Origin of the sequence: Pseudomonas sp. Irchel 3A18 (genome assembly GCF_900187465.1) — a bacterium.
GTDB lineage: Bacteria > Pseudomonadota > Gammaproteobacteria > Pseudomonadales > Pseudomonadaceae > Aquipseudomonas > Aquipseudomonas cichorii.
The window spans coordinates 114980-230322 of record NZ_FYDI01000008.1 but is presented as its reverse complement, the minus strand read 5'-3'; the positions used below and the strand labels follow the sequence as shown (position 1 = coordinate 230322).

86 protein-coding genes and 1 pseudogene (2 of these 87 running past the window's edge) are annotated in these 115343 nt (G+C 58.8%); 39 read left to right on the top strand and 48 right to left on the bottom strand.

Features of this window, described 5'->3' with window-relative positions; all coding sequences use genetic code 11:
• From CKW23_RS17565 to CKW23_RS17555, 3 genes are all read right to left on the bottom strand, one after another.
• Positions 1–1836: the 5' portion of an efflux RND transporter permease subunit gene (locus CKW23_RS17565; protein ID WP_095068058.1), read on the bottom strand. It extends 1212 nt beyond the left edge of the window; only the first 1836 of its 3048 coding nucleotides appear in the window; its start codon is at positions 1834–1836; its stop codon lies off the left edge, out of view.
• Positions 1833–2873: an efflux RND transporter periplasmic adaptor subunit gene (locus tag CKW23_RS17560; protein ID WP_095068066.1), complete on the bottom strand. Its 1041-nt coding sequence runs from the start codon at positions 2871–2873 to the stop codon at positions 1833–1835. Before CKW23_RS17560 ends, CKW23_RS17565 begins: the two co-directional genes overlap by 4 nt.
• Positions 2874–2941: 68 nt before the next feature.
• On the bottom strand, positions 2942–4375 hold the full coding sequence (locus CKW23_RS17555) for an efflux transporter outer membrane subunit (protein WP_025260137.1): 1434 nt from the start codon (positions 4373–4375) through the stop codon (positions 2942–2944).
• Positions 4376–4594: 219 nt separating this feature from the next.
• Here CKW23_RS17555 and CKW23_RS17550 point away from each other — a divergent pair, with 219 nt between their 5' ends.
• Both CKW23_RS17550 and CKW23_RS17545 read left to right on the top strand, forming a co-directional pair.
• Positions 4595–5911: a diaminobutyrate--2-oxoglutarate transaminase family protein gene (locus CKW23_RS17550; RefSeq protein ID WP_025260136.1), complete on the top strand. Its 1317-nt coding sequence runs from the start codon at positions 4595–4597 to the stop codon at positions 5909–5911.
• A 205-nt stretch (positions 5912–6116) separates the two neighbouring features.
• A complete protein-coding gene (locus tag CKW23_RS17545) occupies positions 6117–6578 on the top strand; it encodes a DUF3574 domain-containing protein (protein WP_025260135.1) in 462 nt (153 codons plus the stop codon).
• A gap of 45 nt (positions 6579–6623) precedes the next feature.
• Here the strand turns inward: CKW23_RS17545 and CKW23_RS17540 are convergent, their stop codons facing one another.
• From CKW23_RS17540 to CKW23_RS17515, 6 genes are all read right to left on the bottom strand, one after another.
• Positions 6624–9011 carry a TonB-dependent siderophore receptor gene (locus tag CKW23_RS17540; RefSeq protein ID WP_025260134.1) on the bottom strand — a complete coding sequence of 796 codons (2388 nt, stop codon included), beginning with the start codon at positions 9009–9011 and terminating at the stop codon, positions 6624–6626.
• A 331-nt stretch (positions 9012–9342) separates the two neighbouring features.
• Positions 9343–10398, bottom strand: coding sequence for a substrate-binding domain-containing protein (locus CKW23_RS17535; RefSeq protein ID WP_025260133.1), 1056 nt, complete (start codon positions 10396–10398; stop codon positions 9343–9345).
• A 27-nt stretch (positions 10399–10425) separates the two neighbouring features.
• A complete protein-coding gene (locus tag CKW23_RS17530; protein WP_095068057.1) occupies positions 10426–11451 on the bottom strand; it encodes an ABC transporter permease in 1026 nt (341 codons plus the stop codon).
• Entirely contained in the window at positions 11444–13003 is a 1560-nt protein-coding gene (locus tag CKW23_RS17525) for a sugar ABC transporter ATP-binding protein (protein WP_095068056.1), read from the bottom strand. Before CKW23_RS17525 ends, CKW23_RS17530 begins: the two co-directional genes overlap by 8 nt.
• 258 nt (positions 13004–13261) lie before the next feature.
• On the bottom strand, positions 13262–14320 hold the full coding sequence (locus CKW23_RS17520; protein WP_236249442.1) for an NAD(P)/FAD-dependent oxidoreductase: 1059 nt from the start codon (positions 14318–14320) through the stop codon (positions 13262–13264).
• A 5-nt stretch (positions 14321–14325) separates the two neighbouring features.
• Positions 14326–16272 (bottom strand): LodA/GoxA family CTQ-dependent oxidase, encoded by a 1947-nt coding sequence (locus CKW23_RS17515; RefSeq protein WP_038399857.1) that lies wholly within the window; start codon positions 16270–16272, stop codon positions 14326–14328.
• A 205-nt stretch (positions 16273–16477) separates the two neighbouring features.
• Here CKW23_RS17515 and CKW23_RS17510 point away from each other — a divergent pair, with 205 nt between their 5' ends.
• The 3 genes from CKW23_RS17510 (at position 16478) to yghX (ending at position 20033) form a co-directional block, all read left to right on the top strand.
• Entirely contained in the window at positions 16478–16867 is a 390-nt protein-coding gene (locus tag CKW23_RS17510) for a DUF2946 domain-containing protein (RefSeq protein ID WP_025260128.1), read from the top strand.
• Between the two features lie 139 nt (positions 16868–17006).
• Positions 17007–19055, top strand: a complete 2049-nt coding sequence (locus CKW23_RS17505; protein WP_162883731.1) for a TonB-dependent receptor — start codon at positions 17007–17009, stop codon at positions 19053–19055.
• A 90-nt stretch (positions 19056–19145) separates the two neighbouring features.
• Positions 19146–20033 (top strand): YghX family hydrolase, encoded by an 888-nt coding sequence (yghX, locus tag CKW23_RS17500; RefSeq protein ID WP_025260126.1) that lies wholly within the window; start codon positions 19146–19148, stop codon positions 20031–20033.
• Between the two features lie 111 nt (positions 20034–20144).
• Here the strand turns inward: yghX and CKW23_RS17495 are convergent, their stop codons facing one another.
• Positions 20145–23183: an FAD-binding and (Fe-S)-binding domain-containing protein gene (locus tag CKW23_RS17495; protein ID WP_095068055.1), complete on the bottom strand. Its 3039-nt coding sequence runs from the start codon at positions 23181–23183 to the stop codon at positions 20145–20147.
• 168 nt (positions 23184–23351) lie between these two features.
• On the opposite strand from CKW23_RS17495, the gene CKW23_RS17490 reads away from it, so the two are divergent.
• The 4 genes from CKW23_RS17490 (at position 23352) to CKW23_RS17475 (ending at position 27913) form a co-directional block, all read left to right on the top strand.
• Positions 23352–24257 carry a LysR substrate-binding domain-containing protein gene (locus CKW23_RS17490; protein WP_025260124.1) on the top strand — a complete coding sequence of 302 codons (906 nt, stop codon included), beginning with the start codon at positions 23352–23354 and terminating at the stop codon, positions 24255–24257.
• A 12-nt stretch (positions 24258–24269) separates the two neighbouring features.
• Positions 24270–25166: a LysR substrate-binding domain-containing protein gene (locus tag CKW23_RS17485; protein ID WP_095068054.1), complete on the top strand. Its 897-nt coding sequence runs from the start codon at positions 24270–24272 to the stop codon at positions 25164–25166.
• Positions 25167–25343: 177 nt separating this feature from the next.
• Positions 25344–26654, top strand: a complete 1311-nt coding sequence (locus tag CKW23_RS17480) for an MFS transporter (protein ID WP_095068053.1) — start codon at positions 25344–25346, stop codon at positions 26652–26654.
• The gene (locus CKW23_RS17475) at positions 26651–27913 is read left to right on the top strand and encodes an amidohydrolase family protein (RefSeq protein WP_095068052.1); all 1263 of its coding nucleotides are present in this window, start codon (positions 26651–26653) and stop codon (positions 27911–27913) included. The genes CKW23_RS17480 and CKW23_RS17475 overlap by 4 nt, the downstream gene beginning before the upstream one ends.
• Before the next feature lie 13 nt (positions 27914–27926).
• On the opposite strand, the gene CKW23_RS17470 is transcribed toward CKW23_RS17475, so the two are convergent.
• The 5 genes from CKW23_RS17470 to CKW23_RS17450 form a co-directional block, all read right to left on the bottom strand.
• Complete coding sequence (locus CKW23_RS17470; protein ID WP_025260120.1) at positions 27927–28826, bottom strand: polysaccharide deacetylase family protein; 900 nt, start codon at positions 28824–28826, stop codon at positions 27927–27929.
• Positions 28827–29018: 192 nt separating this feature from the next.
• Positions 29019–29870 (bottom strand): DUF1989 domain-containing protein, encoded by an 852-nt coding sequence (locus CKW23_RS17465; RefSeq protein WP_025260119.1) that lies wholly within the window; start codon positions 29868–29870, stop codon positions 29019–29021.
• A gap of 100 nt (positions 29871–29970) precedes the next feature.
• Positions 29971–30651 carry a hypothetical protein gene (locus CKW23_RS17460; protein ID WP_025260118.1) on the bottom strand — a complete coding sequence of 227 codons (681 nt, stop codon included), beginning with the start codon at positions 30649–30651 and terminating at the stop codon, positions 29971–29973.
• Between the two features lie 403 nt (positions 30652–31054).
• Positions 31055–32680: a methyl-accepting chemotaxis protein gene (locus tag CKW23_RS17455; protein WP_025260117.1), complete on the bottom strand. Its 1626-nt coding sequence runs from the start codon at positions 32678–32680 to the stop codon at positions 31055–31057.
• Positions 32681–32877: 197 nt separating this feature from the next.
• Complete coding sequence (locus CKW23_RS17450) at positions 32878–33996, bottom strand: polyamine ABC transporter substrate-binding protein (protein ID WP_095068051.1); 1119 nt, start codon at positions 33994–33996, stop codon at positions 32878–32880.
• A 335-nt stretch (positions 33997–34331) separates the two neighbouring features.
• Between CKW23_RS17450 and CKW23_RS17445 the strand changes: the two genes are divergently transcribed.
• Positions 34332–34589, top strand: coding sequence for a DUF1652 domain-containing protein (locus CKW23_RS17445; RefSeq protein WP_025260115.1), 258 nt, complete (start codon positions 34332–34334; stop codon positions 34587–34589).
• A gap of 34 nt (positions 34590–34623) precedes the next feature.
• Here CKW23_RS17445 and CKW23_RS17440 read toward each other — a convergent pair whose 3' ends face one another.
• The 5 genes from CKW23_RS17440 to CKW23_RS17420 form a co-directional block, all read right to left on the bottom strand.
• Complete coding sequence (locus CKW23_RS17440) at positions 34624–37107, bottom strand: UvrD-helicase domain-containing protein (protein ID WP_177434656.1); 2484 nt, start codon at positions 37105–37107, stop codon at positions 34624–34626.
• A 124-nt stretch (positions 37108–37231) separates the two neighbouring features.
• Positions 37232–38437 carry an amino acid deaminase gene (locus CKW23_RS17435; protein WP_095068050.1) on the bottom strand — a complete coding sequence of 402 codons (1206 nt, stop codon included), beginning with the start codon at positions 38435–38437 and terminating at the stop codon, positions 37232–37234.
• A gap of 100 nt (positions 38438–38537) precedes the next feature.
• Complete coding sequence (locus CKW23_RS26985) at positions 38538–38888, bottom strand: hypothetical protein (RefSeq protein ID WP_025260112.1); 351 nt, start codon at positions 38886–38888, stop codon at positions 38538–38540.
• A gap of 54 nt (positions 38889–38942) precedes the next feature.
• Entirely contained in the window at positions 38943–39368 is a 426-nt protein-coding gene (locus tag CKW23_RS17425) for a DUF3830 family protein (protein ID WP_025260111.1), read from the bottom strand.
• 42 nt (positions 39369–39410) lie between these two features.
• A complete protein-coding gene (locus CKW23_RS17420; protein WP_025260110.1) occupies positions 39411–40034 on the bottom strand; it encodes a glutathione S-transferase family protein in 624 nt (207 codons plus the stop codon).
• 177 nt (positions 40035–40211) lie between these two features.
• Here CKW23_RS17420 and CKW23_RS17415 point away from each other — a divergent pair, with 177 nt between their 5' ends.
• Entirely contained in the window at positions 40212–41573 is a 1362-nt protein-coding gene (locus tag CKW23_RS17415) for a hypothetical protein (RefSeq protein WP_095068049.1), read from the top strand.
• A gap of 145 nt (positions 41574–41718) precedes the next feature.
• On the opposite strand, the gene CKW23_RS17410 is transcribed toward CKW23_RS17415, so the two are convergent.
• Both CKW23_RS17410 and CKW23_RS17405 read right to left on the bottom strand, forming a co-directional pair.
• Positions 41719–41916 (bottom strand): hypothetical protein, encoded by a 198-nt coding sequence (locus CKW23_RS17410; protein ID WP_025260108.1) that lies wholly within the window; start codon positions 41914–41916, stop codon positions 41719–41721.
• Positions 41917–42162: 246 nt separating this feature from the next.
• Positions 42163–42771, bottom strand: coding sequence for a flagellar biosynthesis protein (locus CKW23_RS17405; protein WP_236249440.1), 609 nt, complete (start codon positions 42769–42771; stop codon positions 42163–42165).
• A 403-nt stretch (positions 42772–43174) separates the two neighbouring features.
• On the opposite strand from CKW23_RS17405, the gene CKW23_RS17400 reads away from it, so the two are divergent.
• Positions 43175–44764, top strand: a complete 1590-nt coding sequence (locus tag CKW23_RS17400; protein WP_025260106.1) for an ABC-F family ATPase — start codon at positions 43175–43177, stop codon at positions 44762–44764.
• A gap of 56 nt (positions 44765–44820) precedes the next feature.
• On the opposite strand, the gene CKW23_RS17395 is transcribed toward CKW23_RS17400, so the two are convergent.
• Positions 44821–45951, bottom strand: a complete 1131-nt coding sequence (locus CKW23_RS17395) for a lactonase family protein (RefSeq protein WP_025260105.1) — start codon at positions 45949–45951, stop codon at positions 44821–44823.
• Positions 45952–46105: 154 nt separating this feature from the next.
• Here CKW23_RS17395 and CKW23_RS17390 point away from each other — a divergent pair, with 154 nt between their 5' ends.
• Both CKW23_RS17390 and CKW23_RS17385 read left to right on the top strand, forming a co-directional pair.
• Positions 46106–47311, top strand: a complete 1206-nt coding sequence (locus CKW23_RS17390; RefSeq protein ID WP_038399853.1) for an MFS transporter — start codon at positions 46106–46108, stop codon at positions 47309–47311.
• A gap of 194 nt (positions 47312–47505) precedes the next feature.
• Positions 47506–50139 (top strand): autotransporter outer membrane beta-barrel domain-containing protein, encoded by a 2634-nt coding sequence (locus tag CKW23_RS17385; protein ID WP_025260103.1) that lies wholly within the window; start codon positions 47506–47508, stop codon positions 50137–50139.
• A gap of 381 nt (positions 50140–50520) precedes the next feature.
• Here the strand turns inward: CKW23_RS17385 and glgB are convergent, their stop codons facing one another.
• Genes glgB through CKW23_RS17370 form a run of 3 tightly spaced genes read right to left on the bottom strand, consistent with a single transcriptional unit; the run spans position 50521 to position 58126 of the window.
• A complete protein-coding gene (glgB, locus tag CKW23_RS17380) occupies positions 50521–52752 on the bottom strand; it encodes a 1,4-alpha-glucan branching protein GlgB (protein ID WP_025260102.1) in 2232 nt (743 codons plus the stop codon).
• Positions 52749–56078, bottom strand: a complete 3330-nt coding sequence (gene treS / locus CKW23_RS17375; RefSeq protein WP_025260101.1) for a maltose alpha-D-glucosyltransferase — start codon at positions 56076–56078, stop codon at positions 52749–52751. Before treS ends, glgB begins: the two co-directional genes overlap by 4 nt.
• Positions 56079–56095: 17 nt before the next feature.
• Complete coding sequence (locus CKW23_RS17370) at positions 56096–58126, bottom strand: alpha-1,4-glucan--maltose-1-phosphate maltosyltransferase (RefSeq protein WP_025260100.1); 2031 nt, start codon at positions 58124–58126, stop codon at positions 56096–56098.
• 646 nt (positions 58127–58772) lie between these two features.
• On the opposite strand from CKW23_RS17370, the gene CKW23_RS26275 reads away from it, so the two are divergent.
• The 4 genes from CKW23_RS26275 to mapR all read left to right on the top strand — a co-directional run bounded on the left by CKW23_RS26275 (position 58773) and on the right by mapR (position 61150).
• Positions 58773–58967, top strand: a complete 195-nt coding sequence (locus CKW23_RS26275) for a hypothetical protein (RefSeq protein ID WP_143008728.1) — start codon at positions 58773–58775, stop codon at positions 58965–58967.
• Between the two features lie 65 nt (positions 58968–59032).
• A complete protein-coding gene (locus tag CKW23_RS26705) occupies positions 59033–59209 on the top strand; it encodes a hypothetical protein (protein WP_167333078.1) in 177 nt (58 codons plus the stop codon).
• 113 nt (positions 59210–59322) lie between these two features.
• The gene (locus CKW23_RS17365) at positions 59323–59544 is read left to right on the top strand and encodes a DUF3203 family protein (protein WP_025260099.1); all 222 of its coding nucleotides are present in this window, start codon (positions 59323–59325) and stop codon (positions 59542–59544) included.
• A 178-nt stretch (positions 59545–59722) separates the two neighbouring features.
• Positions 59723–61150: a GntR family transcriptional regulator MpaR gene (mapR, locus tag CKW23_RS17360; RefSeq protein WP_095068048.1), complete on the top strand. Its 1428-nt coding sequence runs from the start codon at positions 59723–59725 to the stop codon at positions 61148–61150.
• Positions 61151–61153: 3 nt separating this feature from the next.
• On the opposite strand, the gene CKW23_RS17355 is transcribed toward mapR, so the two are convergent.
• The 9 genes and pseudogenes from CKW23_RS17355 to CKW23_RS17315 form a co-directional block, all read right to left on the bottom strand.
• Positions 61154–61900, bottom strand: coding sequence for an SDR family oxidoreductase (locus CKW23_RS17355; protein ID WP_095068047.1), 747 nt, complete (start codon positions 61898–61900; stop codon positions 61154–61156).
• A gap of 172 nt (positions 61901–62072) precedes the next feature.
• A pseudogene (locus tag CKW23_RS17350) lies at positions 62073–64136 on the bottom strand (putative bifunctional diguanylate cyclase/phosphodiesterase); the annotation flags it as partial.
• Positions 64137–64314: 178 nt separating this feature from the next.
• Positions 64315–65775 (bottom strand): efflux transporter outer membrane subunit, encoded by a 1461-nt coding sequence (locus CKW23_RS17345; protein WP_025260095.1) that lies wholly within the window; start codon positions 65773–65775, stop codon positions 64315–64317.
• Positions 65772–68876 (bottom strand): efflux RND transporter permease subunit, encoded by a 3105-nt coding sequence (locus tag CKW23_RS17340; protein WP_025260094.1) that lies wholly within the window; start codon positions 68874–68876, stop codon positions 65772–65774. Before CKW23_RS17340 ends, CKW23_RS17345 begins: the two co-directional genes overlap by 4 nt.
• Complete coding sequence (locus CKW23_RS17335) at positions 68873–71971, bottom strand: MdtB/MuxB family multidrug efflux RND transporter permease subunit (protein WP_025260093.1); 3099 nt, start codon at positions 71969–71971, stop codon at positions 68873–68875. Before CKW23_RS17335 ends, CKW23_RS17340 begins: the two co-directional genes overlap by 4 nt.
• Entirely contained in the window at positions 71968–73284 is a 1317-nt protein-coding gene (locus CKW23_RS17330; protein WP_025260092.1) for an MdtA/MuxA family multidrug efflux RND transporter periplasmic adaptor subunit, read from the bottom strand. Before CKW23_RS17330 ends, CKW23_RS17335 begins: the two co-directional genes overlap by 4 nt.
• A gap of 150 nt (positions 73285–73434) precedes the next feature.
• Positions 73435–73935 carry a thiol peroxidase gene (gene tpx, locus CKW23_RS17325; RefSeq protein ID WP_025260091.1) on the bottom strand — a complete coding sequence of 167 codons (501 nt, stop codon included), beginning with the start codon at positions 73933–73935 and terminating at the stop codon, positions 73435–73437.
• A gap of 269 nt (positions 73936–74204) precedes the next feature.
• Entirely contained in the window at positions 74205–77885 is a 3681-nt protein-coding gene (locus CKW23_RS17320; RefSeq protein WP_177434658.1) for a translocation/assembly module TamB domain-containing protein, read from the bottom strand.
• 5 nt (positions 77886–77890) lie between these two features.
• Positions 77891–79615 carry an autotransporter assembly complex family protein gene (locus CKW23_RS17315; protein ID WP_025260089.1) on the bottom strand — a complete coding sequence of 575 codons (1725 nt, stop codon included), beginning with the start codon at positions 79613–79615 and terminating at the stop codon, positions 77891–77893.
• 290 nt (positions 79616–79905) lie between these two features.
• On the opposite strand from CKW23_RS17315, the gene xthA reads away from it, so the two are divergent.
• Together xthA and CKW23_RS17300 are read left to right on the top strand one after the other, a co-directional pair.
• A complete protein-coding gene (xthA, locus tag CKW23_RS17305; RefSeq protein WP_095068045.1) occupies positions 79906–80718 on the top strand; it encodes an exodeoxyribonuclease III in 813 nt (270 codons plus the stop codon).
• 139 nt (positions 80719–80857) lie between these two features.
• Entirely contained in the window at positions 80858–82201 is a 1344-nt protein-coding gene (locus tag CKW23_RS17300) for a substrate-binding domain-containing protein (protein ID WP_025260086.1), read from the top strand.
• A gap of 19 nt (positions 82202–82220) precedes the next feature.
• Here the strand turns inward: CKW23_RS17300 and CKW23_RS17295 are convergent, their stop codons facing one another.
• Positions 82221–83432: an acyl-CoA dehydrogenase gene (locus CKW23_RS17295; protein WP_038399851.1), complete on the bottom strand. Its 1212-nt coding sequence runs from the start codon at positions 83430–83432 to the stop codon at positions 82221–82223.
• Positions 83433–83600: 168 nt separating this feature from the next.
• On the opposite strand from CKW23_RS17295, the gene CKW23_RS17290 reads away from it, so the two are divergent.
• The 3 genes from CKW23_RS17290 (at position 83601) to CKW23_RS17280 (ending at position 86015) form a co-directional block, all read left to right on the top strand.
• The gene (locus tag CKW23_RS17290; protein ID WP_025260085.1) at positions 83601–84530 is read left to right on the top strand and encodes a LysR family transcriptional regulator; all 930 of its coding nucleotides are present in this window, start codon (positions 83601–83603) and stop codon (positions 84528–84530) included.
• A gap of 154 nt (positions 84531–84684) precedes the next feature.
• Positions 84685–85065 (top strand): MerR family DNA-binding transcriptional regulator, encoded by a 381-nt coding sequence (locus tag CKW23_RS17285; protein ID WP_038399849.1) that lies wholly within the window; start codon positions 84685–84687, stop codon positions 85063–85065.
• A 50-nt stretch (positions 85066–85115) separates the two neighbouring features.
• Positions 85116–86015: a hydroxymethylglutaryl-CoA lyase gene (locus CKW23_RS17280; protein ID WP_095068044.1), complete on the top strand. Its 900-nt coding sequence runs from the start codon at positions 85116–85118 to the stop codon at positions 86013–86015.
• A gap of 284 nt (positions 86016–86299) precedes the next feature.
• Here CKW23_RS17280 and CKW23_RS27285 read toward each other — a convergent pair whose 3' ends face one another.
• On the bottom strand, positions 86300–86536 hold the full coding sequence (locus CKW23_RS27285) for a hypothetical protein (RefSeq protein ID WP_038400378.1): 237 nt from the start codon (positions 86534–86536) through the stop codon (positions 86300–86302).
• Between the two features lie 184 nt (positions 86537–86720).
• On the opposite strand from CKW23_RS27285, the gene CKW23_RS17270 reads away from it, so the two are divergent.
• The 7 genes from CKW23_RS17270 (at position 86721) to CKW23_RS17240 (ending at position 95949) form a co-directional block, all read left to right on the top strand.
• Positions 86721–87884, top strand: coding sequence for an isovaleryl-CoA dehydrogenase (locus tag CKW23_RS17270; RefSeq protein WP_025260082.1), 1164 nt, complete (start codon positions 86721–86723; stop codon positions 87882–87884).
• A 15-nt stretch (positions 87885–87899) separates the two neighbouring features.
• Positions 87900–89507: a carboxyl transferase domain-containing protein gene (locus CKW23_RS17265; protein ID WP_025260081.1), complete on the top strand. Its 1608-nt coding sequence runs from the start codon at positions 87900–87902 to the stop codon at positions 89505–89507.
• A gap of 14 nt (positions 89508–89521) precedes the next feature.
• Positions 89522–90343, top strand: a complete 822-nt coding sequence (locus CKW23_RS17260; protein WP_095068043.1) for a gamma-carboxygeranoyl-CoA hydratase — start codon at positions 89522–89524, stop codon at positions 90341–90343.
• On the top strand, positions 90340–92304 hold the full coding sequence (locus tag CKW23_RS17255; RefSeq protein ID WP_025260079.1) for an acetyl/propionyl/methylcrotonyl-CoA carboxylase subunit alpha: 1965 nt from the start codon (positions 90340–90342) through the stop codon (positions 92302–92304). The genes CKW23_RS17260 and CKW23_RS17255 overlap by 4 nt, the downstream gene beginning before the upstream one ends.
• A gap of 456 nt (positions 92305–92760) precedes the next feature.
• Positions 92761–93306, top strand: coding sequence for a DUF4880 domain-containing protein (locus CKW23_RS17250; RefSeq protein WP_025260078.1), 546 nt, complete (start codon positions 92761–92763; stop codon positions 93304–93306).
• A gap of 78 nt (positions 93307–93384) precedes the next feature.
• Positions 93385–94521, top strand: coding sequence for a M14-type cytosolic carboxypeptidase (locus CKW23_RS17245; RefSeq protein WP_025260077.1), 1137 nt, complete (start codon positions 93385–93387; stop codon positions 94519–94521).
• A gap of 123 nt (positions 94522–94644) precedes the next feature.
• Positions 94645–95949, top strand: a complete 1305-nt coding sequence (locus CKW23_RS17240) for a leucine-rich repeat-containing protein kinase family protein (RefSeq protein ID WP_025260076.1) — start codon at positions 94645–94647, stop codon at positions 95947–95949.
• Positions 95950–95968: 19 nt separating this feature from the next.
• On the opposite strand, the gene CKW23_RS17235 is transcribed toward CKW23_RS17240, so the two are convergent.
• Positions 95969–96673 (bottom strand): YebC/PmpR family DNA-binding transcriptional regulator, encoded by a 705-nt coding sequence (locus tag CKW23_RS17235; RefSeq protein ID WP_025260075.1) that lies wholly within the window; start codon positions 96671–96673, stop codon positions 95969–95971.
• 333 nt (positions 96674–97006) lie between these two features.
• Here CKW23_RS17235 and CKW23_RS17230 point away from each other — a divergent pair, with 333 nt between their 5' ends.
• Positions 97007–98935 carry a type VI secretion system Vgr family protein gene (locus CKW23_RS17230; protein ID WP_236250066.1) on the top strand — a complete coding sequence of 643 codons (1929 nt, stop codon included), beginning with the start codon at positions 97007–97009 and terminating at the stop codon, positions 98933–98935.
• Here CKW23_RS17230 and CKW23_RS17225 read toward each other — a convergent pair.
• Positions 98922–99695 carry an enoyl-CoA hydratase gene (locus CKW23_RS17225; protein WP_025260073.1) on the bottom strand — a complete coding sequence of 258 codons (774 nt, stop codon included), beginning with the start codon at positions 99693–99695 and terminating at the stop codon, positions 98922–98924. The genes CKW23_RS17230 and CKW23_RS17225 overlap by 14 nt on opposite strands.
• 66 nt (positions 99696–99761) lie before the next feature.
• Positions 99762–100967 (bottom strand): acetyl-CoA C-acyltransferase, encoded by a 1206-nt coding sequence (locus tag CKW23_RS17220; RefSeq protein WP_095068042.1) that lies wholly within the window; start codon positions 100965–100967, stop codon positions 99762–99764.
• A 151-nt stretch (positions 100968–101118) separates the two neighbouring features.
• Between CKW23_RS17220 and CKW23_RS17215 the strand changes: the two genes are divergently transcribed.
• A complete protein-coding gene (locus tag CKW23_RS17215; RefSeq protein ID WP_095068041.1) occupies positions 101119–101598 on the top strand; it encodes an LEA type 2 family protein in 480 nt (159 codons plus the stop codon).
• Positions 101599–101601: 3 nt separating this feature from the next.
• On the opposite strand, the gene CKW23_RS17210 is transcribed toward CKW23_RS17215, so the two are convergent.
• The gene (locus CKW23_RS17210; RefSeq protein ID WP_025260070.1) at positions 101602–102528 is read right to left on the bottom strand and encodes a carbon-nitrogen hydrolase family protein; all 927 of its coding nucleotides are present in this window, start codon (positions 102526–102528) and stop codon (positions 101602–101604) included.
• Positions 102529–102611: 83 nt separating this feature from the next.
• Between CKW23_RS17210 and CKW23_RS17205 the strand changes: the two genes are divergently transcribed.
• Positions 102612–103517 (top strand): LysR family transcriptional regulator, encoded by a 906-nt coding sequence (locus tag CKW23_RS17205; RefSeq protein ID WP_025260069.1) that lies wholly within the window; start codon positions 102612–102614, stop codon positions 103515–103517.
• 2 nt (positions 103518–103519) lie between these two features.
• Here the strand turns inward: CKW23_RS17205 and CKW23_RS17200 are convergent, their stop codons facing one another.
• Complete coding sequence (locus tag CKW23_RS17200; RefSeq protein WP_095068040.1) at positions 103520–103774, bottom strand: hypothetical protein; 255 nt, start codon at positions 103772–103774, stop codon at positions 103520–103522.
• A 178-nt stretch (positions 103775–103952) separates the two neighbouring features.
• On the opposite strand from CKW23_RS17200, the gene CKW23_RS17195 reads away from it, so the two are divergent.
• Positions 103953–104270: a YqjD family protein gene (locus CKW23_RS17195; protein WP_025260067.1), complete on the top strand. Its 318-nt coding sequence runs from the start codon at positions 103953–103955 to the stop codon at positions 104268–104270.
• A gap of 47 nt (positions 104271–104317) precedes the next feature.
• Here CKW23_RS17195 and CKW23_RS17190 read toward each other — a convergent pair whose 3' ends face one another.
• Positions 104318–104674: an SPOR domain-containing protein gene (locus tag CKW23_RS17190; protein ID WP_025260066.1), complete on the bottom strand. Its 357-nt coding sequence runs from the start codon at positions 104672–104674 to the stop codon at positions 104318–104320.
• 399 nt (positions 104675–105073) lie between these two features.
• On the opposite strand from CKW23_RS17190, the gene CKW23_RS17185 reads away from it, so the two are divergent.
• The 5 genes from CKW23_RS17185 to CKW23_RS17165 all read left to right on the top strand — a co-directional run bounded on the left by CKW23_RS17185 (position 105074) and on the right by CKW23_RS17165 (position 109360).
• A complete protein-coding gene (locus tag CKW23_RS17185) occupies positions 105074–105685 on the top strand; it encodes a paraquat-inducible protein A (protein ID WP_371856574.1) in 612 nt (203 codons plus the stop codon).
• Positions 105682–106296: a paraquat-inducible protein A gene (locus CKW23_RS17180; protein WP_095068039.1), complete on the top strand. Its 615-nt coding sequence runs from the start codon at positions 105682–105684 to the stop codon at positions 106294–106296. Before CKW23_RS17185 ends, CKW23_RS17180 begins: the two co-directional genes overlap by 4 nt.
• Positions 106289–107965: an intermembrane transport protein PqiB gene (locus CKW23_RS17175; protein WP_025260063.1), complete on the top strand. Its 1677-nt coding sequence runs from the start codon at positions 106289–106291 to the stop codon at positions 107963–107965. The genes CKW23_RS17180 and CKW23_RS17175 overlap by 8 nt, the downstream gene beginning before the upstream one ends.
• Positions 107962–108585: a membrane integrity-associated transporter subunit PqiC gene (locus CKW23_RS17170; protein ID WP_025260062.1), complete on the top strand. Its 624-nt coding sequence runs from the start codon at positions 107962–107964 to the stop codon at positions 108583–108585. Before CKW23_RS17175 ends, CKW23_RS17170 begins: the two co-directional genes overlap by 4 nt.
• A gap of 337 nt (positions 108586–108922) precedes the next feature.
• A complete protein-coding gene (locus tag CKW23_RS17165; protein ID WP_025260061.1) occupies positions 108923–109360 on the top strand; it encodes a helix-turn-helix domain-containing protein in 438 nt (145 codons plus the stop codon).
• A 67-nt stretch (positions 109361–109427) separates the two neighbouring features.
• Here the strand turns inward: CKW23_RS17165 and CKW23_RS17160 are convergent, their stop codons facing one another.
• The 5 genes from CKW23_RS17160 to araG form a co-directional block, all read right to left on the bottom strand.
• Positions 109428–111863: a TonB-dependent siderophore receptor gene (locus CKW23_RS17160; protein ID WP_025260060.1), complete on the bottom strand. Its 2436-nt coding sequence runs from the start codon at positions 111861–111863 to the stop codon at positions 109428–109430.
• A gap of 63 nt (positions 111864–111926) precedes the next feature.
• Positions 111927–112901, bottom strand: coding sequence for a FecR domain-containing protein (locus CKW23_RS17155; RefSeq protein ID WP_095068038.1), 975 nt, complete (start codon positions 112899–112901; stop codon positions 111927–111929).
• Complete coding sequence (locus CKW23_RS17150) at positions 112898–113419, bottom strand: sigma-70 family RNA polymerase sigma factor (RefSeq protein ID WP_025260058.1); 522 nt, start codon at positions 113417–113419, stop codon at positions 112898–112900. Before CKW23_RS17150 ends, CKW23_RS17155 begins: the two co-directional genes overlap by 4 nt.
• A 108-nt stretch (positions 113420–113527) precedes the next feature.
• Positions 113528–114493, bottom strand: a complete 966-nt coding sequence (gene araH, locus CKW23_RS17145; protein ID WP_177434655.1) for an L-arabinose ABC transporter permease AraH — start codon at positions 114491–114493, stop codon at positions 113528–113530.
• A gap of 41 nt (positions 114494–114534) precedes the next feature.
• Positions 114535–115343: the 3' portion of an L-arabinose ABC transporter ATP-binding protein AraG gene (araG, locus tag CKW23_RS17140; RefSeq protein ID WP_025260056.1), read on the bottom strand. It continues 718 nt past the right edge of the window; only the last 809 of its 1527 coding nucleotides appear in the window; the start codon falls outside the window, past its right edge — the gene reads right to left on this strand; it ends in the stop codon at positions 114535–114537.

Below are 115343 nucleotides of genomic sequence, written 5' to 3'. Positions count from 1 at the left end.
TCGAGCCAGTTCAACCGTCAGCGTCGCCCGGTTGACGATCGCGCCATCCCCCGCATCGCTGCCCGCCGTCCCCGCCATGGAAAAGATATGCCGGATACCCTGGATCGATTTCAGTCGGGCGCTGGCATCCCGGGCCAGGCTGGCAGTCTGTTCAAGAGTGGCACCTGGTGGCAGTTCCAGGGTAATGGTGGATCGGGCAATGTCCTGAGCTGGCAGAAAACTGGTAGGCAAGAAGCCGATCAGCGCCAGTGAGCCGGCAAAGAACAACCCGGCCAGGGCCATGCTGGTCTTGCGCCATTCAAGGCTGCGATGAATCCACACCAGATAGCGGCGCATCAGCCAGCCATCCTGTTCGACATGCTCCACGGGCTTGAGAAAGGCCGCAGCCATCATCGGGGTCAGCAAGCGCGCAACCATCAACGAAAACAGCAGCGCCGCCGACGCCGTGACCCCGAACTGCACGAACAGCTTGCCCGCAACACCGCCCATGAAAGCAGTCGGCAGAAACACCGCCACCAGAGTCACGGTGGTAGCGATCACCGCCAGGCCAATTTCATCCGCCGCCTCCATGGCAGCTTCACGGGGGCTTTTGCCCATGCGCAGATGCCGGGCGATGTTTTCCACCTCGACAATCGCATCGTCCACCAGAATACCGATGATCAACGCCAGGGCCAGCAAGGAAACGGTATTGAGGGTAAAGCCGGCGAAGTACATCAAGCCAAACGTTGGGATGATCGACAGCGGCAATGCAGTTGCAACAATCAGCATGGCCCGTGGATCGCGCAGGAACCACCACACCACCAGTACCGCCAGCAGAATCCCCTCGTACAGCAGATTCATGGAGTCGTGATAGTTCTCCAGTACCGAGGCCGAGCTGTCGCTGATTTCAGTCAGGCTGATACCAGGCTGTCGGGCCACGAAGTCCGCCACCGCCTCGCGAATCCCGCTAGCCATGCTGACATCGGAAAACCCCAGAGAGCGGATAACCTGAACACCGATCACCGGCTTGCCGTCGAGGAATGCAAGGGAATGGCGCTCGGCATGATGGTCGCGGATCGTCGCCAACTGGCGCAGCGCAAAAGAGCGACCATCGCCAGTCGGAACATCTACGGCGCCCAGTGCCTGCGGGTCCTCGATGCCACCCAGAGTGCGTACCGCCATGCGTGCGCCACCCAGCTCCGCCATCCCGCCGGAGTTATCGACTTCCATGGCCTTGAGCTGCGTCTCCACATCGGCGACACCCAGCCCCAGCCCGGCCATCATGGTCGGATCGAGATCCACCTGAACCTCGCGCTCGACACCGCCTACACGCAGCACCTGAGCAACACCCTTGACCTCTTGCAGGTGCTTGCTCAGCTCATTGTCTACAAACCAGGAAAGTGCCTCTTCGTCCATGCCCGGCGCATCGATGACATACGTCAGCACCGGCGTGTCATGAATGGTCATCCGCGAGACGCTGGGAGTTTCCAGGCTGGCGGGCAGTTCCGCCATGGCGCTGTCCACCACATTGCGGACTTCGTTGAGGGCTTCGTTGCCATCCTTCTCGATGGCGAAGCTGACATTGATCTGTACGTTGCCGGAAGTGATGGTCGTGGTGACATGCTTGAGCAGGCGCAGCGATGAAAGCCGGTCCTCAAGCTTGCGGGCGACCTCGGTTTCCAGTTGCTCGGGAGCCGCGCCTTCAAGGGACGCGCTGATGGTGACTGTGGGCAGATCGAGGTCAGGGAAATCCTGAATACCCAGCCGTTGCAGGCCGATAAAGCCCAGCACACCCAGCAGGATAAACAGCATGATTGCCGGGACCGGAAAGCGAATGGACAAGGACGACAGCGTCATGGCTGCACAGCCCCCGCGGCCACCGGAGTTACATGGACGCCATCACTGAGGAAGGCTCCACCGGAGCGCACGATGGTCTGTCGCTCGTCCAGCCCGGAGACGATTTCCACGGCATTGTCCCGGCGACGCCCGACGTGTACCTGACGCTGCGCAACGCGCTCATCCGCACCGACAGTGAATACCCATGAACGGCCATCACGCAGAAACACGGCAGTATCCGGGACCGTCAGCGCAGGTCGGGCAGGCAACTCGATGCGACCACTGGCATACATGCCAGAGCGCGCCGCACTGCCTGACTCAAGCGCCACGTACACCAACGCCCGACCGGTGTTGTTATCGAGGATGGGCGACAGCAGACGAACCTGACCCGACACCGACTGGCCATCGGGCAGCGTCAATTGTGCGTGCTGTCCGGGTTTGACCTGAAGCAGTTGCCGGGCATCCAGCTCGGCCTGCCACTCGATGCGACCTTCACGCACCAGCCGAAACAGTTCGGTCCCGGCATTCACCACGTTACCCAGCAGCGCAGTACGCGATGAGACGATGCCATCATCGACCGCCACGATTCGGGTCTGACCAAGACGGATACGAATGCTCTGCATATCGGCGCTCGCAACGCCGAGTTCGGCCTTGGCAGTGGCCAGAGCAATACGGTATTGCTCGCTTTGCTGGGCGGACAACACACCGGTCACACCGACCACCTCGGCGCGACGCACATCGGATTGTGCCTTTTGCAGATTGGCCCGGGCCTGCTCGACGGTTGCCTGCTGCCTGCTCTGCTCGGCCTGCAGGCTGTCCTGAGCCAGAGTGGCCAGCACCTGTCCCTTGCGTACCCGGTCGCCGATATCGGCATTAATACTGGCGATGCGCAGGCTGCCGGTTTCAGCACTGATTAACGCCTCCTGCCAGGGCAAGAGACGGCCGCTTGCCGTCAGCTCATCAGGCCAGGGACGCCACTGCGCACGAGTGACTTCGACGCTGAGACTGCTGAGATTACTCACCGGCTCGGCGACCGGGGCCTGTGGGCGACTGCGCATCACCCACACAAGCGCCAGAACAACGCCCAGTACCAGCACAATCCAGACACGCTTTCGACGACCGGCAATCAAGATCGCTCTCCTGTCGAAGCCTGCGCGACTGACCGGTTTTCAGGGCTGTCCTGCCAGCCACCACCCAACGCTTTATAAAGAGCAATCCAGTAACGCACCTGCTCCTGCTGCAAGGTGATCAGTTCGATCCGGGCATCCAGCGCAGAACGCCGAGCCACCTCCCGGTCCAGAATGCTCACACCACCCGCCTGCCAGGATTTGTCCACGGCCTGAAAATATTCGCTATAGCCCTGGGTCGCCCGCTCTACATCGGCCTCACGGCGTCGCGCCGCATCGAGTCGGACCAGCGCCTGCTCCACCTCACCCACAGAGGTGCGCAAGGTTTGCCGATAAGCCGCCAGCGCCGAGTCATAGGCCGCCTCGGCACTCTTGACCGTGGCGCGACCAAGGCCACCATCGAGCAGTGGTAGCGACAATAAAGGCCCGACCGTCCAGTTGCGCAGCAGTTGACCATTGCTGGTACCGACGGCGAACGAGCCGGAAAGGCTAAGACTTGGCCAGCGCTGTGCTTCGGCCACGCCAATATCTGCGCTGGCAGCGGCCAGCTCGCGCTCTCGCGAGGCCAGGTCGGGACGTTGGCGGATCAGGTCGGCAGGAATGGAATGGACATCCAGGCGGGCTGGCGACGGCAATATTGCCGGGGCCTGGCCCAGCAATTCACGCACCCGGTTTTCATCGCTGCCGGTCAGTTGAGTCAGTTGTTTGAGCAGCAACTCGCACTCGCTGCGCTGATTGATCAGGGTCGACTGGCTGCTGGCTGCCGACGCCTGGGTCAGGACCAGATCGGCCGGTGCAGTGAAGCCGGCCCTGAGGGACAGCCCGGTGAGTTCGGCGGTCTGGCGTTGCGAGTCGAGCTGCTCCTGATAGGCCAGGACCAGGCGCTGACAACCTCGATATTGAACATAGTCATCGGCCACTTCGGCAGCCAGTGATACCCGTGCGTCATGCCAGTCATCGACACGAGCCTGGATACGATTGGCTGCAGCTTCACGATTGCGCCGGAACTTGCCGAAGAGGTCGAGTTCCCAGGCAGCATCAAGACCCGCCGATGAACTGGAATAAGACTGTCGCGTACTGTCTTGACGTTCGCCTGTGCGGTTGCGCGAAAGGCTGCCTCGCAACGTAGGTGACGCATCGGCATCACTTACCGCCAGGGTCGCCCTGGCCTGCTGAATGCTTGCCCGGGCCTGATCCAGCGTCGGGCTGTCGGCCTCGGCCCATTGCAGCAGGCGTTCGAGTTGCGGGTCGTTGAATTGCTGCCACCAGCCGGACAGCGCCTTGACGCTGGCACCATGGGGCAAAGGTGCATGCCATTGCGCGGGCATGCTGACCGCCGGAGGCTGGTAATCGGGTCCCATCACACAGCCGCTGGTGATCAGGGCAATGAGTATCGGCAGTGAACGTTTCGCTGCCGTTTTGAAGATATCCATGACGTCCTCTTGATGCCTGGACGTTGGGTCAGGCGCTCGGCTGCATTGACGGCGCTATTGAAGCGTTTGACGCAATGACTGTCTGGCGCGGAAAGCGGGGACATTGCCTCGTGGGAAATTGTCGGTCCATGGCCTGTGCAGCAGAATCCAACTACACCACGCGGGCGTGCAGACGACTCGCAGGAGATCCCATTTCTCAAGGCAAACGAGTGACCGACTATGCAAGAGTTGAGCTATCTGAAAAAAGTCGAATCCAACGCAAGGACTTACGCGGCCACATTCCAACGCCTGTTCGTCAGCGGTAACGGTTCACGCCTCAAGGATGACCAGGGACGTGAATACCTTGACTGCCTGGCCAATGCCGGCACTCTTGCACTGGGTCACAATCCTGCCGTTGTCCGCGAAGCCGTATTGCAATTCCTGGATACCGATCAACTGCAACAGGGTCTGGACCTGGCCACACCGGCCAAGCATGAATTCGTGCAGGCGCTGTTCTCTACATTGCCTGCGGCCATGCGCAATAACAGCAAGATCCTGTTCTGCGGCCCCAGCGGCTCGGACGCAGTGGAAGCCGCCATCAAGCTGGCCCGTCATTACACCCAGCGCACTCCGCTGATGGCGTTTCACGGCGGCTATCACGGCATGACCGCAGGCGCCCTGTCGGCCATGGGTAATCTCAAGCCCAAGATCAACGCAGGTGCGGTCAACCCCGGCACTCACTTCCTGCCCTTCCCTTATGCACTGCGCTGCCCCTTCGGTACCGATGGCTCTCAGACCGACCAACTGTCTATCGAATACATACGCACGGTGCTCAGCGATCCCGAAGGTGGTGTGCAGAAACCCGCGGCAGTGATCGTCGAAGTGATTCAGGGCGAAGGCGGCTGCATTGCGGCGTCGGCAAACTGGCTGCGCGAGTTGCGCGAGATCACCCGCGAGCAGGAAATCCTGCTGATCATCGATGAAGTACAGACCGGCCTGGGCCGTACCGGCAGCACCTTTGCCATTGAACATTCCGGAATCGTCCCGGACATCCTGGTGCTGTCCAAGGCCATTGGTGGCGGTTATCCGATGTCAGTGATCGTCTTTGCCGAACATCTGGATACCTGGAGCGCCGGCATGCATGCGGGTACTTTCCGTGGCAATCAGATTGCAATGGTTGCGGGTGCTGCGACTATCCGCCATGTGCAATCACAAAACCTGGCAGCCCAGGCGGCAGAGCGAGGCGAAAGACTTGCCAGCGGCCTCAAGGACATTGCCCAACGCTACCCGGCACTGGCCGAGGTGCGTGGTCGCGGTCTGATGCTGGGGGTCGAGGTCACTCATCCCAAAGAAAAGGGACGCACCGGGCCAGGCCACTCGCAACTGGCACGTGCCATCAAGCTCAACTGCTTCGAGAATGGCCTGATGATCGAAACCGGAGGACGCCACAGCTCCGTGTTGCGATTCCTGCCGGCACTGACCATCAGCGAAGAGGAAGTGGGTATGGTTCTGGAGCGTTTTGAAGATTCGGTTGCGGCGGCCATCAAGGCGCCTTGAGCATACATAGGAGCGAATTCATTCGCGAACTGGTTTTGAAGAGGATGTATCGCCTTCAATGACGTCTCACGAATCAATTCGCTCTTACCGGGGTTGGAGTTTGCTTATTCTTTTTGCTTCAGGAAACAGGTTTTTTATTATTTCTAACCATTAGCCCGGCTTCTTATAGTGAGCCTCTTTATCGATGCCACTGCAGGAATCCCTGATGTTGCCACGCCTGTTACTACCCGGCCTGTTTATGCTGCTGGTCGGTTGTTCCGCGTCTCCCGCTCTTCCCGTTCACACGACTGACCCAGGCACTTCCACCTTGCAGGGCGACAGCGGTCGTCCGCCGCAAGCGATATGGTTACGCACGGAATTGTATTTTTCGCTGGGCTTGCTGGACAGCGAGAATGATCAGGCCAATGTCGCGCGCTGGCGGGCGTTTCTCGACAAGGAAGTCACGCCACGTTTCCCCGATGGATTTACAGCTCTGGATGCCTACGGCCAATGGCGCGATAAAGGCGCCACACAACCGGAGCGGCTGAATACCCGGGTGATTGTGATCCTCCACGAAAACACCGCCAAAAACCGCGAGAACATCGAGGCCATTCGCCTGGCCTGGAAGAGCGTGACAGGCGATCTTTCGGTTTTACGTTTGTCGCAACCGGCAGAGATTTCCTTTTAAACAAAAACGCCGCCCGTACAAGGCGGCGTGTCCAATAACAACTCTTCAGAATCCGTAAGTCACCCTGGCGTAGTAATACGCGCCATTGGTTCCAACCGGTGACAACACATCATACGGAAGATTGCCGCCGTAGTTGATCTCGGCGCTGGAGCGCTCCGGATATCTGTCGGTCAGGTTGTTGCCGCCCAGGGCAATATCGAATCTGGGCGTGAACCTGTACTGCACCTCTGCATCCAGTTGCCAGACCGCGTTATAGGTCTGTTCCGGCTGGGAATCCCCGAAATCGAACACACGGGTGGTCTTGCCCTGGCGCGTCAAGCGGCCAAGCAGGCCCCAGTGCTGGCTGGCCCAGTTGGCGGAAATCACGAAACGGTCCCTGGGTGCCGCATCGGTCAGGGTGTTACGCTCTTCCACGCCCACCAGCGCATCGCTGCCGATCCCGAGATTGCTGAGCTGTGACGGCGTGCCTTTGGTCTTGGTGACTTTAGTGTGGTTCCAGGTGTAAGCCGTGGTCAGGCCCAGTTGCCCGTCCAGCCATGGCTGTCGGTAATTGAGGACCAGTTCGGCACCGTCGGTGCGGGTGTCGGCGGCGTTGGTGAAGAAGTTCACATCATGGACCCCGGCAACACCAAGGTTATCGTTGATGTACTGCTCCAGTGCGTCGCTGCCGATACGCTGGGACAAGGTAATGCGGTCTTTGACGTCGATGCGGAACACATCGAAGGACGCATCGAAACGTTCACTCAATTGCGCCGTCAGTCCGAGGCTGAAGTTCTTAGAGGTTTCCGGTTTCAGGTCCTCGGCACCCAGCGCGCGGGCAATCGGGTCATTGACCGACAGCACCCGGATATCGGTCAGCGTGCCGCCGGTGCCGAAGTTGCTGGTGGTGTTCTGGAAGCCCACCTGCGCCAGCGACGGCGCCCGGAAATTGTTGGAGACAGCGCCGCGCAAGGCCAGTTGCCCGGTCAGGCGGTAGCGGCCGCTCAGCTTACCGGTGAGCTTGCTGCCCGCATCGTCATAACGTTCCCAGCGGGTTGCTGCGTCGACAAACAGCCGGTCGGTCAGGTCGCCGGACAATTCGGCGTAGGTGCCGAAGACATTACGGTCCAGGTCCACTTCTTCGCTCGGGCGCAGGCCGTTGGCACCATCGGCTCCGGTGCCGAAATACGAAGCTTCGTCGCCTGCGTAGGTCAGGTAGTTTTCGTAGCGGTATTCGCCGCCCAGCGCCAACACGAACGGGCGGCCGGCAAGGCGCAGCTCACGGGTGAAATCCAGGTTGCCGGTGGTCTGGCGCAATTCGTAGGTTCCGGTATCAAAACGGGTCGGCGAGTCAGCCCCCAAGGCAACGTTGAGGGTGCGCTGGGTCGCCGATTCAAAGTGGTTGCGGCCATGGGTAAGGCTGCTGTCGAAGTCCCATTGCTCACCGAGCAGACCTTTGAAGCCGACGGTGGCCGACAGGTCCTTGTTATCTCCCAGTGATTGCGGCAGATAGCCGTCTGGATAGAACTGTGGCTGGTCGCCGGGATAGCGATAGAACTCGGCACCCGTGGTGTGGCGTTCGTTGTAGGTGCCGAAGGAATAGGCCTTGCCGTTGCCCAGCGGCAGTTCGCTGTTGAACCAGGCATTGATGTCCCGTGCCACGCCGTCGCCCATTACATAGTTGCGCTGGCCTGGCGTATCGGAGAAACCGTCGAATCCGGCGCGGTTGGTCGGGTCGCGATCCTTGTATTCGGTGCCGCCACGGATGAAACCACCTTCGTCCCCCAGACGTGCGCCGATCTTGGCCGTCGTCAGCGAGTTGCGGCCATCGGTCGTGGTCTTGCCAATGGCATCCTGGCGCGTGTGGTAAGCGCCATAAGTGGTCGAGACTTCACCGCCTTCAGGAGCATCGTCGAGGATGATATTGATCACCCCGGCAATGGCGTCAGAACCATATTGCGCACCGGCCCCGTCACGCAGCACTTCGATGCGCTTGATGGCGCTGATGGGGATCGAGTTGAAATCCACTGGCGCGGTACCGCGACCGATCTTCGAGGAGTCGTTGACCAGCGCCGAGGTATGCCGACGTTTGCCGTTGACCAGAACCAGCACCTGATCGGGACTCATGCCCCGCAGTTGAGCGGCCCGTACATGGTCGGCACCGCCAGAGTTGGACTGGCGGGGAAAGCTGAACGACGGCAATAACGTCTGCAGCGCCTGCCCCAGTTCACCCCCGCCGGCTGCGGCGGACTTGAGGTCATCGGCGGTCAATACGTCTACCGGCACGGGCGAATCCAGCACGGTACGGGCCTTGCCTCGCGTGCCGGTCACCAGTACGGCGCCAAGACGCGTTTCGTCATCAGCACTCGGGGAAGTTTCTTCGGCTTGCGCAGGAAGTTGCGTCATTGCCGCCACCACAGCGGCAGCCAGCAGTGACCGTGAACGGTAATACATGGAACGGCTCCTTTGGGGCGCAGAAATACCTGCCGACCAACAAGAATTGCGGCGGTTTTCTGCTGTAGTTTTAAAGTTCGGGCACGCAGCGAGATCAATGCAAAGAAGACACAAAGAGCCAATAAAACCCTTTGAAGACAGGACATTAGACGAGGCGGCAATCTATGCCAAAGAACCAATAATACTTAGGTTATATCGCTCTTCAATACTGTTGCTTATTCAACATTGGTTGTTGGCAAAGCAACAGTTGCCTTCTAAAACGTAGCGCACATTCATTCGCGAAGAGCAGTTTCGCGAATGAATGTGCTTACGGAGATGGCAGAAATGGAGTTTATTTCGCCAACGGAATCCAGGCCGAACGTGCCACACCTGCAGCTTCACCGAACGCAGGTACTTTCTTCGCGAGGTCACGGACATTCTTCACATCCAGATCCAGCAACTGCTGACGGGTAATCAGGGTTGGCGGGACCAGCACACGGGCTCCCGGGTCTTCACCGGCAATACGCATGGCCAGGCTGCGCACGCTGATTGCGCCTGCCACCTCAGGGTTTACGGCAGCCGTGGCAGCCCAGGCGCTGCCGGGCTCTTTCATGATCTGGATATCGGCCGTGGAAATGTCGGCACTGTAGATCTTGATCTGCTTGCCCAGGCCCGCCTCATCGACTGCGATCTTGGCCCCTTTGGCGAACTCGTCGAAGGGCGCGAAGATCACCTGCAAACCGGGATTGGCCCGCAGCACGGCACTGGCCTGATCCGCGACCGAGTTGGCGATGGGCGGATTGAGGGTGCCGAAACGTGCCTTCTCGACGATACCGGGATTGTCCGCCTTGACCTGCCGCCAGATTTCATCGCGACGCTCCATCGGCGTAAAGCCACCAATGAACACATAACCCGCCTGGAATGCGTTGCCGTTGTCCTTGAGTGCCTGATCCAGCGCCAGACGCGCCAGTTGATGGTGATCCTGTTCAATCTGGGTCACTTGCGGATTGCCCAGGTCGATATCGAACGCGACGACCTTGATGCCTTTGGCGACGGCCTTGGCCACGGTGTCCTTGAGGGTTTCGGCCAGGCCCAGTTGCACGATGATGCCATCTACACCCAGGTCGATGGCCTGCTCCAACATTTCTCGTTGAGTTGCCGCCTGTTGCCGGGCATCGAACAGGCGCAGGTTAATGCCCAGCGCCTCCGACTGTTTTTCGACGCCACGCAGGTAAGCCTCGGGGAAGTCCCCCGAGAACAGATAGCCCACCAGCGCGATATTGACCCCGCCCTTGTCGAACGGCGCAGGCGCACCGGCAATTCCGGCAGCGCTGGCGCCTGTGGCCAGGGAAGCGACCAGCGTGGCGGCGAGCAGGCGTCGCAGCCCGCGTGTGATGAGTCGATGCATCGAGTATTCCTTCTCTGACAGTGAGGCTCAGCGCGCCCGTTGCGCGAGGCCGAAGGTAAACATCAGCGCCAGGACCAGTACCGCGCCCTTGACGAAATCCTGGGTGTAATAAGGTGCATTGAGCATGGTCAGGCCGTTGAGCAAGGTTGCAACCAGCAACGCACCCACCAGCGTGCCAAAGGCATTGGGCTTGCGGGCACCGAGCACGGCGAAACCGATCAGTGCCGCCCCCAGCGCATCCAGCACCAGACCATTGCCGGAGCTGACATCGCCACGTCCCAGACGGGCCGCCAGCAACAGGCCGCCCAGTGAAGCCAGCAACGCCGAGAGCACATAGGCCAGCAGCTTGTATTTCTCCACCGAAGCACCGGCCAGCCGCGCCGCCCGCTCGTTGCCACCGATGGCGTAGAACACCCGGCCAAAGCGGGTCAGCTCAAGAAAGCCCCAGACCAGTAGCGCGACCACCAGCATGACCAGCACCGGAACCGGCACCGTGTCCCATAGCCGCGCACGGCCAATCGCCAGAAAGGCCGCACTGAAACTGCCGGAAGCTTCGTCACCGTTGGGCAAGGTCATGCCGACCGCAATGGAGCGGCCACCGGTAGGAATCAGTTGCAGGCCAATGATCAGGAACATGCTGCCCAGGGTCGCCAGAATGTCCGGGATGCCCATGCGTACGATCAGAAATCCGTTGAGTAATCCCACCAGCGCCCCACAGGCAAGACTGATGAAAATCGCCGGCAGCGGCCCCCAGTCCAGAACCACCATGACGTAGCTGGCACACATCAGGCTCATGGCGGCCACCGCACCGATGGACAAGTCGAGCCCGCCCACCGACATGCTCAGGGTCACACCCAGAGCCAGCAGCGCCACGATGGACACCGACTGCAGAATGATGAACAGATTGCCGACCCGCAAAAACGCAGGTTCCAGTACCGAAAACAGCACCACCACCCACGCCAGGAGCAGCAAAAGCCCGTAATGGATGGTGAAACGCAGCAATGGCTCCCATGGCCGTGGTTTCAGGGAATGTGAAGACGTCGACTCAGGCAAGCGTGGCTCCTTGGCGATGCAGAGGGTTGATGTCAGGTTGCGGCGCTACGCCCGCCATGTGCGCGACCAGTTGCTCGCGTTGCAGACCGGCACGCGGGTAGTCGGCCACCACACTGGCGTCACGCACCACCAGAATACGGTCGGCGATTTCCAGCGCTTCGTCGGGGTCGGAGCAGATCACCAGCGTGGCGCGCTGACCGGCGCTGGCACGAATCCGAGCACCGATTTCCCGGCGGGCGCGGATATCCACGCCCTGAAACGGCTCATCGAGAATCAGCAAGCGGCCATTGCCCAGCAACCAGCGGGCCAGCACCACTTTCTGTTGATTGCCTCCAGAAAGCGTCTCCATCGGCACATCAATACCCGCACACTTGATGCCCAGGGTTTGCACGTGCTCCTGCACCGCTTCGCGTTCTGCGCCAGCATCAATAAAACCGCCACGACTGAATCGCTGCAAAAACGGCAAGGTCAGGGTTCGCGTCAGGGAAAAGCCCGGCACCAATGAGCCACGCACGCGGTCCTCGCAGGCCATGAATACACCGCCCGCAATGGCCTCGCGTGGCGATGCCGGAGCCCAGCGCTGGCCATCCAGTTCGATAACGCCCGCCACAGGCTGACGCAGGCCGAAAAGAAGTTCGGCTATCTCACTCTTGCCAGCCCCAAGCAGGCCAGTCATGGCGACCACTTCGCCTCGGTACAGATTCAGATCGAAAGCCGTGCTGGCTTCACTGAGTCGACAATCGCGCATCTGCACCACTTCACGCCCGCGCTCGGTCTGTTGGTGAACCACAGGCGCCAGTTCGCTGCCGAGCATGGCCCGCACGGCAGCGGCCAGGTCCAGCGGTGCGGCGAACTCGCCCGCCAGACGTCCATCGCGCAGCACAATCGCCCGGTCTGCAATGCGCTGCAAATCTGACAGGCGATGGGAAATGTAGAGAATGCTGACCCCGCGCCCGCGCAGAACGTCGATCAACGCGAACAGTCGCTCAGCCTCGGTAGCCGACAAGGACGCCGTGGGCTCATCCAGCACCAGCAAGCGGGGCTTGAGCGCCAGCGCACGAGCCAGCACCACCAGTTGCCGCTCAGCCGTGCCGAGGCTTTCGATGGCCGCGTCCAGCGGCAAGTGCAAATCCAGACCTGCCGCGATCTGGGCGGCACGCTCATGCAGACTTCGCCGCCTGCTCCAGATGGAACCTTGCGGCTGACACAGTTCATCCAGCACCAGATTCTCGGCCACGCTGAAACCCGGCACCACCGCCTCGTCAACCTGCTGGTGAACCGCAACGATACCGGCGCGCCGCGCTTCATGGGGGGAAGCAAAACCCAGCGCCCTGCCCTCGACCCGCAACTCGCCCGCATCATGGCGATGGCTGCCAGAGAGGATTTTCACCAGGGTGGATTTGCCCGCACCATTGGCCCCCAGCAAGGCCACAACCTCACCGGGATAAAGGTTCAAGTCGATATCCTGCAAGACCCGGCTTGAACCGAATGACTTGCCCAGCCCACGGGTACTGACCAAGGGATCCTGAGGGACCGTTACGGGCACTTTCATGGAGAACTCAACACAAGGGATCAGAGAAAAGCAGGCCGCGCACGGGTCACACGGCGATAAACGACGTCTTCAAGAGAGACGAAATCGCATATAGCCTAATGGACGGGTTATCCGGCGATAAATAACCAATTGAAATATCCATAGAAGCACTCGCGTACCTTGCGGCTGCTGCGGCCCATGCATCTGGATCGGCCTTGTCGCTGGGTCTGTCCAAGTCGGCTTTCAGCCGGAGTACTCAGGCACTTGAACAAAGGCTGATCAGCCCACACTCGCCAGACTATGGCACTGCGCGTAGTGGCTCATGAGCCCTTTGAGAGAATGCGCCAGGGTTATACGGGTCTGCTGATCATAACGTTCAAGCTTGTCCACACGGCCATGATGCAGATATTCCAGCACAGCGCGGGCCGCTGGCTGGCTCGCCCCGAACGCATGGGCAAGGCCCTGTGACGTGACGGGATCGAAAGCGATTGCCGCTTCACCGACCGCAAGCCATTGCGAGGTCGCAACGCAGTCCAGCGCAGAACAACCGGCATCGAGCACTTGCAAAGGTGCCGCCGACAGTTCGCCGGCGGCAACGTAGTGCTGCATCAACTTTGTCTGTTCCAGTTGTCGGCCAAGTTCGGCCGGGCTGCGGGAGACTTCGCCGCCTTCGGGGAAAAATCGCACCAGATGGCGCTGGCCGCTGGCCGAAGTCGCACCGGACCACCAGCCCTGTGTGTCCGCCTCGATCAACAACCAGTCGGTTGACGCCAACTCAGAAGTACCGGCAGGCAAACAGGCTGCAACGGCGACCTGACGACTCAAGCGACGCCTGCCCGCACCGCCCAGGCGCGCAATAACACTGGACTTGCCCGAAGCATCGATCACGAAACGGGCTTGACCACGCCAGAAGTCCTCGCCCCGCAAACCGCTCAGGGTGGTGACTGCACCCCACTCGGCCTCGGTCACCCGCACGCCCCGCTCCAGCACCACACCTTCAGCCTGTGCCCTGTCCCGCAGACGGGCATCGAACACCTGACGATCCAGGAAATAACCCTGGGATGAGCGTTCGGCGAAATAATCGCGAAAAGCCCGTTCAGGCGTCACCCAGATCGATTGCACGCCGCAACAGCGCCGGGCAACCAACATGTCGTCCAGCAAATCAGCATGCCCGAGCGCGGCCAACGCCGGCACCGCTTCGGGCGACAGGCATTCACCGGGTCGCGGCTGGCCCGCGTCATCGCGATCAACCATGCATACGTCAAGCCCCACCTGGGCCAGACAAATGGCAAGCGCCGAACCTGCCGGCCCGGCGCCCACGACCAGAACGTCGTACACGTGGGTCAAATCTCGTCCCTGCGCAGACGACGTGGTTTCACATTCTTGCGTGGCGTGGCTTTGTCGAGTCCGGCGCCCTTGAGCAACGGTTGTGGATGGTCCAGAGCTTCGATGGCCGCGAGCAAGGCAACCTTGGTGTTGGGGCCAACGGCACTTTCCGGGCGACCGGTTTCTACCCAGGCCTGGGCTGGCAGCCCAAGTTTCTTTTGCAACTCGGGCGATGTCTCCTGGCTGACCAGAACGCCAAGCTCCCACCATTGGCTGACCATCTTGTTGATACGCGCCAGATAGGAACCTTTCAGGTCGCGCAACCAGTCCTCGCGGTAGGAGAAGTTCTTGAGCTGTTGCGGTTCACTCGATTGCGTTGAACCGACACGCTGCCAGGCCTCGTTGCTGAGCACGCTGTTGGGCACGCGTGCTCCCCAGTAGCTGGGGAAGGACAGATAAGAGCCTGGTTCATATTCCGCATCGGACAGACAGGATGCGCCATCAGTCTGCCATGGCACGCCCAGTGCGCGGGTCAGGGAGCCGGGACCTACGCCGTCCAGCGGGCCACCTTTGCTCAGGCAGATTTCCGGTGTCAGCTTGCTGCCGTAATCCTGGCGCACAGCATGGCCCTGAGGCAGGACTGCCAGGCGATAAGGGCTTTTCCAGACGCTGGACACACGCATGAACCAGGTCAGTTCGATGCCGGGATGGAACGGCCCGCCCAGGCACTCATGCAGGCCTGCACGATCCAGCGCTTCAACCTGCTGTTGCGGTTTGAGGGACGAGAACGCCGGGATAACCGGCTCACCTTTCCAGTCAGAAACGAAATCCCCTTTCACCCAGTTTTCCAGTGCCTTGTACATCAAAGGCGTCACGGCCAGGCCTGCACCTTCGAGATCGGAATAATCGCCGTAGTAATCGCCGTAGAACGGCAGCAGCGCAGACGTGAACGCCCCGCTACCGTCAGGGATACGGAAAAGATCGAAGACCCTGGTACGGAACTCGGCATTCTTTGCAGACGGGTCGGCAAGTTTCTTCAAGACTGCCTTGTTTTTGGTATCCAGTGGCGAGCCGGAGCCGCTGAGCATGTAAATACCATGGTTGGTCCACTGCATATTGGTCAGGCGATCAAAGATCGGCCAGATGTCGCGGGTGAACTCAGTGGTTTTGTGGGCAGGCAGTTGACCATTGCGCACATACAGGTCGCGCACCACGTCTTCCATGGTGACGACACCGAACAGTCCCGGTGCATAGTTGGGCGGTGTGACGGCCAGGAAACCCGGTTCGGCCTCCAGGGTGTCGCCATTGGCGAAGGTCACGCGAGCGTAGACCGGACCATCCGAGATATCGTCATGCCAGTCTTCATTGTTGGCAAAGGTGACAGGCGCGGTGCCGGCCTTGAGCGGTGCGGAATGCCCGTGTCCACCCAGCGCGATGAGTCGGCCCTCCGCGTCGGTGCGCAACTCGCCCAGATAGACCGGCTTGCTGTAGAACTCGCCCGTATCGAAATGGAAGGCTTTGCCCTGTTTGTTGCGACCACCGATGGTTCTCGGGCCAGGACGAATGTCCAGCGCCTTGCGCTGCTTGCCAATGACCGCCGGATTACGTCGACCTGCGCTCTTCGCGTAGGGCGCAGGCAAGTCCATGGCATTCTCGAAGTTGTACCAGCCCGCCTTGAGGTTGGCGAGCTCTACGGTCCAATCGATTTTCACCCCATCTTCGAGGGTCAGTTCGCGGACCGAACCATCCGTCAGCTCTGCATAGATACGGAAACGCACGGCCTGACGCCGCAGGTGGCCCTTGGCATCGCGAAACGCTCCATCCGCACTGCTCGCAACCGCTCCCGGAACCTCGGCGGCCAGAACATATTCATCATGACCCAAGGCATTACCGACCCGGGCAATCCCCAGCCCCGGATGCACACGTACTGATTTGATCAACGCAGAACTGATGGTAGTGGCCATTGCGATGTAGCCTCCCTGCTGAAATGAAGTATCCCGAGAACTGTTTCTCAGGCCACGACACTAGATGACAGAATATCAAGATGTCAAATAGCCACACATCAGTTCCTGCATCGCTTTCCGTACGCTGAAAATCCTCCCCACAGAAGCATTTACATTCCCTGATCAAATACGGCTAAATGGCGGCCTTCCTGCTCCGGGCCCACCCATGGCTTCAATGAAACGCATCAGTCCCTGGATCGCCTGCCTGGCCATATTGCTCAATATGTTGGCCATGCCGATGAGCCGCGCCATGCAGACGCCGGATGCGCATTTGTTGTTGTGGGGCGGTTTTTGCTCGGGGAGCGGTTCGACTGTATTGCCGCCTGGCTTCAAGAAACTGATCGATACCCTGCAACCCGCTTCCTCGAAAGCCGCCATGCAGCATGGCGACTGCTGCTGTGGCCATGCCGGACTGGCAGCCCTGCCATCCGATTACTACCGCCACTTCCTGCCCCGCTACACCCCTGACACAGCACTGGACAACCCCGAGCAGCCAACGCTGCATCCCAGGGTTCGCTGGCCCAGTCTGACTCCGCGCGCTTCTCCCCTGGCCTGACCACGCCTTGCCCGCCGACTCTGGCGCGGTTTTTCCTGTCTGGCGCTGGAATGCATTGAACGGCCATTCCACGTCCTCGAAATATCTTGGTCTCCAGGAAGTAAGTGCTATGCCTGTTTTTTCTACATTGCCACGTGCAATGCATGCCCCTGTGGCCCGCTCTCTCTGCCAGGCGCTGACCTGCGGGGTATTTGCCCTGACGCCGCTGTCCGCGGCACTGGCCGAAACCCAGATTGAAAACTCGACCCTGACCCTCGGTTCCGTCACCGTTCAGGGCAACAGCAGCGGCCCGCTGAGCACCAGCAGCGTGCTGAGCTCGGTGGATATTCTGGGTGGCGACATCCTTGAAAAGATGCCGGTCAATTACAGCTGGGAGCTGTTCAGTCGTGCCCCCGGCGTGATCCTTACCCAATTCAATCAGGGCACCACGTCCGGCAAGATTTCCTTTCGCGGCTTCAACGGTGAAGGCGAAATCAATGCGGTAAAACTGTTGATCGACGGCATTCCGAGCAACAGCAACGACGGCAACATGCCGTTCATGGACATGATTTTCCCCATGGAGCTGGACAGCATCGAGGTGGTTCGCGGCACCAGCGATGCCCGTTACGGGCTGAACAACATCGCGGGCAACGTCAACATGCTGACCCGCACCGGCGGCAATTACACCAAGGCCCGGATTCGCTACGGCAGCTTCAATACACGGGAAACCCAGCTTTCCAAAGGTTTCGAGAACAGCAACTGGAGCCAGAACTATTTCTTCGCCTATCAGAAATCCGAGGGCTATCGCGATCACTCCGACGCCGAGAAATTCTCCATGTCTGGCAAGTGGTTCTACACCCCGGACGACGAGAGTTATCGCATCGGCCTGATTGCCAGGCATTACGAAACCGAAGCCCAGGAGCCCGGATACCTGAGCGAAGAGAATGCCAGCCGCCACCCGACCATGACCAACAGCTACAACGCCACGGACAAGGGCACCCGGCGCATGAATCAGGTCAGCCTGCATTTCGATACGGACCTTGCAGACACCCTGGCATGGTCCGCTAAAACCTACATCAACACCTTTGACGACCGACGCTGGACCCAGTACTGGAGAACCACCTCGCAACAGGAACGGGATGCCTATGAAACCCAGTACGGCGCCCTCACCTCTCTGACCTGGCGCCCGGAAGTCAGCTGGCTGTACGACTTTGCTCTGGAAGGCGGAGCGGACATGCAGCAGCAGGAAAACAAGAGCGAACGCTACCGGACCCTGAATCGGGTTCGCCAGGCCCAGACCCGCGACCAGCAATTCGACTTCGACACATACGGCGCTTATATCCAGGCCGAGATCAAGCCTTTCGAGTCGTTGAAGATTGTCCCGGCCTATCGGGTCGACAAGATCCAGGGCGACTTCACCAATGAAATGACCGGCCTGGATTACGACATCAATGACTATGGCCTGATCAAGCAGCCCAAGCTCAGCGTGGTGTATTCGCCCTGGGATGTGGCCAGTTTCTACGCCAACTGGGGACGCACCTTCCAGGTCGGTACAGGGGCGGCGGCCTACAAGATTCCGCCACGGGATACCGATCTGGAACCCTCGATCAACGAAGGCTGGGAAGCCGGGATCAAATTCACTCCCGCCAGTTGGGTTGATGGTCGGATCGCCTATTGGCAGCAGGAAGCCAGTGGCGAAGTCAGCCGCCGGCTCAACGACCCGAGTGGCGAATCGGATAACGTCGGGGAAACCCGGCGCTGGGGTTATGACCTGCAGGTGAACCTGCACCCGAACGAGCGCACGGAAATATGGATGGCGTACTCATGGCAATACTCGAAAATCCTTGAGCCCAGCGCTACATTGCCCAACAGCAAAGGCCGGGAAATCGACCATATCCCCCATCACGTCTACAACGCCGGCATGACCTATCAGGCCACCCCCGCTGTTCAATTGACGGCCTGGATGAACGGCCAGACCAACTATTATCTGGAGCGGGAAAACACTCAGGGCACCTATGGCGGCTATGTGCTGATGAACCTGGGCGCGACCTGGAAGGTAAGCGAGTCGGTCAGTGTCGACCTGCAACTCAAGAACCTGACCAACCGTTATTACGAGTACGTCTGGTATGACCCGGACGGCGCCGTCGACTCCCTGCACTCGCCGGGTGATGGGCGCGCACTCTATACCGGGGTCACGATGGATTTCTGATCCGCAATAAATGTCGAGGTGCTATCAACGGCACCTAGGCATCAAAGCTGCTTTAATAGAAACCCCAATGATCTGACAGGAAGCATGCAGATGGATCGTCTCACCGCCAAAGACTTTGCCCCTGAACTGCTTGAGCTGTACGACTACTACGCCCACGGCAAGATCAACAGGCGCGAATTTCTCGACCGTGCTGCCCTGTTCACTCTGGGAGGCCTGACTGCCACGGCCCTTCTGGCCTCGCTGAGCCCGAACTACGCGCTGGCCGAACAAGTGGCGTTCACCGACCCGGATATCATTGCCGAATACGTCAATTACCCTTCGCCCAAAGGTCATGGGCAAGTACGTGGTTATCTGGTGCGTCCGGCGAAAGCCAGCGGCAAGCTGCCTGCGATAGTGGTCGCCCATGAAAACCGTGGGCTCAATCCCTATATCGAGGACGTCGCCCGACGTGCTGCCAAGGCAGGCTTCATCGCACTGGCACCTGATGGCCTGTCCTCCGTGGGCGGTTATCCGGGCAACGATGACAAAGGCCGAGAACTTCAACAGAAAGTCGATCCTGAAAAGCTCATGAACGACTTCTTCGCGGCTATCGAATGGCTGATGAAGCATGACGCAAGCACCGGAAAGGTCGGCATCACCGGCTTCTGCTATGGCGGAGGCGTCGCCAATGCGGCGGCCGTGGCTTATCCGGAATTGGGAGCAGCGGTTTCATTCTATGGTCGCCAACCCAAGTCCGAAGACGTGGTGCGGATCAAGGCGCCGATCATGATCCATTATGGCGAACTGGACACACGGATCAACGAAGGCTGGCCCGCTTATGAAGCGGCGTTGAAAGCGGCTGGCACAAATTACGAAACCTATATCTATCCCGGTGCCAACCACGGCTTCCACAACGACTCCACGCCACGATACGACGAAGCCGCCGCCAATCTGGCCTGGGACAGAACCGTGGGATGGTTTCGGCGGTATCTGGTTTGAGACCATTCGCACGAATTGAGGGAGCGAATTCATTCGCGAAGGGCCAGAACATCCCATACATATTTATGTGTATGGGAAGCCGTCTTCGCGGACAAGTCCGCTCCCAGAGTTTTATATATGAGCCAGCAATATCTGTAACGGATGCTGCACCACCTGCCCGTCCTGCCGCTTGACCTGGCTGCGACAGGAGTAACCATCGGCAACCAGTCGACCCTCGCCATTGTGGCGGGCCACCAACGGTTGCCAGGACTGGCTATAGATGGTGTCGGAGTGTTTGGCATTTCGGGTTTCGTGGCCGTAGGTGCCTGACATGCCGCAGCAACCGCTGGCCAGTACTTCAAGTTTCAGACCGGTACGAGCAAAGACTTTCTGCCACAGACCGACGCTGCCCGGTTCGTTGGTTTTCTCGGTGCAGTGCGGCAGGAAGTAATAGGTTTCGCCCGACTGAACCTGCCCGGACTCTTCCAGCTGCGCAGCCAGCCACTCTTGGGGCAGCAACACCGTGGGCACGTTTTCGCTGCCCAGTGTCTTGCTGTATTCCTGCCGGTAAACCAGCGTCATGGCCGGATCAAGCCCTACCAGCGGGATGCCATAAGCCTCAAGTTTACGCAGCGATTGGCTGTTGAAACTGGCAGCCTTCTCGAAAGCCGCCAGGAAACCTTGCACTTGCAGCGGCTTGCCGTTTGGTGCAAATGGCGCGAGATAAACCTGATACCCCAGACGCGAAATCAGCTCCAGCCAGTCAGCCGCCAGATGAGTCTCGAAGTAACGAGTGAAAGCGTCCTGAACGAGGATCACCGTACGCTTGCGTTCCTGTTCAGACAGCGCGGCCAGACGCTCGGGCGTGGCAATGCCGACATTCCAGCGTGCGCAGGCGGCGCGGAAATCCATCAGGCTCAACAAGGGGCTGTCCACCATGCCCGCCACATGCTCAAGCAGATAGCGAACGGGCTTGGCCCCCATCATGGCGTTGTAGAGTTTCGGGAAGCGAGCCAGATACGGGATGCTGAACTCCAGCGAGCCGATCAGGTAGTCCTTCAGCGGGCGCAGGTAGCGGCTGTGGTACAGCTCCAGGAAACGCGAACGGAATTCCGGCACATTGACCTTGACCGGGCACTGCCCAGCGCAGGATTTACAGGCCAGGCAACCGGCCATGGCGTCATAGACTTCATGGGAAAAGTCTTGCTGCCCGCGCAGCCTGCCCAAGGTGTTGGCGGTCTTGCTGACCAGACTCTTGATGACATTGGCCGAGCGGGCACGGGCGCTGGCGGTCAGCACATCCACATTCTGCTCACCCTGCAGGCGCAGCCACTCACGGACCAGAGAAGCCCTGCCCTTTGGCGAATGAATGCGGTTGCGGGTAGCTTTCCAGGACGGGCACATGGCGTCGTCGGCATCATAGTTGTAGCAGGCGCCGTTGCCGTTACAGTGCACGGCACTTTCGTAGCTCTGCCAGACGCGCTCGTCGATACGACGGTCCAGATCGCCTCTCAACTGCACTTCGTCCACCAGCGTCAATCTGGCAGCAGGTACGGTTGCAGGAGTCGCGATCTTGCCGGGGTTGAGCTGATTGAACGGGTCGAAAGCAGCCTTGAGTGCCTGAAGCGCCGGGTAAAGCTCGCCGAAGTATTCCGGCACATATTGAGAGCGCAACCCCTTGCCATGCTCGCCCCAGAGCAGGCCACCGTAACGCTTGGTCAAGGCGGCAACAGCATCGGAGATCGGACGCACCAGCGCGGCCTGGGCCGGGTCTTTCATGTCGAGGATCGGCCGTACGTGCAGCACCCCGGCATCCACATGGCCAAACATGCCGTATTGCAGGTTGTAGCTGTCCAGCAGCGCGCGGAATTCCTGAATGTAATCGGCAAGGTTTTCAGGCGGCACAGCGGTGTCTTCGACAAAAGGCTGAGGCCTGGCTTCGCCTTTGACGTTGCCCAGCAGACCGACCGAACGCTTGCGCATGGCGTAGACACGATTGACCGCTGCGCTGCCCACCGCCAGCGTGTGGCCTAGTCGAACCACCGAGGTGTCGCTCTGCAAATGCTCGACGAAGGCATGGACCCGCTGCTCCACTTCGCTGGCTTCGTCGCCGCAGAACTCGATCAGGTTGATCCCCAGAGTCGGTGTATCCGGATCCTGAGGAAAATATTCGGCCACGCCATGCCAGACGATGTCCTGCATGGCGAGCATCAGGACTTTTGAATCCACGGTTTCGATGGACAGCGGCTTGAGCGCCATGAGTGCCTTGGCGTCGCGCAGGGCATCCATGAAGCCGGCGTAGCGCACGTTGACCAGAATCGAATGCTTGGGGATCGGCAGCACATTGAGCTTGGCTTCGACGATAAAGCCCAGCGAACCTTCCGAACCGCACAGCACACTATTGAGATTGAAGCGGCCATCGGTCTCGCGCAAATGGGCAAGGTCGTAACCGGTCAGGCAACGATTGAGCGGCGGAAAGATATCCTTGATCAGTTGCGCCTGAGTATCGGCAATCTCGCGGGCGCAACGATAGGCATCCCCAGCCCGGTCGGTTCGCGCCTGCTCAGACTCCAGTTGATCGGCCCCCATGGCCAGGCTGTGTATACGCGAACCGCCGAGCAGTACCGTCGACAGTTCAAGCACATGGTCGCGGGTCTTGCCGTAGGTGCAGCTACCCTGACCGCTGGCATCGGTATTGATCATGCCACCGACCGTTGCACGGTTGGAGGTGGACAGCTCCGGGGCGAAGAACAGGCCGTGGGGCTTGAGGGCAGCGTTGAGCTGATCCTTGACCACGCCGGTCTGCACCCGCACCCAGCGCTCCTCAACGTTGATTTCCAGAATCCGGTTCATGTGCCGCGAAAGGTCGACGACTACGCCATCGGTCAGAGATTGCCCGTTGGTACCGGTGCCGCCGCCCCGTGGCGTCAATACCACCTGCTTGTGCTCGGCACGTCCGGCCAGTCGCGCCAGGGTTTCGACATCGGCGCTGTCGAGGGGAAACACGGCGGCCTGGGGCAGGCGCTGATAGATCGAGTTATCGGTGGCCAGAACGGTTCGCGAGCCATGATCCCTTGCGATTTCGCCTCGAAAACCCTCCTGCGCCAGGGCATTGAGGAAACGGTCATAGTGATCGACCTGTTCGAGGGTCGGATTCAAGAGGGCAATCATGGTGGCTTCCTGACAGGCTAGGCTTTTTATATGCAAACTTTTATGGGCAAAGCACGTATGCTTCAGAGCGCTCTGAAACAGGGCTTCATCAACGGTTGACGTTGATTTTCAGGCTTCAGGGCCAAGAGCGCAAATGTAAAACCTGCCGTTTTTCCATGAGTTTTATGAATGAACCCGAGAAGACTCACGCCTTCGATGTCGTTGCTCATCGCTTTTGAAGCAGCGGCGCGCCATGTCAGCTTCACCAAGGCCGCCGATGAGCTGGCCCTGACCCAAAGCGCCGTCAGTCGCCAGGTGCAGGCCCTTGAAGCACAACTGGAAGTGGCGTTGTTCAAGCGTGATGGCCGACGTATCGAACTGACCACGGCGGGCGCACTGTATCAGCATGAACTGGCGGCAGCCCTTGGGCGAATCCGCAGTGCAACGCTGCAGACCATCGCCCACAAGTCCGAAGGCGGAACCCTGCACCTCGCCGTGCTGCCGACCTTCGGCTCAAAGTGGCTGCTGCCGCGCATGCATGACTTTTATGCCCGGCATCCGGGCCATGTGGTGCATATCCACTCACGCATCGTGCATGCCGACCTGATGCCTGCGGCCAGCGACATGAATGCGATCATCTGTGCAGGCACAGGCAATTGGCCGGGCTATATCGCCCATCCGCTGATTGCGGAAAAACTGGTGCTTATCGCCAGCCCTTCAGCGCTTGTCGGCCATGAGTCCATGACGCCGGGGCAGATTGCCCAGCAATCACTGCTGAGCGTGGTTTCGCGCCCCAATACATGGTCCGACTGGTTCGACAGAAACCAACTCGACCACCACATCATGCGCCCCGGCCCGAGTTTCGAGCTGACCGCACACCTGATCCAGGCCGTGGCAGCGGGTATTGGTGTGGCGCTGGTGCCGCGCATTCTGGTGCAGGACGAAATCAGCAGCGGCGAACTGGTGACGCTGTTCGACCCCATGGACAGCGGCCGCAATTACTATCTGGTGTATGCCACGCGCTTCCAGAACCTGCCGTCGCTCTGCGTGTTCAGGGACTGGCTGCTGTCGACACCCTTTCCCGATGGTTTTTAATACGGAGCCTCTGTGCGTATAGAACCCCTTCCGCCACTACAAAACCTGATCGCCTTTGAAGCCACGGTTCGACATGGCAGTTTCACCCGGGCTGCCGCCGAGCTGCACCTGACACAAAGTGCAATCAGCCGGCAGGTCGCGCAACTGGAGGACTTCCTGGGCCGGGCGTTGTTTCGTCGCGAACACAAGCGCATTCACCTGACGATCGCGGGCCAGATCTATGCCGAAGAAATTCATCGGATCCTGACTCAATGCGCCGAAGCCACCGCCCAGGTCATCACCCACAACGGCGAACAGCAATTGACGCTGGCCTGCTCCAGCGGCGTGGCAGCGCTATGGCTGGGTCCGTTACTGGGTCGCTACAAGGACGAATTCCCGGCGGTGGACATACGCCTGCGGGTGGTCGATGGGCTGGATTCTCTGATCCGGGCCGAGTTCGACCTGGCGCTGTACTTCCTGCGTGAAAAATCCCCTCCCGGCCTGGATGGCCGCCTGCTATTTGCCGAATCGGTGAATGCCTATTGCTCACCGGGTTATCTGGACGGGCAGACGCTTGAGCCGGTGCAACTGCTCGACCACTGCCTGCTGATGCTCGAAGACGGCCAGCGCCAATGGCTGTCCTGGAACGACTGGTTCGGTCGCCAGGGCGTGGACGCTTCGCTGATCCACCAGCGCATGACCGTGAACCTCTATCCGGTACTCGTGGATCTGGCCATCGCCGGCCACGGCATTGTGCTGGGCTGGCGCCCGATGATTGATCGCCATGTGAAATCCGGCGCTCTGGTCCCTGCATGCAACGCGGATATCGGCGCCATCGGCGGCTATTACCTGCTCACCCCCAGCGGCAAGATGCCAAGACGTGCTGCCCGAGCCTTCGAGAAATGGCTGAGCAATGAGATTGCCAACTGACTTGCATGCGCCACACGCATGCAAACCTGCGTAATGATCGCTTTCTCAAATTCAGGCTGCAGCCTAATCTCGAACGCAACCGGGCATCAGATCCGAATAATGTTTCAACTTTTCAACTCTGCCCCTCTATAAATGCAGGGTTGTTTCCTGCATGTTTTGCATGCAGGAGTCAAAAAAGTGAGCACAGAACAAACATCTCCATCACGCACTCACAACCAAAAGGCGCGCCGTGCGGTTATCGCTACGGTCATCGGCAATGGCCTGGAATGGTTCGACTTCACGGTCTACAGCTTCTTTTCCGTCATCATCGCCAAGGTGTTCTTCCCCACCGGCAATGAACTGACTTCCTACCTTCTGGCCCTGGCCACCTTCGGCGTCGGCTTTTTCATGCGCCCGGTGGGTGGCATCGTGCTGGGTATCTATGGCGACAAGCACGGGCGCAAGGCAGCACTCTCGCTGACCATCCTGCTCATGGCCCTTGGCACACTGATCATCGCCATCACTCCCAGTTATGCGCAGATAGGCCTGATGGCTCCGGTACTGATCGTGCTGGCGCGCCTGCTGCAAGGTTTCTCGGCGGGCGGCGAGATGGGCAGCGCCACGGCATTTCTGACCGAACACGCCCCCGAAGGCAAGAAAGCCTTCTACTCCAGCTGGATTCAAGCCAGCATTGGCGTGGCCGTATTACTCGGCTCCGCGCTGGGTGCTTTCCTGTCCAGTTACCTGACCCAGGCGCAACTGGAAAGCTGGGGCTGGCGCGTGCCATTTCTGATCGGCACCCTGATCGGCCCGGTTGGCTTCTATATTCGAAGCCGCGTCGATGAAACGCCGGTCTACAAGACCAGCAAGACTGTCGAATCGCCCTTGCGTGAAGTCTTGCGCACCTATCCGCGCCAGACCCTGATCAGTTTCTCGCTGGTCGTGCTCTGGACAGTCTGCACCTACGCCGTCCTGTTTTACATTCCCTCTTATGCTCAGCGGGTCCTCGGCCTGCCTTCATGGATGGGATTCAGCGCCGGGATGATGGGCGGCGCAGTACTGATCGTGACCACGCCTGTCGTCGGTGCCCTTGCTGACCGCTATGGTCGTCGCCCTTGGCTCCTCGGCTCGGCAGTGGCCATTTTCTTCAGCGCTTACCCGATGTTTCTTTTCATCAACCAGATGCCGGGGCTGTTTTCGCTGCTGGTATTTGAAGTGGTGCTCGGCCTGCTGATTTCGGGTTACATCGGCTCGATCCTCGCCGCCTTCGGCGAGCTGCTACCAAGCCACGTGCTCTCGACCGGCTTGTCGGTGGCCTACAACTTCGCCGTAACGATCTTCGGCGGTTTCGCCACGTTCACCATCACCTGGCTGATCGCCTCGACTGGCAGCAACGTGGCCCCCGCGTTCTACATCATGTTTGCAGCAATCATCAGCGGCGTGGGCGCGATGCTCTATCGCGACAGAGAACCTGTGTCACGCCTTCCTCTGACTGGAGCCTATCAATGAATACCCCTGACTCTTCAACGCTGATCCTGCGCAACGGGCGTTTGCTCGACCTGCAACAGGGTCAATTGATCGACGGCCAGGAAGTCGTGATCGAGGGTGAGCGCATTGTCACCGTACGCCCTGCTGGCGAACCCGCCGAAGCCGGGGCCAAAGTTATCGATCTGGGCGGCAAGACCCTGATGCCCGGCCTCATCGACTGTCATGTTCATGTTCTGGCCTCCAATGCCAACCTGGGTTTCAATGCCCTGCAACCCAACGCCATCATCATGTATCGCGCGCTGCCGATTCTGGCAGCCATGTTGCAACGCGGTTTCACCACCGTGCGTGATGCCGGCGGTGCCGACTGGGCATTGGCCCGTTCCATCCAGTTGGGGCTTATCCCCGGCCCAAAAATCTTTGCTTCGGGCAAGGCCTTGTCGCAGACAGGCGGCCACGGCGACATGCGCGCCCGTGGCGAACTTCTGCTGAATGAACCCTGCTCCTGCTGCTTCCGCGCCGGGGCCATCGCCCGGGTGGTGGACGGTGTCGACAATGTGCGCCTGGCGGTTCGCGAAGAACTGCAACAAGGCGCTAACCAGATAAAGATCATGGCTTCAGGTGGCGTTTCCTCACCCACCGACCCGATTGCCAATACCCAATACAGCGAAGCCGAAATCCGCGCCATCGTCGACGAGGCCGAAGCCGCCAACACTTATGTAATGGCTCACGCCTATACGGCACGCGCCATTCGCCGCGCCATCGAGTGCGGCGTGCGCACCATCGAGCACGGCAATCTGGTGGATGCCGACACCGCCCGCCTGATGGCTGAAAAAGGAGCGTTTGCAGTACCGACTCAAGTCACCTATGAAATGCTCGCCCAATATGGAGAACGCTTCGGACTACCAGCCGACTCGGTGGCCAAGATCGAAGACGTGCGTCAGGCCGGACGCAATGCCCTGCTGCTGTTCGCCGAAGCGGGCGTGCCCATGGGCTATGGCTCGGACCTGCTCGGTGAAATGCATGAATACCAAAGCCATGAGCTGAAGATCCGGGCCGAACTGCTGGGCAATCTTGCAGCCCTGCGCAGCGCCACCAGCGTGGCGGCGCAGATTCTTCAGCGCGAGGGCGAACTGGGTTGTATCGCAGCGGGCGCACTGGCCGACCTGCTGGTCGTGGACGGCGACCCGCTGACCGATATTGATTGTCTGGTAGGTCAAGGCGAGCGTCTGGCGATGATCTTCCAGAATGGTCATATCCGGAAAAATACGCTGGAGCAGTGACCGGTTACAGAACCTAGTGCGAGTTTTGATCCCAGAGCCAGTTCCATATACCCGGCAAACGCACGCTCTCATCACGGCTCTTGACCGTACGAGCCAGCGCAGCGCGCTTCAACTGCGCACTGTCGTCGTAGAAAGGCTTTTGATCCAGGGCCACGCCGGTTTCACGGGCGCTATCGATCAGGATCTGCAGGTATTCCCGAGCATGCCGGGCGGTGTAGCGATTCAGATCATGAAACGTGACCACCACCGGTATGACGCCCTCGATGGAGGGCAGCTCGCCTGCGGCGATGCGCTCGCGCACTTCCGATAGCTGCCGGACCATATTGGATCGACGGCGCAGGCTGAAGTTGTAACCCCATATCTTGCCGTCATTGGCACTCAGGTCAGTCAGCAGCACATGCAGGCCATGCTGCTGATAGGCCGCGAAGGTGCGCTTGTCGTAGTTCCAGAATGGCGGACGCAGCAAGACCGTCGGCGTGCCCGTGATGCCGGCGATGATTCCACTGCCTTGCGTCAGGGATTGCTCAAGCTCTTCAGGGTTCAGCGAGCGGTGATTGGTGTGGTGCGGGGTGCTGGTATGAAAGCCCAGCACATGCCCTTCGGCATGTTGGCGCTGCATGATCGCTCGGCCCTGCTCACTGCCGCCTGCGCCACTTGCACCGGTCTGGACGAAGAAAACAGCCTTGATATCCGGCTGCACGGGGTTAGTGGCCAGGCTGTCCAGCACCGTGAGCGTCGGATTGTAAAAGCTTGATGCGCTGGGCCCGTCATCGAATGTCAGCAGAAACCGAACCGGTGGCTGCTGATGCAGGCGCTCGACCGTCTGTGGCGTCAGGGGAACAGGGTTGGCGATGCAGCCCGAAAGGCCGAGCGCGACAACCAGCACCGCCAGGGTACGAAAAACAGGGCACATGAGTAGGTTCTAATCCGGATAGCCAGCGGTGATGCCCTTTTCGGGCCCGGCCATTCCTCCGTGATCGGCTCATGCGCGGGCATTCGCGCCCTGCGCGCCCCTGTACTGCGCTGAGGTAAACACAGGGGTTCACACATTATCCGGGCTCGGACAGTAAAGCCATGGGCAAACGATGAACTTGATGGCCGGTTGCTACTTCTCCCATTCTGCCGGTGAAATCTTCAACCCGTGCAAACCGTCGTAACTGGCCCGCCGAGGCGACGTCCAGCCCTCCAGCAGCGAGTCATCAAGGTTGTAGATTTCCACACCCAAGGGACGACAGACAGACAGCGGATCCTGAGCGTCCGGCCCCCACATGGGCAATGACAGGTCACCGCCTGGGCACGTGGACAAGGCGCACAGCAAGTCGATTTCCGCGAAGAATTCCAGGTAATCGCCCTGACGGGCCGGGCAGGCTTTCATGAAATACATGTCGTCATGATTGAGGCCGGTGCACTGGAAGATATTCAGCACGTCATGGACATCGAATTCGGTCAGGCCGTGGGGCAACACTGCGCGGGTCAGGTTCGAGTGGCAGTGATGGTGAAAATCTTCGCCGGTCAGCATCTTGTTGACGTAAGGGTCGCAGCGGGTGCCAAGCAGATCATGCAGACGGCCGCCGTGCTCGTCGATGCCGTAACTGGCCAGGCTGTCGTCGGTGATGGTCACCATGGGCCGCAGGAATGGCAGGTTCGACCAGAGCCTGTCGTGAGTCGTGACATGAGCCCCCTGCAACTGGCGAGTACGTGCTGCCCAGAGGCGCTCACGAGGATCGTCGGCATTCCAGACATTGAAATCGCCGACCTGCGGGCCGATCGGAGTGGTGACTCGAAACACCTGCCCCGCCTTGACCTTCCAGGCCCGCCCGGTACGAATCGGCACCTCGAATGTCTCAATCAGCGTGCGCTGTCCGGTACTGGCGCGTATACGCTCGTAAAACGCCTTGTCTACCTGCAGCGCAGCGCCTTTGCTGACCTGATAAGCGGCGGGGTAATCCTTGTACATGCGCTGTTCCTCGACCGTGGGCAATGGCCACAGATAACAGACTTCCCCGACAGATCGTCAAGCCTGCATGACGTGGGCAGACATGAATGGACGGTTTCGATCAGGTCGGACAGGAAACCGTGCCGTTATCGAGGCCCTGCTTGTGGTTCTCGTAATCCAGCGTGGCCTTGCCGTTGACCCATTTCAGGGTAATCACCAGCACCGAGTCGAAGTCATCGCCTGTCCAGTCATCCACCAGCTTCACTTTCTGGCCCGAGGCTTCCTGGGCCACCTTGTTGATCAGCTCAGGCAGGTAACCGTGAGACCATGCCGTGTAGATGGTCGAGTTGTGATACTTGTCGTGCATCAACTCATCGGCCAGGGCGCCGGTGTCATTGGCACCAAAGTCGATATTGACCGGCAGGCCTAACTTGATTGCGCTGGGTCCGACTGTCATCAAGGGTCGCAGATAGCTGTAGGACAGATCACCCTCACCCTCTTCCACATGACGACTCGGGTTGGCGGCAAAGATGAAGTCGGCCTTGCCATAGGTCCTTGGCAACAGCTCGGACAAATCGATGGCCCGATTCAGGCCCTGGCAATTCAATTGCCCCAGGCCCATGGAAGGCTTCTCTGCATGGCGCAGGAATACGAGGGTTTGCGTGCCGTTTTTCGGTTCGGCATGCACCCCGCGGCCGATAGAGAGCCAGAAGGCCGCGCAGAAAACCAACAAGGCAGGAAAAAGAAACCAGGCGTAACGGCGATAGACGCGGCTTATTGATGAGAGTTTTGACATATTCATGGTATGGAGTCCGGCACGTGTTTATGTAAATTCAGCGTGTCGCTGATGCGAATATGCCAGCCATGAGCGGGTTCGCAGCCCCCAGGAAATCCTTTGTGGATCAGTCGAATACGTACCCTTGATCACGCTTAAAGACTAATACCGTTATGTTGCGATATGAAGAATTCGGATGGTAGGAGTCCAAAAAAGCCTTCTTGTTGCATTCGGCAGGCAAAAACAGACAAAACACGAGAGAAAATATCGCCAAAAAAGGCTCTATGACGAGCTTTAAAAGCTCATTAATCAGGGTAACAGGAGGGGTTATTGCGATAAATCAGCGAATGTTGGCAAAAAAATTGAGAATGATATTTTGTTTCAAAAATTGGCGTGAGTGGGAAGCGGCTTGCCGCCTCCCACTCCAGTTTCAGATCACGAATCGACCCACCATCGTATTGAGGCCCACCGCCAGTCGTGACAGCTCGTGGCTGGCAGCGCTGGTCTGATTGGCACCTGCGGCGGACTGGTTGGCCAGGTCACGGATATTCACCAGGTTGCGGTCAACTTCCCGGGAAACCTGAGCCTGTTCTTCCGAAGCACTGGCAATCACCAGATTGCGCTCGTTGATCTGCGAGATGGCATCGGTGATCCGCTCCAGAGCATCGCCTGCGGCCTGAGCCAGGTCCAGCGTGACTCGGGTACGGCCGGTATTGAGGGTCATGGACTCCACCGCCTGCCCAGTGCCGCTCTGGATGCCTGCCACCATCTGCTCGATTTCCCGGGTCGACTGGGCGGTACGATGCGCCAGCGCCCGCACTTCGTCTGCCACGACCGCAAACCCTCTACCCGCCTCGCCTGCACGTGCGGCTTCGATGGCAGCGTTGAGTGCCAGCAGGTTGGTCTGCTCGGCGATGCCACGAATCACATCCAGCACTTTGCCGATCTCACGTCCCTGAGTGGCCAGCCCTTCGACCAAACTGGAAGCGCTCTGTACGTCCTGGGTCATGACCTGGATCGCCTTGACCGTTTCCACCACCTTGTCCCGCCCCTGACGCGCCGTTTCATTGGATTGCTGCGAGGCTTGCGAGGTGGATACAGCGTTGCGTGCTACCTCTTCCACGGCAGCGGTCATCTGGTTGACGGCGGTGGCCGCTTGTTCAAGCTCATCATTCTGCTGTTGCAGCCCGCGGGAGGACTCTTCAGTGACCGCGCTCAGCTCTTCAGCCGCCGAAGCCAGTTGAGTTGCAGAACCTGAAATCTGTTCGATGGTCTTGCGCAGGTTCTGCTGCATCACTACCAGGGCTTCCAGCAGACGTGCAGGTTCGTCATTGCCGTCTACTTCGATATGCCGGGTCAGGTTGCCGTCGGAGATTTCCTGCGCAGCACGTACTGCTCTGGACAATGGCATGACAATACTGCGCGTTAACAACCAGGCCAGAAGAACCGTCAAGGCCGCCGCCAGCACCGAAACAAAAATGATTGCGGTATTGGCATTATCAAAATGCATGCTTGAAAGTTCGGAAGCATCCAGGGCCGACTTTTTATTGATCGTGATCAATTGATCAAGTTGCGAAGCGATCAAATCCGTACTGGTTTTCATCTTTGTGTTGACCAGTGTCTTCAACGCTTCAAGATCATTACTGCGCGACAGCGTTATTGCAGTTTGTTGTATATCCAGGTATTCGGCCAACGACACTTGAAACTTTCTGTAGGTGTCTTTTTCCTCACCGTCCGCTGGCAAGGCTGCATAACTGGATTCGGCTTTCTTGAGTTTTTGAGTCAACAGCTGGGCACGGCTTTCGGTGTCCTGTATCTGCTCGGGCTCCCGGTTGATCAGGTACCTGAACGACATGATGCGTAACAGCAGCAGGTTCTCGTCCACTTCACCCAGGTAGCCGATGCTGGGCAGCATGTTGGTTTCCAGGTCCGTGGTGGCCTGGCGAATGATCGACATGCGGTTGAGTGCGAAAATGCCCAGCCCTATTACCAGAACGGCAATAAAGGCAAAGCCCAGAAAAGCACGAGGCGCAATATTGATGCTTCGTAGTGACATGGAATCATTCTCTTGGGAGGTACAACACGATGCGATCCATGCATCACGAAACGAGAGAGTCAGAACCCTCGCCAATTAGAGGGGCGACAGCATAAAAGCCATCCCCCATAAACCGGTTATCGGTCGCACTTGAGAATAAATGGAGTCAAAAACAGGAAATCTTTTCTGACGTCAAAGTGACGACTTTCAGTTGCACTTCACTGATACTTCCCAACTGGAAAGTTGCCCCGTCCTATTAAATTTCCTGATTTGGTGCGGGCCCAGATACGTGTGCGCAACGCTTCGGTTTTCATCTCGACCGGCTCAAGCACGAACATCCGGCTGAGCATCTCGGCATTGGGGTAAACGCTGGTGTCAGCCCAAAGAGCCGGGTCGATCAATGCATCGGCTTTTTCATTGCCATTGGCATATTTGACCTCGTTGGTGATGTGGGCCATCACTTCCGGACGCAACAGGTAATTCATGAAGGCATAGCCAGCCTTTTCATTGGGAGCATCGATGGGCATGGCAACCATGTCGAACCACATCGGCGCGCCCTCCCTGGGGACGGTGTAACCGATTTTTATGCCGTTATCAGCTTTATCTGCGCGCTCCTGGGCCTGAGCCATATCACCGGAAAAACCCAATGCCATGCAGATCTTGCCGCTGCCCAGATCCTCGATGTACTTGACCGAGTCGAAGTACAGAACATAGGGACGAATGGCAGCCAGTGCAGCCTCGACCTTTGCATAGTCTTCAGGTTGCTCGCTGTGGGGAGGCAGTTCCAGATAGTTCAAGACGATCGGAAGCACTTGCGCAGCGTTATCCAGGATCGCAACACCACACTGGGCAAGCTTTTGCATATTCTCCGGCTTCAGGATGAGGTCCCAGGAGTCCAGCGGCGTGTCGTCGCCCAGTACAGACTTGACCTTGTCCACGTTGTAACCGATGCCGGTGCTGCCCCACAGATAGGGAAACCCATGCTGATTACCGGGATCGTTGACCTCCAGCGCCTTGAGCAGGACCGGGTTCAGATTCTTCCAGTTGGGTAGCTGATGCTTGTCGAGCACCTTCAAGGCGCCCTTGTCGATCTGCCGCGCCATGAAATGCACCGACGGCACCACGATGTCATAACCCGAGTGACGGGCCATGAGTCTGGCATTGAGGGCTTCATTGGTTTCGTAGGTCTGGTAATCGGGCTTGATACCGGTCGCCGCCTGAAAGTTCTTCAGGGTGTCGGACGCGATGTAGTCGGTCCAGTTGTAGATATTGACCCTGTCTGCTGCATGACTGGTGGAGACCAGCAACATCAGCGCAGCAACGGATTTACTCAGCATTCTTCAACTCCATGGGTCAATGAAACCAGCTTGCCCTATCCATCGGGCACACCTCAATACTTGAAGCAAACAGCTCGCAGGATCAAACGTTTTTGACGTACATCAAATTATTTGAAAAATTCGACTGGCGCCTGAAAATATTTTCCAGCTGTGTGCAGGCAGGTGCTATTTTTAGGTCTCGTCAGACCGTTCAGATCATCCCGCTGGAAAGCAGTACGATCATTCAGGATTGTTAACTGTTTGGTCACTTCGGCTTTTATCGGTCGCATCTCGACTGGTCTCCCTACCCATTGGGGCCGAAGGAATTGCTCGATTGAATCAGGTGGGCCGCTTCCATGACCAAAGTCACGTTCCCCAATGCATGCCAACTGATGCGCTGGCACTTTCATCCGGTTGGCTTTGAAGCCACCATGGATGCCCCCAGCAGCATGATTGCCCGCCTGTTCGACCGGGCCAGCGGTGAAACGGTAGTGGCGATTGCCGGCCTGCCCTGCGCAACAGTCATGAACGCCACCGACGTAGAGCGGATCATCGAGGCCATCGAAGCCGAGATGGAACTGTTCGGCAGCAATCAACTGGCTGGCTTCCTGTAAAACAGACGGGAGCCTTCAGCTCCCACCCACTCATTCATCGATTCTTGCGCAGGTCTTTGAAAAAAGGCTTGTCCTGGGCAACCCTGTCCGATGCCTTGGGCACCTTGATAGGGTCGTTCCCCGCAGAGCTTTCATCGATGTACCAGTAGCAATGGCGTACCGCACGAGTGATGGCCACATAGGCCAGACGCAGGACTTCGTCCTGCTGGGCATTGTCGAACGACTGCGAATCTGCGGCATCACCAAGACCGGCCAGGCGATAGACCTGATTCTTGTAGGGCGACAGCGTCGAGTGCTGACAATCCCCTAGCAGGAATACCGCATCGGCCTGCAGTCCCTTTGAGCTGTGATAGGTCAGCATCCTGATTCGCCGTGCCTGCGGCCCCATGGCCGCATCGGCATGGATCAGGGATTTCAACTGCTCGGAAATCATGGCCTTCTCACTGCTCTTTCGATACAGCAGCAGGATCGAGTCACCGGCGTTGTAGTGCTCGGCCACACGCTCGGCCAGCTCATTGTCATCGCGGTTCAGCACCGTTATCGGCACCAGTTCCTGAACAGCGCCGCTGGCCTTGGCCTTCTTGCCCGCAATGGCAGGAGCAGCGCGCACGATATGCTCGGCGGCATCGATAATGTGCTGATGGCTGCGAAAGTTATCGCTGAGCATGACCTTGGTGGTCGCGGGCGATGAGAACTCCTTGGGAAACTCCATGAAGTAGTGTGGCGAGCTGCCTCGCCAGCCATAGATGGACTGCCAGTCATCACCCACACACAGCAACGATGAATGCCGGGCCACGCGACCGGTGTGCATGGCCGGGCCACGGCGTCGGATTTCCTGCAGGCTGGCCCTTATCCAGGACACGATCTGCGGTGAGACATCCTGGAACTCATCGATCATCAGGTGTGCCAGAGGCCTGAGCACTTCATCGCTGACCTGGCGCAGGTTTTCCGGTGATGTTTCGCCAAACAGGGCGAACATCCGGTTGTAGGTCATGATCGGTGGCTTCTGATCCAGCAGATGGTTCTCAAGGGCCTTCCAGAACAGGCTCAAACCCTCGAAGAAAAACCGGTCAGGGTCATTGCTGGCAAAACTCATTTCAGCCACGGCAGAGGGCACATCGAGGCCAAGGTTCTCGATAAAGCTGGCAGCCATGACAAAACAATCCAGCAGCGGTGCAGCGCCCAGCTCACCCTTGACCCGGTAATCGAACCCCGGCCCCGCTACGGCCGATCCGGCCAGGGACTGCAGCACCTTGCCAGCCGCTTCGTAGTTCTCGAACCAGATCAACGGTTTGCGGCAGAAAGCTTGAAACAGTGTGCGTTTGATGACCCATTCGGCCCAGACCGGAAGCTTGGCGCCGGGGCGTTTCATCTGCTGGTCTTCGCTGGAGTCGAGCCCCAGCACAACCCAGGCATCCAGCTCGGCGATATAGCCGTGAACGTGAAAGGCAAAGCCATTGATTTCAATGGTCTGGCGCATGGGCTCAATGCCTTTTACAGGCCAGGCCTTTGCCCGTATCCACAGGTCTTCGATGATGTCGCACAGTTCTTCATCGCGCTTGGACGACAGCTCGGTCACGGTGATGCGCTTTTGCACATCCGGATGATCGCGATCCAGTTCCTTGAGTTGCAGCGCATGGCGGTACAGCGGCGCAATCACCTCGCGAAAGCGTTCGCTGCTGGCATAGAGGTCGCGATAGCACAGGTTCAATTGCTGACGCTGGGCGTCGTTGATGCGCAGATCGAACGGGTTACTGTCAGCCTCATCCCCAGAGGCCGACGTATTGCCCAGATTCTCGAAAGCGCGCAGTTGCTCGAAGCCCGGCAGGCTGCGAACCAGAGGCAGGATTCGCGAGTGGAAGGTGCGAACCAGATCCCGGGCCTGCTTGTGGCTCAGGGTATGCCCCCACAAAGCCATTATCTCGATCAGCTTGCCGATGAAGTCCTTGCGCGACTCGCGGGTGAACGTCACCACGGTCATGGCTTCCAGCTCGAACCCCAGGTAGTGGTGAAGCAACAACACCCGCAGCACCAGCGATGTGGACTTGCCCGCCCCAGCACCCGCAATCACGTAGGTGGAAGGCGTATCGCTGAAAATCATTTTCCACTGCGCCGGGGTGGGCTGGGCATGGGGCGGCAGCTTTTGCGCCACATCAGCCTTGATACGCTTTTTCAGTTCTGGGGTCAGACCCAGACGCCAGTCATCGAACAGATGATCATCGACTTTCGGTCCGCGATGTTCACTGGGACGGGTATCGCGAATCAAAAGGACATTACGCCCTTGCTCCAACCCATCCAGTCGACCTTCGGCGTAGCCCTCGTTCACGCCCTCGATATGCCCACTCAGAAACCCGTCGGCATGCCCCTGAAACCACGAAGGCCTGTGCTGCGCGCCAAGCCCCGTCAGACCACGCCCCATCAGGCGTGACAACAGGCGCTTGAACAGCGGCAGGCGCTCGGGCGGATTGAGTTCGATATCCAGATCAGGAGGAAGAGCAGAAGGCAGATCGTCAGGCACGCAGGCTCCAGAGTGAGAATCGTCGGACGCCTATGGTCGCCGGATTCGCCCACAAGCTCCAGCGAAATGCTTTCGTTTCAGGGTCTTAGGCGATCAACTGCATGCTGCACAGTTGATCGCGCCATTAAAAATATGTATCGAAGCTTTCGATGACGTTCAGGTCCTCATCAATCAGGCACCCGGAGCGCCACTTGTCGAAGGTCAGGCACGGATGAGAAGAACCGAAGGAAATGATATCGCCGATTTTCAGCTCACAGCCCGGCGCGATGGTCATGAACGCATGTTGATCCATCAAGGCTGTGACCTGGCAGGCGCTGACATCATCGCCCTTGCTGGACAAATCACCGGCCTTGTAACGCAGCAGCGGTGTAGGCAAACCAGCGTCGCAGGCGATATCGCGCTTACCCAGGGCGACCACTGCAAAACCCGGCTCAGGCAAGGATTGCACATGAGCCCAGACTTCCATGGCCGGGCGCAGCCCTTCGCTCAAGTCGGCGCGGCGATCCAGCACGCTGCACTGCGCAGCCTTGTAGATGCCGTGGTCATGCACCAAATAGCAGCCGGGACGCAGGACGCTGAGAAACCGCTGGCGCACAGCCTGAGCATCGAAGGCTTCGGCAATCAGGTCATACCAGGCCGACCCGGAAGCGGTCACGATGGGACGATCCAGGGCAAAGGCTTGCCTGTCCTGCAACTCGACGGCCAGCCGCACCAGTGACGCGGCAAAAGCCCTGATCTCTTCAATGGCCCGATCGCCATGAATCACGCCTTCGTAGCCTTCGATACCGGTCAGGGCCAAAGCCGGCTGGGCGTTGATCACCTCTGCCAGCGCCAGCACTTCCTGCTCGGTACGACAACCGCAGCGCCCGCCGGGCACGCCGTATTCGATCATGACATTCAGTCGCAGCCCGCGTGCGGCAAAGAACTCACCCAGCGCCACGGCGTTATCCGGGTGATCGACCATGCAATGAAAATCGAACAACGAATCGGCCAGCATCTCGGCGATGATCGCCATGTTGGGCGCACCTACCAACTGATTGGCCATCAATACGCGACGCACCCCGTGGGCAAAAGCGGCGCGGGTCTGCACCGCAGTGGCCAGGGTCATGCCCCAGGCACCCTCCTCCAGTTGACGACGAAACAAGGCCGGCACCATGCTGGTCTTGCCATGAGGCGCCAGCTCCGCACCGCTGTCAGTGACAAAGCCCTGCATCCAGCGAATATTGTGCTCCAGCGCCTGATTGTGAATCACCAGAGCCGGCAGACTTACATCACACAACAAGCGTTGACTCCGCTCGGCAAAGCCTTTATCGGGGACAGGGATAGGCATGGGGGCTCCGGGGGCTGGAAGTTACAAGCTGCAAGTTTCAAGCTTCAAGCAAGTTTCAAGCCGCTCACACGTGCAAGCTTCAAGCTTGCAGCTTGCCCTCTCACAAACACGTAGCAATTGCCGCAGCCCTCAGCGCGGAGTGGCTGTCACCTGCAGGCGCATAGAATTCGATATCGGTGGTCGGCCCCTTGCTGCGCACATCGGCGAAATACTTGGCCTCGGTAGTGAAAACCGTAAAACCGCCACCGGAAAGCTTGTGCAGGAATACATCGGAGGACGTGCCGAACATGGCTTCGTTCTGCCAGGACACCTGGATGCACTGAGCCACGGCCGCATCCTGTTTGCTGCTTGACAGGACTTTGGTCGGCCCGGCCGAACGGGCCGAGTCAGAGGGAGCCGCGCATCCAGCCAGCAACAGAGTGACCGCGATGATAGAAACCGGAAATTTCATGACATGCCTTCGTCGAAAAAAGCCGATTCTAGCACCGCGGCGCAGTGGTCAGCCTTAGGCCAACTCGAAAACCACATCCTGGGCACCTTCCCACAAGGTCTTGACGCCCAGTTTGCGCAGGTTTTCCTTGCCTTCAACGATGGTCAGGAAGTGATTGCCCGCGAGTTGCCCCATCTTGCTGGCAAAACAGCAGGATCCGTAAGCCAGAATGATCTCGGTTTCACTGTAACCGCCCGGATAAAACAGGATGTCACCCACCGAAGGATGGCTGGTCGCATTCTCGAAACCAATGGGTTTGTCACCGAGCATGAGCTGGTAATCGTCCAGCGGCACCCAGCACCCCTCTCCGCTCCAGCGCACATGAATGAACTTCTGCCGGTAAGGCAGCAACTTCAAGAAGGCCGCAACGGTATGCGGCGCATCGGGATTGGCCTCGGCCAGGAACTCATATCCGCCAGCGGTTATTTTTAGGGTGGTCACGACTTCGACTCCTGTTTACGAAGGGGTTCGGTGAATATCCGGTCACGGAGTTCCGTTTCTGCCATACAGCAAATAACCGGGGCGCTCGCTCAGACGCTCATAGTAAGCAGCGACTGCGGGAAACTCGGGATGGTCCAGCGGGGTTTCAAACCATCGATTGACCGAGAGGCCAACCGGGATATCGGCAAGGGTAAACGACTCGCCGGCCACATAAGCGCCAGTCAGCTCAAGCTGTCGATCCAGTATCTGCATATGCCGGGCCCAACTGCTGCTGGACGCCTTTAACGCATCTCGATCCTGAAACTCGGCCGAGCGCCTGACCAGCGACATGAACGCATAGGTCCAGGACTTGTTGAGGTCCGTTGCCTGCCAGTCTATCCATTGATCTATGCGGGCCCTGGCTCTGGGCTGGGACGGGTAGAAACCTTCATCCGGGTGAACAGACGCCAGATAGCGAATGATGGTGTTGGATTCCCACAAGACAAAGTCGTCTTCCAGAATCACGGGCACCATGGCATTGGGGTTCAAGGCCATGAACTCGGGCGTATCCGTGGCCCGAAAACCGCTTCCCCAGTCTTCCCTTTCAAAAGACCGGTCTGTTTCGGCGCATGCCCACAGCACTTTTCTGACGTTGATTGACGATGCCTTGCCGAGTATTCGCAACATTTCGAGTTCTTGACTCACAAAGGGTAGATATGACGATATCAGTTCTGTTCGGGCTCATGGGCAAACAGTCAGCACAAACCGAAAACAGGCCTTGTCTGGCTTTGACTACTGGATGACTAGTCCTGCGCCTCAGGCTGCCTGTAAACTTCAGGACTCTTTCGCCAGGAAGGCTAAACCATGAAGCCGCTCGCCACGATTACAGCAACCCTTTTTCATCGCCACTACGGAGAGCGTGCGTTCAATCCGTCGACACCCGAATCAGTCAGGGATTTGACAATCATTACTTATGCAGATGCATCGAACCTGGATTCGCTTTTTCGATACTTGAACAGCACCTATCTGGCTCGAGCCATTGGCACCTCACCGCGGCTCATCATTGGCTTGGCTAACATTGATAAGGCTGCCGATAACGCTCTTCAGGAAGCCCTGAAAAAAATTACGGAGAATCTTCGCGAGGATACCCAGCTATACCTACACGCGGCATGCCACATCAAATTGCTTGCTCATGACGGCGTTGCATGGCTTGGCTCACAAAACGTCACCCGTGGAGCAGAACCCTGGTTTTCCGGCATCCGTTTCGATTGGAAGACCCATTTCAATCGAAACCATGAAGCCCTGATCAAAGTAGATCCGGCAGACTCTGAATGGATCGACGATTTGTGCGCGCGAGTGCTGGACGACCAAGCATTGTGCACTCAGGTAAAAAAGGACTCTCTACCTTCAGGGGTTGTGAGAACACTCAAACGCGCCAGCACCGTAAATAGCACAATCGAGAACATGATCGCAGGCCAACGGCTGCGCGAACTTCTCGATAGCCCGTTGGAACTGGTAGATGTAGAGGGCAGCCGTCAGTCCCCGGCAGACGTTTGCCGTGCCATCCACGACATCGCCCGTGAGCACTTGCCTGACCAAAGGATGTCAGTACTTCTGGAGGAAGTTTACGGCGACAAGGACCTGGAGAACATCAAATGTAACAACACCTACGACCTTCTGGAAATATCCTCGGCGATCAGTGCAAACATTCCTGCTTGCGAGGCGTTTTTGACGGTACTGGAAGCATCACCGAGGCATGCTGACGAAACGGAAAAAGAGCTTATTGAAATCATTCAGGCGCTTGCTCACACGCATGGACTAGATGACCTTGAAGAGTTCCTGGCTCGCCAGCGACCCTCAATCATTCAAACCATAATGCAATCACACGACGCCTCAGCCAGCTACCTGAGAGGTGCCATTGATAACGATGGAAACCTCAATGCGGAACTCCTCGATTTGCGTCTATCACAAACTAACGGCAGTTTTTGCATTCCTGCCCATTACCAGCTCGAATGGATAGATGTGGGCCCTATCCTGAAAGACCTGGACAAACACATAAACCAGCTCGTGAAACAGAACTGGATCAGAAATGTGATTGCACTAGGGCGGAATCTGGCCAATGAAATTGACCGTCTTTATGAGCGCGAACGGCAGGACCGTGAGTTCATGAGCGTGTACAACAAACTGCTGGCTGATCCGGAATCAGACCAACGATTTTACGTTTAGCGGTTGAACAGCGAGATTGATGGAAGGCTTGCAGTTCACCGCCCCAGCCTGAAGAACAAGGGCGGTGAGATTGCAAAAGAACGGCTACATGAAGAGCAAGACCGCTCCCGACAGTTAGTAAAAACAGGATCAGGCCCGAAAGGCCTCAATGCTGAAAAAGATGCTCCTTCGCAGCCTTGATACGCTTTGCCCGCTCCTTGAGAAGGCTGTCCGCCAGATCGGCCGCAGCCTCGACCGCCTGTTCGGCAGACTCGGCTTTCACAATCGTGGCACTGAGCGCGGCAGAGGCATACAGATCCCATGCCTGGATTTCATCGTTAAAGAGCGGTGGCTTGCTCGACATTGGACTACTCCTGAATGCAAAGAGCTGGAAAGGGTATCCAGCCCTTATGGCAAAAAGCGTAGGCTGCAAGACGGAATTCGCCATTGATACAGATCAGGGCGACTTTGGCTCCCGATGATCGGTACGCGCTATTCAAAGGCACACCTTAATAGATCAATGCGGCGTGTGCGGGAAGGCAGCTCATCTGTGGCTCGACAGACATCGGCTCCATAACGACCCTGCTGCCCCCTCAAGTATCAGAGATACCTAGAGCTGCTTTTTCGTCTCAAGGGCAATTTCCTTGAGACCGGATTCAGTGATTTCTTTCCAGTCGGATTCGGTCGCAGCCTGCATGTTTTCGCTCTTGCGAGTGACTACATTCATGTCCGGAGCACCTGCAGTTTCGATTCTCAGGTGAGATTTGTTGTTGACCGCAATCGATAGAAACCCAGGGGAGAACCATGACCAGAACTCCACGATATGAACGTTTACAGCAGTGGCCTCCTTGGCACTCTTGTCAGTCACGACCTCATAACCTGCATTCCTGTAGGCATCAGAGACGGCCTGGCTCACCAATTGGGACACCGTGCGACCAGAGGGAAGCACTACATCGCCCATCGCCATTCCATAACCATTACGCTTGCGGCCAACAGCACGCTCAGTGATGGATTTGTCAGTGATTTCATCATCTTTCAATGACGGGATATCAGCACTGCGCGGATTGATTTTGAAAACACGTTCATCAACGGCACTGATCAGAACCTTCTTGCCATTGGACGTCGTCGTTTTCTGAGCGGTATCGAGGGGAGCAAACTTCACATCGACTTCCGAGCGCCCCATTGCACAGCCCGTCAGCAAACCCAGTGCAACTACCATTGCCGCTATCCGAAAACCCATCGCTATAACCACTCCTTTTCGCCGTCATTGGCCTGACCGAATATCGGTCGGGAAAATTCTAAGCGAAAACCCGTCAGAAGCGATGCTCAAAAAAATCAAAGTGCCATCACTGAATAGTCTTTAACCTGCATTCATGCAGACGTCGGCAGCAGAAAGCCACGCATTCATTACCCGCCACCGTACAACTACCGCCCCACCTATGCGACAATGCGCGCCAAAGTCTGGCATGAACCCCGCATTCATATTCCGGCAACCCGTCTCTGACAGGCTGGTTGCTATCGACGTATGCCTCGCTGGAACCACTCAAGCTCCGACTGGAGCGAGCCGCCCTATTGGGTACGGCTCACATCGGCATTTCCCAAGTTATTGATAGGTAAGGCAATTGATCTCCACCGCGAATATAACCATGCAGTTCGGCCCCAAACCCTTGTTCGAGAATGTCTCGGTCAAGTTTGGTGCCGGTAACCGTTACGGCCTGATCGGCGCCAACGGCTGCGGCAAATCCACGTTCATGAAGATTCTGGGCGGTGACCTGGAGCCTTCGGGTGGCCAGGTCATGCTGGAACCGAACGTGCGCCTGGGTAAATTGCGCCAGGATCAGTTCGCCTACGAGGAATTCACCGTTCTCGACACCGTGATCATGGGTCACGAAGAGCTGTGGAAGGTCAAGGCCGAGCGCGACCGTATCTACTCGCTGCCGGAAATGACCGAAGACGACGGCATGGCCGTTGCCGAGCTGGAAACCGAGTTCGCGGAAATGGACGGCTACACCGCCGAGTCCCGTGCCGGCGAGCTGTTGCTGGGCCTGGGGATCGGCATCGAGCAGCACAATGGCCCGATGAGCGAAGTTTCGCCGGGCTGGAAACTGCGCGTCCTGCTGGCTCAGGCGCTGTTTTCCGATCCTGAAGTGCTGTTGCTCGACGAACCGACCAACCACCTGGACATCAACACTATCCGCTGGCTGGAAAACGTTCTGACCCAGCGTAACAGCCTGATGATCATCATCTCTCACGACCGTCACTTCCTGAACAGCGTGTGCACCCACATGGCTGACCTGGATTACGGCGAACTGCGTCTGTTCCCGGGCAACTACGACGAGTACATGACCGTGGCGACCCAGTCCCGCGAGCAGTTGCTGGCCGACAACGCCAAGAAGAAAGCACAGATTTCCGAGCTGCAGTCGTTCGTCAGCCGCTTCTCGGCCAACGCCTCGAAAGCCAAGCAGGCCACTTCCCGCGCCAAGCAGATCGACAAGATCCAGCTAGCCGAGGTCAAGCCTTCCAGCCGTGTCAGCCCGTTCATTCGCTTCGAGCAGACCAAGAAGCTGCACCGTCAGGCCGTTGTGGTCGAGCACATGGCCAAAGGGTTCGATGGCAATATTCTGTTCAAGGATTTCAGCTTCACGGTCGAAGCCGGCGAGCGCGTGGCGATCATCGGCCCGAACGGTATCGGCAAGACCACCTTGCTGCGTACTCTGGTCAACGACCTGACGCCGGATGCCGGTTCGATCAAGTGGACCGAATCCGCAGAAATCGGCTATTACGCTCAGGACCACGCCCACGACTTCGAAGACGACAGCACCCTGTTCGACTGGATGGGCCAGTGGACCCAGGGCGGCGAACAGCTGGTTCGTGGCACCCTGGGCCGCATGCTGTTCTCCAACGACGAGATCCTCAAGTCGGTCAAGGTCATTTCCGGTGGTGAGCAAGGCCGTATGCTGTTCGGCAAGCTGATCCTGCAGAAGCCGAACGTGCTGGTGATGGACGAACCGACCAACCACCTGGACATGGAATCCATCGAGGCCCTGAACCTGGCGCTGGAAAACTATCCGGGGACGCTGATTTTCGTCAGCCATGACCGGGAGTTCGTATCCTCGCTGGCCACCCGCATCATCGAACTCAGCCCGAGCGGCGTGATCGACTTCAGCGGCACCTACGATGACTACCTGCGCAGCCAGGGTGTAGTGATCTAAAACGCCTGCCGCGAATGAGTCCGCTCCTTGAAGCGGATTCATTCGTGAACCGGGTATTACGTGCCAGGCTGCTCCAGCATCTCGATCCACAGCGCACCTTTACCCGACGGTGCTTCGCTGACCCGCTTCAAGGCGCCCTCTGCGCCAATCGAATAACTGCCCACCACCTCGCTCTTCTCTCCCGTCACCAGCAGCCAGTGTCCGTCGGGTGAGACTGCGATATTGCGTGGCTGCTTCTCCTGAACCGCGTAGTTCTCAAGATAGGTCAGCTTGCCGCTCGAAGGCTCGACCTTGAAAGTCGATACGCTGCTGGATGTACGCTCGCTGATAAACAGCAGCTTGCCATCCGGCGCCATGCGGATATCGGCCGCCCAGATGCGCGGAGTCGGGTCGTCCTTGAGGTCGTTGTTGCGGGCGTCGCGCACCTCGCCATGGGCAAGTTTCAGGCGCTCCGGGATACCGGCAGCCTGAGTCACCTGGGTCAGCGCACCGGTTTTGTCATCGATCGCAAAGCCGGTCACGGTGCCGCTCATTTCTCCCACTACATACAGGAATTTGCCGTCCGGCGAGAAAGCCAGATGGCGTGGACCGGTCTTGTCTGCAACGGTGACGTAGCCCGTCCCTATCGGCGCAAGTGTGCCGTCCTTTTCCAGGCGGTATTGCAGGACGTGATCGACGCCCAGGTTACCGGCATACACGAAGCGGTTGCTCGGGTCTGTGCGTACCGAATGCGCATGCAAGCCGGTCTTGTAGGTCTGAATGCTGTCGCTTGGGCGCTGCTGGGCATCGATGGGCTGGACACTCAGCAAGTCGCCGCCATAGGAGGCCCCCATCAGGAATCGACCGCTGCGGTCAGTGGACAGATAAGCCAGGCTCTCGGCCAGCGGCCCCTGAGATATCTGCTTGAGGTGCCCCGTTCCCGGCTCGACGCCAAAGCTGACAACCTGATAAGGCTTGGCACGCAAGGCGGCAAACAGTGTCTTTCCATCCGCAGAGAGTGCCATGGGATTGACCTGATCGCCCGCATTGGTCTGCTCGATCAGGCTCAGTGCTCCGCTTTTCGCGTCAAGCCGGTACTGGGAAATGAGCCCGTCCGCAGGACTGGAGATGTAGGCGAAAGTCGCTGCGTGAGCAGACAGACCGAACGAGCAGGAAACCGCAGCCGCCAACAGGAGATTTCTTTTCATGCCGCACCTTTTGTTATTGTGTTTGTGGTCAGTCATCCTATGACTAGTCACGAATAACAGCAATACGCCCCACCGGATTGTTAGCAAGCTTTCATTTGTGCCGTTACCGGGCCATGATGACTGCATTCCAACCGCCTGCCAGCGAACGAGTCCGATGCCTGCCGCCTCAAGTCAACAACCCTCAGCGCAGCCCAGCTCCATGACGATCACGCTGCAGATCGTTTCCATCGTTTTCTATACCTTCATCGCCTTCTTGTGCATCGGTCTGCCGATTGCCGTGCTGCCCGGCTATGTGCATGACCAGCTCGGCTTCAGCGCCGTGGTCGCCGGATTGACCATCGGCTCTCAATACCTGGCCACCCTGCTCAGCCGCCCTTTTGCAGGCCGGGTGACGGACAATATGGGCAGCAAACGCGCCATCGTTCTTGGCCTGTGCGGGATAGCGATCAGTGGTGTCCTGACGCTGGTCGCCACGCTGCTGGAAAGCATCCCGCTGGCCAGCCTGTGGATTCTGATAGTGGCGCGTCTGTTTCTCGGCGTCTCCCAGGGCATGATCGGGGTCGGCACCATCAGTTGGTGCATTGGCAAGGTCGGCGCAGAACATACGGCGCGCTCGATCTCCTGGAATGGCATCGCGTCCTATGGCGCCATTGCCATCGGCGCGCCAGTCGGGGTCGTAGTGATCGATCACACAGGATTCAACAGCCTGGGCATTGCCTTGATCACCATGGCGGCCCTGGCATTGCTGATGATCCGCAAGAAGCCATCGGTGCCAGTGATTGCCGGCGAGCGCCTGCCCTACTGGTCGGTGTTCGGGCGTATCGCGCCCTATGGCCTTGGGCTGACACTCTCTTCCATCGGCTACGGCACCCTGACGACGTTTATCACCCTGTTCTATATCAGTCGTGGTTGGGAAGGTGCTGCCTGGTGCCTGAGCGTGTTCGGGGTGTGCTTCATCCTTGCGCGGCTGCTCTTTATCGGTGCCATCAATCGTTTGGGGGGCTTCACTGCGGCGATGCTGTGCATGGCGGTGGAAACCGTCGGGCTGGTCATGCTGTGGCTTTCTCCCAACACCGGCTTTGCCCTGGCAGGCGCGGGCCTTACCGGCCTGGGGCTGTCGCTGGTGTATCCGGCATTGGGTGTGGAGGCCATCAAGCAAGTCCCCACCACCAGTCGTGGCGCAGGCTTGAGCGCCTATGCGGTGTTCTTCGACCTGGCACTGGCGATTGCCGGCCCCGTAATGGGCTTCATTGCTCTGGGTCAGGGCTATGGCTGGATTTTCTTTTATGCCTCTTTGCTGTCGATCATCGCCCTGGCGCTGACGTTCTGGTTATCACGCCGCCCTCAAGCAGGCACCTGAACCTGTTTTCGCACGAAACCTGATGCCGCCGGTCTGTCAACTAATTGACGCATCCCGCAATCGGATCTTGACTTGTTTCTGCTAGCCATTGATCAGGCTTATAAAACCCCTTCATGGATGTCACTTGCGTGGTAGCCAGGCCAGCATTGAAACCATGAACCGCCTCCCTGACCACGTGTTCAGAGAGAGCAGTCATGAAAATCAACCACCGGTTACTCCTGCGCTTCATCGCTCGAATCCTTCCCCTGGCTGTACTGACCCTCTTCATCTCCCCCAACGCTCATGGTGCCTGCGATCTCGCCGCCACCATCACCAACGAGATACAGGTCTGTGACAGCGGCAGCAGCGGTCCCTTGAACAAACCAGGCGGTAATAACACGCTGATATTCCCTGCAGGAGGTACGGGTTCGATTAACGGCAGCGTCACCTATGGGCCAGGAAGCGACAGGGTCGAGATGAATTCCGGCAACATCACCGGCAGCGTCAATCAGGGCGCGGGGCCGGATCAGTTTCGCATCACGGCAGGAAACATCACAGGCGATGTCAATCAGGGTGCCGACCGTGACGATTTCTTCATGAGTGGCGGCACCCTGCGCTCGCTGACTCAAGGCGATGGCCTGGACACCTTTCTCATGACCGGCGGCACGATCAGTAGCGCCTTCGAGGATGGCGATCAGGCCAGAATGACCGGCGGTACCATAGGCCGCGTGGACATGAAACTGGATGACAATACCTTCGACATGTCAGGCGGAACCATCGTCAATAATCTGGTGGCCGGATTTGGCCGAGACACCATTATTGTATCGGGCGGCAGTATTGGGGGGCTGGTGAGCATCAGCGGTGGCAACGACCGGATTACCGTCAGTGGCGGCGAGATTCGCGGCGGGATACGCACCAGCTTTGGCAATGACACGTTCACCTGGCTCAATAGCGGCTACATACGCGGCAGCGTTTTGATGGAAAGCGACAATGACAGCGCAACACTGCGCAATCTGGATGAAAACCATCTGGGGCCAAACCCTCTGCTCAATGGCGGCGCAGGCACGGATCTACTGACCTTCGACGCAACCACCTCCGCCAAACCCGAACGCTATGCCAATTGGGAAACGGTCAATCTCGGTAACGGCTCACAACTGGACCTGGCAGGCATTTTCACACTGGGAGACAGCGTCAGCGGAACCGGGGTCATGAATGTCGATGCCAGCAGTACCCTGACATCCGTATCGGGCAGCATTTCACCCTTTACCAGCAGCGGCCTGGTCATACTCAATAATGCCGGTACTCTGGACATGAGCACCGGCAGTGCCAGCGACACACTCACGATCAATGGCAATTACGTGGGCAGCAACGGACAACTGTTGCTGCAATCGGTGCTGGGCGGTGACAACTCGCCCAGTGACAAGCTGGTGGTTTCCCGGGGAGCGATCAGCGGTACGACCCAGATCGCAGTCAACAATCTGGGAGGTACCGGAGCCTTGACCCTGCAGAACGGGATCGAGGTGGTACAGGCCGCCAATGGTGCAACCAGCGATAACTCGGCCTTCTCCCTGAAAAATTCATTGTCGGTCGGTGCCTATCAGTACTATCTGTTCAAGGGCGGCGCGACTGCAGACTCGGAGAACAGCTGGTTTCTGCGCTCTTCGGTGATTTCCGCACCTCTGGCGGCCATGCCTGTGCCCGAAGAGCCTGCCGCAGAACCACCCACTCCGACACCACCCTCGACACCCGTTCCTCCTGTAGCCCCGGCGCCAACGCCAGTCCCCACACCGACAAATCCCACACAGCCAACCGTGCAACCGGCCATCGCCCAGCCCATTCCGGCTCCGGGCACCCCGCCGCTTCCCGAACCGGTGCGTGGCGCTGCACCGGTTCCCTTGTATCGCCTGGAAGTGCCGAATTACGCTGTGGTGACGCCAGCGGTCGCAACACTGGCCCTGTCTTCACTGGGCACCTTCCATGAGCGTCAGGGCGACCAGAACCTGCTGACCGAAACCGGCGTATTGCCTGCTGGCTGGGCACGCCTGTTTGGCAATGACTTCAGGCAGGACTGGTCGGGCACCGTGGCTCCAAGCCTGGATGCATCGCTCAAGGGTTATCAGATCGGCCACGACTTGCTGGCGCTGCAAAACGGCGACGGGCGCACCCAGCGGGTCGGCCTGTTCGTGGCTCACACGCGCATGGACGGCCACGTCAAAGGCTTTGCCGAAGGCTTCAAGGATCGCCGGACCGGCAAACTGAAAATCCAGGGCGATAGCCTGGGCCTGTACTGGACCCTGATAGACCCGAAAGGCTGGTATGTGGATACCGTGGCGATGGGTACGCGGGTGGATGGCTCTACCCGCTCGCAACGTGGCATTCGCATGGACACTGAAGGCGATGCCCTGAGTCTTTCCATCGAGGCAGGTTATCCGATTGAGCTGAACCCGGACTGGGTCATCGAGCCCCAGGCACAAGTGATCCACCAGCGTATCGATCTTGATAGCCAGGACGATGGCATTTCCCATGTCGCCTTCGATTCACAGCCCTACACCAGCGCACGCCTTGGCGGGCGACTTGAAGGGCGCTATCAGGTGCGCGGTATTCCGGTCGAACCATTTTTGCAAGGCAACCTGTGGCACAACTTTGACGGCTCGGACACCCTGACCTTCGATCACAGCGACCGGATCAAGACTGAACACAAAGCCACCACGGCGGATCTGGGAGTGGGTCTGACAGCCAGATTGTCACGTGAAATCAGCCTTTACCTCAGCGCCGATTACAGCAGCAATCTGGATGACAATGACCTGGATGGGTTGCGGGGGAATCTAGGGGTCAGAGTGAGTTGGTAGGAGATCACCCGCCGCCTCGGCGCCGCGCTGTCGCTCTGTCGCGCAGCAAACAGGCGCAGGTGTTTCCAGATTCATGGTTCGGCTTGAGGCCGCCTTGCGCCTTTACGGCGCGTCACTTTGGTTTCGGCCAAAGCTTTTGCCGAAACAAAAGGGGGCCGCCGTAAAGGCGGAACCAGTAGGGCCAGCACATGCCGATAATGGATATGTACGCCGGATAACATTTTTACCCTACATAAAATACGTTCTAGTTCATGGTATTGCGTCTTTTTTGATGAGAGCGAATTCATTCGCGAGGCGGTATTTAAGACGATACATTTTTTCGGATGTATCGGTCTCTCGCGAATGAACGGATCGCCGCCCGATTGCTCCTACGCAGACGCGCTATTCCTCGACCTTGGGCTTGAGGATCAACACCGCCAGCGGCGGCAGGCTCAATGAAACGGAAGCTGGCATGCCATGGCTCGGACTGTCTTCGCTATGAACGCCACCACCATTGCCCAGATTCGACCCGGCATAAGTTTCAGCATCACTGTTGAGCAACTCGACCCAGGTTCCGGCAAAAGGCACGCCCACGCAGTAACTCTCACGAGGCACCGGGGTCATGTTGGCGACCACCAGCAGCGGCTCGCCCTCCTTGCTCCAGCGCAGCCACGCAAACACGCTGTTGGCCGCATCGTCACCGATCAGCCACTGGAAGCCCATCGGCTCGGCATCACGCTCGTGCAGGGCCTTTTCCTGGCGATACAAACGATTGAGGTCCGATACCAGCTTTTTCACGCCGATATGCTCGGCATATTGCAGCAGGTACCAGTCCAGTTGCTCGTCGTGGTTCCACTCGCGCCACTGGCCGAACTCACAGCCCATGAACAGTAGCTTCTTGCCCGGATGCGTCCACATGAAGGTCAGGTAGGCACGCAGGTTGGCGAATTTCTGCCAGCGATCACCCGGCATCTTGTCGATCAGCGAGTGCTTGCCGTGTACCACTTCATCATGGGAAATCGGCAGGATGAAACGCTCCGACCAGGCGTACACCAGGCCAAAGCTCAGCTCGTTATGGTGGTGGGCGCGGTGAATCGGGTCTTGCTGCATGTAATGCAGCGAATCATGCATCCAGCCCATGTTCCATTTATAGGAGAACCCCAGCCCGCCCTGCTGGGTGTTCTGGGTGACGCCCGGCCAGGCCGTGGACTCCTCGGCAATCACCATGGTGCCCGGCGCTTCAATCGCGACCACATCGTTGAGGTGACGCAGAAAGTCGATGGCTTCGAGGTTTTCACGCCCGCCAAAACGGTTCGGCACCCATTCGCCAGCCTTGCGCGAATAATCCCGATACAGCATCGACGCCACAGCATCCACCCGCAGGCCGTCGATATGGAAGTGCTTGAGCCAGTGCAACGCCGAGGCCAGCATGAAACCATGCACTTCGGTGCGACCGAGGTTGTAGATCAGGGTGTCCCAATCCTGGTGGAAGCCTTCCTGAGGGTTGCCGTATTCATACAGCGCCGTGCCGTCGAACTGGGCCAGGCCATGGGTATCGGTGGGGAAATGCGCAGGCACCCAGTCCAGGATCACGCCGATTTCGGCCTGATGGCAGGCGTTGACGAAGAATGCAAAATCCTCGGGCGAACCATAACGCGCCGTAGGAGCGAACTGCGCCAGCAATTGATAACCCCAGGAGCCACCGAAAGGGTGCTCCATGATCGGCATCAGCTCGATGTGGGTGAAACCCAGTTCCTTGACGTAAGGGATCAGTCTGTCAGCCAGTTCACGCCAGTTGTATTGCCGCCATTGTGTGCCATCTTCGTTCTGCTCCATCTGCCAGGACCCGGCATGCAGCTCGTAGATCGACAATGGCGCCGCCTGGGTGTGGCGGTCGCCACGAGAATGCAGCCAGTCATGGTCCTGCCAGTCGAATTGCAGGGGGTTGGCGACCTTTGATGCGGTATCGGGCGGCAAGGTGGTTGCCAGAGCCACCGGGTCGCACTTCAAGGGCAGAATGCCCTGGCTGCCCAGAATCTCGTATTTGTAGACCTCGCCTGCCTGCAAGCGAGGCACGAACACTTCCCAGACACCGGAGGGATGACGCAGGCGCATCGGATGGCGACGTCCGTCCCAGTTATTGAAGTTGCCTACCACCGAAACCCGGCGGGCATTGGGTGCCCAGACCGCAAAGCGCACGCCATCGATGCCCGCAACGTTGGTGATCTGTGCGCCCAGGCAACTGCTCAGGTCGCGGTGATTGCCTTCGGCAAACAGGTAGAGGTCCATTTCACCCAACAACGGACCAAAGCTGTAGGGATCTTCAGTGACCTGTTCACCGCCTGCCCAGTTGATCTTCAACAGGTATGGCTGTGCATGCTCGAAATGCCCGACGAAAAAACCCGGCACTTCGCTCATCTGCAGTTCACCAAGATCCCGCCCGTCATTCTGGGCAAGCACCCGGACACTCAAGGCACCCGGCAGATACGCGCGGATGAACTGCCCGTGAGCGCCATCGTCATGCGGCCCGAGAATGGAAAAGGGATCTCTGTGCTCCGCACGGATCAACGCATCCATATCGACGGCTGCGGGCATTGGTTGGCGGCCCGTGCCGATTTTGTCAGGCAAATTCATTTGGTTTCTCCATCGGATAATTCCAGCAACCCACGCAAACCTTGCAAAGGCACGGCCAACCAACTCGGACGATTCTCGGCTTCGTAGATCACTTCATAAGCAGCTTTTTCCAGGGTGAACAATTCCAGCGCTGCGCTCTCCCCTGTCTTGTCTTTCCATTCATGGGCCAGACCGGCGGTTGCCTTGCGATATCCGCCCAGAAAAGACTCGCGGGCCTGAGACAGATAGGTATCTGCCACAGACTGCCGGGCCACGCCAGCCTCTTGGGAAGTATCCACGCTCTGTGCGCTGCGCACGGCCATGGCGGCAGCGTAGTCGAAAGAGCGCAAAACGCCGCTGACGTCCTTGAACGGGCTGTGTTTGGCGCGCCGCTCGGGCAGGCTGCGGGCAGGTTCGCCCTCGAAGTCGATCAGGTAGGCATCGCCCTTGACCACCAATACCTGGCCCAGGTGCAGGTCGCCGTGAACACGCATGCGCAAACCGCCCACCGAGCGTTTGGCCAGATCCTGCACATGATTCTGGATGGACTTGCGCCGGGCGATGAGGTCGCTGACCAGTTGCTGATCATCGGCACCCAGCGAATCCTTGCGCTGATCGAGCAACTGCAGGGCACGATCAAGCTGTTCGCCGACGCTTTTCGCCGACGCCTGGCTGTCCTTGGCGCTGGTAACTTGCACCGCGAAGTCCGGGTTGTCGGTAGGTGTTGCCAGAACCTGGTGCATTTCTCCCAGCCGCTGCCCCAGATAACCGGAGAAATCCGCCAGTTCCAGCAATGCGTTGTAATGCTGCTCCTGCTCGGACACACCATGCGCCAGTGCATCGCGCACCGCCCGCTCCAGGTTGTTCTGGGTCCACTCCCAGGCATCGCCCTGATTGCTCAGGTAGCCCTGGGCAATCATCAACAGGTGCGGTTGTCCGTCATTGCCGACTCGGGTCACGGCACCCAGCAAAGGCGAAATGTTCCGATAACCGGCATTGGTCAGGTAAGCGCCCATTTCCAGCTCCGGGTGAATACCAGCACTGACCTTGCGGATCAGCTTGAGCACCAGACTGCTGCCCACCACCACCGAGCTGTTGGACTGCTCGGCGGACAGGTAACGCACCTCCGACTCATCGCTCAAGCCCAGCGGAGCCAGCTCCGAGGTGTTTTCAAAACGCAATTCGCCTTCGCTGCTGGTCAGTACGGTCTGATCCTGCATGCCCTGAATCACTGCGCGGATAAAGGTTTCCAAGGTGAAGGCATCGGTAATCAGACCTACTTGTCGACCACGTCGTACACGGGCCAGCGCCAGTTGCTGAGGCAAGGCACTGCTGATGTCGTCTTCGGCCAGCAGCCCGAAAGGCAGTTGATAGCGCTCAGGCTGGCCACCGGCCGTGACCTCGATTTCACTGAGCAGGACCGGATGCGACGGGTCGCCGAAGCGAACGGCATAGGTGATATTGACCTGCTCGATAGCCTTGTCCTTGCCCGCAAACCAGCGGCGCTTGGGCAGGTAGACCGCCAGGGAGGTGCTTTCCATCGTGCTGCGCAACGGCTCGTCGAGCAACTCCTCAAGACGCTTCTTGAGTACCAGCGTGGGAAAGTCCGGCATGCTTTGCGCAGGTTCCACGTGCCAACTGGGCATTTGATTCTCCGGGGCGAGAAGAAACCAGTAAAAACCATAAGGTGGCAGCGTCAGCAGATAACTCAGTTGCCCGATCGGCGGGAAAGCACTGCCGCCGAGCATTTCCACCGGAACAGTGCCCGCATGGGCCGACAGCTCAAGCTCGGCGGCCTGGGCGGCACTGGACACGTTGGCTACGCACAAAATGATCTCGTTATGTCCATCCGACCCCGTGTATTCGCGAATGTAGGCCAGGATGCGACGATTGGACGGCGACAGCATTTTCAGGGTGCCGCGCCCGAAGGCCTTCTGCTGTTTGCGTACGGCCAGCATGCGGCGATTCCAGTTCAGCAAGGAGTGCGGGTCTTTCTCCTGGCTTTCGACGTTGACCGACTGATAGCCGTACAGCGGGTCCATCAGCGGCGGCAATACCAGACTGGCCGGATCGGCCCGGGAGAAACCGCCATTGCGGTCGATGGACCACTGCATCGGCGTGCGAACCCCGTCGCGATCGCCCAGGTAGATGTTGTCACCCATGCCGATTTCATCGCCGTAATACAGCGTCGGCGTACCCGGCATGGACAACAGCATGCTGTTGAGCAGTTCGACGCGACGCCGGTCACGCTCCACCAGCGGAGCCAGACGTCGACGAATGCCCAGGTTGATACGTGCACGCTTGTCGGCCGCGTAGTAATTCCACAGATAGTCCCGCTCACGATCGGTGACCATTTCCAGGGTCAGCTCATCGTGGTTGCGCAGAAAAATCGCCCACTGGCAGTTGGCCGGAATTTCCGGTGTCTGGCGCAGAATGTCAGTGATCGGAAAACGGTCTTCCTGGGCCAGCGCCATGTACATGCGCGGCATCAAAGGGAAGTGAAACGCCATGTGGCATTCATCGCCATTGGGTCCATGGGTATCACCGAAATACAGCTGCGTGTCCTCCGGCCATTGATTGGCTTCGGCCAGCAGCATGCGATCCGGATAATGGGCATCGATCTCGGCGCGGATACGCTTGAGGACCTGATGAGTCTCGGGCAGGTTCTCGTTGTTGGTGCCATCCCGTTCGATCAGATAAGGAATGGCATCCAGACGCAGGCCATCGATTCCCAGGTCCAGCCAGAAGCGCATGACGTCCAGCACGGCATCCATCACCTGGGGGTTGTCGAAGTTCAGGTCCGGCTGGTGGGAGTAGAAACGGTGCCAGAAGTACTGACCGGCCACCGGGTCCCAGGTCCAGTTGGACTTTTCCGTGTCCAGAAAGATGATCCGCGTGCCTTCGTACTTCTGGTCGGTATCGGACCACACATAAAAGTCGCGAGCCTTGGAGCCGGGCTTGGAGTGCCGCGCCTTCTGGAACCACGGATGCTGGTCCGAGGTGTGATTGATGACCAGCTCGCTGATGACCCGCAAGCCACGCTTGTGAGCCTGAGCGATAAATTTCCTGGCATCAGCCATGGTCCCGTAATCGCTGTGCACATCGCGATATTCGGAAATGTCGTAGCCATCGTCACGTCGTGGCGAGGGATAGAACGGCAACAGCCAGATGGTGTTGACGCCCAGTTCGGCAATGTAATCGAGCTTGTCGATCAGGCCGGCAAAGTCACCGATACCGTCGTTGTTGGAGTCGAAGAACGACTTGACGTGAACTTGATAGATCACCGCGTCCTTGTACCACAGCGGGTCGTTGATGAATGTGGCGTTAGTAGCTTTCTTCTTCGCCATTACGGGCTCCTGCCTCTTCAATTCGCGGCCTGGATCCGCCAGATGCCAAATGGCTGATACGAAGGGTCGATCCGCATCCACTGAATCTTGCCGTACCAGGTCCAGCGATGCCCGGTCATCAGGTCTTCGCCCGACGTAGCAGCATCGTCAGGCAAACCCATATCCCAAAGCGGCAACTCGAAGTGCGCCTCCTGGGCATTGAACGGATCGAGGCTGACCGCAACCAGAATGAAGTTGCTGCCATCATCCGAGCGCTTGCCGAAATACAGAATATTGTCGTTCCAGGCCGCATACAGCTTCAGGCCCAGATGGGTCTGCAGCGCCGGGTTCTGCCTGCGGATGCGATTGAGCTGGGCGATCTCGGCAATGATATTGCCTGGCGCCGTGAAGTCCCTGACGCGGATCTCATACTTCTCGGAATCCAGATATTCCTCCTTGCCGGGAATCGGGGCCGACTCGCACAACTCGAAGCCCGAATACATACCCCAAAGGCCCGAGCCCATGGTGGCCAGCGCAGCACGGATCAGAAAACCTGCCCGCCCCGACTGGTGCAGAAAGTACGGGTTGATGTCCGGCGTATTGACAAAGAAGTTGGGACGATAGCAATCGCGCAATGGCGGCTGATTGAGCTGGGTCAGGTACTCGGACAGCTCGGCCTTGGTGTTGCGCCAGGTGAAATAGGTATAGCTCTGTGAATAGCCGACCTTGCCCAGCCGCGCCATCATCGCGGGTTTGGTAAAGGCTTCGGCCAGGAACATCACATCAGGATGCTGGCTGCGAATGTCACCGATCATCCACTGCCAGAACGGCAGCGGCTTGGTGTGCGGGTTGTCGACCCGAAAGATCTTCACGCCCTCCTCGACCCAGCCCAGCACGATGTCCCGCAACTCCAGCCACAGGCCGGGAATCGCATCGGCGGCATAGAAGTCGACGTTGACGATGTCCTGATATTTCTTCGGCGGGTTTTCCGCATAACGGATGGTGCCGTCCGGGCGCCAGGAGAACCAGCCCGGATGCTGCTTGAGCCAGGGATGATCCTGAGAACACTGAATAGCGAAATCCAGAGCGATTTCCAGACCATGTTCTGCGGCGGCCGCTACCAGATTACGGAAATCCTCAAGGGTACCCAGTTGCGGGTGAATGGCCTCATGACCGCCATCTTCACTGCCAATGGCATACGGGCTGCCGGGATCGTCCGGGCCTGCAGTCAACGAGTTATTGGGGCCTTTGCGGTGAGCGCGTCCGATGGGATGTATCGGCGGGAAATACAGCACATCGAAGCCCATGTCCCGAATCATCGGCAGGCGCGAGTGCACATCATTGAAGGTGCCGTGCCGTGCCGGATCATCGGTAATCGAGCGGGGAAACAACTCATACCAACTGGCGAACTGCGCCAGCTGGCGCTCCACATCCAACGGGAACTCGATGCTACGGCTCAGAAACGCACGGTTGTCTGCCTGAACCATCAAGGCCGAGGTTTCACTGTGCAAGAGCAATGCGACACGGCCATCGGCGTCTATCTGGCCGAGACGTTCGAGAACACTTTCGATCTGCTGGCGCAAGGCTCCCTGAGTGCGTTCGGCCGCATGCAGCAGATGCAGGCGCCCTTCTTCAAGCTCCAGCTCGATTGACACACCGGCTGCGAACTTTTTCTCCAGTTCGTAGCGATAGCTGGCGTACTGATCGATCCAGGCTTCCAGGCGAAACACATAACGGTCAACCGATGTCGGGGTGAACTCACCGATCCAGCTGTCATTGCCCAGGTCACGCAACAAAGCGTCCTGCCAGTTCTCTTCACCATCAGCCCGCCAACAGACACGCACCGCCAGCTTGTCATGCCCGTCGGCAAACACCTTGCTGGTCACCGTGACCTTCTGCCCGACGATGCCCTTCACGGCAAACAACCCGCCATCGATCACCGGCATGGTGTCTTCGATCACGATACGCGGCAATTGCAGGGCATGGGTCAGGGTCAAGGGACGGGTTGGGTGTGGAACATCAGAGGCCAGGGAATCCGGGCCGTATGGCTGATCAGCAGTCACATTCATCGAGCATCACTCCTCACGCCCCTGGGACGCTCCTGTGCAATCCATGCAGAAAAAAGGTTTTGTATCGATGCGGTGCGCACAGGAAAAGACGGTCCTGATTCGCCTGAATCTGTCGCATGGTTTTCCGAGCCGCCGGTACAGGCAAAGTTCAAAAAGTTTGAGAACGAGCCTCAGCGTAGACGAATCTGTTCGCTCAGGGCCGGGCCATTCCACAGCGCATAACGCCTGAGCGGCTAGGGAAAGCAAAACCTGGACGACCGTTTGTCGGCTTTTTTTGGGAGGTATGTCAAGTGTGCAGAGTTGAAGCGGTGGGAGACGGCTTGGAGATAAATGTGCGTAGTTTCTCAAATCAGATATTTATTGAGTGTGACCCTGCCTGTTGATTGGGTTTACGGAAACATCTTACAACCATCAAGGAGTCCGAATAAAATTCAGCAACAACTTAGAAACCTCCTAAATACACGTGAGACGTTTCCACAAAAGAAAACTTATAAATTCTGGCACGCGCAATCATGTTGACCTGAAGGCATGAAACAAATAAAAAACGCCGTACATCCAGACTAATCCTGTGCACTCCAGCCAAAGCCGGCAGCACGCATGCCGCCAAGGCAAGCCGCATTTTACAAGCCCGCAAAGAAGGCAAGCCATGCCAATTAAAATCTTTGATTACGAACTTTTGTTTTTTGACATTCAACACCCAGGCGCCATTAAAGACAGTACATCAGAGACACAATGGCGCGTATTAAGAGAACTGAGAGAAGCACAAGCAGCCTCATATACAACAGAGGACGAAACAACCACTCAGCGCACACTCTTGTCGCCCCAGAACAAAACAGTCTGAATTCCCGACCGCCCCCGACGGTCAAACATCACGAACGCCACTTATCTGGTATCGAGGTGAACACCATGAATATCCCCATTCCTGCCGAAACACCGGACCCGAATATCGATAACCCCGCCCTGCCCGTGCCGCCCCCCGCCGAAGAGCCGCCACCGACCAGGCCGCCGGTGATTCAGCCACCGGCGGGCGATCCACCGCCGCAGGAGCCACCTGTCATTGTGATGGACGACTTGCCGCAATGATCGGGAGCAGGAGGTTGCGCCTCTGCACACCTCCTGCGTCGAACCCTGACCCCAATCAATGTGCAGGGCATGAATGTCTGAGAGTTTTGACGCACACCTCAAGGAGCTGTGCCATGACACTGGAATTCGATAGCGCTCACCAATCCTGCTCCGTGACATTTCACGATAGGATTTTGCGCAGCCTCGTGGCTGATGTGATCATCACGACCAACGATGCGACCCATATGTCCGAGGCGCTGATAGATGGACAGCACGTACCGATAACCGAGGCGGATGCCGATGCGTTGACGGTGCAAGGTGCGCAGGACAAGCGACATCACACCGTCAGAGAGTAGGCGCGAATTCATTCGCGAGACGGTATTTCAAACGACATGACTCTTCGGGTGTACGAACTCTTCGCGAATGAATTCGCTTGTACGGCGTTTATCTGATCTGCTTTTTAATCACAAACCTGCATCTGTTCTGCAAACAGCCTCGCCTTTATAGTCCGGCTACCTCATTAGCGGTGATGCCATGAAGCGTTACGAGAAGTATGCCGACGATGTAGCCGAGTTGATTCGCAGTGGCGTGTTAGGGCCGGACCAGCGGGTGCCTTCGGTGCGTTATGCGAGCCAGACCCATGGCATCAGCCCTTCCACCGTGTTCCAGGCCTATTACCTGCTGGAACGTCGCGGGTTGATTCGGGCACGGGCTCGCTCCGGGTATTTCGTCAACAGCATTGTCGGCAATACTCCCAAACCGTTCAGCGAGCCCCAGGTCAGCACCCAGGTCAATGAATCCACCGAGGTGGATGTCAGTGAGCTGGTGTTTTCAGTGCTGGACTCCATCAAGGACCCCAATACCGTGCCCTTTGGCTCGGCCTTCCCCAGTCCGATGCTGTTTCCGTTGCCGCGCCTTTCCCGTTCGCTGGCCAGCGCCAGCCGTGACATGGACCCGCGCATGGTGGTCACCGACATGTCGCCGGGCAATCCGCAACTGCGCCGCCAGATCGCCTTGCGCTACATGGTCAATGGCCTGGTGTTGCCCATGGAGGAATTGCTGATTACCAATGGCGCACTGGAAGCCCTGAATTTGTGCCTGCAAGCCGTCACCGAGCCGGGTGATCTGGTGGCCATCGAAGCGCCGGCGTTTTACGCCTGCCTGCAAGTGCTGGAGCGCCTGAAACTCAAGGCTGTGGAGATTCCGACTCATCCCCGTGACGGTATCGATCTGGGCGTTTTGAAACAGGCTCTGGAACGCCATCCGATCAAAGTCTGCTGGTGCATGACCACTTTCCAGAACCCGACCGGCGCTCTGGTCCCTGAAGCGCGCAAACGTGAATTGGTGGAATTGTTGCGCGAGCATCAGGTGCCGTTGATCGAGGATGATGCCTACGCCGAGCTGTACTACGGTCCTCAGGCCCCGAAACCGGCCAAAGCCTTCGATACCGATGGGCTGGTCATGCATTGCGGCTCGTTTTCCAAAAGCCTGGCGCCAGGCTATCGGATCGGCTGGGTGGCGGCTGGCCGCTACGCGCAGAAAATCGAACGCCTGAAACTGATGACCTCACTGTGCGCTTCGATGCCCGCTCAGGCCGCCATTGCGGACTATCTGCAACACGGTGGTTACGACCGGCATCTGCGTAAATTGCGCTATGCACTGGAAGATCAACAGCGAGCCATGCTGGGTGCCATCGGTCGATACTTCCCGGCACAGACCAGGGTCAGTCAGCCGGTGGGCGGTTATTTTCTGTGGGTTGAACTGCCGGAGCCGCTCGACTCGCTGAAAGTCTTCCAGGTGGCGTTGGCACAGGGGATCAGTATTGCGCCGGGACCAATTTTTTCGCCAACCCGACGCTTTGGCAACTGCATTCGCCTGAACTACGGCAGCCCCTGGACCACGGCCTCCGAAAAGGCCATGGAAACCCTGGGGCGGATCATTCGTTCGTTGCTGGACAATTGAGCCTCAGCGCCCGCCCGCCGCATCAATAAAAGTGCCGGTCACGTATGAAGCATGGTCCGACAGCAGCCAGACGATGGTTTCGGCCACCTCTTCGGCTTTTCCGCCCCGACACATGGGGATGTCCCCTTCGAGCTTGCTGACCCGAAACGGATCGCCACTCAGGGCATGAAAGTCGGTGAAGATAAAGCCCGGTCTTACCGCATTGACCCGAATCCCCTCGCCTGCGACCTCCTTGGACAAACCGATGGTGAACGTATCCAGCGCCCCCTTGGAAGCGGCGTAATCGATATATTCACCCGGCGCACCCAGTCGGGCGGCAGCCGAGGTCACGTTGACGATGCTGCCGCCGTTGCCGCCATGGCGCGGCGACATGCGCAACAAGGCGTGTTTACTGCACAGCATCGGGCCGACCACGTTGGTCATCATGATCTTGAGCATGCGGAACTCGGACATGTCGTCCAGCCGCGAGGTATGGGCAATGGTCCCGGCGTTGTTGACCAGATGAGTAACAGATCCCAACTCTGAATCGATACGCGCATAGAGGCGGATGATTTCGTCCTCGTTACTGACATCGGCCTGTACCGCAATGGCCTGCGCCCCCAATTCCCGGACTCGGGTGCATATTTTCTCGGCAGAAGCATGGTCGGACAGGTAATTGATGCAGATTCGATAACCGTATGAAGCCGCCAGAAGCGCCGTGGCAGCACCGATCCCGCGGGAGCCGCCGGTAATGAGGAGGACTTTATCCATGAATGTCTCTCGTGGGTTTTTCAGGGGCCAGGGATCGCCAGGGATCCGTTGCTCACACAGAGCCTAGCGGACCCACGGCGCTCGCATGCAGAATCGATCCTGCCAGCGTTTTGATATGAACGCCATCCTGTATTTCAGCCATCGCTCCATTCAGCCTCGTCGATGAGTCCTCCTCGATCGACTGGATATGACTCATGAATTGTTGCGCAGGTAATGGAATCCCCAGCAGATAGCCCTGCAAGGCATTGCAACCCAGGTTGGTAAGAAAGCTCTGCTGAACACTGTTTTCAACGCCTTCGGCAACAATGCGCAAGTCCAGAGCCCGGCCTACGGCAACGATGGCCGAAACGATGGCGGCATCATCAAGGTCATGGTCCAGGTCACGGACGAAACCACGGTCGATCTTGATTTCATTGGCTGGCAGATGCTTGAGGTACATCAGGCTGGAGTAACCGGTGCCGAAATCGTCAATGGAAATATCGACGCCCATGGCCGAGAGCTTCTGCAAGACGTGCATGGTGACCTCGGCATTGCTCATGGCCGTGGTTTCGGTAATTTCCAGGGTCAGGCAGTTGGGCGCGAGCCGGTGCCTGGACAAGGTATTGGCGACCGTCGTGACCAGTCCGGCATGACAGAACTGCAAGGCCGACAGGTTTACCGCAATACGCCAATGGGTGTAGCCCTGGGCATACCATTCGCTCATCTGGCGACAGGCTTCATCCAGCACCCATTCGCCAATCGGGATAATCAGGCCGGTCTTTTCCGCCAGCTCGATGAACGTGTCCGGCCCGAGCATACCCTGCTCCGGGTGATTCCAGCGCAGCAAGGCTTCAGCCCCGACAGGCGTATTGGTGACCGCATCGAACTTGGGCTGGTAGTGCAGGCAGAAATGCTTGTGCCGGATGGCTGTGCGCAAGTCTTGCAGGACTTGCATCTGGTTGCGGGCATTGGCGTTCATCGACGACTCGAAGAAGCTGTAACCGTTCTTGCCGGCCGCCTTGGCGTGATACATCGCTGCGTCGGCGTTCATCAGCAGTTCATGCAGGGTCTGGCCATTGCCCGGGTATATGCAGATCCCGATGCTGACCGAAACCTGCAAAGTGTGTCCGGCAATATCGAACGGTTGGGCAATCACATTCACCTGGCGGGAAGCCACGGCCAATGCATCTTCGACATCCTGCAACTCCATCAGCAACACGAACTCATCGCCACCGATACGCGCCAGGGTGTCATGGCGGTGCAGGTTTTCACGCAGGCGCAACGCGACCTGACGCAACAGCTGATCGCCGACATGATGACCAAACGCATCGTTTACCGGCTTGAAGCCATCCAGATCCATGAACATCAACGCAAAACAGCCGCCACTGTCGTTCGCCTTCTTCATGGCCTGCTCGATACGATCCGCCAGCAGTACACGGTTCGGCAGGCTGGTCAGGCTGTCATGCAGGGCCAGGTGAGTCAGTTCACGGTTGGCTTCGAGCAGCGAATTGGCCAGCACAGCGGTGCGGGCTTCCAGACGGGCGTCGAGGATCGAGGTCAGGAGCACAATAGTCAGTACCGCCAGGCTGGTGACCAGCACCAGCTTGTCCAGGCCGTCGGTTTTGAGCCCGTTACCCAGCGCGCCACAGAAGCTGCCCTCGGGAAAGCTGGCCGCCGCCATGCCGGTGTAGTGCATGCCCACGATGGCCACGCCCATGACCACAGCAGCCCCGGCACGGACCAGAAACACATTGGAAGTCCGGTTGCGCAAACGGAAGGCAATCCAGATGGCAGCCGCCGAAGCCAGCACGGCAATCAACAAGGACAAGATGAACAGAAAGGGGTCGTATTCGATGCCGGGCTGCATACTCATCGCAGCCATGCCGGTGTAATGCATGGCACTGATGCCGCCCCCCATGAACAAGGCACCGAGCGCAAGGTGCGACAAGGGTAATTGCGGCTGATTGACCAGCCACAAGGCAATCCCCGAAGACACCATTGCAATCAGCAGTGACCACAGGGTCAGAGAGATGTCGAAACCCACCTCGATGGGCAACTGGAAAGCCAGCATCCCGATAAAGTGCATGGAGCAGATGCCGATGCCCATGGCAAAAGCTCCGCCGCCCATCCATATGTAAACGGCACGGCCTTTGGCCGAAGCAATGCGGCCAGCCAGATCGAGAGCGGTATACGAAGCAAGGATCGCAACGAATATGGAGATGAAGACCAGTGAGGGCGTGTAGTGACCAGTCAACATGAGCGCTCCTGTGACATGGATCCGGTTAACGCATCCATGCCAGACAGTGCGGGCAATTCTACGCAAAAGCAGGAAAATGTCGCGTCAGGCGCTCACAAATATGGCTATTAGCCACATACAAAATAACTATTTCAGACAGATAGCACATTGATGTCATCCGCCCTCCTCGATGCACTGATCATTCCTTGATCTGCAGACCGCTCCGGGCATCCCAGCCACCCCCCATTGCAGCGATCAACTGCACACTGGCAATCAGGCGGCTTTGCAGCACATTCAAGACGCTGCGCTCGTTGCTCAGCGCAGTGGTCTGCACATTGACGACATCCAGATAGCCGATGACTCCGGCTTTGTATTGGTTGCTGGTCAGGCGCAGGGATTCACGGGCAGCATCCAGCGCTTCCTGCCGAACGGTCGCTTCCTCCTCGTAAACCTTGAGCTGAACCATGTAGTTTTCCACCTCCTGGAAGCCGTTCAGGACCGTTTGCCGGTATTGCGCAACGGTCTGGTCATAGACGGCTTCAATGCGATCGACTTCCGCAGAGCGTCTGCCGGCATCGAACAGCGTCAGGGCCATTTGCGGCCCGACCGACCAGAAGCGGTTCGGCAGGCTGATCCAGTTGGAAAACGAATTGCTGTTATAGCCGCCACTCAGGCTCAGGGTGAAATCCGGGTAGTAAGCGGCCTTGGCGACACCGATGTTAGCGTTGGCGGCCATGATGGAGCGTTCGGCAGCCGCGATATCAGGGCGACGCTCCAGCAATTGCGAAGGAATGCCCACCGGAATCTGCGGCAACTCCGGGATCGTGGTCGTCGCTGGCAGATTGAACTCGGCTGGCGCCATGCCCATCAAGACCGCGATGGCATTCTCGAACTGGGCGCGCTGCCACGTCAGATCAATCAGGTCGGCCTGGGTGGTCTTGAGCTGGGTCTGGGCCTGGGCCACGGCTTCGCGCCCGGAAATACCGGCCTGATACTGATTGCGGGTCATGGTCAGGGAACGTTCGTAAGCCTGGACAGTGGACTCCAGCAAACGCTTCTGCTCGTCCAGCACCCGCAATTGCAGGTAGTTCTGCACCAGTTCCGATTGCAGGCTCAACTGCATGGCAGCCAGATCTGCAAGGCTGGCCTGGGCGCTGGCGGTGTCGGCTTCCAGCCCACGGCGCAACTTGCCCCAGATATCGGCTTCCCAGCTCACGCCCAGTTGAGCATTGTAGGAATCGTTGATACCGCTGGAACCCGACGTACTGGTGCTGGAGGAACCCTGGCTCGAGCGGGTCTTGCCGGCCGTCAGGTCCAGCGTGGGAAACAGCGCACCGCGGGAACTGCGCACCAATGCCCTGGCCTGCCGGTACTGGGCTTCATATTGTGCGACCGTCTGGTTGGAACTGTTGAGCCGCTCCACCAGCGCATTGAGCTCGCTGTCGCCATACACCTCCCACCATGCGCCACGGGCCATGGCATCGCTCGGTGTCGCCTGACGCCAGCCCTCGGCCGCCTTGAACTGCACAGGCGTGGTCACTGACGGCTTGTGGTAGTCAGGCCCTACGGCACAGGCGCTCAGCAGCAGGACGCAAAGCCCCGTTGCCAGTGGCCGGACAAGCCACTGCGGGTTGGATTTGATTGCCGGATGGTCAGTCATAGCGGGGTTTCCAGAGCAGCATCGGTGCGCACGCCACGCCAGCGATTGAATCGGTGGCGCAGCCGGTCGAGATAGAGGTAAACCACGGGGGTGGTGTAAAGGGTCAGAATCTGGCTGAAGACCAGTCCGCCGATAATGGTCAGGCCCAGCGGACGGCGCATTTCCGCACCTTCGGCGTTACTCAGCAGGAGCGGCAAGGCCCCCAGAATGGCAGCAATCGTGGTCATGAGGATCGGCCTCAGACGTTGCAGGCAGGCACTGCGGATCGACTCCTGTGGCGTCATTCCCGATTCACGCTCCAGATGCAGGGCCAGGTCGATCATCATGATGGCATTTTTCTTCACGACCCCAATGAGCAGAAACAGCCCCAACAGGGAAATCAGACTGAATTCGCCGCCCAGCACATAGATGCTCAGCAAGGCTCCGACACCGGCCGACGGCAGGGTCGAGAGGATCGTCAATGGATGAATGTAGCTTTCGTAAAGAATCCCCAGCACCAGATAAACCGCCAGCAAGGCCCCGAGAATCATCAATGGCTGGCCTTTCTGAGTGGCTGCAAAGGCGTCGGCAGCACCGGCCATCTTGGAGATGACTTCCGAAGGCAAACCGACCTTTGCAATCGCACGCTCTATGGCCACCGTCGCCGTGTCGAGGCTGACGCCTTCGGCCAGATCGAAGGAAATGCTTTCCGAAGCGAACTGGCCTTCATGGGACACCCGGTCATTGGCAAGACTGCGCTCATAATGGGCAATGCTCGACAATGGCACGCGCTGCCCGTCTGCGGTAATCACCTGCACCTGCTGTAGCGTGACCGGGTCCTGCGCGTATCGGGGGTTGACCTCCATCACCACCTGATACTGGTTCAGGGTGTCATAGATGGTGGAAACCTGACGCTGGCTATAGGCGTTGTTGAGCACGGTGGTCACCATGTTCATGTCGATACCCAGGCGCTTGGCTGCATCCCGATTGACCACCAGAGTGACCTGCTGGGCACCGCGCCCTTCACGGGCGTCGATGGCGGTCAGCTCAGGCAACGCCTTGAGGGCTGCCACGACTTTCGGATACCACTCGCGCAAGCTTTGCAGGTCACCGCTTTGCAGAATGTACTGATACTGGGAGCTGGCCTGTTCACGACCACCGCCCAGTTGCAGGTCCTGATCCGGGGCCAGGAACAATCGCCCGCCCGGCACATGAGGCAGGGTCTTGCGCAAACGCTCGACCACCTGGGTCGCGGATACCTTGCGTTCGGAAATCGGCTTCAGGCGTACGATCATGAAGGCGTTGTTGGTCCCGCCACTGCCGCCGATGAACCCCGCAACACTCTGCACCGCCGGATCGGTCAGCACGGCACGGCGGAAGATTTCCATCTTGGGCTGCATCACGGTGAACGAAAGACCGTCATCGCCACGAATGAACCCCATCAGTTGCCCCGTATCCTGCTGCGGCAGGAAGGTCTTGGGCACCACCACATACAGCGCGACGTTCACCACGATGGTAATCAGCAGGCTGAGCAGCGTCAGACGCGGGTGACGCAGCACCCAGCCAAGGGAACGGTCATAGCCGACCACCATGCGATCGTTGACGCGCTGGCTCCAGCGTTGAAAAGCACTCTTTTCCTGCTCCTGAGGCTTGAGCCAGCGCGCGCAGAGCATCGGCGTCAACGTCAGGGAAACCAGCAGTGAAACGATGATCGCCACCGACAGCGTGATGGAAAACTCCCGGAACAGGCTTTCCACCAGACCGCCCATGAACAGGATCGAGATGAACACGGCCACCAGCGAAACGTTCATGGACAACAACGTGAAACCGACTTCCTTGGACCCCAGGTAAGCCGCCTTCATCGGCGGGACACCCTCATCGATATGCCGGGAAATGTTCTCCAGCACCACGATTGCGTCGTCCACCACCAGCCCGGTGGCCAGAATCAGGGCCATCAGCGACAGGTTGTTCAGGGAGAAACCGCACAGATACATGATGGCGAAAGTACCCACCAGGGAAACCGGCACCGCCAATGTCGGGATCAGCGAAGCCCGCAGACTGCCCAGAAACAGGAACACCACCAGAATCACCAGAACCACGGCAATCAACAGGGTCATCTCGGCTTCATGCAGCGTGGCCTTGATGACCGGCGAACGGTCCATGGCGATATTCAGCTTCACACTGGCAGGCAAGACCGCCTGCAAGGCAGGCAACTGCTCCTTGATCTGCGCCACCGTCTCGATGATGTTGGCACCGGCCTGACGGTTGATAACCAGCAGCACGGCCGACTGGTCATTGAAGAAACCACTGTTGTAGCGGTTTTCCACGGCGTCGCTGACCTTGGCCACATCCTTGAGACGCAGTGCCGCGCCATCCTGATAGCGAATGATCAGTGGCGCGTAATCCTTGGCCTTTTCCAGCTGGTCGTTGGCCTGGACCTGCCAGTTATGCTGGCTGTCTTCCACAAACCCCTTGGGACGACGCACGTTGGAACCGGTGATGGTGGTGCGCACTTCGTCGAGGGAAACACCGTACTGGTCCAGCATGTTCGGTTCCAGCTCGATACGCACGGCCGGTAGCGAACTGCCGCCAATCTGCACCTCGCCGACACCAGTCACCTGAGAGAGGCTCTGGGACAGGATGGTCGAGGCCAGATCGTAGAGCTGCCCTTTTTCCAGCACATCGGAAGTCAGGGTCAGTACCATGATCGGTGCCTGGGAAGGGTTGACCTTCTTGTAGGTCGGCATGCTGCGCATGCCACTGGGCAACAGATTGCGCGAGGCGTTGATTGCCGCCTGCACTTCCCGCGCCGCACCGTTGATATCCCGGTCCAGGTCGAACTGCAGGATCACCCGGGTCGTCCCCTGGCTCGAGCTGCTGCTCATGGTATTGATGCCGGCGATGGATCCCAGCGAGCGCTCCAGCGGCGTGGCCACACTGGAGGCCATGATCTCGGGGCTCGCGCCCGGCAGGCTGGCCGATACCACAATCACCGGGAAATCCATGTTCGGCAACGGCGCCACGGGCAACAGCCTGAAACTGACCGCGCCCAGCAGCATGATTGCCAGACTCAGCAGAACGGTGGCGACCGGCCTGCTGATAAAGGGTGCGGACAGGTTCATGCTTCGACCTGTCTTGAGTCAGGCTTGCGCGCCCAGCGACGGCCAAGGCGATCGAAGTACAGATAGATCACCGGGGTCGTGAACAGCGTGAGGATCTGGCTGAGCAACAGGCCGCCGACCATCACCAGCCCCAGCGGCTGACGCAGCTCTGCGCCGGAGCCGGTGGCCAGCATCAGCGGTATCGCGCCGAACAGCGCCGCCAGGGTCGTCATCAGGATCGGCCGGAAACGCAGCAACGCCGCTTCATAGATAGCCGTTTCGGGGTCGATGCCGCGATTACGTTCGGCGTCCAGGGCGAAGTCGATCATCATGATGGCATTCTTCTTGACGATACCAATCAGCAGAATGATGCCGATGATGGCGATCATCCCCAGATCGTTGCCGCTGATCATCAGAGCCAGCAATGCGCCCACCGCTGCCGATGGCAGGGTCGAGAGAATGGTGATCGGGTGGATATAACTCTCGTAGAGCACACCCAGCACGATGTACATGGTCACCACCGCCGCCAGGATCAGCAGCAGCGTGCTGGACAACGAGGCCTGAAACGCTGCGGCAGCGCCCTGGAACTGGGTCTGCACGCCAATCGGCATGCCGATGTCTTTCTGTACCTGCTCGATCACCTGCACCGCCTGGCCCAGCGCCACATCAGGCGCGAGGTTGAACGACATCATGACCGCCGGGAACTGCCCCATATGGGCAATCGCCAGTTGTGCCTGACGCTGCTCGACCCTGGCCAGACTCGACAGCTTGACCTGACCGCCATCGGTGGTCTTGACGTGAATCTGCTCCAGCGCCCTGGGGCCCAGCTCGTTGCCGGAAGCCGCCTGCAGCACCACTCGATACTGACTGGCCTGGGTGTAGATGGTGGAAATCTGCCGCTGACCGAAAGCGTCGTACAGCGCATCGGTGATATTGGCCACGGTAACGCCCACGCGGCTTGCAGCATCGCGGTCGATCATCAGGTAAACCTGCAAGCCCTTGTCCTGCAGGTCACTGGCGACATCGGTCAGTTCCGGGCGCTTGCTCAGGGCGTCCACCAGCTTGCCGCTCCACAGACTGAGCAGTTCGGCATCAGGTGACGACATGCTGAACTGGTACTGGGTCCGGCTGACCCGGTCTTCGATGGTCAGGTCCTGCACCGGCTGCATGAACAGGCGAATGCCCGACAAGCCGTCCAGTTGAGGTTGCAGACGCTGGATGACCTGCATGGCAGTCAGGTCGCGCTCGCCGTGGGGCTTGAGGTTGATCAGCAGGCGGCCGCTGTTGAGCGTCGCGTTGTCACCATCGACACCTATATAGGAAGACAGGCTCGCAACGGCAGGATCCTTGAGAATAATGTCCGCCAGCGATTGCTGACGCTCGCTCATGGATTTGAACGACACCGACTGCGGCGCTTCGGAAATACCCTGGATCACGCCGGTGTCCTGCACCGGAAAGAAGCCCTTGGGAACGGCCATGTACAGCACGACGGTCAAACCCATCGTACCGATGGCAACCAGCAGGGTCAGAGGCTGGTGCTTGAGCACCCAGCGCAGCTTGTCGGAATAGATGCGGATCAGCCAGTCGATCCAGGCACCGCTGGCGCGGTAGAAACGCCCCTGCTCTTCTTCCTTTGGCTCACGCTTGAGCAAGCGGGCGCACATCATCGGGGTCAGGGTCAGGGAAACAACAAGAGAAATCAGGATCGCCACTGCCAGGGTAATAGCGAACTCCCGGAACAGACGCCCGACCACATCGGCCATGAACAGCAGCGGGATCAATACGGCAATCAGCGACAGGGTAAGGGAAATCAGCGTGAAGCCGATCTGCTTCGCGCCCTTCAAGGCTGCCTGAAAAGGTGTTTCACCCTCTTCGATATGCCGGGAAATGTTCTCCAGCATCACGATGGCATCGTCCACCACAAAACCGGTGGCGATGGTCAGGGCCATCAGCGTGAGGTTGTTGATGGAGAAACCGGCCAGATACATCACGCCAAACGTGCCGATCAGAGACAACGGCACGGCAATCGACGGAATGATGGTTGCACTGACCCGGCGCAGAAACAGGAAAGTCACCAGTACCACGAGCACGATGGCGATCAGCAACTCATGCTGAACGTCGGTCACCGAGGCGCGGATGGTCTGGGTACGGTCGGTCAGCACAACCACATCCAGTCCGGCCGGCAGGTTGTCCGTGATGCTGGGCAGCAAGGCCTTGATCCGGTCTACCACCTCGATGACGTTGGCACCGGGCTGACGCTGGATATTGAGCAGCACCGCCTGATTGCGGTTGGCCCAGGCGGCCAGTCGCTCGTTTTCCGCACCATCGACGATCTCTGCCACATCCTTGAGACGCAGCGGTGCACCATTGCTGTAGGCCAGGATCAGGTTGGCGTATTCCTCGGGGGACTTGAGCTGGTCGTTGGCATCGAGCATCGACACCCGGGTCGGACCGTCGAAGTTACCCTTTGGCTGGTTGACGTTGGAGGCACTGATCAGCGTGCGCACGTCCGCCAGATTCAGGCCGTTGGCAGCCAGGGCTTCGGGGTTGACCTTGATCCGCACCGCCTGACGCTGCCCGCCCGCGATGCTGACCATGCCGACGCCGCTGATCTGGGAGATTTTCTGCGCCATGCGCGTATCCACCAGATCGTTGAGCTTGGGCAGCAGCATGGTCCTGGAAGTGATTGCCAGGGTCAGGACCGGCGTATCCGCCGGGTTGACCTTGTTGTAGACCGGTGGCGCAGGCAGATCATTGGGCAACAGGTTGGTCGCGGCATTGATGGCCGCCTGCACTTCCTGCTCGGCCACGTCCATGTTGATTTCAAGATTGAAACGCAAGGTGATGACCGACGCGCCGCCCGAACTGGTGGACGCCATCTGGTCCAGCCCCGGCATCTGCCCGAACTGTCGCTCCAGCGGCGCCGTCACGGCGCTGGTCATGACCTGCGGGCTGGCGCCCGGATACAGGGTCATGACCCGGATGGTCGGGTAATCCACCTGTGGCAGGGCCGAAACCGGCAATAGGGTGTAGGCGATCAAACCGGCCAGCACAATCGCCAACATGCTCAGCGTGGTGGCGACCGGACGCAGGATGAACAGGCGCGACATGTTCATGCTTGGTTTTTTTCCACCTTGTCGGCCGAGGCCGATTTATCGGTGGCCTTGTCAGGCTTGCCCTGCAACTGCTGGCCTGGAGTGGACGGCACGTCCTTGCTGTCAGTGACCACCTCCACTGCGGCTCCGTCGCGCAGCCGGTCGGTGCCTTCGAGCACGACCTGCGCACCGGCAGCCAGGCCTTCGAGCACGACGGTCGAGTTCTCATCGCTCGGGCCGGTCTTGAGCAGGTTGACCTTGACCTTCTTGTCGCCGTCCAGCGCATAGACAAAGGTGCCATTGGTGCCGAACTGCACGGCCGCTGTAGGTACCAGCACCGCTTGCTTGAGGGTATCGGCACGCAGGCGCACATTCACAAACTGATTGGGGAACAGCACTTCATCGCGGTTTTCAAAACGGGCCTTGAACTTCAGGGTGCCGGTGGTGACATCGATCTGGTTGTCCAGGCTCGCGAGCACACCAGTGGCCTGCAACTTGAGGTCGCCCCGGTCCCAGGCCTCGACAGGCAGTTTGTCGCTGCTGCGATAACGGGCGATGACGGCTGAAAGGTCTTTCTCCGGCAAGGTGAAGTTGACCGAAATCGGCTGGGTCTGGGTAATCACCACCAGCGCCGTGGTGTCGTTGGCAGCGACCAGATTGCCGATATCCAGTTGCTTGAGGCCGACACGTCCGGCAATCGGGGCCTTGATGCGGGTGAAGTCCAGATTGAGCTTCGCCTCCGCCACAGCCGCCTGATTGGACTTGATGGTCCCCTGATACTGGTTCACCAGGGATTCGGCAGTGTCCAGGGTCTGCTTGGCGATGCTGTCCTCGGCGAACAGCCCGCGGTAACGCTGCACATCGAGCTGGGCGTTCTTCAAAAGCGCCTGATTGGTCGCCAGGGTGCCTTCAGCCTGCTGCAACGCGACCTGATAGGTGCGCGGGTCGATTTCGGCCAGCAGATCGCCCGCCTTGACCATCTGCCCTTCCTGGAAATGGATACGGACCAGCTCTCCCGCCACACGGCTGCGCACATTGATGGTGTTGGTCGCAGTCACCGTGCCCAGCGCCTTGTAATAGATCGGAAAGTCGCCCTGGGTCACCGGGGCAACCCGCACCGGAACCGCTGCCGCCGAACCACCGAAACCTGGCCGCGCCACTTTGCCTGCACTTGCCGCTGCCGGTGCCTTGCCCGACTCGGCGCCCTTGTGGGATGAAGAGGACGCAGGCCAGAACCACCAGCACAAACCGACGATAACCAACAGGACCAGCAGACTGATCAACCAGCGACGGGAATTACGGGGGCCAGACGATTGCATGAATAAATCAACCATTACAGGTGGGGTTCTTCAGGAGGCTGAACAATAAGCACAGATGAGCTGCAAGCAAAGCGCCTTTACCAAGCGCTTACTTTTGTTAAACGGTTGAAGCACAAATAAAAAAACGGCCTGAACGGATTCAGGCCGCTGAAGTGTTGCAACGTATTACTTCAATACAGCCAGAGCCGCTTCATAGTTCGGCTCTTCGGCGATTTCCGAAACCAGCTCGCTGTGCAATACATTGTTGTTTTCGTCCAGGACGACAACAGCACGAGCCGTCAGGTGAGCCAGGGCACCATCGGCGATTTCAACGCCGTAGTTCTTGCCGAAATCGGCACTGCGGAAAGAAGACAGGTTCTGGACGTTCTCCAGACCTTCCGAGCCACAGAAACGAGCCTGGGCGAATGGCAGGTCAGCGGAAATGCACAGCACGACGGCGTTTGCGACGTCATTGGCCTGGGCGTTGAACTTGCGCACGGAAGTGGCGCAGGTCGGAGTATCGACACTTGGGAAGATGTTCAGGACTTTACGCTTGCCCGCAAAGTCAGCCAGGGTCACATCGGCAAGGCCGGCACCGACCAGAGTGAAAGCGGGAGCAGCGCTGCCGGTTTTCGGCAGGTCGCCAGCGATTTGTACAGGGTTGCCTTTTAGCGTTACTTGAGCCATGAAACCAAGTCCTTTTACAGAGTTTTTGAAGAGCCGGAAGTTAACCACGAAAGTGTCAGAGTACCTAGATCGGATATTTCCGAAAACTGCCATGAAACAGGAGTGCTGATCAGTCAGCGCACAGACGTGCAGGAGGCAGCTTGCTGGCGAAAAGGCCTGAAAACCGACAGATATTCTGCGTCTGTACGCGAAGTCGCCAGCAAGCTGCCTCCCACAAGGTGACTCATGAACCTTATTGATCGGCATTGCCTCGGGATAGAGCCATCGCCCTAGAAATCCCGCTTATAAAAAATATCCAGCGAACTGGCAAGGCCACTGGCCGCTTCCAGATACACCCTTTTGCTCAGCATATAGCGCAGCGCAATGGTATTGGCGGGCTCGAACACGCCCACGCCATAGCGCAGACTGAGTTTTTCGGTGATCTTGCCGCTGGCCACGACATTGGTCTTGTTGCCCGTGCCGGTGGTATCCAGCTCGAAGTCCTTGATCCCGAGGTTGTCGGCCAGTTTGCCGGTAGTCGACGCACTTCCCGCCACGCCCAGCGCCAGGGCGGCCTGGGCAACCATGTTGCTGTCTTCGCCGTCATTGCCCAGCGGCCTGCCCATCACCAGATAGGACAGCGCCTGCTCCTGACTCATGGCAGGTTCGGAAAACACTTCGGTGGTGGGCTGATCGGCACTGCCGGTCAGGCGGATACCGGCAATGATCTCGTCGGTCTGGCGAATCGCTTCGATATCCAGATAAGGCTGATCGATGGGGCCTGCAAACAACAGGCGTGCCTTGCGAATGGTCAGGCGCTGGCCATAGGCGCGGTAACGTCCGTCATTGAGGTTCAGTTCGCCACGGGTATCCAGGTTGTCGCCAATGTGTACACGCCCGACAAGGTTGGCCGTCAGCCCGAAACCGCTGAACGCCAGTTTTTCCTGGCCGACCTCGACATCGATATCCATCGCCATGGCCAGCGGCGGCGCACCCTCTTCGGTCTGCTGGCCCACGATGACCGTATCCCCCGACAGTTTCACAGTAGAAGGCGGCAACTCGCGCACCGTGATCGTGCCCTTGGGCACCAGCACCTTGCCGGAAATGCCCAGCCGGTCGTTGTGCATGGCGATTTTCAGGTCGGGCGCCGCTTCCACGGCGACATAAGGCTCGACGGTAATCGGCAGACGCGAGCCCTTGAGATTGATATCCACCATCAGGGCCTGACCCCAGGCCACCTGCCCGCTCACGGTACCCTGCCCGGTCGCGCCGCTCTTCCAGCCGCCATTGAGCTGTACGCTTTCCCCGGCAATCAGGGCCTGGACTTTCAGATCCTGCAACTCCATAGGCAATTCAGGACCGGAAACCTCACCACCCTCCAGGCTGAGACTGCCATTGACCTGAGGTGCCAGCAGACCACCGGACAGCCGACCATTGCCACTCAGGCGGCCATTGAGTTTCTGCACCATGGGCACGAAGGGCCGCGCCACGGAAACGTCCAGGCCGGACAGGTTGAAGTCGCCACTCAGGCTCTTATTGCGAGACAGCGGGTCGATTCGTGCCGTGAGCAGGAGCTTGCCCAGTTTCTCGCCATCGAAATCCAGTCGCGAATCGATACTGCGTGGTTTCAGGGTGCTGCTGAGTTTCAGGCTGCGATAAGGAAAGTCCAGCCACTGCTCCTTTTCCCGTACCCGCAGCGTGCCGTTGCTGGCATCGACCGTGATTTGCCCGTCAGGCCCGGCGGCTGGCAGATCGAGTCGGATATCGGCATTGAGTGCGCCTTTCCAGGCGAAGTCCTTGGGCAGCCACTGAGCCAGGCTTTCGAGGGGGAAGTTCTTCAGGTGATAACGCAACCGGGGCTCAGGCATCAGACGCTGATCCTCACCGCACAGGCTTGCCTGCCCGGAAGCCCAGCAATGGGCACCGAAGTTGATCTTGCCGTCGGCCAGACGCTCAAGCCTTGCAGGCTGTTGCAGTTTCCAGTCCTGCCCGCCGCTCTGAATGGCGCCGCTGGCCAGTCGTCCTCGCCAGTTGCCCTGATCCAGAGCACCATCGAGTGCCAGCGCCAGTTTCAGCAACGGGCCTTGCAGGTCGAGTTTCATCTGCTGGTTCTTGAGCGTGCCCTGCCCATTGACGGTCAAGGTTCCCAATGCCGTGTCACCGGCGTGAATACCACTGCCCTTGAGATCGACCGTTGCCCGCTGGGCCTGATCGAGCTTCGCCTCCACTGTCAGGTTTTGCAGGCGATTGTCCTGCAAGGCCAGTTGCGAGCCTTGCAGGTCAAAGCGGCCCTGAGGGGCCTGGAGCGTTCCGGCCAGATCCAGCTTTGCGTTGATCCGCCCCTGCAATCGTGGCCATAGCTGCCCAAGGCGAGGCAGATTGAGGTCCACCTGACCCGCAAGACGCTGCTGCACGCTGCCGCGACCCTGGATCCGGTTGTCGCCCAGGCGTATATCCAGCACACCGAGGTTCCATTGCTCGCCCGCGCCATCGGCCTTGACCAGCAACACCGCGGGCTGCCCACGCAAACGCCCCTTGAGGTCCAGGTCGGCATTGAGTTCGAGCTTTTCGTCTTTCAATTGCCCTTTGCTGCGCAGCGCCCCGGCCAGGGTGCCCGGCAGTTCCGCGACCCAATAGGACGGATCGAGGGAGCCCAGATCCAGAGCGGTGTCCCAACCGATGCCATCGGCGAACTGCAGATTCAGATGACCGCTGGCCTTGCCCTGCCCTGCAACCAGCTCAAGTTGCGGCAGGTACACTCGCTGCAAATCGCCACTGAACGGGCTGCCCAGGCTGAAAGCACCTGCCGGGCCATCCAGGTCTGAACTGAAATTGCCCAGATACTGGCCGTCGGTGTAGGAAATCTCGCCCTTGAATGTGCGCAGGCTGACCTGAGGCTCGCTCGCCAGCGGATAAAGCCGCTGCCACGGGAAGTCCAGCCAATCGATTTTCGCATCGGCCTTGAACGCTTTTTCCCAGTTCAACTGGCCGTTGAGGGTGAGATGCTGCTGTTCACTGGCGGTCAGTTGCAGCGCAGCAATATCAGCGCCTTTGGCATCCACACGGCCTTGCAGCGCCAGAGCGACCGGGCCTTGTTCGGCGGGCAGGCTGGCGGTGCCGGTAATCTGATAGCCGCTGTCGAGGTTGCCTTCGGCATTGAGCAACACCTGCTCAAGCTGCAAGGTATCCGGCAATCCGGCACTGGGCTTGAAGCGCTCGGAGGTGATGCTCACTTTGGCTGGCAGATGTTCGGCCAGGGCTTGCAACTCGCCTTTCAACTGCCCCTGCAAGTAACCACTGCTGTCGGCCTTGAGTTGCAGGGTCTTGAGCAGTTCGCCGGTGATATCCAGCGCCAGTGTCCATGACTGTCCGTCCTGTGGCGGCAGTTGCAAGGTGCCCTTGGCAGTCAGCGGCCAATCGCCTTCGGGCTTCAGCAGGCCGACAAGGTCGAGAACCAGGTTGTCGCGCTGCAAATGGGCCGAGTCGATCTGCAGACCATCAGCCGTCCAGTGCGCCGCCAGTTTCAGATCACTCAGTTGCTCGACGCCGTCCAGTTGCAGGCTGCCAAGCTGTACGTCACTCAAGCGAATCGCCAGGGGCAGTTTCAGTTGCGGCAAGGACAGCGGGCCTTCACTGGCAGGCTCTTCGCTGGCTGCGAAATGCATACGCACCTGATCGGCATGCAGTTGCTCGATGCACAGCGTCATCTTCAAGAGGCAGCCAGGCGACCAGTCGAACTGGACGGCACTGACTTCAACGCGGTCCTCGCCCTGCTGCCAGAGCACCGAGTCAGCACGCCATTGTCCGCCCAGCCGACCGCTGAAATTATCTACCTGCAAACCCGGTACTCGCGCCAGTGCCCACTGGCTGCCGCTCTGCGTGCCCACTGCCATCCAGGTGCCCACCAGCAACAGCAGCAGGATCGTGACCAGCCCCAGACCCGCGATCTTCGCCCCACGCTTGATGTTCAGACGCTTCACAGTTCCGGTCCCATGGAGAAGTGCAGACGAATCCCGCCGTCATCGTCCAGCGCACGGGCCAGATCCAGGCGCAACGGCCCGACCGGTGAAACCCAGCGCACCCCGAAGCCTACGCCGGTCTTCAGGCTCGGCAGCTCAAGGTTATTGAAGGAGTTGCCCTGATCGACAAAAGTCGCCAGACGCCATTTTTCCGCGATGGAGTATTGATACTCGACACTGCCCGCCACCATGTAGCGACCGCCGATACGGTCGCCATCGGAGTTGGTCGGCGACAGGGTCTGATAGTCATAACCGCGAACGCTCTGATCGCCACCGGCAAAAAAGCGCAGAGACGGCGGGATGGATTTATAGCCATTGGTCAGGTTGCCACCGAACTGCACGCGCCCGAGAAAACGGTGATTCTGCGCAACGGTGGTCAGGCCCTTGAGCAGTACGTTGCCATGAAACAGGTTGGCATCTGACATCACGCCCTCCTTGGCAACCTGCGCATCGAACTGCAACCGGTAGCCCTGGCTCGGATCGATGCGGTTGTCGCTGCGCAGGAACGAATAGCTGATACCGGGCATCAGCAAGGTGCTCAGGCCGCTGTCATCGCCCAGGCGATACTCTTCTCGCTGCCACTTGAGGGAAACCACCCGCTCCCAGCCACTGGGCAACTTGCTGTGCCATTCCGGGCCGACGGTGAGCAGCTTGCTGAGGCTGTCGGTGCCTGCGATTTCTTCATATTGATAACCACCGGCAAAACGCAGCTTGTCGGTCAGTGGTGGATCGAGCGGTATGTCGTACCACAGGCCCACATTCTGCCGGGGTGCCGACAGCTCTGTTTCAAACCCATAACTGTGCCCTTGGGGATTGGCCCAGTGGCGCGTCCAGTTGGCCTTGCCACGCGGCCCGACGTCAGTGGAAAAACCCAGACCCAGGCCCATGGTGCGCGGCTTGCGGGTTTCCAGTTGCACACTCACCGGAATGACCTGCCCCACGGCAGCGGCGGGAGCTGCATCCACCCGCACGCCCTCGAAATAGCCACTGGACTGCATGGCCTGATTGAGTTCGGCGATCAGTTGCGAGTCGTAAGGCGTGTTTTCTTTGAACGGCACCATGCGCTTGAGCAGGTCGTCATCGAGCGGTGTATCGCCACTGAACACCACTTTGCCCAGGGAGTAGCGCGGACCGCTGTCATAGACCAGATCGATATCCGCCACCCCGGCGCGAGGGTCTATCGTCAGACGCTGGCTGGTAAAGCGGCCGCTGAAAAAACCGTAGCGTGAGGCCTGATTCTGGATCAGGCGCTTTGCATCTTCATAATAACCGTGGTTGAGCACGGCACCGGGAGCGAGAGCCCGGCTCCTGGGAACCTGAAAAGCCTTGAGGGACGCCGCTGGCCCATCGATACGTACCGTCACATTGCGCAGGCGGATAGGTTCACCGGGCTGGATGGTGATGACCAGCTTCGGGTCCTGGTCGCCTGTCACCTGACTGTCAATTTGCGCCTGATAGTAGCCCAGCGCCTGAGCTGCCTTCTGCGCCTGTTCTTCAGCGCCCAGGCTGAAATGTTTCAGGGCCTCGGCATCACGCTCGCCAAGGCTGCCTACATATCCTTCGACGTTGGCTTTGAGTTCCGGATTCGCGGGCTTGATCCTGACATCCAGACGGGCTTGGGCAAGGGCCGTTGCGCTCATGGACATCAGCAGCGCGCTGCTGAGCAGGGTTAAAAACTTCATATGGTCACGGATGCTAACACGATCGACAGATTCTGCTGGAACCCGTCAATAGGTCGAACTTTCAATCCCTTACGCCACAACCTGCAGGAAAACCTGAAGGTCCGGTCAGAAAAAAGCCTTCTGCGCACTGGCCTTGCAGCCATTTTCATCCATGGCTGCGCAAGGGTGAGAGCAAGCACAGCCGGAACAGTTCCAGCCATCAATCCAGCGTAGCAGCCGACAGCACGCTGGCCGTAAATCGGCCGGTCGGCTAGCATCGCTTCTTTGTATGAATTCAGGATTGCCGCTTCATGAAAATTGTATCTTTCAATATCAACGGTCTGCGTGCCCGACCGCATCAGCTGGCGGCGCTGATCGAAAAACATCAGCCTGACGTGATTGGCCTACAGGAAACCAAGGTCAGCGACGAGCAGTTTCCCCAGGCAGAGATCGAAGCGCTGGGCTACCACGTTCACTTCCATGGTCAGAAAGGCCATTACGGCGTTGCCCTGCTTTCACGCAATATGCCACTGGCCCTGCACAAGGGTTTCGAGGGGGACGACGAAGAGGCACAGAAGCGTTTCATCTGGGGCACCTACGCTGACAGCAATGGCCAGCCGATCACCATCATGAATGGTTACTTCCCTCAGGGCGAAAGCCGCGACCACCCCACCAAGTTCCCCGCCAAGCAACGCTTCTACAACGACCTGCAAGCACTGCTGGAAAGCCGTTTCAGCAATGACCAGCCGCTGATCGTCATGGGCGATGTGAATATTTCCCCGCAAGACTGCGACATCGGCATCGGCCCGGACAATGCCAAGCGCTGGCTGAAAACCGGCAAATGCAGCTTTCTGCCGGAAGAGCGCGAATGGATGGAGCGCCTGAAGAACTGGGGCCTGGTGGACAGCTTCCGGCACCTGCACCCGGAAGTGGCGGATCAGTTCAGTTGGTTCGACTACCGCAGTCGCGGCTTTGAAGACAGCCCCAAGCGCGGACTGCGCATCGACCTGATCATGACGTCCACAGGTCTGCAACCACGCATCAAGGCAGCCGGCGTGGACTACGAGTTGCGCGGTATGGAAAAACCTTCGGATCACGCGCCTATCTGGCTTGAATTGAGCTGATAAATGTCGCGATACCGGCTTGCCTGTGACCCGCAGGCGAGTCGGCGCGAATAAACACCAGACGCCTCATCAAGCGTCATATTTCAGCAATCTTTCTGTCTTATTCTGCCGAGACTTTCCGCTATACAAGGTGACGCAGATGCTGCGCGCTCTGCTTTGCGCACTGGTGCTGCCCTGCGCCTTCCTGCCCTGCATGACCCAGGCTGCGCTGCCCGTACCGACGGGCAACACGCCGGCGTTGCGCATCCAGGGTTCCAACACCATCAATGCGCAACTGGGCCCGGCACTGGTCGAAGGCCTGATGCGCCAGCAAGGGCTGCAAGCCCTGCAAAGACTTCCCGGCACCCAACCCAACGAAACCCGCGTGACGGGCTCCACGGCAGCCGGACAGGTGGTGGTCGCGGAAATTGCCGCCCACGGTTCGGGCACCGGTTTCACTGCGCTCAAGGCAGGCAGCGCCGATATTGCGGCCTCTTCACGACCGATCAAGGATCAGGAAGCCCAGGAACTCAAAGCCCTTGGCGACCTGAAAAGCCTCGAGAGCGAACAAGTGATCGCCATCGACGGCGTAGCGGTCATCTTGCATCCGGGCAATCCGCTGCGACAGCTCAGCACTCTGGAACTGGCTCGCATCTTTTCGGGAGAAATCCGAGACTGGCAAGAAGTCGGCGGCAATGCCGGCGAGATTCATCTATACGCACGCGACGAAAATTCCGGCACCTATGAAACCTTCAAGGAACTGGTGCTGACCCGCAACAGCAAGAACCTGTCGCGTCAGGCGAGGCGCTTCGAGTCCAGCGAGCAACTTTCCGATGCGGTCAGCCATGATCGCAACGGCATTGGCTTCATCGGCCTGCCTTATGTTCGCCACACCAAAGCCGTAGCGGTTACCGACGGCGAATCAAAAGCGATGCTGCCGACTGTCAGCCTGATTGCCACCGAGGATTACCCGCTTTCGAGACGCCTGTATCTTTATGTTCCGCCCAAGGCAAACCATGACTGGGCCCAGGCACTGGTTCACTTTGTGCAAAGCGCCGAAGGCCAGGCTATCGTGGCCAGCAACGGTTTTGTGGCCCAGACCGTTCAGGCCATGAAGGTGCAGGCAACGGCGCAGATGCCCGAGGACTATCAGGCATTGACTCGCAAGGCCGAGCGCCTGTCGGTCAACTTCCGCTTTGCCCAGGGCAGCGCCCGACTGGATAACAAGGCACAGCTGGATCTCAGGCGTGTGGCGGATTACCTCAAAACCCATCAGAAGCTCGATCAGCAAGTCACACTGGTGGGTTTTGGCGATGCCAAGAGCGATTCGGCACGGGCCACCCTGCTTTCCCGGCTGCGCGCCATGGCGGTTCGCCGGGAACTGCAGAAAAGTGGCGTGACTTTCCACGAAATACTGGGCTTCGGCGACGAAATGCCGGTCGCTGGCAACGATGCCGACGATGGCCGGATCAAGAACCGGCGGGTTGAAGTCTGGGTGAATTGAATCCGCCCCCCTGACCTACTCACCTCTGAGGCAGGTATTTTCCCAGTTCAAATTTGCCAATAGCCGCACGATGCACCTCATCCGGGCCGTCGGCCAGACGCAAGGTGCGCTGCATGGCATACATATAGGCCAGCGGGAAATCATTGGAAACCCCTGCGCCGCCATGGATCTGGATGGCCCGGTCAATGACTTTCAAAGCCACGTTGGGCGCCACCACCTTGATCTGGGCAATCTCGCTTTTGGCCACCTTGTTACCCACGGTATCCATCATGTAAGCGGCCTTGAGGGTCAGCAGCCGCGCCATGTCGATTTCCATGCGCGAATCCGCAATCCTGTCGATATTGCCGCCCAGCAACCCCAATGGCTTGCCGAATGCCACGCGACTGGCAGCACGCTGACACATCAGTTCCAAAGCCCGCTCCGCCATGCCGATCGAGCGCATGCAGTGGTGGATACGCCCAGGCCCCAGACGCCCCTGGGCGATTTCAAAACCACGCCCTTCGCCCAACAGCACATTGCCATAAGGCACCCGGACATTCTCGAACAGCACCTCGGCGTGCCCGTGAGGCGCATCGTCATAGCCAAAGACCGGCAGCGGCCGCACGATTTTCACGCCGGGCGTATCAGCAGGCACAAGAATCATGGAGTGCTGCTGATGACGAGGCCCATCAGGGTTGGTCAGGCCCATGAAAATCAGGATTTTGCAGCGCGGGTCACAGGCGCCGGAGGTCCACCACTTGCGGCCATTGATAACCCACTCATCGCCATCCCGCTCGGCGCGGGCCGCCATATTGGTTGCATCCGAGGACGCCACGTCAGGCTCGGTCATGGCAAAGGCCGAACGAATCTCGCCCCGCAGCAGCGGCTCCAGCCATTGCTGCTTCTGCTCCGGGGTTGCGTAACGCACCAGCACTTCCATATTGCCGGTATCCGGAGCCGAACAGTTGAAAGGCTCAGGCCCCAGCAGCGAGCGCCCCATGATTTCAGCCAGGGGCGCGTATTCAAGATTGGTCAGGCCTGCGCCCAGTTTCGACTCGGGCAGGAACAGGTTCCACAGGCCTTGCTCCATGGCCCTGGCTTTGAGCTCTTCCATGATTGCCGTGGGCTGCCAGCGGTCACCTTCCGCCACCTGGCGCTCGAACACCGGCTCAGCGGGATAAACGTAAGCGTCCATGAAGGCAGTGACGCGCTCGCGTAGCTCCTGCACTTTCGGGGAATAGGCAAAATCCATCGGCAGCTACCTTCTCAAGGGAATGGAGGTCATGGAAAGGATGCTAAAGAACCCACCGGCATTTATCTAATCTATTCTCGGCGTATATAAACATTCATAACCAATATATGATCGAGCTACGCTGCGGCATAAGCAGTGACCCTACAAGAACAACGAGAGGCGCCTCCAATGAACCTGAGCAAGGTTGATCTCAATCTTTTCATTGTCTTCGACGCCATTTACACCGAAGCCAATCTGACACGAGCCGGCCAGATCGTGGGCATTACCCAGCCAGCGGTATCCAACGCCCTGGCGCGACTGCGGGAAACCTTCAACGATCCGCTGTTCGTGCGCACGGCACAGGGCATGGTGCCCACGCCCATGGCCCAGAACATCATCGGCCCGGTGCGCAATGCCTTGTCACTACTGCGAGTGTCGGTGCAGGAAAGCCGGATTTTCAATCCGCTGCAGGCCAGCAAGAACTACCGCATCAGCATGACCGACCTCACCGAAGCGGTGATCCTGCCCCTGCTGTTTCAGCGCCTGCGGCGTCAGGCCCCGGCAGTGACCATCGAAAGCTTCCTGTCCAAACGTCGCGAAACCACCAAGGAACTGGCCGCAGGGCGCCTGGACTTCGCCGTCGATGCGCCTCTCAATACCGATCCGCAGGTGCGGCACGTCAAGTTGATGGAAGACAAATACGTCTGCGCCATGCGCAAAGGCCATCCTCTGGCAGGCAAGGCAGCCTTCAATCTGGATGACTATCTGGCGCAGGCGCACATTCATATTTCCAGCCGTCGCAGCGGCCTAGGGCATGTGGACCTGGCGCTGGGCAAGATGGGAATCCAGCGCAAGATCGCCTTGCGTTCCCAGCACTACCTGATGGCGACCCAGGTGCTGCAACAGACCGACATGGTCATGACCGTCCCCGAGCGCTTTTCCCGACGTCATGACCTGCACTATGCGCAGTTGCCGGTCAGCGATGTTCCGGCAGTGGAAACCCATCTGTACTGGCACGAAAGCACCGACCAGGATCCGGCCAATCGCTGGATGCGCGAGCAGCTTATCGAACTGTGCCAGCGGGTTACCGCACAGGAAAAAAAGACAGAAACAGCATAAGCTATATGACTCAAATAACTGATAAATATAGATTTAAATTTAAAAGTTAAAGCTAGTTCTAGCTTTAACTTTGACTCTGCAGAGCGGTACCGGCTTGACGTATACGTCAAGCCAGCCTTAGGTTAACTCAAAGGTTTCCCCCGCCGAGCGCCCCATGAATAGCCCGACCTACAGCATCTCCGACCTCGCCCGCGAACTGGATATCACTACCCGCGCCATTCGCTTTTACGAGGAACAAGGCATGCTCAGCCCTGAAAGACGGGGCCTGGAGCGTATCTACTCCCCCCGTGACAAAGTCACCCTCAAGCTGATCCTGCGCGGTAAACGCATCGGCTTCTCCCTGGCTGAATGCAGGGAGCTGATCGAGCTGTACGACCCTCACGGTGACAATCAGAAGCAGTTACACAGCATGCTGGGCAAGATCGAAGAGCGCCGCAACCAGTTGGAGCAGCAGCTTCTGGATATTCAGCAGATGCAGCTGGAGCTGGATACCGCAGAGGAACGCTGCCGGGCTGCGCTGGATAAAACCCTTTAGTATCAAAAATATAAACAATAAACCTCAACAAAAAATGAGGTACAACCGCCATGCATTTACCTCAACGCGTTCGCCTGGTGGAAGTCGGCCCCAGAGACGGCCTGCAAAATGAAGCGCATCCGGTGAGCATTTCGGACAAGGTGAAACTGATCGAGGACCTGACAGCCGCAGGACTGAAGCACATCGAGGCCGGTAGTTTCGTATCCCCCAAATGGGTGCCGCAGATGGCCGGCTCTGCAGAAGTCCTTGCCAGGCTCCAACCTCAAACCGGTGTCATCTATTCAGCACTGACCCCCAATCTGAAAGGTTTTGAAGATGCGCTGCAGGCCGGAGTTCGTGAGGTGGCGGTATTTGCTTCAGCCTCCGAAGCCTTTTCCAAGCGCAATATCAACTGCTCCATCAGCGAAAGCCTGGAGCGTTTCCTGCCGGTAATGGCGGCGGCGCATCTGCATGGCATTCGCGTGCGAGGTTATGTGTCGTGCGTACTGGGCTGCCCGTACGAAGGCAAGGTTCTCCCCCAACAGGTGTCATCCGTGGCCAACGAATTGATCGCCATGGGCTGCTACGAAGTGTCTCTGGGCGACACCATCGGCATCGGCACACCCGCCGACACACGGGAGCTGTTCAACGTGGTCGCCGGGCAGATTCCCCGGGGCAAACTCGCCGGGCATTTTCACGACACCTACGGCCAGGCACTGGTCAATATCTACGCCAGTCTGCTGGAAGGCATCGCGGTTTTCGACAGCTCGGTTGCCGGACTTGGCGGCTGTCCTTACGCCAAGGGTGCCAGCGGCAATGTGGCGACAGAGGACGTGCTGTATATGCTCGGCGGCCTGGGTATCGACACTGGCATCGACCTGGATCCGCTGATCGCGGCTGGCCAGCGCATCTGTACCGTGCTGGAACGCCGCAACGGGTCCAGGGTGGCTATAGCTCGTCTGCCCGTTTGAGAAGGGTCATTGGTCGGCGAGCCGGTGCGGCAACTTGTCACAGAGTGTTACCCTCGCCAAGATCAGTTGAGTGAAAACGGGTAACACGGAAACATTCAATGGCTGACGGGCAAGCGCCTCAGCCTCCAGAATCCCGCCAAAGCCCCGCTTTTAAAGGGTTTCGCAAAAACTGGCACGGGTTCTGCTATATCTCTTGTACAACAAGAACAAGAAAACGCAGCAATCCAATAAAAACAATACGTATCGGCTCTGACATAACAAGAACAACACGGACAGAGGCGCAGCTAACAGATTTTTTTGGAGTGGATAGCTTTTAGAGGCCCTTGCGAAAGGGTACTCGCAACCAGGCAGAGAACAATAAAACTACCTTCAGGTAGCTCCGGAACTGGTTGGATCGACACGATAAAAGCGATATCAGCGCTCAAAAAAATACGTTTGCTCTTGATCCCGAATGGGGGTCGCTCAAAAAAGATGTGAAGGGCCAGGTCGCCAAAAACAATAAAAGGCCTCCCGAAAAACAAAAAAGAGCATGCAAAGAAACCTTGAAGGGGAGCCCAGGCTCCCCTTCGTGCTTTCCGGCATTCCCCACAATCTCCCTCCTCTTTCCCCTGTTCGCCCTCCGACATTGACACCTTGGCAATTCCAGGCTTACGTTAACGTAAAGGTCATAGCCAATCCGCCAATAATAAAACTGGAGCGCTATTCATGATCTACCCCAGCCTGAACTTCGCCTTGGGCGAAACCATCGACATGTTGCGTGACCAGACCCGGTCCTTTGTCGCGTCCGAACTCTCCCCACGCGCCGCACAGATCGACAAGGACAACCTGTTCCCGGCCGATATGTGGCGCAAGTTCGGAGAAATGGGCCTTCTGGGCATTACCGTCAGCGAAGAGTATGGCGGTGCAGGCCTTGGCTACCTGGCCCACGTGGTCGCCATGGAAGAAATCAGTCGCGGGTCGGCCTCAGTCGCCCTCTCCTATGGGGCGCACTCGAACCTGTGCGTCAACCAGATCAATCGCAATGGTACCCCGGCGCAGAAAGCCCGTTATCTGCCCGCATTGATCAGTGGCGAACATGTCGGCGCCCTGGCCATGAGCGAACCCAATGCCGGCTCGGACGTGGTGTCTATGAAGCTGAGGGCCGAGCGGCATGGCGACCGTTTCGTGCTCAATGGCAGCAAGACCTGGATCACCAACGGCCCGGACGCCAACACCTATGTGATCTACGCCAAGACCGACCCGGAACAGGCTGCACATGGCATCAGTGCCTTTATCGTCGAGCGCGACTGGAAGGGTTTCACCCGCAGCAACAAGTTCGACAAGCTCGGCATGCGTGGCTCCAATACCTGCGAGCTGTTTTTCGATGACGTGGAAATCCCGGAAGAAAACCTGCTGGGGCCGCTCAATGGCGGCGTGAAGGTGTTGATGAGCGGCCTGGATTACGAGCGCGTCGTACTGTCTGGCGGCCCGACCGGGATCATGCAGGCCTGCATGGATGTGGTGCTGCCTTATATCCACGACCGCAAACAGTTCGGCCAGAGCATTGGCGAGTTCCAACTCATTCAGGGCAAGGTCGCGGACATGTACACCCAGATGAATGCCAGCCGCGCGTATCTGTATGCCGTCGCCCAGGCCTGCGATCGCGGCGAAACCACTCGCAAGGATGCCGCCGGGATCATCCTTTACAGCGCCGAACGGGCCACGCAAATGGCACTGGATACCATCCAGATTCTGGGCGGCAACGGTTACATCAATGAATTCCCGGCCGGTCGCCTCCTGCGCGACGCCAAGCTCTACGAGATCGGCGCAGGCACCAGTGAAATCCGGCGCATGCTGATTGGCCGCGAACTGTTCAACGAGACCCGCTGACTTCCGGAGTGCTTCATGACCATTCTGCCCAGCCGAATCAATACGCGCTCCGCCGAATTCGCCAGCAACCACGCTGCCTTGCTGGAACAGGTCAATGACCTGCGCCGCCTGCTGGCCAGGGTTCATGAAGGTGGCGGCAGCAAGGCCCAGGAGCGCCACACGTCCCGAGGCAAGCTATTGCCCCGCGAGCGCATCAATCGCTTGCTGGACCCCGGCTCGCCGTTTCTGGAAATCGGCCAGCTCGCAGCTCATGGTGTCTATGACGAAGAGGTGCCGGCGGCGGGCGTGATTGCCGGCATTGGCCGGGTCGAAGGCGTGGAATGCATGATTGTCGCCAATGACGCCACGGTCAAAGGTGGCTCCTACTACCCGCTCACCGTCAAAAAGCACCTGCGTGCCCAGGCCATCGCCCAGCAGAATCGCCTGCCTTGTATCTATCTGGTGGATTCGGGCGGTGCCAACCTGCCGCGTCAGGATGAGGTGTTTCCGGATCGCGAACACTTCGGGCGGATCTTCTTCAATCAGGCCAACATGAGCGCCATGGGGATCCCGCAGATTGCCGTGGTCATGGGGTCCTGCACGGCGGGCGGCGCCTATGTGCCCGCCATGGCCGACGAAGCGATCATGGTGCGTCAACAGGCCACGATCTTCCTGGCCGGACCGCCACTGGTAAAGGCCGCCACCGGCGAAGTGGTGAGCGCCGAAGAACTGGGCGGTGCCGATGTGCATTGCCGGACTTCCGGAGTGGCCGACCACTACGCCGAGAACGACGAACACGCCCTGGAGCTGGCCCGCCGCAGTGTCGCCAACCTCAACTGGCACAAGCAGGGTCGACTGAACGTCAGCGTACCTGTTGCGCCCTTGTATGCCAGCGACGAGTTGTATGGCGTGATTCCTGCCGAAGCCAAGCAGCCTTTCGATGTGCGCGAGGTCATTGCGCGACTGGTAGACGGTTCGGTGCTCGATGAATTCAAGGCGCTGTTCGGCACCACGCTGGTCTGCGGCTTTGCCCGGCTGCATGGCTACCCTGTCGCGATCCTCGCCAATAACGGCATTCTGTTCGCCGAAGCCGCGCAGAAAGGCGCGCACTTCATCGAACTGGCCTGCCAACGCGGCATCCCGTTGCTGTTCCTGCAGAACATCACCGGCTTCATGGTCGGCCAGAAATACGAAAGCGGCGGTATCGCCAAGCACGGCGCCAAGCTGGTGACCGCCGTAGCTTGCGCCCGAGTACCCAAATTCACCGTCATCATCGGTGGCAGCTTCGGGGCCGGGAACTATGGGATGTGTGGCCGTGCCTATGACCCGCGATTCCTCTGGATGTGGCCCAATGCGCGGATCGGCGTGATGGGCGGCGAACAGGCGGCGGGCGTGCTGGTGCAGGTCAAGCGCGAACAGGCCGAGCGCAGTGGCCAGACCTTCAGCGAAGAGCAGCAGGCCGAACTGAAACAGCCGATCCTCGACCAGTACGAACATCAGGGCCACCCCTATTATTCCAGCGCACGCCTGTGGGACGACGGCGTCATCGACCCGGCCCAGACCCGCGACATCCTGGCCCTGGCACTTTCAGCCTCGCTCAACGCACCCATCGAACCCACCACGTTCGGCCTGTTTCGCATGTAACCGGGGGATAGACCATGACGCCCTTCGCAACCATCACCCTGATCGAAGACCCACGCGGCTTCGCCACCCTGTGGCTCAATCGCCCGGAAAAGCACAACGCCTTCAATGCGCAGATGATTCGCGAGCTGATCCTGGCCCTGGACGCCGTACACGCCAATGCCAGCCTTCGCTTTCTGCTGATTCGCGGGCATGGCAAGCATTTCAGTGCGGGTGCCGACCTGAGCTGGATGCAGCAGGCAGCGGATCTGGATTACAACACCAACCTGGACGACGCCAGGGAACTGGCCGAACTGATGTACAACCTGGCCAAACTGAAAATCCCGACCCTGGCCGTGGTCCAGGGCGCGGCATTTGGCGGTGCATTGGGCCTGATCAGTTGCTGCGACCTGGCCATCGGCGCCCAAGAGGCGCAGTTCTGCCTGTCGGAGGTGCGGATTGGCCTGGCACCTGCGGTGATCAGCCCGTTTGTGGTTCAGGCCATCGGTGAACGTGCAGCGCGGCGCTACACCCTGACCGCCGAACGCTTCGATGGAATGCGTGCCCGGGAGATCGGCCTGCTTGCCGAGTGTTACCCGCTGGCGGACCTGGAAAACCAGACACGACTCTGGATCGATAATCTGCTGCTCAACAGCCCCCACGCCATGCGCACCAGCAAAGACCTGCTGCGGGAAGTGGGCAGCGGCGAACTGACGCCATCCCTGCGCCGTTACTGCGAAAGCGCCATCGCCCGGATTCGCACCAGCGCCGAAGGCCAGGAAGGTTTGCGGGCCTTTCTGGAAAAGCGCCAACCCTATTGGCAGACACCTGCGGACACACAGAAGGACTCGCAATCATGAACGCCCCGGCCAAGCCTGTTCTGACCACGCTGCTGGTTGCCAACCGGGGCGAAATCACCTGTCGCATCATGCGCACCGCCAAACAATTGGGGCTGACCACTGTCGCCGTCCACAGCGCCATTGATCGGGAAGCACGCCACAGCCGTGAAGCGGACATTCGGGTGGACCTGGGCGGGAGCAAGGCAGCAGAAAGCTACCTGCACATCGAAAAACTGATCGCCGCCGCCCGCTCCAGCGGTGCTCAGGCGATACATCCCGGCTACGGTTTTCTGTCCGAAAGCGCCGAATTTGCCAGGGCCGTTGAAAACGCCGGACTGATCTTTATCGGCCCGCCCGCTTCGGCCATAGAAGCCATGGGCAGCAAGTCCGCCGCCAAATCCTTGATGGAAGCTGCCGGAGTCCCGCTGGTGCCTGGCTATCATGGTGCCGCCCAGGATCTGGACACCTTTCGTACCGCTGCCGAACGTATCGGCTACCCCGTGCTGCTCAAGGCCACCGCAGGTGGTGGCGGCAAGGGCATGAAGATTGTGGAGAAAGACAGCGAACTGGCCGAGGCCCTGGCTTCGGCGCAGCGCGAAGCCAAGTCCTCGTTTGGCGACTCGCGAATGCTGGTGGAAAAGTACCTGCTCAGACCCCGCCATATCGAGATTCAGGTGTTTGCCGACCAGCACGGGCATTGCCTCTACCTCAATGAGCGGGACTGCTCGATACAGCGCCGCCACCAGAAAGTCGTCGAAGAAGCGCCGGCTCCGGGCCTGAGCCCGCAATTGCGCCAGACCATGGGCGAAGCCGCCGTCCGGGCAGCCCAGGCCATCGGTTATGTGGGTGCAGGCACCGTGGAATTTCTGCTGGATTCGCGGGGCGAGTTCTTCTTCATGGAGATGAACACCCGCCTGCAGGTCGAGCACCCGGTGACCGAATACATCACCGGGCTTGATCTGGTGCAGTGGCAGCTCAGCGTCGCCCTTGGCGAGGTACTGCCAATCACTCAAGAGCAAGTCCCCCTGAACGGGCACGCCATCGAAGTGCGCCTGTATGCCGAGGACCCGGAAAAGGACTTTCTGCCCGCCACCGGCACCCTCGACCTCTATCGCGAGCCCCTTCCCCGCCCAGGCTGGCGGATCGACAGCGGCGTCAGCCAGGGCGACAGCATCTCGCCGTTCTACGACCCCATGCTGGGCAAGCTGATTGCCTGGGGCGAAAACCGTGAAGAAGCACGCCTGCGACTGCTGACCATGCTGGATGAGTTCGCAGTGGGCGGCGTGAAAACCAATCTGCCCTTTTTGCAGCGCATCATTGGCCATCCGGCCTTTGCTGCCGCCGAGCTGGATACCGGATTCATCCCTCGCCATAAGGAGCACTTGCTGCCTGACACAGGCGAATTGACCGAAGAGTTCTGGCAGGCCGCCGCCGAAGCCTTTATCCAGAGCGAACCTTCACGTATCTGCACGGAGGACCAACACTCGCCATGGAGTTCAAACACAGGCCTGCGCTTCGGGCTACCCGATCAGATCGACCTTCACTTGCAGTGCAAGGACCAGATGAAAGTCGTCCGCCTGCGTCGCAGCAGCGAAGCCCTGTTGCAGTGGAGCGGCGAGCGACTGGTGGTGGAGAGCAATGGCGTTCGTCATCAACACCTGGCCATACGCCAGAGCGAAAAGCTGTACCTCAAGTGGCAAGGTGAAGTGCATGCGATCAGACGCATGGACCCCATCGCGGCAACCAGCACCAGTGAAACCCGGCAAGGCGGCTTTACTGCCCCCATGAATGGCAGCATCGTGCGCGTTCTGGTGCAAGCGGGTCAGCAGGTTGAGGCGGGTACACAACTGGTAGTGCTTGAGGCCATGAAAATGGAACACAGCATTCGTGCCGCGCAGGCAGGCGTGATTGCGGCATTACATTGCCAGGAAGGAGAAATGGTCAGCGAAGGAATGTTGCTGGTAGAAATGCAGGACATGTGAGGGCCTCTCCGGTTCGTACAGGACGGCATCACAGCGCAGGGAGGATTATTTATTTCAATGGACGCAGGAAAAACATTTGACTTGCAAATGATAATGATTATTATTGCATCAGCTGGTCGCGAGACTGGCGGATAACCCAGGAGTCTTAGGTCGACTCCCGGATTATCTCCTCATCAGGCTAATCACGGTTTTTGACCCGGCTTTTTGCCGGGTCTTTTTTTTGGTTTTTTCGCTGCTTCAGGCTAATGAAGTCTTTGTGTGTCTCAATGGCGCGGATCATAGCAAAACAATATCGACCAAGGTCATAAATTTTAGCTCCACCTTTCATTAAAAATAGTAATTGTTGTCACTTTTCACTTGAGAATGATTCTCGAATTCACTAGCCTGAAACTGGTCACGGATGACAACACACACTTTACAAGGAAGATTCCATGGAAGATCAGCGAGCGATAGATCATGAGTAGCCAGCTCTCTCCTCTGTTGCATCTGCCAACCCGGCAGCCAGATGCCCCCATATCCCGGCATGCCGCCGAGTTGAGCCGCAGCCTGGGCAAACTTTCGCGCCGTCGCCAGCAGATATTCCTGCTCAGCCGCCTCGATGGTGTCGCCTACGCCGAGATCGCCGCCTTTCTGGAAGTCGACCTGGAAAAGGTCGAACGCGCTATGTTCCGGGTACTGCAACAGGCTTACAGGCATGACGAAAAACCAGCCGACTTCCCCGGTGATCAGGCTCAGGAGCAGGCCAACCGCTGGTATGTTCACCTGCAAAGCCCGGCTACCACCGCCAGCCAGCGCATCGAGTTTCGTCACTGGCTGGATGCCGATCCGGCCCACCTTGCGGCCTTTCAGACCAGCGAACGCCTGTGGCGTCGCCTGCAAGCGCCCGCCGCCCTCCTCGGCAGCTCAGGCTGGCATCGTCGAAAGCGCCGCACTTATATGGCCTGGTGCCTGTTCACCGCATTCGTCTGCGGCCTGGTGATGACGGCTGAAACATTCTCCTGAACAGTCCATGGCATTCAAGTCGTCATAAAGACTGTCGATCGGTGTAAAGTACGGGCCTTACGTACACAGGAATACACCGTGGCCCTCACCATTCGTGCCGATTTCGACAGCGGCAATATCCAAGTCATAGATGCCAGCAATCCGGCACGCGTCGAACTGGCAATCGCGCCCGACACCCAAAGCACTCACTTTCAGTGGTTTCACTTCAAGGTCGAGGGCCTGAACGTCGGCCAGCCACATGCTTTCAGCCTGACCAATGCCAGCGAGTCCACCTTCAATCGTGCCTGGAGCGGCTATAACGCCGTGGCCTCCTACGATCACCAGACCTGGTTTCGTGTGCCTTCGAGCTTCGATGGCAAAGCCTTGAACTTCAGTATTTCGCCCAGCGAGCCGCATATCTGGTTCGCCTATTTCGAGCCCTACACCCGTGAGCGCCATGACTGGCTGATCAGGCAGGCTCTGGAAAAGACTGGCGCCGAGCTGCTGGCAACCGGCAAGAGCGTCGAGGGCCGGGATATTCAACTCCTGCGCAAGGGCGATGGTGCCGAAGGCAAGCGCAAGATCTGGATGATCGCCCAGCAACACCCCGGCGAGCATATGGCCGAGTGGTTCATGGAAGGCCTGATCGAGCGCTTGCAGGAACAGGACGACCCGGTCATCAGGCAACTGCTGGAGACGGCGGATCTGTACCTGGTGCCCAACGTGAATCCGGACGGCGCGTTTCATGGCCATTTGCGCACCAACGCCCAGGGCAACGACCTGAATCGCGCCTGGCAGGACAGCACGGCAGAGCAAAGCCCGGAAGTGTTTTTCGTCCTCCAGCAGATGGAAAAACATGGCGTGGACATGTTCATCGATGTCCATGGCGATGAAGAGATACCTTACGTGTTCACCGCCGCCTGCGAAGGCAATCCGGGTTATACCCAGCAGCAACAGCAACTGGAAGAGCATTTCCGTCGCCGCCTGAGTGAAATCACCGTCGACTTTCAGACCCGATATGGCTACCCCCGCAGCGCTCCCGGCCAGGCCAACATGAAGCTGGCCTGCAACAGCGTTGGCGAGCGCTTCAAGTGCCTGTCACTGACGCTGGAAATGCCCTTCAAGGATAACGACAACGCCCCGGATGCAACCACCGGCTGGTCAGGCAAGCGTTCCGGCCAGTTGGCCAGAAATGTGTTGACCGTGACATCGGAAATGGTCTCGATCCTGCGCTGATCAACACCCCTCTGTGGGTGCGAATTCATTCGCGAGAGGCCGGTACATCCAAAGGAAATGCATCGCCTGGAATGCTGTCTCGCGAATAAATTCGCTCTCCTACCGCTTTGGCTGAAATGACCTATGCATACCCTCGCAGACCTGCGTGCCGGCAAACTGTCTGGCATCACCCGGCTGGACCTGTCTTGCGGCCTTACGGAATTTCCGCAGGAAATCTTCGATCTGGCCGACTCGCTGCAGGTGCTCAATCTCAGTGGCAATGCCCTTCATCGCCTGCCCGACGACCTGTGCCGGCTCAAGCACCTGCAAGTGCTGTTCGTATCCGACAACCTGTTTACCGAGCTGCCGGCTTGCATTGGCGAATGTGAGCAATTACGCATCGTCGGTTTCAAGGCCAACCGGATCAGTCATGTCTCGGCCAAGGCTCTGCCGCCTCGCCTGCGCTGGCTGATCCTTACGGACAACCAGATAGAGTCGCTTCCCGAAGAGCTGGGACAGCGTCCTGAATTGCAAAAACTGATGCTGGCGGGCAATCGACTGCAGAACCTGCCAGCCAGCCTTGCCAACTGCCACAAGCTAGAACTGATCCGCATTGCCGCCAACCAGTTGAACGAGCTGCCTGACTGGCTGTTGCGCCTGCCGGCCCTGGCCTGGCTGGCTTATGCAGGCAATCCGCTGTGCCCGGCACGTGAAAAGCAATCTGTCCGGCAGATTCCCTGGGAACAACTGAGCATTCAGCAGCGCCTGGGTGAAGGGGCTTCCGGGATTATCCAGCAAGGCACATGGCAGAACGGGGATCACAGCGAGACGGCTGCCATCAAGCTCTACAAGGGCGATGTCACCAGCGATGGGTCGCCGCTCAATGAAATGGCAGCCTGCATCGCGGCAGGCAATCATCCGAACCTGATCAAGGTATCAGGGCAGATTACCGGGCATCCCCAAGGGCAACTGGGGCTGGTGATGGAACTGATTGCACCGGACTTCGTGAATCTCGCCGGCCCGCCAAGCCTGGATTCCTGCACCCGGGATATCTACCCGACCCAGACCCGCTTCTCGCCAGAGACGCTGCTGCATCTGGCTCGCTCAATCGCCTCGGTCACGGCGCATCTGCATGCGTGCGGGATTACCCATGGTGATCTTTACGGCCATAACATTCTGCTGCGCAGCAATGGCGACAGTTTGCTGGGGGATTTCGGCGCGGCTTCATTCCACCCTTCAGAGAGCCAGGGTGTGGCGCTGGAGCGTATCGAAGCACGGGCTTTCGGGATCTTGCTGGGGGAATTGCTGGAGCGCTGCGAGCCAAGGTCGCAAGACGGGCCACTCATGGAGCGGTTACAGACGCTGCAAGCGCGATGCCTGCAGGCCGAAGTCGGGAAGCGACCGGCGCTGCAAGAAGTGTTTCAGGCGTTGCAAGCGTGGGCTGTCTGAAACAGCCCACGCACACAGATCAGCCTGCCAGACCTACATAAACGTTCTGCACGTCGTCGTGGCCGTCGATGGCTTCCAGAAAGGCTTCGACTTCAGCCATCTGCTCGTCGCTCAGGCCGTCGACTGTGCTTTTCGGGCGGTAGCCCAGTTGTGCCGACTGCACGGTAAAACCGAACTCGGGCAATTTCTTGCACACGGCGTCCATGTCGGTGGGCTCGGTCAGGAACAGGGTCGCGCCCTCTTCACCCGCTTCGCAATCCTGGGCGCCCGCTTCGATGGCCGCCTCATCAGGATCGGCATCCGGTGAGGTCGGAACGGCTTCGATCATGCCCTGATAGAGGAAATCCCAGGAAACCGAACCGGCGGCACCCAATTGTCCCTTTCGGAACAGCACGCGGATTTCCGAAACGGTACGGTTGATGTTGTCGGTCAGGCACTCGACGATGACCGGCACCCGATGCGGAGCAAAACCTTCGTAAGTCAGGCGCTCGAAGGTCACGCTTTCGCCCAGCAGACCCGCGCCCTTCTTGATGGCACGCTCCAGGGTTTCACGGGGCATGGAGGCTTTTTTCGCCTGCTCGACCACCAGTCGCAAACGCGAGTTCATATCCGGATCGGCACCTGCACGGGCAGCGATCATGATTTCCTTGGACAGCTTGCCAAAAACACGCCCCTTGGCGTTGGCTGCCGCTTCTTTATGCTTGACCTTCCACTGTGCGCCCATGTGTGCTCTCTTGATCCGATTGCGCCTTGCCGCCTGGCTTGTCAGGCAAGCAGGCCGCAGGAATGGCAAAGCGCTGAAAAAATGGTTACCGATAATGACGCGCCTGAGACGCCGGGCGCATTTTATACGCGATGGCGCCAGATGAAACCCCTGAGATCGAACATCCGCTTTGCCTGACCCTGAATTGCTTGCTCGCAATTACCAGGATCACGCCTTGCCTTGTAGTCCTTTTCTGAAAAAACCTGCAACGATGCCCTTGAGGCTTTGCATTTCGTACCCTTCGCAGCCTGAACTTCATGGTGAGAGAGCCCGCGAATGTGCGAAGACCCGCAAATGCCAATATTTCTGGCGATTGCCGACTGCCAGATGGATCTGCATGTCATCAGCTTTACCGGCCTGGACGCCTTGAACGAAGTGTATCGTTTCGACATTGACCTGATCTGCAGCGACCCCCACCTGGATTTCGCCACCCTCCTGAAGCGTGACGCCTTTCTGAATTTCGGGCCGGAACATGTCGGCGTGCATGGTCAGATCCTTCACGCCAGCCAGCAATATGCTGGTACTTGCCTGAGCCATTACCGGGTCAGCCTGATGCCACGCCTGCAAGCGCTTGCTCAACGCCAGCAGCGACGAGCCTATCATGACCTCAGCGCTCTCCAGTTGATTGCCCGGCTGCTTGAAGAGCATGGCATCGAAGAAAATGCCTACCGTTTCGAAACCATAGGCCTGTATCCGGCCCGCACGTTGTGCGTGCAATACGATGAAAGCGACCTGCACCTGCTGCAACGCCTGTGCGAAGAAGAAGGCATTCATTTTCGCTTCGAGCACAGCAGTACCGGCCACCAGTTGGTATTTTCCGATGACCCGGCCCGTTTCCCGGAACTGCCCTGGCCAATGCATTTCAGGGCCGATGACGAACAAGTCCCCGAACAACCCGCCATTACCCATCTGGTCGAATGCCTGTCGATATCCCCCGGCTACAGCAGCCACACCGTCCACCGGCATGGCGCTGCGCCGCTGATTGCGCTGTCTCCCATCGACACGGGAGGCAATCCCGGAATCAACCATCCTTTTGAAGAGTCCATCGCCTCACGCCCCAGGAACCAGGACGAAGCCTTTCAGCGACAACGCAGTGCCCGAAGGCTGGAGCGCCTGCGTTGCGAGCGACGACACATTAGTGGCGGCAGTCATCAACCGGCCCTGCACAGCGGACAGGTCATGCAGGTGCTCGATCATCCCGAACCGACGCTCAATGATCACTGGCTGCTGACCCAGGTGCAGCACACAGGCATGCAGCGCCATCTCATGGAAGGCTTAGACCCTCACGACATTACCGCCATCGTCAATCTCTCGGTGTCGTCAGGCACAGACAAGCTGGATGACGGCTATCGCAATACTTTTCGCGTCATTCCCTGGGCCATGCCCTTTCGCCCGTCATTGAAGCGCCACAGGCCTCTGGTCAGCGGTTATCAGACGGCAACCTTGATGGACGATGGCAAAATCGATGAGCAAGGTCGCCTGCCCGTCCGCTTTGACTGGCAGACCCTGGCACAGCCCGCGTCCGATATCCGCCGCTGGCCTATGGCGCGGATTGCCCGGACTGGCGAATCGGGCCTTGATGAGGTGCAGGTCGGAGCCAGGGTATTGATCCGTCATCTGAACAACGATCCGGACCGACCGGTGATCTGTGGCCTGCTACCGGGCAACGAGGTCAATCCCCAGCCACGCATCCAGCTCGACGGCACGCCACTGGACCCGAAGGCCGAGAGCATTCGTCTGGGCAGCGGACAACGCTTGCACATTGATACCCGCGAAGACCTGATCCTGCATGGTGCACAGGGTGCCTTGCAGATCGCGGCCCAAGGTATTTCCATCATCGGGCCGCGAACCATGAAAGCTTCGCCCCCCGAGCAACAGGACGCCACCGCAGTGCCCCTCACCGATCTGCGCCTGACGCAAAAGCCGGGGCTGCAAGGCGAGCCACTGGCCCGGCGCACCTGGTACATCGTGCGTATGGCCAAACCGGGGCTGGAGCATCTGGCGCATATCGAGCCGGCAGACTTTCTGTTCGAGGGCAAAACCGATGAATCGGGCTATCTGGGCCTGAGCCAGGAGCAATTGCAGCAACTGGCGGCGTACTACAACACATCGCCCGGCAGCCTGTGTCTGGTCCACCCCGGCCAGTGCGTCAGGCTGCAGGACTACATCCAGCAGAACTGGAACGAGCAGCAGCGACAGGCGTTCATACTCAGCGGCCTTTGAAGCTGGCCGCTCGCTTCTCGATGAAAGCCTGCATGCCTTCTTTCTGGTCCTCGCTGGCAAAGACGGCATGGAACACCCGTCGCTCAAAGCGCACGCCTTCAGCAAGGTTGACTTCAAACGCCCGGTTGACGCTTTCCTTGACCATCATCGCGACCGGCAGGGATTTCTCGGCAATCACGGCGGCCACCGCCAATGCCTCGTCGAGCAATTGCTCGGTAGGCAGAATACGTGCGACGAGGCCGGCACTCTCGGCCTCGCGGGCATCCATCAAACGGCCGGTCAGGCACATTTCCATGGCCTTGGCCTTGCCTACTGCTCGCGTCAGACGCTGGGTGCCGCCCATACCGGGCAACACGCCCAGATTGATCTCGGGCTGGCCGAATCGGGCGTTTTCTGCTGCCAGAATGAAATCGCACATCAGCGCCAGCTCGCAACCGCCCCCCAAGGCAAACCCCGCCACTGCGGCAATGATGGGCTTGCGCCGCGCTGCAATCCGGTCGCTTTGGGCGAAAAGATCATCAAGGTAGATCTGCGGGTAGGTCAGTTCGGCCATCTCCTTGATATCGGCCCCGGCAGCAAATGCCTTGCTGGAACCGGTGAGCACAATGCAACCGATGTCCTGATTGCGCTCGAACTCGTCCAGAATCTGATTCAGCTCATCGATGAGCTGGGCATTCAGGGCGTTGAGCGCCTGGGGACGGTTCAAGGTAATCAGGCCGACCTTACCTCTAATCTCTCTTAAGACTGTCTCGTAACTCATTGATATAAATCCAATGTCAATAATCATCCTGCAGGAGCGAATTCATTCGCGAATAAATTCGATCTCCTACATCAACTCGACCGCCATGGCAGTTGCTTCACCACCACCAATGCAGATTGCAGCGATACCGCGCTTGAGCTGTTTACGGCGCAATGCCGCCAGCAAGGTAACGATGATCCGCGCACCCGACGCTCCCACCGGATGCCCCAGCGCGCAGGCGCCGCCGCTGATATTGACCTTCTCGTGATGCAGTTCGAGGCGGCTCATGGCCGCCAGTGGCACCACGGCAAAGGCTTCATTGATTTCAAACAGGTCCACATCATCCACCGACCAGCCGGTCTTGCCCAGCAAGCGGGTAATCGCCCCTATCGGCGCCGTAGGAAAGAGACCGGGAACATCGGCAAAAGCGGCATGGGCATGAATCCTTGCCAGCGGAGTCAGGCCACGGCGTTGTGCTTCGGAGTGACGCATCAGCAACAGGGCCGCAGCCCCGTCGGAGATGGAGCTGGAGTTGGCGGCAGTCACGGTGCCTTCCTCACGAAAGGCAGGTTTCAGAAGCGGAATCTTTTCCAGTAGCGCCTTGGGCGGCTGTTCGTCGTGACTGATCAATCGCTGCTCTTTGCCCACCGTAACCTGCAACGGAACGATCTCGGCATCGAAATGACCTTCGGCGATGGCTTCCTGCGCGCGCGTCAGGGAAGCCACGGCAAAGGCATCCTGCGCCTCGCGACTGAAACCGTTCATCTGGGCGCAATCCTCGGCATACGTACCCATCAACCGGCCTGGCTCGTAGGCGTCTTCAAGGCCGTCGAAAAACATGTGGTCCAGTACCCGTCCATGACCCATCCGGTAGCCACTGCGGGCGCGATCCAGCAAGTAAGGCGCATTGGACATGCTTTCCATACCGCCCGCGACAACCACGCTGACACTGCCGGCGAGCAGCAGGTCATGGGCCAGAATGGCAGTCTGCATGCCGGAGCCGCACATCTTATTGACGGTGGTGCACAGGGCCGAGGTGCTCAACCCCGCCCCCAACGCCGCCTGACGCGCTGGCGCCTGGCCGAGTCCGGCTGGCAACACGCAACCGAACAGGACTTCTTCGACGTCCTGCGGATCGATACCCACCCGCTCGACAGCGGCACGAATGGCTGCCGAACCCAGTTGCGGCGCAGTGAGGCTTTTCAAATCTCCTTGAAAACCGCCCATGGGCGTTCGGGCGGCACTGACGATGACGACAGGGTCGTGAGGCGGTGTCTTGTTCTCGATGGACATGGCAGATTTCCAGAATGCTGTTGTTATTGGAATAGCAGAAATCATCGACTTTTGTAGAGTGCGAGGCAAAGGTCGCAACAGACGAATCTCTGACAGAGCCTGCGGTCTGAGCCAATATCGCCAGCACTGCCTTTTTTGGGGAGGTCCACGGATGCCATCACGTACGCTGCGCAGCCTGCTTGTCAGCCTGTTGATTCTGACCTTGAATGGTTGCGCCCTGTTTGCCAGTCGCGACCCGGTCAATATCAATGTGGTAGGGATCGAGCCCTTGCCCGGCCAGGGGCTGGAAATACGCATGGCGGTCAAACTGCGCCTGCAAAACCCCAATGAAACGGCCATCGACTACAACGGCGTGGCGCTGGACCTGGAGGTCAATGGCAAGCTGCTGGCCTCAGGTGTCAGTGACCAGCGGGGCAGCATCGGGCGGTTCTCCGAAACCGTGCTGGTGGTGCCAGTGAGCATTTCTGCCTTCTCGGCGCTGCGCCAGGCTGTGGGCCTGACCCAGACCCAACGCCTGGACAACCTGCCCTACACCCTGCGCGGCAAACTGGCAGGTGGCGTATTCGGCACCGTGCGCTTCAGGGACAGCGGCACCCTGAGCCTGCCGCAACCCATCACTGGCGACTGGTAGCACTCAGTCCGTGATGAAGCGCACGCCGGGCTTTGAACGCTCATCCACCACCAGCTCGAAGATATCTGGCCGTGAGTAATGCCCCACTACATCGAAGTCATAACGCGCCTTGACCAGTTCATCGACATCGATTTCAGCCACCAGCAGCCCGGTTTCACCAATCAGCGGACCGGCCAGCACATCGCCCATCGGCCCGACAATCACGCTGCCACCATTGATCAGCGGGCGCTCGGCAGGCCAGTTGGCGACATCGATGCCCAGCGCTTGCGGCGATAGCTGCACCTGACAGGCGCTGATCACGAACATACGGCCCTCATGGGCAATATGGCGCATCGAACATTGCCATATTTCGCGCTCGTCCACTGTTGGCGCACACCAGATTTCCACGCCCTTGGCATACATCGCGGTGCGCAGCAGCGGCATATGATTTTCCCAGCAGACTGCCGTCCCCAGGCGCCCGGCGCGGCTCGGGACCACTGACAGGGTCGAGCCATCGCCCTTGCCCCAGATCAACCGCTCAGTACCGGTCGGCATCAATTTGCGATGCGTCGCGACCAGTCCGCCTTCAGGCTCGAACAGCAGCACCGTGCAATAAAGGCTGCTGCCGGAACGCTCGATCACGCCCAACACCAGACTCGCACCCGTGCGGGCCGACAGTTGCTCCAGTGTCCGGGTTTCATCGCCCGGCACATCGATGGCGTTCTCGAAGTAACGGGCAAAGGCCTCACGCCCCTGAGGCAGGCGGTAACCCAGTTGGGTACCGAAGGTTTCACCCTTGGGATATCCCCCCAGCAGCGCCTCGGGCATGACCACCACACGGGCGCCAGACTCGATGATGGCCTGTTCGTAGGAGAGGATCAGCTCAAGGGTGTCTGCCTTGCCGCCCGGCAAGGCGCCGATTTGCAGTGCTGCGACGATGGATCTGGACATGACGGGGCTCCGTTGGCGATGAGTGTTGCCAATTCTCGACTGGCCGCCCAACATTGATAAAGCCCATCTCAATGCTTAATGATATGAACACCATGAATATCAGCACCATCGATCTCAATCTGCTCAAAGTCTTTGAGGCGTTACACGATGAGTCCAGCGCCAGCCGGGCGGCGTTGCGCCTGGGCGTGACTCAGTCGGCCATCAGTGCGGCCTTGCGGCGTCTGCGAGCGCTGTATGGCGATCAGTTGTTCGTACGTACCGGACGAGGTCTGGCGCCGACCTTGCGGGCCGACCAGCTAAAGCCTGTGGTCACCGAAGCTCTCAACAAATGCCGACAGAGCCTGGCAATGGTTGCAACGGCATCGGAGGATTACGAAGGAAGGTTGGTGGTCATCGGCCTGTCGGATGACTTTGAAATGGCACTGGGCCAACGCCTGATGAGCGCGGTCAGCGTTACAGCACCCAGGTTGAGGTTGATGTTCCGCCAGACCCACAGCCAGATCGTTGCGACAGCCTTGCTGGACCGCACCATCGATCTGGCGATTGCCTCGGGAGGCTTCGCCAATCGTTTGCTGACCCGCAGGGTATTGGGAGAAGGCGACTATTCATGTCTGGTGGACCCGGCCAGCCTTGAGCCCGGCCAGACGCAACTGAGCATTCAGGCGTTCATTGAGCGTGAACATATCCTGATTTCATCCGGCGGGCTGATCGGTATGGTCGATGAAGGGCTGGCCAGTCTGGGCCTGAACCGCCGGGTGTGTGCGTCGACCACACATTTTGCGGCATTGCCCTATCTGCTCAAGGGCACACAGGCACTGGCCACGATCCCCACTCACGCGGCGCAGGCGATTGTGCAACTCACCGACCTTACCTTGTTGCCCTGCCCGCTGGCCATGCCACGTTATCCAATAGAATTGGGCTGGCGCACCGGCTCACAGCCCGATCCGGCAGTGGATGCCGTTCGTGAAGCCATTATCGGGCTGTTCTGAATTTACCTGGCAGCAGCCATGAGGCGATTCACTTCGCTGCGAACCATGTTGGCGTACTCCGGCGGGCTCATGGCGTCCAGTTCGGAGCGAACCCACTCCGACCACTTGCCCTTGCGCTTGGCTTTTTCACCCATCAGACGAGCCGCATCCCCCTTGGCCTTGCCCAGATTGCTCTGCCAGAGTTCAAACAGGCGGGACTTTTCATCCTCGATGGCAGCGCGTTCGGGAAGAGACCGGTTGGCCAGATTGAAACTCATAGCGTTCACCTACTACCTACGACTAAAAACGGCTGCATCTTACACCCTGGTCCTTCACGAATGAATTCGCTCCTACAGTTTTTGCAGTGCTTGAGAGAGATGACTTGTGCAATTGCAACTTTCCGCAACACTGAGGACTCCATTGAGGAACACTGCCATCAACTGAAAGGAAAACATCATGGCTCGTAAAACCGCTGCGCAAAATACTGCCGATCAGATCAAAGACCAGGCATTCAGCGAATTGCAGGCTCTGATCGAAGAATCAGACAAACTGCTCAAAGACAGCGCCGCGCTGGTTGGCGAAGAAGCGGAAACCCTGCGCGCACAATTGAGCCTGAAGCTCAGGCAGGCACTGGATTCGGTATCCAGCGTACGTGAGCGCACCAAGCCTGTGGTCGAGGCCACTGAAACCTATATCGGCGGGCACCCATGGCAGACCGTGGCCATTTCTGCCGGATTCGGTCTGGTGGTGGGCTTGCTGCTGGGACGTCGTTGATGCATGCCTGTGCTGCCAGTCAACACTGGCAGCACAGGACATCTGCATTACTGGTTACGCTGAATGACTACAGGCGCAGCCAGGCGATGGGACTTGGCAACCTTGGCCAGCAGGCCGACGCGCTGCTCTTCTGCCTGTTCCGCGCTCTGGAACGGACCAATCAACAATTGCTGCTTGCCGTCGATCGTGACCACGACCGGCGCATAACTACGCTCGAGCAACCAGGCACTGATATCGCTGACCGCCTCTTTGGAGTTCATCTGGATGAACCACTGTGGCGTGGCCGCTTGCGGAGGCTGAGTCACTGGCTCGGCCTTGTCGCGGGCCGATGGCCGAGAGTTTCCTGCATCGCATCCGGCCAGCACCAGCGTCAGCGCTGCCATTATCATTACCGTCTTGCGCACGTAAGTCTGCTCCTTGTCTGAAGTGGCGCGAGTCTAGCACTACTGCATCGGGCCATGAGCCGCTGTGTCGAGGTGACGCAGGGCACTTTGGCGGGCATGAACGCCCTGTTCAGCGCTACAGGGCAGACGGGGCATGAGGCCGGGCGCAACTTGCCATCGTGTAATGAAATGTTTCTTCAGGCAGCCCGTAAGTAACAGAACAATTACAAACTAATGGCGCAATGATATGGGAACGACAACCCATGGCTGTGGTCAATGCTTCAACCTTGCTGCTTACACAGAACAGTTGTTTACACAGAAAAATATGCCGTAATGCCATTAACGAGGTATCTTCCCGTCCTCGTTTTTTTCAACCCGGCAAATCCTGCATCAACGGCGTCGATGACCACTGTGCATTCCATGAAACCTCTCTCGGATCTGATCATCTGCGAGCACTGCGACTCGCTGTATGAAGCCACGCCCCTGAAGGCTGGCGAATCGGCGCATTGCCTGCGCTGCAAGGCATTGCTGGGCCGAGGCCATCGCCTGACCATCGAGCAGTTGCTGGCCCTGACCATTGCCGCCGCCCTGCTCTTTCTGTTCGCCAATTTCTTTCCGGTGATCAGCATCAGCATGAAGGGCTTGACCAATGAAGTGACCCTCTGGGAGTCGGTGGAAGCCCTGGCTCAAGGGCGCATCACGATCATTGCTCTCGTGGCCGGCCTGTCGATCATCCTTGCTCCACTGCTGCAGATCGCCCTGCTCTTCTGGGTGCTGCTGCACGCGCACAGCGGCGTCATTGCCCCGGGCTTCAAGACGTGCATGCGCGCACTGGAACACCTGCGTCCCTGGAGCATGCTGGAGGTGTGCATGCTCGGGATCCTGGTCGCCATCATCAAGCTCTCGGGGATGCTCGATGTGCATCCCGGCCTTGGCTTGTGGGCCATGGCGATGCTGATGGTGCTGATCCTGCTGATCGCCAACAAGGATATCCGCCGCCTGTGGGATGAACTGGGAGTCCAGCCAGGATGAACGGCATTCCTTTCGCCCATGAACAGCATTTGTGCCTGTGCCACACCTGCGGCTACGCCTGCCCGGAAGATGTCCATCACTGCCCGCGTTGCGACTCGCCCGTGCATCGGCGCAAGCCCAACAGCATTGCCCGGACCTGGGCGTTCCTGATTGCCGGACTGATTTTCTACGTGCCGGCCAATGTGCTGCCCGTGATGTACACCACCCTGCTGGGCAACAGCAGCCAGAACACCATCATGAGCGGCGTGATCGAGTTCTTCAAAAGCGGGTCATGGGATATTGCCCTGCTGATTTTCATTGCCAGCGTCGTGGTGCCCTGCATCAAGTTCCTGGTACTAGGCATGCTTCTGGTCACCTGTCAGCGGCGCAGTCGCTGGGCCATGCTGGAGCGTGCGCGGCTTTATCGTTTTATCGAGCTGATCGGCTATTGGTCGATGCTCGATGTGCTGGTGGTTGCGCTGGTGGCCTCCCTTGTCCAGTTCCGTGAACTTAGCACCATCGAGCCGATGATCGGCATCCTGTTTTTTGGTCTGGTAGTGGTGATGACGATGTTCGCCGCCATGAGTTTCGATCCCCGGCTTATCTGGGACGCAGAGGTTGAAGATGTCTGAGAATACCGCCCCCCGTTCGTCGCCACTTCGTCCCGAGGTCAAGCAGCGGCGCATGCGCGTTTCACTGATCTGGCTGGTGCCGATCGTTGCCGGCCTGATCGGCCTGTCCATGGCCTTTCATGACTGGATGAACATAGGTCCGCGCATCACCATCAGTTTCCAGACTGCCGAAGGCCTGGAAGCCAACAAGACGCAGGTCAAGTACAAGAACGTGGTGATCGGCATGGTGACGGACATCACCCTGAGCGAAGACCGCACGCATGTGCTGGCAGCGGTCGATCTCAATAACACGGCCACGCCTTTCACCCGGGTCGACAGCCAGTTCTGGGTCGTGCGGCCACGTATCGGAGCCCATGGCGTTTCGGGTGTCGATACCTTGCTGTCGGGCGCATTCATTGGTGCCGACGCGGGTAACTCGCAGGAAACCAAAAGCGACTTTACCGGCCTTGAGACACCGCCTCCGGTGACCTTCGGCGAGAAAGGCAAGCGTTTCACCCTGCACACCGACGATCTGGGGTCGCTGGATATCGGCTCGCCGATCTATTACCGCCGCATTCAGGTAGGTCAGGTGGTGGCCTATGAGCTGTCCCCGGATGGCAAGGGTGTCGACGTACAGATTTTCATCAACTCCCCGAACGATCAGTACATCACCACCGACACACGCTTCTGGAATGCCAGCGGCGTGGACGTGACCGTCGGTACCGCTGGCCTGAAGATCAATACCCAGTCGCTGACCTCGATCCTGTCCGGCGGCATCGCATTCCGCGAGCCGAACTGGAGCCCGGAATCGAAGCCCGCCGATGAGAACGCCGAGTTCAAGATCTTCGATGATCAGGCCACGGCCCTGGCGCCGCCTGACGGTGAGCCACGCTACATCCGCATGCGCTTCAACCAGTCACTGCGCGGCCTGGCAGTAAACTCCCCGGTGGACTTCCTGGGTGTGAACATCGGCAAAGTGGTGTCGGTGGATCTGGATTACGACCCGAAAACCGGGACCTTCCCGAGCATTGTCGGCGCCGTTATCTACCCCAACCGTCTGGGCGCTGCCGAATCCAAACTGCGCCAGCTGGGCGGTAGCGGCGACGAAGAAGAACAGTCAGCCAGAATTCTCAACGCCTTCGTCAATAACGGGCTGCGGGCACAGGCTCGCACCGGCAACCTGTTGACCGGCCAGTTATACATTGCAATGGAGTTCGACCCAAAGGCGCCAAAGGTGACTTTCAACCCCAAGGCCAGGCCTCTTGAGATTCCTACCGTACCGGGTAACTTCGACAAGCTGCAGGAGCAGTTGCAGGCATTCGTCGACAAGCTCAGCAAAGTGCCTATCGATGAACTGGCCAAGAACCTCAATGGCAACCTGACCGAACTGCAGAAAACCCTCAAGCAGGTCAATGGCAGCGTCTTGCCGCAAATGCGCGGCACCTTGCAGCAGGCAGAAAAAACCCTGAGCAGCGCCAACGAAACTCTGGGCGAAGACTCTCCAGGCCGCCAGCAACTGACTCAGGCCATGGAAGAAGTGCAGCGCACTGCCCGCTCGGTACGGGTATTGACCGACTTCCTGAGCCGTCATCCTGAAGCGCTGATTCGCGGTCGCAGCGGCGATGCGGCACCAGCCTCATACAAAGCGCCGTCTTCGTCCCGTGCAATCGATCTGGAGCCAAAACAATGACCTTTCGCCTTAAACTGTTGGTATTGGCTGCGGCACTGGGCCTGGGTGCCTGCTCCTCGACACCGACCCGCTACTACACGCTGATCGCCCCCATGGACTCCGCCAGCGTGCCCAGTGCACAGCCTGCGCCGTTCCAGTTCGAGATGCTGCCGGTGCTGATGCCTGTCCAGGTGGATCAACCTCCTCTGGTCGTGCGCCAGGGCGATGGCAGCCTGGAAATCCTGGATACCGAGCGCTGGGGCTCGCCACTGGGCGACGAGTTTCACGATGCGCTGACCGCCAAGCTGGAACGCCGCTTTGGTAGCCGCGACATGGCGGGACTGCCAAAGGACAGCGGGCAGCCAGTGCTTTCATTGCGCACCGATGTCAGACGCTTCGAGTCGGTCCCCGGCCAGTACGCACTGATTGATGTGGTCTGGAGTCTGAGCCTGCGCAACACAGGTGCCACCGCTGGCAACAAGCGCATCAACCTGACCTGCAGCAGCGTGATCCGCGAACAGGCTGCATTGGGTATGGAAAACCTGATCCTGGCTCACCAGCAGGCCGTCTCGAAACTCGCACAGGAAATTGCCGACACCGCACAGGGCTGGGCACAGAATCCTTCCTCACGATGTCTCTGAAAACCGACTCAAAGGCCCCGTAACAGGGGCCTTTTCTATTGTGCAGGCTTTATTGATTGCATAAGAGGAATGAAAGACCACCCGAAAATTTATATACACAAGTACAAATAAGTATAAAACAGTATCAAAAGTACCCAATAGGCCATTACACTCCCGATCAAATACAGCATCGCTGTGCAGCTATCTTCATCTCGGCAATTGTTTACCTGAATGATGTCGACTTTTGCTTATTGATCAGTCGTGCCGGATATGTCTGTAAGGTCATGGAACTCCTTACACACTCCTTACAATTCTGCCACAGCCTTCTTTAAGGCAGGCGCTTCTAGAGGACAACTGAATGCCCGGAATCGGCCCCCGCCTCAAACGAGAACGAATAAGACTCAAACTGTCACAAAGCACGCTGGGCGCTATTGGGGGTGTTGAAACCAATGCCCAGAGCAATTACGAGAACGGCATACGTTCACCCAGAGCCGACTACCTGGCCCGTATTTCAGACGCAGGCATCGATGTAACCTATGTAGTGACAGGTTTCAGCCTTGAGCGCCCTCTCCCCACTCTGGAGATTCATGACACGAGCGAGCGCCTGAATCGCGTCATATCGCGCCTGCATAAAAACCTGCATGAAGTCACGCAGAACATCTACCACATGGCCCGATTACTCGAGAACCATGAAAATACCTCGATCAGGTCACAAGTGGGCACTATCAAGGAAGAAGCGGAAGCCATTACAGTTGCGGCAGTACGCTTGATCTACGTGAGTTCGAAACTGAATTGATCTCCCGGCCTTCTCCAGGAAGGCCGGAGCGGCATTCGGTCGTACACGGAATGCCGCTGCAACAGCCTTAAAACCCGACAGTCGCCGACACCAGATAAGTCCTCGGTGTCGACAATGTAAGGCCCGCCGCACTGTCTGACGAAGTTGCTGCCGATGCCCAATAGGTTTTATCCAGCACGTTTTCTACAGAAGCTCGCACGGTGACGGGATTATCGCCCAGCTTGAAGGCATAACGGCCACCGACGTCATAACGTTCCCATGAGTCGATTTTCTGGTTATTGGCAGCATCCAGGTATTGCGACCCTGTATGAATGGCACGGGCAGTAAGCGTCAGGCCTGGCAGGCGATTGATATCCCACTCCACACCCATATTGGCGTTGACCTCAGGCGAGCCGGTGCCGCGATTGCCATCGAAAGTGCCCAGCGCGGTTTTGGTCTGCTCACTGTCAAGTAACATGACGCCACCCAGCAGCCGTACACCCGATAAGGGTTCACCGAACATATTCAACTCGACACCCTGATTGCGCAGTTCGCCATCGGGCTTGAAGTTGCCTTGGGCATCGGTGATGTAGGCCGGCTGTTCTATGCGGAATACACTCAGGCTGGTGCCAAAAGTGCCATGGTCATACTTCACGCCGACTTCCGTCTGCTTGGACTTGTAGGGTGCAAACACTTCGTCGCTGTTAGTGGCAGTCGTGGGCGCAGTCTCGCCCTGGCTAAGGCCTTCCATGTAGTTGGCATATAGCGAGATCGAGTCGGTGGCCTTGATCACCAGCCCCATGGCGGGAGACGTGGCGCGCTCGTCGTAGCGCTGCCCCAGCGCACCATTGGAATAGCTGTCCACTTCAACCCGCTGCAGGCGAGCGCCCAGGGTCAACAGCACGCGATCGTCAAGAAAGCTCAAGGTATCGGCCAGCGCAATACTGGTGAACAGGTTTTCGGTATGAGTCGAGGTATCGAAGCGGGTTGGCGCACCCGGATACGGCAACACGACCGGGTTATAAAGGTTGCTGGTGCGAGGCTGGTAACGTTCGCCGGCGTTATCGAACTCGAAGTCGAAACGGTTGAGGCTGATGTTCAGCGTATGCCCCACCGGCCCGGTGTTGAACCAGCTACGCGCACCGACCGTGAAGGTCTTGACCTCCTCGTCGCGCCGAAAAGTACGCGGCGTCACGGTAAAATCGCCACTGCTGGTGGTCACAGGAACCGTGTGGCGCAGGAAGTCATAATTGCCCTTGCGCGCACCGGCAGCGGCATACACCATCACTGCATCACTCAGATCGAACTCACCTCGCCATGCGCCGAAAGAGTCCTTGGAGTGGGAATAAGTCCAGGGCTGGGCAATGTTGCGACGAATATCCCTGGCCTTGGGCATGGCGATACCGGCGGCGACTTCGACCCGCTCGATGGGCGCATCGGCATAACGCTCCTGCTCCCCGAGATCCAGCGACATGCGCATCCGGTCTTCACGCCAGTCCAGCCCGATGACCGAAGCTTCACGCTCGACTTTCTGGTGATCCCACTCGGTATCGCCCGATTGCCGTACCCCGTTGTAACGCACCCCGAAACGCTGGTTATCGCCAAAGCGGCGACCGATATCCACGTGCCCGCCAAACTGCCCGGCCGATGCAAAGCTGCCGGTGAATTCGGTCAACGGTTCGCTGCCGGCGCGCTTGGGCTCGATATTGATATTGCCGCCCACACTGCCGCGCGGAACGATGCCACCCAATAACGCGCCGGGCCCTTTGAGGATATCGACCCGCTCGACCATCTCCATGTCGATGGAGTACGTCGGCAGCACGCCATACAACCCACCAAACGACACATCGCTGTTGAACAGACTGAACCCTCGAATCGAGAACTGCTCGAAACGCCCGCCTGCCGGGTTGGTGGTACGCACCGACGGGTCGCTGGCAACCATATCGCCAAGAGTACGCGCCTGCTGGTTTTTGATCGTGGTGCTGGTATAGGACGTCTGGTTGAAGGGCGTCTCCATGAAATCACGATCGCCCAGCATGCCCTGGGAACCGCTGCGGGCGACCTGGCCACCGGCATAAATGTCGCCCGGCCCGTCCAGCCGGCTGCCGTCGATGGACGTATTGGGCAAGACCATCGAGCCGTTTTCTGCGACCGGTGCAGGCACCAGCGTATAGGACTGATTGCCGAGCGGTTGCAATTGCAGTCCGGAGCCTTGCAGCAAAAGCATGAAGCCCTCATCGACAGGGTATTCGCCATCAAGCCCCTTGCTGTTGCGACCGGCCACCAGTGCCGGGTCTACGGAAAGGCTGACGCCAGACAGCGCAGCAAAGCGGGTCAAGGCGGCACTCAGGCTGCCAGCCGGAATCTGATAACTGCGCCGCACAGACTCCTCCGCCTGGACCGAAGCCACGAATACCGGCGCGACGCCAAGACCGATCACCACGCTGGCCTGGCAACTCATATGCAGCAACGGAGCCATGCCGAAACGGGCAAGACGCAGGCGACGCAAGAAAACTACGGGCATTGGAGCACTCTCTTTTGTGTTCACTTGAGAGAGATGACAAGCGACGGAAAAAAAAGGGACACGTCAGGCAGAAATATTTCGAGGCCCCAGGGTGATCCAGTACCGTGTCCGCGAATGCACCTGTACAGGCAGGCTTGCAACCAGCAAATCCAGAATGCGATCAGTATCGTCCAGCCGGAACGAGCCGGTCACCCTCAAGGCCTCCAGCTCGGGTTCCCAGCGCAGAATCCCGGGACGATAGCGATTGAGTTCGGTCAGGAAACTCCCCAGCGGGCGATTCTCTACGGTCAACACGCCCTGGCGCCAATCCGGTTGGCGAGCGTCGAAGCGTTCGACCGCAGTAACACCTTGAGCAGTCAGGGCTGCCCGTTCGCCCCCCTTGAGACGCAAGGTCGCGCCTTGTCTGGACAGCAGATCGACACTGCCACTCGCCACCGAAACCCGACAACGGTGCTCGTCCTGTCGAATGCACAGTTCGGCACCGTTGGCGATGATATGGCCCATGCGGGTATTGATGCTCACGGCCGGCGCATTGCCAGCCATGGTCAAGGCAATCTCCCCTTCGATCAACACTAACTGGCGCCTGCCGTCCAGGAAGTCGAGATCCACGGCACTGGCGGTATTGAGTTGCAATTGACTGCCATCGGGCAGGCGCAAGGTCTTGCGCTCGCCGGTTGCGGTGCGCAGATCGGCGCGCCAGGCCCTGACGGGCAACTGACTGCTGACGATCCAGCCGCCGGGAATCAGAGCCGCAATAACCAGCGCACGCTTGAGAATCGCCCGACGCGTCGGCTCGCTTCGCTTGAGGTCTGCCCGATCGAGGCTGGCCATGGCCAGTTCGGGCGGCAGTTCGGAGAAACGCTGCCGCAAGCCTTGTGCCCGCTGCCACACCTGCTCATGACTTGGGCATTGCTCGCGCCAGCGCTGCAATTGTTCGTACTCCTGAGCACTGGCCGTCCCGGACTCCAGCAACGCCAGCCAGTAGGCCGCAGCATGCGCCACTTGCCGGGCCTGCTCCTCACGCGCCATGTCACTCATAGCTCGGCCATCAGGCAATGTGCATAGGCCTGTGCCATGTAGCGTTTCACGGTACGTTCGGACACCTTCAGCCTGAGGGCGATCTGCGCATAACCCAGGCCTTCAAGCTGCGACCAGAGAAACGCCCGACGCACCACCACCGGCAAGTCGTCGAGTAACTCATCCAGTGCCTGCAGGGTCTGCAACAGGATCCAGCGCTGCTCGGGAGATGGAACGGCCTCTTCGGGCAATGCCGCCAAAGCCTCCAGATAAGCCTGTTCGAGACTGCGGCGCTTGTAGTGATTGATCAGCAACCGCTTGCCCACGGTCACCAGATAGGCACGCGGCTCACGCAGGTTAGCCAAGGGTTCGCTCTGCCAGGTCGCCATGATCCGCAAGAACGTATCCTGACTGAGATCGGCGGCATCCCACGCATTGCCCAAGCGGCACCGTAGCCAGTTTTCCAGCCAGCTACGGTGATCACGATAGAAGTTGTCCAGGCCAGGCTGTATACCCGATGACCCTGCTGCATCACTCATTCAAAGGCCACCCATGACAGCGACTTAAAATGAGAATCATTCTATTTAATTCGTGTCAGCGAGCCAACCTGTTTCTCAGGCTCAACACTCGGGTGATCTCCTAGTGATTCAGCGGCGCTTCAACCTGTCGATAATCACCGCCAGTAACAGAATGGTGCCGCGAATGACGTACTGGTAGAAGGTGTCGATGTTCTTGAGGTTCATCGCATTCTCGATGATCGCCAGAATCAGCACACCCGCGATCACATGGCGAATCATGCCGATACCGCCGCTCAGCGAGACGCCGCCCAGCACACAGGCCGAGATGACTGTCAGCTCGAAGCCCTGGCCGATCATGGGTTGCCCGGAAGTCATGCGTGAAGCCAGCACCACGCCGGCCAGCGCACCAATCAGGCCGTGTACGGCAAAGATGATGATCTTGGTCCGGTCGACATGCACACCCGCCAGCAAGGCGGCCTCCTGGTTACCGCCAATGGCCATGGTGTTGCGGCCATAGGTGGTGTAGTTGAGCAGCCAGCCAAAGAAGATAAAGCAGGCAATGGTGATCAGGATCGGTACCGGCACACCATAGAACTGGCCGTTGCCGAAGACGAAGAAGTCCTCGTTGGAAACCCCCACAGCCTTGCCGTTGGAAAAGATATACGCCAGCCCACGAACGATCTGCATGGTCGCCAGGGTCGTGATCAGGGCATTGATGCGCAGCTTGGCAATGACGATACCGTTGATCAGCCCCACCAGCAGGCCCATGGCAAGGGCAGCGCTCACTCCGAGGAATACGCTGTCGGTATCGCGAATCACGATCCCGGCAATCACACCGGCACACGCCAGTACCGAACCGACCGACAGGTCGAAGTGCCCGGAAGCCAGGCAATAAAGCATGGTGCAGGCGGCAATGCCCACGGTGGAAATTGCCAGCCCCAACCCGCGCATGTTCAGCGGCGACAGGAAGTTATCGATGAACACCGCACACAGCATGAAAATACCCAGTGCAGCCAGCAACATGACCCATTCATCGAGAAAGCGGCGCATATTCAAGCCCTGACGGGGAGCCCGCAGGCTGGTTTCGGTAGACATACGCACCTCTTTTTTATTGTTCATGGTCGTAGACCAAAGGTTCAGCCGCGTGAGCGGGGTAATGCCAGTTGTAGAAGTCGCGACTCATCGGCCTCGTCGCGGTTGAGTTCACCGGTAATGGCCCCTTCGCTCATGACCAGAATGCGGTCTGAGATGCCCATGACTTCCATCAGGTCGCTGGACACCACAATCACCGCGATGCCTTGCGCCGCCAGGTTATGGATGATCTGGTAAATCTCGGATTTGGCACCGATATCAATGCCTCGGGTGGGCTCGTCCAGCAGCAGGACTTTCATCGGCATAGACAACCAGCGACCCAGAATCGCCTTCTGCTGATTACCACCGGAAAGAAAGACAATCTGCTGATCCGGCGAAGGCGTCTTGACGTTCATCGCCCGAATCTGTTTTTCGGCGTTCTCGCGTTCCCAACGTCCTTGAAGCAGGCAACCCAGGCTCACATGCCGGGACCGGGCGCCGATATTGATGTTCTCGGCCACACTGGACAGCGGCACGATGCCTTCTTTCTTGCGGTCCTCCGGGCAGAGCAATATGCCAGCGGCAATCGCGTCCCGAGGAGACTTCAAGGTCAGCGGCTTGCCGTCCAGTTGCAGCGTGCCAGCCTTGCTGCGGGTCATGCCGGACAACAGGCGAAACAGCTCGGTACGACCAGCCCCCACCAGCCCGAAGAAGCCCAGCACTTCGCCCTTCTCGACTGCGAAGCTCACCGGCTCCTGCAATCCCGGCCCGAGCAGGCCAGTAACCCGCAGACTCGGGCCTTGATGCTCACGGGGCCGATAGTCATAGATATCCTGGATATCGCGCCCGACCATGCAGGTCACCAGACGATCAT

Coding starts and splice junctions, on each gene's coding strand:
- CKW23_RS17560 (WP_095068066.1), bottom strand. CDS start 2,873: ATGCGCAGTCGCCCACAGGCCCCGGTCGCCGAGCCGGTGAGTAATCTC.
- CKW23_RS17555 (WP_025260137.1), bottom strand. CDS start 4,375: ATGGATATCTTCAAAACGGCAGCGAAACGTTCACTGCCGATACTCATT.
- CKW23_RS17550 (WP_025260136.1), top strand. CDS start 4,595: ATGCAAGAGTTGAGCTATCTGAAAAAAGTCGAATCCAACGCAAGGACT.
- CKW23_RS17545 (WP_025260135.1), top strand. CDS start 6,117: ATGTTGCCACGCCTGTTACTACCCGGCCTGTTTATGCTGCTGGTCGGT.
- CKW23_RS17540 (WP_025260134.1), bottom strand. CDS start 9,011: ATGTATTACCGTTCACGGTCACTGCTGGCTGCCGCTGTGGTGGCGGCA.
- CKW23_RS17535 (WP_025260133.1), bottom strand. CDS start 10,398: ATGCATCGACTCATCACACGCGGGCTGCGACGCCTGCTCGCCGCCACG.
- CKW23_RS17525 (WP_095068056.1), bottom strand. CDS start 13,003: ATGAAAGTGCCCGTAACGGTCCCTCAGGATCCCTTGGTCAGTACCCGT.
- CKW23_RS17515 (WP_038399857.1), bottom strand. CDS start 16,272: ATGGCCACTACCATCAGTTCTGCGTTGATCAAATCAGTACGTGTGCAT.
- CKW23_RS17510 (WP_025260128.1), top strand. CDS start 16,478: ATGGCTTCAATGAAACGCATCAGTCCCTGGATCGCCTGCCTGGCCATA.
- CKW23_RS17505 (WP_162883731.1), top strand. CDS start 17,007: ATGCATGCCCCTGTGGCCCGCTCTCTCTGCCAGGCGCTGACCTGCGGG.
- yghX (WP_025260126.1), top strand. CDS start 19,146: ATGGATCGTCTCACCGCCAAAGACTTTGCCCCTGAACTGCTTGAGCTG.
- CKW23_RS17495 (WP_095068055.1), bottom strand. CDS start 23,183: ATGATTGCCCTCTTGAATCCGACCCTCGAACAGGTCGATCACTATGAC.
- CKW23_RS17490 (WP_025260124.1), top strand. CDS start 23,352: ATGAACCCGAGAAGACTCACGCCTTCGATGTCGTTGCTCATCGCTTTT.
- CKW23_RS17475 (WP_095068052.1), top strand. CDS start 26,651: ATGAATACCCCTGACTCTTCAACGCTGATCCTGCGCAACGGGCGTTTG.
- CKW23_RS17470 (WP_025260120.1), bottom strand. CDS start 28,826: ATGTGCCCTGTTTTTCGTACCCTGGCGGTGCTGGTTGTCGCGCTCGGC.
- CKW23_RS17465 (WP_025260119.1), bottom strand. CDS start 29,870: ATGTACAAGGATTACCCCGCCGCTTATCAGGTCAGCAAAGGCGCTGCG.
- CKW23_RS17460 (WP_025260118.1), bottom strand. CDS start 30,651: ATGAATATGTCAAAACTCTCATCAATAAGCCGCGTCTATCGCCGTTAC.
- CKW23_RS17455 (WP_025260117.1), bottom strand. CDS start 32,680: ATGTCACTACGAAGCATCAATATTGCGCCTCGTGCTTTTCTGGGCTTT.
- CKW23_RS17450 (WP_095068051.1), bottom strand. CDS start 33,996: ATGCTGAGTAAATCCGTTGCTGCGCTGATGTTGCTGGTCTCCACCAGT.
- CKW23_RS17445 (WP_025260115.1), top strand. CDS start 34,332: ATGACCAAAGTCACGTTCCCCAATGCATGCCAACTGATGCGCTGGCAC.
- CKW23_RS17435 (WP_095068050.1), bottom strand. CDS start 38,437: ATGCCTATCCCTGTCCCCGATAAAGGCTTTGCCGAGCGGAGTCAACGC.
- CKW23_RS26985 (WP_025260112.1), bottom strand. CDS start 38,888: ATGAAATTTCCGGTTTCTATCATCGCGGTCACTCTGTTGCTGGCTGGA.
- CKW23_RS17420 (WP_025260110.1), bottom strand. CDS start 40,034: ATGTTGCGAATACTCGGCAAGGCATCGTCAATCAACGTCAGAAAAGTG.
- CKW23_RS17415 (WP_095068049.1), top strand. CDS start 40,212: ATGAAGCCGCTCGCCACGATTACAGCAACCCTTTTTCATCGCCACTAC.
- CKW23_RS17410 (WP_025260108.1), bottom strand. CDS start 41,916: ATGTCGAGCAAGCCACCGCTCTTTAACGATGAAATCCAGGCATGGGAT.
- CKW23_RS17405 (WP_236249440.1), bottom strand. CDS start 42,771: ATGGTAGTTGCACTGGGTTTGCTGACGGGCTGTGCAATGGGGCGCTCG.
- CKW23_RS17395 (WP_025260105.1), bottom strand. CDS start 45,951: ATGAAAAGAAATCTCCTGTTGGCGGCTGCGGTTTCCTGCTCGTTCGGT.
- CKW23_RS17390 (WP_038399853.1), top strand. CDS start 46,106: ATGCCTGCCGCCTCAAGTCAACAACCCTCAGCGCAGCCCAGCTCCATG.
- CKW23_RS17385 (WP_025260103.1), top strand. CDS start 47,506: ATGAAAATCAACCACCGGTTACTCCTGCGCTTCATCGCTCGAATCCTT.
- glgB (WP_025260102.1), bottom strand. CDS start 52,752: ATGAATTTGCCTGACAAAATCGGCACGGGCCGCCAACCAATGCCCGCA.
- treS (WP_025260101.1), bottom strand. CDS start 56,078: ATGGCGAAGAAGAAAGCTACTAACGCCACATTCATCAACGACCCGCTG.
- CKW23_RS17370 (WP_025260100.1), bottom strand. CDS start 58,126: ATGAATGTGACTGCTGATCAGCCATACGGCCCGGATTCCCTGGCCTCT.
- CKW23_RS26275 (WP_143008728.1), top strand. CDS start 58,773: ATGCCAATTAAAATCTTTGATTACGAACTTTTGTTTTTTGACATTCAA.
- CKW23_RS26705 (WP_167333078.1), top strand. CDS start 59,033: ATGAATATCCCCATTCCTGCCGAAACACCGGACCCGAATATCGATAAC.
- CKW23_RS17365 (WP_025260099.1), top strand. CDS start 59,323: ATGACACTGGAATTCGATAGCGCTCACCAATCCTGCTCCGTGACATTT.
- mapR (WP_095068048.1), top strand. CDS start 59,723: ATGAAGCGTTACGAGAAGTATGCCGACGATGTAGCCGAGTTGATTCGC.
- CKW23_RS17355 (WP_095068047.1), bottom strand. CDS start 61,900: ATGGATAAAGTCCTCCTCATTACCGGCGGCTCCCGCGGGATCGGTGCT.
- CKW23_RS17345 (WP_025260095.1), bottom strand. CDS start 65,775: ATGACTGACCATCCGGCAATCAAATCCAACCCGCAGTGGCTTGTCCGG.
- CKW23_RS17340 (WP_025260094.1), bottom strand. CDS start 68,876: ATGAACCTGTCCGCACCCTTTATCAGCAGGCCGGTCGCCACCGTTCTG.
- CKW23_RS17335 (WP_025260093.1), bottom strand. CDS start 71,971: ATGAACATGTCGCGCCTGTTCATCCTGCGTCCGGTCGCCACCACGCTG.
- CKW23_RS17330 (WP_025260092.1), bottom strand. CDS start 73,284: ATGGTTGATTTATTCATGCAATCGTCTGGCCCCCGTAATTCCCGTCGC.
- tpx (WP_025260091.1), bottom strand. CDS start 73,935: ATGGCTCAAGTAACGCTAAAAGGCAACCCTGTACAAATCGCTGGCGAC.
- CKW23_RS17315 (WP_025260089.1), bottom strand. CDS start 79,615: ATGAAGTTTTTAACCCTGCTCAGCAGCGCGCTGCTGATGTCCATGAGC.
- xthA (WP_095068045.1), top strand. CDS start 79,906: ATGAAAATTGTATCTTTCAATATCAACGGTCTGCGTGCCCGACCGCAT.
- CKW23_RS17300 (WP_025260086.1), top strand. CDS start 80,858: ATGCTGCGCGCTCTGCTTTGCGCACTGGTGCTGCCCTGCGCCTTCCTG.
- CKW23_RS17295 (WP_038399851.1), bottom strand. CDS start 83,432: ATGGATTTTGCCTATTCCCCGAAAGTGCAGGAGCTACGCGAGCGCGTC.
- CKW23_RS17290 (WP_025260085.1), top strand. CDS start 83,601: ATGAACCTGAGCAAGGTTGATCTCAATCTTTTCATTGTCTTCGACGCC.
- CKW23_RS17285 (WP_038399849.1), top strand. CDS start 84,685: ATGAATAGCCCGACCTACAGCATCTCCGACCTCGCCCGCGAACTGGAT.
- CKW23_RS17280 (WP_095068044.1), top strand. CDS start 85,116: ATGCATTTACCTCAACGCGTTCGCCTGGTGGAAGTCGGCCCCAGAGAC.
- CKW23_RS17270 (WP_025260082.1), top strand. CDS start 86,721: ATGATCTACCCCAGCCTGAACTTCGCCTTGGGCGAAACCATCGACATG.
- CKW23_RS17265 (WP_025260081.1), top strand. CDS start 87,900: ATGACCATTCTGCCCAGCCGAATCAATACGCGCTCCGCCGAATTCGCC.
- CKW23_RS17260 (WP_095068043.1), top strand. CDS start 89,522: ATGACGCCCTTCGCAACCATCACCCTGATCGAAGACCCACGCGGCTTC.
- CKW23_RS17255 (WP_025260079.1), top strand. CDS start 90,340: ATGAACGCCCCGGCCAAGCCTGTTCTGACCACGCTGCTGGTTGCCAAC.
- CKW23_RS17250 (WP_025260078.1), top strand. CDS start 92,761: ATGAGTAGCCAGCTCTCTCCTCTGTTGCATCTGCCAACCCGGCAGCCA.
- CKW23_RS17240 (WP_025260076.1), top strand. CDS start 94,645: ATGCATACCCTCGCAGACCTGCGTGCCGGCAAACTGTCTGGCATCACC.
- CKW23_RS17235 (WP_025260075.1), bottom strand. CDS start 96,673: ATGGGCGCACAGTGGAAGGTCAAGCATAAAGAAGCGGCAGCCAACGCC.
- CKW23_RS17230 (WP_236250066.1), top strand. CDS start 97,007: ATGCCAATATTTCTGGCGATTGCCGACTGCCAGATGGATCTGCATGTC.
- CKW23_RS17225 (WP_025260073.1), bottom strand. CDS start 99,695: ATGAGTTACGAGACAGTCTTAAGAGAGATTAGAGGTAAGGTCGGCCTG.
- CKW23_RS17220 (WP_095068042.1), bottom strand. CDS start 100,967: ATGTCCATCGAGAACAAGACACCGCCTCACGACCCTGTCGTCATCGTC.
- CKW23_RS17215 (WP_095068041.1), top strand. CDS start 101,119: ATGCCATCACGTACGCTGCGCAGCCTGCTTGTCAGCCTGTTGATTCTG.
- CKW23_RS17210 (WP_025260070.1), bottom strand. CDS start 102,528: ATGTCCAGATCCATCGTCGCAGCACTGCAAATCGGCGCCTTGCCGGGC.
- CKW23_RS17205 (WP_025260069.1), top strand. CDS start 102,612: ATGAACACCATGAATATCAGCACCATCGATCTCAATCTGCTCAAAGTC.
- CKW23_RS17200 (WP_095068040.1), bottom strand. CDS start 103,774: ATGAGTTTCAATCTGGCCAACCGGTCTCTTCCCGAACGCGCTGCCATC.
- CKW23_RS17195 (WP_025260067.1), top strand. CDS start 103,953: ATGGCTCGTAAAACCGCTGCGCAAAATACTGCCGATCAGATCAAAGAC.
- CKW23_RS17185 (WP_371856574.1), top strand. CDS start 105,074: ATGAAACCTCTCTCGGATCTGATCATCTGCGAGCACTGCGACTCGCTG.
- CKW23_RS17180 (WP_095068039.1), top strand. CDS start 105,682: ATGAACGGCATTCCTTTCGCCCATGAACAGCATTTGTGCCTGTGCCAC.
- CKW23_RS17175 (WP_025260063.1), top strand. CDS start 106,289: ATGTCTGAGAATACCGCCCCCCGTTCGTCGCCACTTCGTCCCGAGGTC.
- CKW23_RS17170 (WP_025260062.1), top strand. CDS start 107,962: ATGACCTTTCGCCTTAAACTGTTGGTATTGGCTGCGGCACTGGGCCTG.
- CKW23_RS17165 (WP_025260061.1), top strand. CDS start 108,923: ATGCCCGGAATCGGCCCCCGCCTCAAACGAGAACGAATAAGACTCAAA.
- CKW23_RS17160 (WP_025260060.1), bottom strand. CDS start 111,863: ATGCCCGTAGTTTTCTTGCGTCGCCTGCGTCTTGCCCGTTTCGGCATG.
- CKW23_RS17155 (WP_095068038.1), bottom strand. CDS start 112,901: ATGAGTGACATGGCGCGTGAGGAGCAGGCCCGGCAAGTGGCGCATGCT.
- CKW23_RS17150 (WP_025260058.1), bottom strand. CDS start 113,419: ATGAGTGATGCAGCAGGGTCATCGGGTATACAGCCTGGCCTGGACAAC.
- araH (WP_177434655.1), bottom strand. CDS start 114,493: ATGTCTACCGAAACCAGCCTGCGGGCTCCCCGTCAGGGCTTGAATATG.